This window comes from Variovorax sp. 350MFTsu5.1 (genome assembly GCF_048302515.1).
Lineage (GTDB): Bacteria > Pseudomonadota > Gammaproteobacteria > Burkholderiales > Burkholderiaceae_C > Variovorax > Variovorax guangxiensis.
Window position 1 is genome coordinate 6,090,365 of the sequence record NZ_CP157620.1, and the last position, 114,562, is coordinate 6,204,926.

Genomic DNA, 114,562 nt, shown 5'->3' on the forward strand with positions numbered 1-114,562 from the left:
AGCTCGACACCGGCATGTCGAGCAGGCGCGCCATCTCCGAAAGGGCCAGCGGCTGCTTCTCGCGGGCGAAGAGTTCGACGATCTCGATCACCCGAAACGCGGTTTTCACAGTCATGAAAATATTTTCATACTTGTGAAAAATCAGTGTTTCAGGGTTTCCCCTGCCCGCGATGCACTCCGGCGGGCCCGGAGAGGGGACGCGCCCCCGTCGTCAGTAGCCGCGCACCGGATCGACCACGCCGGCGATCGGCAGCCCCTGCTCCATCGCGCGGATCTTCCCGGCGATCTGCGCGATGGACTCTTCGCGCAGCGTGCGCGCCGAGCCGTGCGGCGTCACGGTGATCTTCGGATGGCGCCAGAAGGCGTGGTCGGCGGGCAGCGGCTCGACCTGGAATACGTCCAGCGTCGCGCCCGCGAGCCGGCCGGCGTCGAGCATCGGAATCAGGTCGTCTTCCACCAGGTGGCCGCCGCGCGCGATGCTGATGAGATAGCCCTCGGGCTTCAGCTTGCCCAGCGTGTCGCGGTTGAGGATGCCGCGCGTCGCATCGGTCAGCGGCAGCAGGTTGACCAGCACGCGCGTGGACGAGAGGAACTCGTCGAACTGCGCCTCGCCGCTGAAGACGCGCACGCCCTCGATCTCCTTCGGCGAGCGGCTCCACCCCAGCACCGGGAACTCGAACTGCGCCACGGCCTTCGCCACGCGCTCGCCGAGCACGCCCAGGCCCATGATGCCCACCGGAAAGTCGCGCCGCATCCTCGGCTTGCGGTAGCTCCACTTGCCCTCGCGCGCGTCGGCCTCGTAGGCGTCGAATTCGCGGAAATGGCGAATGAGCGTGTGGCACACGTACTCCGCCATCTGCACCGACATGCCCGCGTCGTCGAGCCGCACGATGCGCGTGTGCGCCGGCACCTTCAGCTTGAGCAGCGCATCGACGCCCGCGCCGATGTTGAAGATGCCGCGCAACTTCGGCTGCTCGTCGAGGAACTCCTGCGGCGGCGCCCACACCACGGCATGGTCGGCCTGCGGCGCGCCGGGCTTCCAGGCTTCGATGACGGCATCGGGGAGTTCGGCCTTCAGGCCTTCGATCCAGGGGTCTGGGCGGTTGTCGGTGAGGTAGACGGTGATTCGCATGGGCACGCATCTTAGGTCGCGCCCGCGTCGCCATCGGCTTGTGCGGGCACTGGCCATCTCCTATCCTCGAACGCCCACCTCAGGAGACTCTTGGAATGATCAAGTTCAGCGTGATGTACCCCCACACCCCCGGCGCACGGTTCGATCACGACTACTACCGCGAAAAGCACATGCCCATGATCAAGGCCCGCATGGGCGATGCATGCCTCTCGTACACCATCGACAAGGGCCTGTCCGGCGGCGCGCCGGGCTCCGCGCCCACCTACGTCGCCATGTGCCACGTGTTCGCCGAATCGGTCGAATCCTTCCTGAAGGCCTTCGGCCCGCACCAGAAGGAGGTCAGGGACGACGTGAAGAACTACACCGACATCGTGCCGCTGACGCAGATCAGCGAAGTGGTGGTGGGCTGACCGAAAGAGCCCTGACGCGGCCTCAGCGCGGCGGCCGCTCCAGCGCCACCCAGCGCTGCACCGACGGCCGCTGCCACTGCCTGTCGGCATAGGACGCCAGCCGCTGCGGCACGGCGTCGCCGTTCATCACCAGGCGATTGAGCATCAGCGCCAGGTCGACGTCGGCGATCGACCAGTCGCCGAACAAGTTTTCCGCGCCTTCCGGCAGCAGCGCCTGCGCGACCTGGAAGAGCGTCTGCGCCGCGCGGTGCGCGGCCGCCGACAGTGGCGCGCCCGCCGGAGCGTAGAAGATCACCTCCGTGGAGCGTTCCTGCCGCACCGGCATGAGGTCGCTGCGAAGCCAGGCCTGCAGCTGGCGCGCACGGGCGCGGGCACGGGGTTCGGAGGGATACAGCGCCGTCCCGGCGAAGGTCTCGTCGATGTACTCGGTGATGGCGGACGATTCGGAAAGCGCGAAATCTCCATGCACCAGCGTCGGCACGCGCTGGGTCAAGGACAAACGGGAGAAGCCGGCCGCCCGGTGCTCCAGCGCACCCAGGTCGACCGGGGAGATGTGGAAGTCCAGTTGCTTTTCGTTCAACGCCACGTACACGGACATGGCATAGGGGCTGGCGAACTGGGCGTCCACATGGAGGCGTAGCGGGTCCGGCATCGGGAAGAAGGCTCCTGCGCGAATGGGGGCCTTTAAAACAAAAGGCCTTGAAGCGGTAGGTGCGCGATCTTACTGACTGATTCTTAGCTGGCGCGTCTTAGCTGGCGCGGCGGCGGCGCCACAGCACCCGCGCCAGCCAGCCCAGCGGCAGCACCACCAGCAGCAGCCACGGCAGCACGGCCGCGATGAAGGTGATGAGCGAGCCCACGCTTTCCGACAGCACCGAGCCCGCGTTGCGCAGCGCATTGCGCATCGGGCTGTAGCCGTCACCGCCGCTCACCAGCGCGCGCCTGGCCGTGAACTGGATCTGGATGTGCTGCTTGCTGGTCTGCTGCGCCAGCACCTTGCGCTGCGTGGCGATGGCGTCGAGCTCGGCCTGCGTGTCCGACAGCGTGCGCTGGATGGCCAGCAGGTCGGTCATGGTGCGCTTGGTGACGGTGTCGCGCAGCATCGCGCGCAGGCTGTCGCGGAATTCGGTGCGGTTCCTGATGCGGGCCTCGACGTCGATGACCTCGGCGGTCTTGTCCTCGCTGGTGGTGGTGTGCGAGACCACGCTGGCCACGCCCGCCAGGCCGCCGAGCAGCTTCTCGACGTCGGCAGGCTCCACGCGCATCTCCAGCATGGCGTTGCCGGGCTGCTGCGGCGTCTCGCGCAGCAGCGACGACGACAGCAACTCGCACTTCAGCGTGCCGCAGAGGTCGCGCACCTTGCCCCAGGCATCGGCGAGCTGGTCGGCCGGCACCTCGACGTTCAGCTCCTGGCGCACGGCCAGGAAGCGCTGCAGGGGGGTGTCCTGGCTGTTCCGGGACTCGTCGGTGGCCGCCTCGGCCGACCGCATCCGCATGTCCGCGCCGCCTGCGTACCCGCTCGCGGCCTGCATGGGCGCGGGCGGCGGGGCCGGCTCGGAGAACACGGCTGCCGCCCGCTTCTCCTCGCCGTTGCGGCCGCAGCCGGCCAGTGAAAGGGCTGCTGCCAGGGCCAGCAGGGCGATGCCCGCATGGCGGCGGACGGAGAAACTGGGCATGCGATAGGTCATGGAAGGAGTTCCCTTGAATGTTGACTACCGCAGCTCATACGGGCGGGCGCCCGCAACGGGGTTAACTTTTTTTTCAGGCTGCCGTAGCGGCTGCGGCGCTCATGCGCAGCAGCTCGTCGCCTTCGGCCACCTGCTCGCCCGGCGCGAACATCAGCTCTTCCACCGTGCCGTCGGCCGGCGCGGCGATGGTGTGCTCCATCTTCATCGCCTCCATCACCGCCAGCGGCTGGCCGCGGCTGACCTTGTCGCCGGCCTTGACCGCGAAGGACACCACCTTGCCCGGCATCGGCGCGGTAAGCCGGCCGCCTTCGGCCTGCGTGTCGCCCGCATGGGCCAGCCGGTCGATGGCGGTGATCTTCGTCGCGCCCTTCGAGGCGAAGACATGGGCCACGGCGCCGTCGAGGTGCACGTCGAGCGTCTGCCGGCTGCCCGCGAACTCCACCTCGAACTCGCCGGTCGGGAACCGGCCGATGACCAGCGGGCCCGCAACGCCACCGGCTTCGAGCCACAGGCCGCCGTCGCGCTTGTAGGTCAGCAGCGCGGTCTGCTCCGCTCCGCGGAACTCGAAGTCGAAGTGGCGCCGGTACTCGCCCAGCGAGCGCCAGCCGTCGCGCCGCGCAAAGGGATCGGGCATCTTCCCGGGCCATTCGCCGATCAGCGTGCGCGTGATCGCGGCGGCTGCCGCCAGCGGCAGCCCCAGCGGTTCGCGGTCGAACAGCACCGCGCGCTCGCGCTCGATCAGCGCGGTGTCGAGGTTGGCCTTCGAGAACGATTCGGTCGCCAGGATGCCGCGCAGGAACTGCACGTTGGTCGCCACGCCCACGATCTGCACCTGCGCCAGCGCGGCGTCGAGCCGCGCCAGCGCCTCTTCGCGCGTGCTGCCGTGCACGATCAGCTTGGCAATCATCGAGTCGTAGAAGGGCGAGATCTCGCCGCCCTCGCGCACGCCGTCGTCGATGCGCACGCGGCTGCGCTGGAAGGCCGTGGCAGCAGGCTTGCGGTAGACGCGCAGCGTGCCGGTGGCGGGCAGGAAGTTGTTGTCGGGGTTCTCGGCGCAGATGCGCGCCTCGATGGCATGGCCGTGGATCTGCAGCTCCGACTGCTTGGCGGGCAGCGCCTCGCCCGAAGCCACGCGCAGCTGCCATTCGACGAGATCCTGACCCGTGATGGCCTCGGTCACCGGATGCTCCACTTGCAGCCGCGTGTTCATCTCCATGAAGAAGAAGTTCATCTCGCCGCCCTCTCGCTGCTCGACGATGAACTCCACAGTGCCTGCGCCCACGTAGTTCACGGCACGCGCAGCAGCCACTGCGGCCTCGCCCATCTGCTTGCGCATCGCCTCCGTCATGCCAGGCGCGGGCGCTTCTTCGAGCACCTTCTGGTGGCGCCGCTGCACCGAGCAGTCGCGCTCGAACAGATAGACGTAGTTGCCGTGCGTGTCGCCGAACACCTGGATCTCGATGTGCCTCGGGCGCTGCACGTACTTCTCGATCAGCACAGCGTCGTCGCCGAAGCTGTTGATGGCCTCCCGCTGGCATGAGGCGAGCGCGGCGGCGAAGTCCTCCGCCTTGTCGACCGCGCGCATGCCCTTGCCGCCGCCGCCCGCGCTGGCCTTGATGAGCACCGGGTAGCCGATGCGGTCGGCCTCGCGCTGCAGCAGCTGCGGGTTCTGGTCGTGGCCGTGGTAGCCGGGCACCAGCGGCACGCCGGCCTTCTCCATCAACTGCTTCGACTCGGCCTTCAGGCCCATCGCCTTGATGGCCGAGGGCGGCGGGCCGATGAAGGCCAGGCCCGCGTCGGCGCAGGCCTGCGCGAATTCCTCGTTCTCGCTGAGGAAGCCGTAGCCGGGGTGAACCGCCTCGGCGCCCGTGGCCTTGGCGGCCTCGAGGATCTTTTCCCAGCGCAGGTAGCTGTCTTTCGGCGCACTGCCGCCGAGGTGCACCGACTCGTCGCAGGCACGCACGTGGTTGGCATGCGCGTCGGCGTCGGAATACACGGCGACGGTGCGGATGGCCATGCGGCGGGCGGTAGCAGCTACGCGGCAAGCGATTTCACCGCGATTGGCGATAAGGATCTTCTTAAACATTCGGAGTGTCTCCCGGAGGATTCTTTTTCAGTTGAAACGCGGGCACCACGCCCGGATCGGGCCGGCCGCTGAAGATGCGGGCCATGCGGGCGAACAGCGCCTTGAGGAAACGCCAGCTCTTGCGGATGAGCCACACGCTCGCCACCAGCACCAGCACGAACAGCACGAGAAATACGAAGGGATGCGCCACCGCGAGCCACAGCCCCGCGGGCACCATGGTGTCTTCCGCCAGCGAGGCGCCGACGTTCGAGAACGGCTCGGGCGAGGTGTTGATGGCCGCGCGCGTCGTGGCCTTGGCCGCATGCGCCGTGGCCGCGAAGCTGCCGCCCAACAGCGCCGCCACGATGGCCATCACGCCGTGGTCCACGCCGAACACGCTGGCCGCGAGCGCCGCGCCCGCCGGGATGCGGATGGCCGTGTGCACCACGTCCCACAGCGAATCGAGGCCCGGAATCTTGTCGGCGAAGAATTCGATGAACACCATGAAGCCGCTGGCTGCGATTACTACCGGATGCGCCAGCATCTGCAGCCCGCCGGGCAACGGCACCCAGCCGAAATAGCCGGCCAGGCCCGTCAGCAGCACGACCAGGTAGAGCCGCACGCCGCTGGCCCAGCCGATGGCGGCGGCCAGCGCGAGCAGCTGCGGCATGTCGAGGCTGGTGTTCATGGCGCGACCTCCGGAGAATGGGTCTTCAGGACTTGCTCGCTTCGAGCCACGAGGGCTTGCGCTTCTGCAGGAAGGCCTGCACGCCCTCGCGGCCTTCATCGCTGGCGCGGATGTCCGCGATGCCTTCGACCGTCTGCGCGATCAGCGCGTCGTCGATCTCACGGCCCGCCACGTCGGCGATCAGCTTCTTGCAGGCGCGCACTGCCGCCGGGCTCGCACCGGTCAGCGCCTTCAGCAGTTCGTCGACCTTCGCGTCGAGCGCGTCGGCGGCCACCACCTCGTGCACGAAGCCGATGCGATGCGCCTCGGCCGCGGTGAAGCGCTCTGCCGTGAGGAAGTAGCGCTGCGAGGCGCGCGTGCCCATCGCGCGCAGCACGTAGGGGCTGATGGTCGCGGGCACGAGGCCGATCTTCACTTCGCTCAGGCAGTACCAGGCGGTATCGACGCTCACGGCCATGTCGCAGGCCGCCACCAGCCCCATGCCGCCCGCATACACGTCGCCCTGCACGCGCGCAATGGTGGGCTTGGGGCACTCGGCGATGGTGCGCAGCATCTCGGCCAGCTTGCCCGCGTCGGCGATGTTCTCGTCGCGCGTGTAGTCGGCCATGCGGCGCATCCAGTTGAGGTTCGCGCCCGCGCAGAAGGCCGGCCCGTTCGCGCCGAGCACGATGGCCTTGACCTGCGGCGCGGCGCCGGCTTCGGCGAAGGCTCGCGTGAGTTCGGCGATGACGACGTCGTCGAAGGCATTGCGTGCGTCGGGCTGGTCGAGCCAGATGCGGGCGATGGCGCCGTCGAGGCTCAGCTGGAGCTTGATGTATTCGCTCATGCCAGGCTCCTCACATCCGGAAGATGCCGAACTTCGGCTCCGGCACCGGCGCGTTGCGCGCGGCGGCCAGGCCCAGCGCCAGCACGCGGCGCGTGTCGGCCGGATCGATGATGCCGTCGTCCCACAGGCGCGCAGTGGCGTAGTAGGGGTGGCCCTGGTCTTCGTACTGCTGGCGGATCGGCGCCTTGAAGGCTTCTTCCTCTTCCTTGCTCCAGCTGCCGCCCTTGGCCTCGATGCCGTCGCGCTTCACGGTGGCGAGCACGCTCGCGGCCTGCTCGCCGCCCATCACGCTGATGCGCGCGTTGGGCCACATCCAGAGGAAGCGCGGGCTGTATGCGCGGCCACACATGCCGTAGTTGCCGGCGCCGAAGCTGCCGCCGATGATGATGGTGAACTTGGGCACGTTGGCGGTGGCCACGGCCGTCACCATCTTGGCGCCGTGGCGCGCGATGCCCTCGTTCTCGTACTTGCGGCCCACCATGAAGCCGGTGATGTTCTGCAGGAACACCAGCGGAGTCTTGCGCTGGCAGCACAGCTCGATGAAGTGAGCGCCCTTCTGCGCCGACTCGGAGAACAGGATGCCGTTGTTGGCCACGATGCCCACGGGCATGCCCTCGATCTCGGCGAAGCCGCACACCAGGGTGGCGCCGAAGCGCGCCTTGAACTCGTGGAACTCGCTGCCGTCGACGATGCGCGCGATGATCTCGCGCACGTCGAAGGGCTTGCGCGTGTCGGTGGGGATCACGCCGTAGAGCTCTTCGCGCGGATACGCAGGCTCGCGCACCGCGTCGCGTGCCGGGGCCTCGGCGGCCTTCGCGTTGAGGTTGGCAACGGCCGAACGCGCGAGCGCCAGCGCATGCAGGTCGTTCTGCGCGAGGTGGTCGGCCACGCCCGACAGACGCGTGTGCACGTCGCCGCCGCCCAGGTCTTCCGCCGTCACCACCTCGCCGGTGGCCGCCTTCACCAGCGGCGGGCCGCCCAGGAAGATGGTGCCCTGGTTCTTCACGATGATCGATTCGTCGCTCATCGCGGGCACGTAGGCGCCGCCTGCCGTGCAAGAGCCCATCACCACCGCGATCTGCGGGATGCCCTGGGCGCTCATGTTGGCCTGGTTGTAGAAGATGCGGCCGAAGTGCTCGCGGTCGGGGAACACCTCGTCCTGGTTCGGCAGGTTGGCGCCGCCCGAGTCGACCAGGTAGATGCACGGCAGGCGGTTCTGCTCGGCGATCTCCTGCGCGCGCAGGTGCTTCTTGACCGTCATCGGGTAGTAGGTGCCGCCCTTCACCGTGGCGTCGTTGCACACGACCATGCAGTCCACGCCGTTGACGCGGCCGATGCCCGCGATGATGCCGGCGCCCGGCGCCGACTCCACGCCCTTGCCGTCGAGGTACATCGCATGCGCGGCCAGCGGCGCGATCTCCAGGAAGGGCGTGCCCGGGTCGAGCAGCTCGGCCACGCGGTCGCGCGGCAGCAGCTTGCCGCGCGCCGTGTGCTTGGCCCGCGCGGCCTCGCCGCCGCCCTGCTCCACTTTCGCGAACTGGGCGCGCAGGTCGTCGACCAGTGCGCGCATGGCTGCGGCGTTGGCCTGGAAGTCGGCCGAGCGGGCATTGAGTTTGGTTTCGAGTTGGGTCATGTTGGAATCAGGTTCGGGGGCAGGACGCAGAGGACGCGAAGGTTTCGCAAAGGGCGCGAAAGAAACCATCAAAAGATATTGGCTGTCCTTTTGCGTCTTTCGCGAAACCTTCGCGTCCTCTGCGTACGGAGCCCGTTTTCATGCAGTGCGAGCCTCATCGAGCCCCAGCTGCGCCTTCATCTCGTCGCGAATCTTGAATTTCTGGATCTTGCCGGTCACGGTCATCGGGAACTCGGCGACGAAGCGGATGTACCTGGGCACCTTGTAGTGCGCGATCTGGCCCTTGCAGAACTCGCGGATGTCTTCCTCGCTGGCGCTCTGGCCGGGCTTGACGATGATCCAGGCGCACAGTTCCTCGCCATACTTGCGATCGGGCAGGCCGACCACCTGCACGTCCTGCACCTTCGGATGGCGGTAGAGGAACTCCTCGATCTCGCGCGGGTAGATGTTCTCGCCGCCGCGGATCACCATGTCCTTGATGCGCCCGACGATGTTGACGTAGCCCTCGGCGTCCATGGTGGCGAGGTCGCCGGTGTGCATCCAGTGCTCGGCGTCGATGGCCTCGCGGGTCTTGGCCTCGTCGTCCCAGTAGCCGTGCATCACCGAGTAGCCGCGCGTGCACAGCTCGCCCGACTTGCCCGGGGGCATCACGACGCCGGTCTCGGGGTCGACGATCTTCACTTCGAGGTGCGGCTGCACCGTGCCCACGGTCGACACGCGGCGGTCCAGCGGCGTGTCGGTGCTGCTCTGGCAGCTGACGGGGCTGGTCTCGGTCATGCCGTAGGCGATGGTGATCTCGCTCAGATGCATCTCGCTGACCACGCGCTTCATCACCTCGATGGGGCACGGCGAGCCGGCCATGATGCCGGTGCGCAGCGTCGACAGATCGAACTCCTTGAAGCGCGGATGGTCGAGTTCGGCGATGAACATCGTGGGCACGCCGTGCAGCCCGGTGCATTTCTCGGCCTGCACCGTCTCCAGCACGGTGAGCGGATCGAAGCCGTCGTTCGGGTACACGATGGCCGAACCGTGCGTGAGGCAGGCCAGGTTGCCCAGCACCATGCCGAAGCAGTGATACAGCGGCACCGGAATGCACAGCCTGTCGGCCGGCGAGAGCTTCATGCACTCGCCGATGAAGAAGCCGTTGTTCAGGATGTTGCGGTGCGTGAGCGTCGCGCCCTTGGGAAAGCCGGTGGTGCCGCTGGTGAACTGGATGTTGATCGGGTCGGTGGCCTTCAGTGTCTTCTGCACCTGCGCGACGCGCGGGTCGTCGGCGTCGCCGCTGGCGAGCAGCTGCGAGAAGCGCTTCATGCCGGGCTGCTCGGCGCCCTCGCCCGGCTTCGCGTCGATCCAGAAGGTGTGGGCCAGCTGAGGCAGCTTCGCCGGGCCCAGCTCGCGCAGCATGCCGAGGTAGTCGCTGGTCTTGAACTGCGACATCGTCACCAGCGCCTTGCAGCCGACCTTGTTGAGCGCGTATTCGAGCTCCGATGTGCGGTAGGCCGGGTTGATGTTGACGAGGATCAGGCCGGCCTTGGCGGTGGCGATCTGCATCAGCACCCACGGCACGTTGTTGTGCGACCAGATGCCGACGCGGTCGCCGGGCACGAGGCCCAGTTTCAGCAGCGCGCTGGCGAGCTTGTTGGACTGGGTCTGCAGTTCACGGTAGGTGAAGCGCAGGCCTTCGTGGCGGCTGACGAGTGCTTCTTGGTCGGGCTGCTTCGCGACCATGTCGTCGAAGAAGTCGCCGATGGGTTGCTCGATGAGGGGGACGTCGGTGGCGCCCTTGCCGTAGCTCTCGGTCAGTGCAGCGGTCATATTCATTTCCTTGTCTCCGTTTGTCTTGCTCCTTCCCCCTCTGGGGGAAGGTCGGGATGGGGGCAGGCGGCGCTTGTTCAGCGCAGTGCTTCATCGAACGCCGCATGCCCCCACCCCTGCCTTCCCCCAGAGGGGGAGGGAGAAAAACAGCTCAGGCCGTCTCAGCGAAAAGCTCGCGCCCGATCAGCATCCGCCGGATCTCGCTCGTACCCGCGCCGATCTCGTACAGCTTCGCGTCGCGCCACAGCCGCTCGACCGGAAACTCCTTGGTGTAGCCCACGCCGCCCAGCGCCTGGATCGCCTCGCCGGCCATCCACGTCGCCTTCTCGGCCGAATAGAGGATGGCGCCGGCCGCGTCCTTGCGGAAGGTGCGCGCATGGTCGTTGCGGTCGCAGGCCTTGCCCACGGCGTACACGTAGGCGCGCGTGGCCTGCCAGGTGGAGTACATGTCGGCGATCTTGCCCTGCATCAGCTGGAACTCGCCGATGCTCTGGCCGAACTGCTTGCGCTCGTGGATGAAGGGCAGCACCGCGTCCATGCATGCCGCCATGATGCCCAGCGGGCCGCCGGAGAGCACGGCGCGCTCGTAGTCCAGGCCGCTCATCAGCACCTTGGCGCCCATGCCTTCGCCGCCGAGCACGTTCTCTTCCGGCACCTCGCAGTTGTCGAAGAACAGCGGATAGGTGTTGGAGCCGCGCATGCCGAGCTTGTCGAGCTTGGTGCCTGCCGAGAAGCCCTTGAAGCCCTTCTCGACGATGAAGGCCGTCATGCCGCGCGCGCCCATCTCGGGCTCGGTCTTGCCGTAGATCACCAGCGTGTCGGCATCGCCGCCGTTGGTGATCCACATCTTGCCGCCGTCGAGCACGTAGTAGCCGTTCTTCTTCTCGGCCTTGAGCTTCATGCTCACCACGTCGGAGCCGGCGTTGGGCTCGCTCATGGCCAGCGCACCCACGTGCTCGCCGCTCACCAGCTTGGGCAGGTATTTCTTCTTCTGTGCGTCGCTGCCGTTGCGGTGGATCTGGTTCACGCACAGGTTGGAGTGCGCGCCGTACGACAGGCCCACCGAGGCCGAGGCACGCGACACCTCTTCCATGGCCACGATGTGGGCCAGGTAGCCCAGCTCGGTGCCGCCGTACTCCTCCTTCACCGTCATGCCGTGCAGGCCGAGGTCGCCGAGCTTCTTCCAGAGGTCGTGCGGGAACAGGTTCTCGCGGTCGATGTCGGCGGCGCGGGGGGCGATCTCGTTCGCGGCGAAGTCCTGGATCGCGCTGCGCAGCGAGTCGATGGTCTCGCCCAGGTCGAAGTTCAGGCCGGGATCGTGCATGGGTCTTGTCTCCTCTGAGGTCGGCGCGCAGAGCTACCCGCGCGGAATGGCGCTTGCTTGAAAGTCCGCAGCTTACGCTTCGCTGCGCCTCAATTGGCGCCACAATGGTTGCAAATTGCGCCACGACCCGCCGCCCAAGCCATGTCCCCCCCGTCGTTCCTCCGCCCCACCCGCGCCGTCACGCCGATGGCCTTCGTGAGAGCCATCGTGCAGGCCTACGAGCGCTACGGCAAGGACCCAGCGGAGGCACTGAGGGTGGCACAGATCACGCCGCGCGAACTGGCCCGGCCGGGCGCGCGGGTGACGGCGGCGCAGTTCGAGGCACTGTCGAGCCACGCCATGCAGGAACTCGACGACGAAACCCTGGGCTGGTTCACCCGCCGCCTGCCCTGGGGCAGCTACGGCATGCTGTGCCGCGCCTCGCTGAGCTCGCCCAACCTGGGCGTGGCCCTCAAGCGCTGGTGCCGCCACCACCGGCTGCTGACCGACGACATCGGCCTGTCGCTCGACGTGGCCGGCGGCGTGGCCACATTGCGCATCGCCGAGAACCGCCCGCTCGAGGACGCCTTTCGCGAGTTCTGCCTGGTGACCATCCTGCGCTTCGTGCATGGCTACATGTGCTGGGCCATCGATTCGCGCATCTCGCTGCGCCATGCGGCCTTTCCGTTCGCCGCGCCGCCGCACAGCGACGCCTACCCGCTGATGTTCGCGCCCGACGTGCGCTTCGGCGCGCCGCAGGCCAGCATCGCCTTCGACGAGCGTTACCTCGCCCTGCCGCTGCAGCGCGACGAACGCGCGCTGCGTGCCATGCTCAAGCGCGCGCTGCCGCTCACCATCCTGCAATACCGCCGCGATCGCCTGCTGGGCCAGCGCGTGCGTGAACTGCTGCGCTCGCGCACCAACGAGGCCACCACCGCCGAGGCGCTGGCCGCGCTGCTCAACGTGTCGGGCCGCACGCTGCACCGGCAGTTGCACGAGGAAGGCACCTCGCTGCAGGCGCTGAAGAACGAGGTGCGCCACGAGATGGCCGTGGATCAATTGCGCCGGACCAGCCGCCCCATCAAGCAGGTCGCGCTGGCCGTGGGCTTTCGCAACGAGAAGAGCTTTTCGCGCGCCTTCCAGCAATGGACTGGGCAGGCGCCGCGCGACTTCAGGCAGCGGGACAAATAGGCGCTGCGTTCGGATGCGGGGTCAGCCGGCCCGCGCCGGCAGTGGATGCTCTTCGCGCAGCAGTGCCTCGAACGCCGAGACCTGCCAGGCGAACTCCTCGGCGAAAGCCTCGGGATCGGTGATCGCGTAGGCGCCGTATGCATAGACGGTTGCGTAGGCCGCGTACTCCGCGGCCAGCAGTGCGCGGCCGGCAACCGCCTGGAACACCGCATAGGTCGCCGAGACTGCTGCATGGGCCGTTCCGTCGATGGAGCGGGAGCCCGGATGGCTCCCTGCCACCACGGCCATCCGCTGTTCGGCCAATGCCAGGGCGGCGGAGCTGATCTTGCCTTCGAGGAATGCGCCCAGCGTGTCCAGCCCTTCCAGGGCCTCCGGCGACTCCAGCAGGTGCCGCACACGCTGCACGCACGCGAAGCCGAAACGCAGCCGCAGCAACCGCCGCGCTTCCGAGCCGAGATCGGCCGTCTTCGCGAGCTGATGCAGTTCGGAGTTCATGGGTTCGCGGCGCTGCACCGATGGGCAGGCACCATGCCGGGAGCGGTCAGGCCGGCCGATCGATCAGCGCCAGCGCATCGGCGATGGACTTGCTGTCCTCCGGACGCACCAGCTTCGCGACTTCCTTGCCGTCGCGCATGAACACCAGCGTGGGCCACAGCCGCACGTTGAACGAGCGGCCCAGCGGGCGGCCGCTGCCGTCTTCCACCTTGATGCGGCGCACGTTCGGGAACTGGGTGAATGCTTCGGTGATGTTCGGCTGCGCGGCCTTGCAGATGCCGCACCAGTTGGTGCCGAACTCGACCACGGCGGGGCCGGTGAGCGCGTCGATCTCGCTGCGCTCGGGCTGCTCGGTTTTGTATTCGGAGGTCATGGATGTGCTTGTTTCCTTCCTGCCTGCCTTCGGCTCGGGGTTGGCTCGGGGGGTGCCCGGGCTTCCTCCCGCATTCCAACAGAAACTCAGGCCGCCTGCAGCCCGTAGCCCGAAAGCAGCGCGGGCAATTCGGCCATGTCGCTGAACACCCTCACCGCGCCCACGCTCAACAATGGGCCCGGGCCGCTGTGGCCCGACTCGCCCGTGCTGTAGCCGAACACCGTCGCGCCCGCCGCCACGCCGGCCATCGCGCCGGTGACGGTGTCTTCCACGATGGCGCAGCGCCTGGGGTCCACGCCCAGCGCCTTGGCCGCCGCGAGGTACACATCGGGATGCGGCTTGGAGCGCGGCATCTCGTGGCCGCTGAAGATGCGGCCCTGGAAAAAGTCGAGCAGGCCGACCTTGGCGAGTTGCAGTTCGACCTTGTGGCGGTCGGCGCCGGAGGCGCAGGCGATGCGGCCGTCGAGCATGGCGTGGATTTCGCGGATGGCTTCAGGAGCACGCGGAATGGCGACAAGATCGCGTTCCAGTGCCTCGTTGCGGCGAGCGCGGAAGTTCGCCAACCATTCGTCGGTGATCCGGAAGCCGGTCTTCGATTCGATCAGCGCGGCTTCGTCCTTCACCGCCTTGCCAGTGAAGGTGTTCATCGCTTCCTCTGTGCTGAGCTGCCAGCCCAGTTCGCCGAGCATGCCGGCGAGGACGCGGTTGGTGATGGGTTCGGAGTCGACCAGGACGCCGTCGCAATCGAATAGGACTGCTGAGAAGGGGAAAGGGGACATTGTGTTTTTGGGCCTTTGGGGTGCCGTTGATGGTAGCAATCGGCTTTTGGGGTTTGCTTTCCGGGGCCGGGTCTCGGCCCGGCTGCCGACCTACTTTTCTTTGCTTCGCCAAAGAAACGTAGGCAAAAGAAAGGCGACCCTACTGTCTGCGTCCCTTCGCTTCGCTACGGGCAACCTGCGGTGCTCGACGTAGGAGGGGGTCCGCAGAACTCGCTCCACTGCGTTGCGCCCAGACAGCTGCGGCCCTTATCCCTCCTACGTCTGCGCTCCTCGGCGCAGCCAGAAGGGAGCGATCCGCGCCATCGCTTCGCTCGGCTTTGGGAACAGCCTGGACTGGCCTTCGCTTCGCTCGGCCAGGGATTCAAGGTGAGAACCGATTCCCGAAGGCGCCAGTAGCACACGCAGGTCCAACAACCTCACCGCCTCATTCCAAGGCACGGCAGGCGCGAAGCGCTTGCCGTGCCTTGGGGGCCGAGCAACGCGATGGCCCGGGCATCTCCCCTCCCCTCTGGCTGCGCCGAGGAGCGCAGCGTTTCGCGGATCAGGGCTCGCAGCTGTTTGAGCGAAGCGAGTTCTGCGAGACCCCACGAAACGCGAGCACCGCAGGTTGCCCCGTAGCGCAGCGAAGGGGTCGCAGACAGTGGGGTCGCCTTTTCTTTGCCTACTTTCTTTTGGCGAAGCAAAAGAAAGTAGGTCGCCCGCCGGGGCGAGTCCCGGCCCCGGGAAACAAACACCCAGCCAAAAACTCAACGAGCGTGCGTAACACCCCCGTCAACCACCAACGTAGACCCTATCACATAGTCCCCAGCCCGAGAGGCCAGGTAGATGGCAGCCCCAGCCATGTCTTCCGGCACCCCGATCCGCCCCGCAGGAATCCGCCCCTTGATCTCATCCCCATGATCCCGAGCCACCTTGTTCATATCCGAAGCAAAGGCCCCAGGCGCAATCGCACTGACCACGATGCGATCCTGCGCCAGCCGCAGCGCCATTCGCCGGGTAAGCTGAATCAGCCCCGCCTTGCTCGCCGCATAGGAGTACGTCTCCTGCGGATTGACCGAGATCCCGTCGATCGACGCAATGTTGATCACCTTCGCCAGATGGTCGGTGGCGGCTTTCTTGAGCATCGGCGTCAACGCCTTGGTCAGGAAGAACGGCGTCTTCAGGTTCAGGTCCACCACCTTGTCCCATCCGCTTTCCGGAAACTCCTCGTACGGCGCACCCCAGGCGGCACCGGCGTTGTTCACGAGGATGTCCAGCGAGCCTTCATGCTTCGCATAGGCATCGACCAGCGCCTGCGCCCCCTCGACCGTCGACACGTCGGCCGGCAAGGAAACGCAATGCCCGAAAGCCGACAGCTCCTTCGCCGTCTGGTCGCAGGCCGCGGCCTTGCGCGCCGAGATGTAGACGCGCGCGCCCTGCGCGAGGAAGCCCTCGGCGATCATGCGGCCGATGCCGCGCGAGCCGCCGGTGATGAGCGCGGTGCGGCCCTTCAGCGAGAAGAGTTGGGTGGTGTCCATGGTGCGGATGTCTCCTGAAAGAGTGATCGGATTCAGGAAACCGAGCTTATTGCGCGCCGCTCCGCGCGCGCGTCACCTCGGTGTCAGCAGCAGGCTGCGGCGGCTGCCGAAGCTGCGTTGCGCCCCCGTCACCGGGTCGACGAAGGAGAGCGAACGCGCGAGCAACTGCATGGGCCGGGCGAAGTCGTCGGCGCCCTCGGGCAGCAGCACGGGATAGATCGGATCGTTCACGATCGGCATGCCCAGCGCCAGGCAGTGCACGCGCAGCTGGTGCTTGCGGCCGGTAATGGGCGACAGCCGCAGCAGCGCAAGGCCGTCCTGCACGTTCAGCACTTCGATGCGGGTCTCGGAGTTGGGCTCGCCGGGCTCCTCGCGTACGCGCATGAAATGGTCGTCGTCCACAAGGCGGCTGCGGTAGACCTCCGGCACCGACGACACGCCCTCCCGCCACGGCACCACGGCCTCGTAGTGCTTGGTGATGCGGCGCTCCGGAAACAGGGACTGGTAGACGCCTCGCGTCGCGGGCTTCACCGAGAACAGCACCAGCCCCGAGGTGCTTCGGTCGATGCGGTGCAGCGGCACGAGGTCGTCGAGCCCCAGCTTGCGCTTGAGGCGCACCAGCAGGCTTTCCTTCAGGTACTTGCCCTTGGGCGTCACGGGCACGAAGGGAGGCTTGTCGACGACCAGCAGCTGGTCGTCCTGGAAGACGACCTCCTCCTCGAAAGGAATGCTCACCTCGCCGTCGAGCGTGCGGTAGTAGTACACGCGCAGCGGCGACTGGTAGCGGCGCGCGGCGGTCACGGGCACGCCGTGCTCGTCGACGACGTCTCCCGCCTCGATGCGCTCCATCCAGGCCTGGGGCGTGATGACGGGAAAGCGCTCGATCAGGAACTCCGCGATGGTCGGCCAGGCGCCGTAAGGCAGGCCGATGCAGCTCGGGCCCACGCCGTCGCGCGTGGGCAGCGGCATCTGCGCAGGGCGGCGACGGGTCATGGCTGGAGGGCGTGCTGCTGCAGTATCGACAGGGCTTCGGCGAAGGTCGGGCGCGCTGCTGCGTCGGGGTGCAGGCAGCGGCCCTTCAGCCTTGCGGCCTCCGGCGCAGGCACGTCGATGCAGCGGTCCAGAAGCTCTTCCAGCAGGCAGCCGAAGGCGCGCACCTCCAGCGCCTGGAACGCCTGTGTCTGCCTCGCATCGAGCGCGCCGGTGAGCCATGCGGCGCCGAAGTCGCCCAGGCGGCCGCCGCCTCGCGCATGCCACAGGATGTTGTGGGCGTAGAGGTCGCCGTGAAGAATCCCGCGCGCATGCAGATGCTGCATGGCCGAGGCGATGTCGCGTGCGATGCGCATCGCCTCGCCGGCAGTCCACTTCGCCTCTTCGGCGTAGACGTCGCGTGTGCACGACGCAAGGCTCGGCGGCCCGGCGAGCGTAGCGAACGCGGGATCGACCAGCGCCATCACGAGCCCCTCCGTGCCTTCAGGGTGTCCGTCGATGCGGCTCTGCGCGGCGATCAGCGTGGGGTGTGCGCCGGCCGCGATGCTGGCGGCCATCTCGCTGTGCGGCCAACCGTCGCTGGTGACCGCGCCCTTGAAGAGCTTGACTGCCACCGGCCGTGAGTCAGCACCCAGGGTTGCCCGATGGATCACGCCCGATGCGCCCTCGCCAAGCTTTTCGCCCAGCGTGAGTTCGCTCCAGTCGACATGCGGCACCGACTGCGCCACGATGGCCGCATCCTCGGCCTGGGTGTCGAACGGATTGCCGGCGCAGGCGAGCCACGACAGGCGCGGCAGCGATGGCAGCCACCCCGGCAGCGTCTCGAAGCGGTTGGCGGAGATGCGCAGCAGTTCGAGCTGCTCGAACCTCGCCATCGAATCAGGCAGCGTGCGCAGGCGGTTGCCTGCGAGCATCAGCTTCTGCATCCGCGTGCATGCGCCAAGCGAATCGGGAAGCTCTTCGATTTCGTTGTCGGTGAGGATCAGCCATCGCAGCGAAGGCGGCAGCGCATTGGCCGGTACGGTGCGGATGCGGTTGGCCTTGAAGCCGACGATGTCGAGGCCGTTACAGCGGCCGATGGATTCAGGCAGCGTGGTGAAGCGGTTGTCGGAGCAGAACAGCACGCGCAGCCTGCGAAGGCGGTGCAGGTCGTCGGGCAGCGTCTCGAGCGCGTTGCCCGACAGGTTCAGCACCTCCAGCGAATCGGCAAGGTCGAAGACCTCGCGCGGAAACTCGGTGAGTCCGCACGAGAGATCGATTCGTGTTGCGCCTGCCAGCCGGCCCGCGCGCAGCTGAGCCAGCGTGTCCATCGGGCGAGTCTAAGCCTTGGGGCCGAAGCGGTAGATGCCGTCCTGGCCCAGTTCGCGCTTCACCTGGCCCGAGAACCACAGCAGGTGCAGGTGCGCCACGGTCTCGCCCATCGCGAAGGTCATCTGGTGCAGGTCGAGTTCGCGCCTGAACAGGATCGGCAGGCCCTCGGCGGCCGTGAGCGCGCGCGCCATGCAGGCTTCGAGCAGCTCGGCCAGGCGGTCGCGATGGTGCTCCTGCAGCTGCTCGACGCGGCGATGGATGCCCCGGAACGGCTTGCCGTGCGAAGGCAGCCCCAGCGTGTCGGCAGGCAGCGACTTGAATTTCTCGATGCTGTCGAGAAAGAGTCGCAGCGAGTTCGCCTCGGGCTCGCCCGCGTGCACGCTCACGTTGGTGGAGATGCGCGGCAGCATCATGTCGCCGCCCAGCAGCAGCTTGAGCTCGTCGCAGTACAGCGAAATGTGCTCGGGCGCGTGGCCATAGCCGCTGATGCAGCGCCAGGCGTGGCCGCCGATGTCGACGATGTCGCCGTCGAGCATGCGCACGAAGCTGTCGGGCACCGAGGGCACCATGTTCGCGTAGTAGTTGGTACGCGCGCGTATCTTGGCGACCGACTCGGGATCTGTCAGCCCGTGCGAGGCGAAGAAGCGCGCCGCCTGTTCGCCGCCCGCCAGGGTGTCGCCGGCGGTGCTGAGCACGCGGGCCACGTGGTAGTCGGTGGAACTGATCCACAGCGGTGCGTTCCAGCGCTTGCACAGCCAGTCGGCCAGGCCGATATGGTCGGGGTGCATGTGGGTGACGATGACGCGCAGGATTGGCATGCCCTGCAGCTGCGTCTCGAACACCTGCTCCCATTGCGCGCGCGCCTCGTCGCGGGCGATGCAGCAGTCGACCACCGTCCAGCCCTCGACGCCGTCGATGCTGTCGCGAAGCAGCCAGAGGTTGATGTGGTCGAGCGCGAAGGGCAGCCGCATGCGGATCCAGCGCACGCCGGGCGCCACTTCCAGGGTCTGGCCGGGCTCGGGGAGCGTGTCGCCGAGGGGGTAGTGGAGTTCGCGTTCGAGGAGGTTCATGTAAGATTGACGTTTACGTAAACGTCATGAGTCAAGGGCACCATTGTAGGGATCGCGGCGAAAACCTGCTGTCGCGCCCGTAACGTCCCCCGAACAAGGCCCTTTTCCGCCACCGTCGTCATGCCCGCGCAGACCTTCACCATCAGCCAGCTCGCGAAGGAGTTCGACCTCACCACGCGGGCCATCCGCTTCTACGAGGACATGGGCCTGCTCTCGCCCGAGCGCGCCGGCCTGCAGCGCATCTACAGCTCGCGCGACCGGGCCCGGCTCACGCTCACCCTGCGCGCCAAGCGCCTGGGCCTGAGCCTCACGGAGGCCAAGGACATCCTCGACATGTACGACAGCCCGCGCGACACCGTCCCCCAGCTGGAAAGATTCCTCGGCGTGCTGGGTGCCCACCGGGCCCAGCTCGAAGCGCAGCTGGCCGAACTGCAGGCCAATCTCGCCGAAGTGAAGGAGCACGAGAAGAAGGGGCGGGCAACACTCGCCAAGGCGCAGAAAACCAAGGCACAGAAGGCCGGCAAGGCCCAGAAACCGGCCGAAGCCAAGGCCTGATACACCTCTCACCGACAATAGCCGACTATGTCCGAAAAATCCGACAACCTCGACGACCTCTTCGCCCACAACCGCGCCTGGTCCGCGCAGATGGAACGCGACCGGCCCGGCTTCTTCACCGGCCTGGTGAAGCAGCAGACGCCGCGCTACATGTGGATCGGCTGTTCCGACAGCCGCGTGCCCGCCAACCAGATCACCGGCCTGGAACCGGGTGAAGTGTTCGTGCACCGCAACGTGGCCAACATCGTGGTGCACTCGGACCTCAACGCGCTCTCGGCGATCCAGTTCGCGGTGGAGCACCTGAAGGTCGAGCACATCATGGTGGTCGGCCACTACGGCTGCGCTGGCGTGAAGGCCGCCTTGAGCGGCGCGCGCATCGGCCTGGCCGACAACTGGATCCGCCACATCCAGGACGTGCGCGACCGCCACCACGTGATGCTGGAGAGCCTGCCCGACGAGGAAGCCCGCGTCGATGCGCTGTGCGAACTCAACGTGGCCGAGCAGGTGGTCAACGTGGCCGTCAGCACCGTGATGGTCGATGCCTGGGCCCGCGGCCAGAAGGTCAAGATACACGGCTGGACCTTCGGCGTGCACGACGGCCTGCTGCAGGACCTGGGCCTGAGCGTGGACGGCACCCAGCCGCTGGACGCCGCCTACAAGGCCACCGTGCAGCGCATCCGCCACAAGTGGAGCAAGCCGGGCGAGGTGGTGCGTTCGATCGGGGCCCAGGCCGCGAACAGCGGCTCCGAGCCGGCCTGATACCTGGCAGCTCGCAGCCTTTCATCCGCAGTCTCGCGCCGCCATGTTCCCGCAGCGCCTCGACTCGCCGCTGGCCTACGACATCGCGAAGGCGATGATGGACGGCTTCAACCGGCACTACCGGTTGTTCAGGGCCGAGTCGGCGCGCGCCAAGCATCGCTTCGAGACCGCCGACTGGCATGGCCAGCAGCGCGCGCAGCGCGAGCGCATCGAGTTCTACGACCTGCGCGTGAGCGAGGCCGTGGCCCGGCTCGAGAAAGAGTTCAAGGCAGGCGACCAGCCGATGGACGTGTGGCACCAGATCAAGCTGCACTACATCGGCCTGCTGGTGGACCATCACCAGCCCGAGCTGGCCGAGACCTTCTTCAACTCGGTGACCACGAAGATCCTGCATCGGGCGTACTTCCAGAACGACTTCATCTTCGTGCGCCCGGCCATCAGCACCGAGTACATCGAGCCGCGGGGCGCGCCCACCTACCGCCCCTACTACCCCAAGCCCGAGACGCTGGCCGACACCGTCGAGCAGATGCTCGACGACTTCGCGCTGATCGGCAGCTTCGCCAGCAAGCGGCGTGACGCGGAGCGCGTGGCGCACGTCATCCTGGGCCGCTTCAACCAGGTCAAGCTGCGCGCCAACTTCCAGCTGCAGGTGCTCTCGGGGCTGTTCTTCCGCAACAAGGGTGCGTACGTGGTCGGCAAGATCATGAACGGTTTCACCGAGCTGCCCTTCTCGCTGCCCATACTGCACGACAGCCACGGCCGGTTCTACATCGACGCGGCGCTCTTCGGCGAGGACGACCTGCAGATGCTCTTCAGCTTCGCGCGCGCCTACTTCATGGTCGACATGGAGGTGCCCTCCGCCTGGGTGCAGTTCCTGCGCTCGCTCATGCCGCGCAAGCCGCGCGCCGAGATCTACAACGCACTGGGCCTGGCCAAGCAGGGCAAGACGCTCTTCTATCGCGACTTTCTTTCGCACCTGAACTACTCGAGCGACCGCTTCCGCATCGCGCCCGGCATCAAGGGCATGGTGATGCTGGTGTTCGACCTGCCTTCGTTCCCGTTCGTGTTCAAGGTCATCAAGGACTTCTATCCGCCGCAGAAGGACACCACGCGCGAGCAGATCAAGGGCAAGTACATGCTCGTGAAGCAGCACGACCGCGTGGGCCGCATGGCCGACACGCTGGAGTACAGCGACGTGGGCTTTCCGCTCGACCGCTTCGAGCCCGAGCTGATCGAGGAGATCCGCAGGTTCGCGCCCAGCCAGCTGGAAATCGGCGACCGCGACGGCAACGGGGAGATGGAAGTCGTGGTGAAACACGTCTACATCGAGCGGCGCATGATCCCGCTGAACATCTACCTGCAGGAAGCCTTCGACACCTTGGCCGCCCCCGAGAGCCCGGCGCATGCGAAGCGCGCGAAGGACCAGCTCGAACATGCGGTCGTCGAATACGGCAACGCCATCAAGGACATGGTGGCCGCCAACATCTTCCCCGGCGACATGCTGTGGAAGAACTTCGGCGTCACGCGCGGCGGCAAGGTCGTGTTCTACGACTACGACGAGATCGAGTACGTCACCGACTGCCAGTTCCGCAAGGTACCCACGCCGCGCAACGAGGAAGACGAGATGAGCGGCGAGGTCTGGTATTCGGTGGGCCCGAAGGACGTGTTCCCCGAAACCTTCGAACCCTTCCTGCTGGGCAACAAGGACGTGCGCGCGGCCTTCATGGCGCACCACGCCGACCTGCTCGACGCCGCCTTCTGGCAGCACCACAAGGAACGCATCCAGGCCGGGCAGATGCTGGACGTGTTCCCCTACGAAGAGTCGCAGCGCTTCAGGCACGAGGGGCACGCGACGCACTTCTGACCCCTCGTTTCTTTTCCGATTCCGCTTTCACATTTCCGAAGGAGACTTCCATGTCCGAATCCATCGTCATCGTCGGCGCCGCCCGCACCCCCATGGGCGGCTTCCAGGGCGATTTCGCCTCCCTTTCCGCGCACGACCTCGGCGGCGTCGCCATCAAGGCCGCCGTCGAGCGCGCGGGCATCGCGCCCGACAGCGTGGGCGAGGTGCTGTTCGGCAACTGCCTGATGGCCGGCCAGGGCCAGGCCCCGGCGCGCCAGGCGGCCTACAAGGGCGGCCTGCCCGACAGCGCGGGCGCTGTCACGCTCAGCAAGATGTGCGGCTCGGCCATGAAGGCAGCGATGCTCGCGCACGACCTGCTGCTGGCGGGCACGCACGAGGTGATGGTGGCCGGCGGCATGGAAAGCATGACCAACGCGCCCTACCTCATGCTCAAGGGCCGCGGCGGCTACCGCATGGGCCACGACCGCATCTTCGACCACATGATGCTCGACGGCCTCGAAGACGCCTACCAGCCCGGCCGCAGCATGGGCACCTTCGGCGAGGACTGCGCCGCCAAGTACAAGTTCACGCGCGAGCAGCAGGACGCCTTCGCCATCGCCAGCGTCGAGCGCGCCAAGAAGGCCACCGACACCGGCCTCTTCAAGGACGAGATCGCGCCCATCACCGTGAAGGGCCGCGGCGGCGAGACCGTGATCTCGGTCGACGAGGGCCCGGGCAAGGTCAAGCTCGACAAGATCCCCACGCTCAAGCCCGCGTTCAAGAAGGACGGCGGCACCATCACCGCCGCATCGAGCTCCTCGATCAACGACGGTGCGGCCGCGCTGGTGATGATGACCGAGTCGCACGCGAAGAAGATCGGCGCGAAGCCCATCGCCCGCGTCGTCGGCCATGCCACGCACGCGCAGCAGCCCGAGTGGTTCTCCACCGCGCCGGTCGGCGCCGTGCAGAAGCTCTTCGCCAAGACCGGCTGGAAGGCGCGCGACGTCGACCTCTGGGAAGTGAACGAAGCCTTCGCCGTGGTGCCGATGGCGCTGATGCACGAACTCGACGTTTCGCACGACATCGTCAACGTGCACGGCGGCGCCTGCGCGCTGGGCCACCCAATCGGCGCCAGCGGCGCGCGCATCATGGTCACGCTGATCCACGCGCTGAAGGCGCGCGGCAAGACGCGCGGCGTGGCAACGCTGTGCATCGGCGGCGGCGAAGGCACGGCCGTGGCACTCGAATTGCTATAAGAGCAGGGCCGGCAGCGACCGATCAGGGCGCTCCCGGCTTTTTTCATACGGACAGACATACATACAAATGCGTAGAGCAGGAGATTTCATGCGCCCTTCCATCCACCGTACCGCCCTCGCCGCCTTGCTGGCCGCCGCCTTCGTCGCGCCCGCCGCCACCTGGGCCCAGAAGCGCGACAACGTGCTGTTCCAGGCCGCCACCGACGAGCAGCCTGCGGTGATCAAGACGCTGGAGAAGCTCGTCAACATCGAGACCGGCACCGGTGACGCCGAAGGCATCGCCGCCGCGGGCAACTACCTCGAAGCCGAGCTCAAGAACCTGGGCTTCACCGTCACGCGCAGCAAGTCGGCCGGCCTCGTGGTGGGCGACAACATCGTCGGCAAGATCAAGGGCCGCGGCGGCAAGAACCTGCTGCTCATGTCGCACATGGACACCGTCTACCTGAAGGGCATCCTCGCGAAGGCGCCCTTCCGCGTCGAGGGCGACAAGGCCTACGGCCCCGGCATCGCCGACGACAAGGGCGGCAACGCGGTCATCCTGCACACGCTCAAGCTGCTGAAGGACTATGGCGTGCGCGACTACGGCACCATCACCGTGCTGTTCAACACCGACGAGGAAAAAGGCTCCTTCGGCTCGCGCGACCTGATCCAGGAAGAAGCCAAGCTGGCCGACTACGTGCTCTCCTTCGAGCCCACCAGCGCCGGCGACGAGAAGCTCTCGCTCGGCACCTCGGGCATCGCCTACGTGCAGGTCAACATCACCGGCAAGGCCTCGCACGCGGGTGCCGCGCCGGAGCTGGGCGTGAACGCGCTGGTCGAGGCGTCCGACCTGGTGCTGCGAACGATGAACATCGACGACAAGTCGAAGAACCTGCGTTTCAACTGGACCATCGCCAAGGCCGGCAACGTCTCGAACATCATCCCCGCCAGCGCCACGCTGAACGCCGACGTGCGCTACGCGCGCAACGAAGACTTCGACGCCGCCATGAAGACGCTGGAAGAGCGCGCGCAGCAGAAGAAGCTGCCCGAGGCCGACGTCAAGGTGATCGTCACGCGCGGCCGTCCGGCCTTCAACGCGGGCGAAGGCGGCAAGAAGCTGGTCGACAAGGCGGTGGCCTACTACAAGGAAGCCGGTGGCACGCTGGGCGTTGAAGAGCGCACCGGCGGCGGCACCGACGCCGCCTATGCGGCGCTCTCGGGCAAGCCCGTGATCGAAAGCCTGGGCCTGCCGGGCTTCGGCTACCACAGCGACAAGGCGGAGTACGTGGACATCAGCGCCATCCCGCGCCGCCTGTACATGGCCGCCCGGCTGATCATGGATCTCGGCCAAGGGAAATAAAGTCCATGAATCCACGTCGATTCATATGCCTAAGACCATCCCGTGCAGCGCTTGCCGGTCTGGTGGCAGGCACTTTGTTGGCGTGCAATCTAGCTCATGGCGAGACCATTCGCATTGGCGGATTGACAGCTGAGGTTCTCGGAGAGCTGCTCTACGACAAGTCACGGCATCTGATGGTGTGGCCAGACCGGATGGACGCTGGAGAGCGTGCCCAAGCCGACAGCGACATGGTCTTCGTATTTCGTGAACAGGTGATCGCTTGCGGCGGCTTTCTGGATCAGCTGGGAAAAGACTCGCCGTCCGATGCGGGGCTAAGCGCAGACATTCGAAAGATCGAAGTTAATGAGCACATGGATGCCTACTACAAACGCGCATCCATTCTGTCGACGCTTCGCTCCCACGTGCCCTCGCTCGACAAGAAGGCCGTCGAATTCGTCAGCGCCCACTTTGTGGAAGCGCTGGTAACGCTTGCGAAAGGCAACTGGACGTTCTTACCTGCATGCACATCGAAGGCGTTCATCGTGGAGTATTCAAAGTAAAAGGGGCCTGCGTTGCCAGGCCATGAAGGATTGAAATGCTGTTGACCCCTGACCAGGAAGCCATCCGCGACGCGGTGCGCGATTTCTCGCAAGCCGAACTCTGGCCCAACGCCGCGAAGTGGGACCGCGAACACAGTTTTCCCAAGGAAGCCCATCAGGGCCTCGCGGCGCTGGGCGCCTACGGTATCTGCGTGCCCGAGGAGCATGGTGGCGCGGGCCTCGACTACCTCACGCTCGCGCTGGTGCTGGAGGAAATCGCCGCCGGCGACGGCGGCACCAGCACCGCCATCAGCGTGACCAACTGCCCGGTCAACGCCATCCTCATGCGCTACGGCAACGCGCAGCAGAAGAAGCAGTGGCTCGAGCCGCTGGCGCAAGGCCGGATGCTCGGCGCCTTCTGCCTCACCGAGCCGCAGGCCGGCAGCGATGCGTCGAGCCTGCGCACCACCGCGCGCAAGGACGGCGACGGCTACGTGATCGATGGCGTGAAGCAGTTCATCACCAGCGGCAAGAACGGGCAGGTCGCCATCGTCATCGCGGTGACCGACAAGGGTGCTGGCAAGCGCGGCATGAGCGCGTTCATCGTGCCCACCGACACGCCCGGCTACAACGTCGCGCGGCTGGAGGACAAGCTCGGCCAGCACAGCAGCGACACCGCGCAGATCAACTTCGACGGCTGCCGCATTCCGCGCGAGAACCTGATCGGCGCGGAGGGCGAGGGCTACAAGATCGCGCTCGGCGCGCTGGAAGGCGGGCGCATCGGCATCGCCGCGCAGAGCGTGGGCATGGCGCGCAGCGCCTTCGACGCCGCGCTGGCCTACGCCAAGGAGCGCCAGGCCTTCGGCGGCTCCATCTTCGACCAGCAGGCCGTGGGTTTCCGCCTTGCCGAATGCGCGACGCAGATCGAGGCCGCGCGCCAGCTGATCTGGCACGCAGCCAGCCTGCGCGACGCCGGTCTGCCCTGCCTGAAAGAGGCCGCCATGGCCAAGCTGTTCGCCAGCGAGATGGCCGAGCGCGTGTGCAGCGCAGCCATCCAGACGCTGGGCGGCTATGGCTACGTGAACGACTTTCCGCTGGAGCGCATCTACCGCGACGTGCGCGTGTGCCAGATCTACGAAGGCACTTCGGACATCCAGAAGCTGCTGATCCAGCGCGCGCTGGCGTGACGTGAGCGCGCGCCGAGGGCGACGCCCGGGCTGGTGGTACGCCGCGGCATTCGTGCTCGCGGCATTGGCCGTCTGGAGCTTCGCCGTCGAGCCACGCTGGGTGGCCGCGCGCGTCGAGCCCCTGAGCTCGGCGCAATGGCAGGCGCCCGCCGGCCTGAAGGTCGCGGTGGCTGGCGACTGGCACCTCACATCCCGCTCGGCATGGCGCATCACCAGCGTGGAGCGCGCCGCGCGCATCATCGACGAGATCAACGCCGCGCAGCCCGACGTGGTGCTGCTGCCCGGTGACTTCCTCGCGGGCACCGGCGAGGACGACGAGCCCCTGCCCATCGAAGACATGGCCGCCGTGCTCGGCAAGCTGAAGGCGCCGCAGGGTGTGTACGCGGTGTTGGGCAATCACGACTGGTGGCACGGCGGCCAGCGCACCGCAGAGGCACTGGCCGCGCAGGGCATCCGCGTACTGGAGAACACTTCGGCGCGCCTGCCCGGCCACGACATCTGGGTCGCCGGCATCGGAGACCATTCGACCGGCCATTCGGATCCGATGCGCGCGCTGGCCGGCATCCCCGCCGATGCGGCGACGCTGGTCATGATGCACGACCCCTTCAGCTTCGCGACCATGCCTCGCACGCGAGGCCTCGTGGTCGCCTCGCACACGCATGGAGGGCAGGTGAGCATTCCCGGCTACGGCGCGCTGATCGTGCCGGGCGCCGCCCCGCGCGAGTGGGCCTATGGCTGGATCGCGCACAAGGGCCGGCGCATGTACGTCACCAGCGGGCTGGGCGTCAGCATCCTGCCGGTGCGCTTCAACATGCGACCCGAGTGGGTGATGTTCCGGTAGAGCTGCGGGCAGCCTCTGCCGCCTGTCATCGGTTTGGATGACAGACAGGCGCCGCGCGCCGGCGCACCATGGCCGCCTCTTTCCCGGAGGCCTTTGCCATGACCGTTCAGAAATCCATTTCCCTTGCCGCTCGGCTGGCCCTTGTGCCGTCCGCCGTCGCTCTCGCCCTCTCCGCCCAGGCCCAGCCGGCGACGCCCGACATCGCGACGCTGACCGCAACAGAAGCCGTGCGGCAGCTGTGCGCAGGCACCGTCACCAGCGAGCAGCTGACAGCCGCCTACATCGCGCAGGCCAAGGCGAAATCGAACCTCAACGCGTTCATCACCCTCGACGAGGCCGGCGCGCTGAAGCAGGCGCGCGCCGCCGATGCGCAGCGCAAGCGCGGCGGTGCCTGCAAGCCGCTGGCGGGGCTTCCGGTGGCCATCAAGGACAACATCCAGGTGCAGGGCCTGCCCGCCACAGCCGGCACACCGGCGCTCAAGGGCTTCGTGCCTGCCGCCGATGCGCCGGTGGTGGCCAGGCTGCGCGCGGCCGGCGCCGTCGTGCTCGGCAAGACCAACATGCACGAGCTGGCCTTCGGCGTCACCGGCTACAACCCCGCCTTCCAGACCGGCACCGAGGTGGGCGTGCGCAATGCCTACGACGCCAGCCGTATCGCGGGCGGGTCGTCTTCGGGCAACGGCTCGGCACTCGGCGCGCGCATGGTGCCCGCGGCGCTGGGCACCGACACGGGCGGCTCGGTGCGCATTCCCTGCGCATTCAACGGCTGCGCCTCGCTGCGCCCGTCGGTGGGCCGCTATCCGCAGCAGGGCATCGCGCCGATCTCGCATACGCGCGACACCGCCGGGCCGATGGCACAGTCGATGGCCGACGTGGCGCTGCTCGACAGCGTCATCGCCGGCGGCGCACCGCCGAAGCCCGCGAACCTCAAGCGCGTGCGCCTCGGCGTGGTGCCGACCTTCCAGGCGAATCTCGATGCCGACACGCGCGCGGCCACCGATGCCGCGCTCGAAAAGCTACGCGCTGCCGGCGTCACGCTGGTGAACGTCGAGATGCCGAAGCTCATGGAGCTCAACGGCGCCGTCGGCTTCCCGCTCGCGCTCTACGAGGCGAACGACGACATGGCGGCCTATCTCGCGACATACCGCACCGGCATCGACATCGCGCAGCTCACGGCCGGCATCGCGAGCCCCGACGTCAAGGGCACCTTCGAAGCCTTCGTCATCCCGCGCAAGCTGCCGGCGCCCAGCGGCGTGGTGGATGCGAAGCCGGTCTACGACAACGCGATGCGCGTCGCACGCCCCGCATTGCAGAAGCTGTATCGCGACACCTTCACGAAGAACAGGCTCGACGCGCTGGTGTTTCCGACGGTGCCGCGCGTGGCGCTGGCGGCCGCGCCCGAGGCCAGCAGCCCCGAGAACTTCGGCGCGCTGATCCAGAACACCGACCCTGGCAGCAACGCCGGCATCCCCGGCATCCAGTTGCCCTCGGGCATCGGCGCGACGACGGGCCTGCCCGTGGGCCTGGAGCTCGATGGCCCCGCCGGCAGCGACCGCAGGCTGCTGGCCGTGGGCCTCGCGGTGGAGAAGGTGCTGGGACGGCTGCCCGCGCCGAAGTGACTGGCTGCGGCTGTCAGCGCAAGGCCGCCAGCGCCGAGCGGCGCTCGATGCCCAGCTTGTCGAAGATGCGGCGCAGGTAGGTGCGCACGGTGGGCACGCTCACCGCCATGCGCCGCGCGATCTCCTTGTCGGTGAGCCCTTCGCGTACGCAGCGGGCCACCTCCTGCTCGCGCGCACTCAGCAGCGCATCGGAGGAGGCTGGTGCATGCGATGAAGGAATGGCTGTTGCAGCGGCACGCTGTGCCCGCTGCAAGGCACCGATGAACGCCGGCTCGATCAGGTCCAGCAGCGCCTTCTCGTGATCGCCGAAATCGCCGCGCCCCTTGCGGCGCCAGATGCGCAGGTCGCCCAGTGCCCGGTCGCCCTCGAAGGCATGCAGGTTCATGCCCCAGTGCAGGCCGTCGCGCGCGAGGAAGTCGTTGAAGAAGGGCGTGCGCATCAGCTCGCGCTGCGGCATCACCTCGGTCACACGCGTGGCACGGCGGCGCGACTGCAGCACGAAGGTGATCGGGTCGTGGTGCTGGTGCCACTGCGCATAGGTGTCGAGGTTCGCCGGGTCCATGTGGATCGCCACGCGCGAGCCGAAGCTGTTGCCCGCCGCGTTCCAAACGAAGGAGGCGAACTGGTCGGCGTGCAGCAGGTCGAGCAGCGCCTGGCCGAGGCGCTCGCGGATCTCCCGCTCGCCACGGTCGTCCTCGGCCAGCAGCGCGAAGACGCCGCGCAGGGCCTGCTGTTCGGGGGCTGTGAGGTACATCGCGGGCTTTCTCGACGGGCTAGGGCAACGCTATCGTTTAGCAAGCGCCGCGCCAAGGGTGGATGCCCGGGGACCGGGCCGGCCGGTGCGCAGGCGCTGCAGGAGCCCATCCGCCGCTAGCGGCCTTCACCGGCTCCGGGCTTGCCCTGTCGGAGGCTGGGCCGCGGGGTGTTCCAATAGCAGTCTTCATGAGTGCCTCCGTCCCTTTCTCCGGGCCTTGCCCCTGCGGCCGAACCGACCGCCGCGACAAGCCCGTCGCCCATGCCCAATGCTGCGGCCGCTATCTCGACGATTTCGACGGCACGCCCGCGCCCGATGCCGAATCGCTGATGCGCTCGCGCTATTCGGCCTTCGTGCTGGAGCGCGGCGAGTACCTGCTCGCCACCTGGCATCCCTCGAAGCGCCCGGCCTCCATCGAGTTCGAGCCGGGCGTCAAATGGCTCGGGCTGGACGTCCGCGCCCGGTCGGTGCTCGATGCGGACCACGCCGAGGTCGAGTTCGTCGCGCGCCAGCGCGGCCCCTCCGGCGCCGCCACGCGCCTGCACGAGCGCAGCCGCTTCGTGCGCGAGGACGGGCGCTGGTACTACCTCGACGGCGACCTGCGGTAACAACCCGCGGGTTGACGCGCCGGGCCGAGGCTCGCACAATCGGCCCCGCTCCGGGGTGCACGCATGTGGCGTGCTGAGATGGCAAAGCTGCCGACCCGCGAACTTGATCCGGGTCATACCGGCGTAAGAAGAGCTGCACTCCCTGACTTCGGTCCGTCCACCTTCCCGTGACGGGCTTCTGCCGAAGACCACCGAGCGATTGCGGAGCACCCTTTCCTCAACAAGGAGTGCCTCCGATGAATGCCCCCGACAAGTTCACCTCGCTGCTTTCGCTGACGCGCGAGCCCTTTCCCGCGTCGCACAAGTGCGTGATTCCGGGCAGCCGGCCCGACCTGTTCGTGCCCGTGCGCGACGTGCAGCTGACCAACGGCGAGACCGTGTCGCTCTACGACACCTCCGGCCCGTACACCGACCCGAAGGTCGAGATCGACGTGCGCCGCGGCCTGCCGGACGTGCGCGGCGCGTGGATCGCCGAACGCGGCGACACCGAGAGCTACGAAGGCCGCGTGCACCATGCGCTGGACGACGGCGCCAAGAACGAGGACCGCGACGCCCAGCGCCTGGCCGAACTGCGCGCGGGCGCCTCGGCGCTGCAGCGCACGCCACGCCGCGCGAAGTCGGGCGGCAATGTCACGCAGATGCACTACGCACGCCGCGGCATCGTCACGCCCGAAATGGAATACGTCGCCCTGCGCGAGAACGGCAAGCGCGAATGGATGGCCGAGTACCTCGCCAACGAGGAGCGCGCGAAGCGCGTGGCGGGCAACCCGATGGGCGCGAGCATTCCGCGCATCATCACGCCCGAGTTCGTGCGCGACGAGGTGGCGCGCGGCCGCGCGATCATTCCCGCGAACATCAACCATCCCGAAGTCGAGCCGATGGCCATCGGCCGCAACTTCAAGGTGAAGATCAACGCGAACATCGGCAACTCGGCCGTCACCTCGAGCATCGAGGAAGAGGTGGAGAAGCTGGTGTGGGCCATCCGCTGGGGCGCGGACAACGTGATGGATCTTTCCACCGGCAAGAACATCCACACCACGCGCGACTGGATCGTGCGCAACAGCCCCGTGCCGATCGGCACCGTGCCCATCTACCAGGCGCTCGAGAAGGTGGGCGGCGTGGCCGAGGACCTGACCTGGGAGATCTACCGCGACACGCTCATCGAGCAGGCGGAACAGGGCGTCGATTACTTCACCATCCACGCCGGCCTGCGCCTGCCCTTCATCCATCTCACGGCCAACCGCATGACGGGCATCGTGTCGCGCGGCGGCTCGATCATGGCCAAGTGGTGCATCGCGCATCACAAGGAGAGCTTCCTCTACACGCACTTCGAGGACATCTGCGACATCATGAAGGCCTACGACGTGAGCTTCTCGCTCGGCGACGGCCTGCGCCCCGGCTCGGGCGCCGACGCCAACGACGAGGCCCAGTTCGCCGAACTGCGCACGCTGGGCGAGCTCACGCAGATCGCCTGGAAGCACGACGTGCAGACCATGATCGAAGGCCCGGGCCATGTGCCGATGCACATGATCCAGTCGAACATGGACGAGCAGCTCAGGCACTGCCACGAGGCGCCCTTCTACACGCTGGGCCCGCTGACCATCGACATCGCGCCGGGCTACGACCATATCGCCAGCGCGATCGGCGCGGCCATGATCGGCTGGGCCGGCACCGCGATGCTGTGCTACGTGACGCCGAAGGAGCACCTGGGGCTGCCCGACCGCGACGACGTGAAGCAGGGGATCATTGCCTACAAGATCGCCGCGCACGCCGCGGACGTGGCCAAGGGGCACCCGGGCGCGCGCTCGCGCGACGACGCGCTGAGCAAGGCGCGCTTCGAGTTCCGGTGGCAGGACCAGTTCAACCTCGGCCTCGACCCCGACACGGCGCGCGAATTCCACGACGAGACGCTGCCCAAGGATTCGAGCAAGGTGGCGCACTTCTGCTCGATGTGCGGCCCCAAGTTCTGCTCGATGAAGATCACGCAGGAAGTGCGCGAGTACGCCGCGAAGAAGGGCGTGGCCGAGGATCAGGCAATGAGCGAGGGCATGGAGGAGAAGTCGAAGGAGTTCATGGCGGGCGGGGGTGAGATGTACATCCCCATCAAGGCCGTGTCCTGAAGCGTTGACCCCGGGGCCGGGGCGCCCCGGCCTCAGTTCCAGCGTGGAACCGCTTCGTCCTTGAGCTGCTGCCGCAGCACGTCGTAGTCGGGCACCACGCTCTCCACGGTCTCCCAGAAGCGGTGCGAGTGGTCCATCACCCGCAGGTGGGCCAGTTCGTGCGCCACGACGTAGTCGATCACCGGCAGCCGAAAGTGGATCAGCCGCCAGTTGAGCCGGATCGACCCGTCGGCGCTGGCGCTGCCCCAGCGCGTTGCCGCGTTGGACAGCGACAGCTTCTGCCACTGCACGCCGAGCAGCGGCGCGAAGTGGTCCAGCCGCTCGATGAACAGCTTGCGCGCCTGCCGCATGAGCCAGGCCTGCGCGGCGTCGCGGATCTGCGAGGGCTCGGCGTTCTGCGAGACGGCCAGCCGCAGGATGCGCGGCGCGCCTTCCTCGGTGGCCGCGTCCAGCGTGCCACCGACGCTCGCGAAGCCGTGCTTGGGATCGAGCCGCATCACGACCGGCTCGCCCAGGAACGGGAAGGCTGCGCCGTCCTTCCATTCGATGCGCGTGGCTTCCACGCGCGCGAGGCGCTGTCGCGTCTCCGTGAGCTTGCGCAGGATCCAGTCCGACTTCTCGTGGATGGCCGCATCCACATCGCGCAGCGCCACCCAGCGCGGCGCGCGCACCGACAGCCCTTCGGCCCCCACCAGGAAGCCGATGGTCTTGCGCTTGCCGCGCTTGAATTCGTAGGCCACGCGCGCGGAGCCCAGCACCACTTCGCGCGTGGCCTGTGGGTGCGCGAAGTTCGCGAGCGTCAGCGTGTCGGCCAGCGGCACCGCGGGCGGCGCATCCGGATCGACGGGCGCGGGAGGAAGGATGGCCGCGTCCGGCAGCACGGAAGGCGGTACCGCCGGCTTCGGCTTCCTCGGACGGCGCGGACGTGCCGGCGCGGGCGCCGGGGGCGCGAACTCGCTCCCCAGCCCCTCGAACAGGTCCATCGTGAACCGGAGCAATCCCCCCATGGCGGGCCTTCTGGTTTCTGTCGCTCTACCGGCGGCCTGCGCCCGTCAGCTCACCGCTTCCTGACGGGCGGGCCGGGAGGGGCTGTTCGCGTAGGCCTCGGGGTCGAGGCGGCGCATCTCGGCCTCGATCCACTCCTCGACCTCGCGCATCAGCTCGTCGGGCTTGCGGCCCACGCTGGGAATGGCCGGGCCGATGGACACGTCGACCACGCCGGGGCGCTTGATGAAGGCCTTGCGCGGCCAGACCTTGGCCGAGGTCACGGCGATCGGAATCACCGGCACGCCGGTCTCGCAGGCCAGCCGCGTGCCGCCGCTCTTGTAGGTGCCCTTCTGCCCGCGCGGGATGCGCGTGCCCTCGGGGAACATGATGATCCAGATGCCCTGCGCGAGCAGCTTGCGCCCCTGGTTCACCACCTTGTTGAAGGCCTGCGCGCGCTGGCTGCGGTCGATGTGGATCATGTCCAGCCGCGCCATCGCCCAGCCGAAGAAGGGGATGTAGAGCAGCTCCTTCTTGAACACGTAGGCCAGCGGGTGCGGCATGAGCGTGGGCATGAGGAAGGTCTCGAGCGTGGACTGGTGCTTCACCAGCAGGATCGCGCCGGCGAGCTTGTCGGTCGGCAGGTTCTCCATGCCGCTCACGCGCGTCCTGATGCCCAGCAGCACCCGCGCGCCGCCGATGGCCCAGCCCAGCCACCGCACGGCCATCCAGTAGAGCGGCACGCCGCGCTTCCAGAGCGAGCTGACGCACATGATGATGCCCCAGGGCACCACGGTGACGAGCATCCACAGTGCGTGGAGAACGGAACGGAACAACGCCATCAGACAGCCACCTGCAGTGCATCCCGCGCTTCTCGCGCGAGCAGAAAATCGACAAAGGCGGCGAGGTCGTCGTGGACCATCGTGTTCGCCGGGTATTCGGAAGGAAGCGGATCCACGCCGCGGCAGGCCGCGCCCATGCCGGTGAGCAGCAGGTGCGGCTCGCAGCCGGCCGCCGCGCCGGCCTGCAGGTCGCGCAGGCTGTCGCCGCAGGTCGGGATGCCCTTGAGATCGATGCCGTAGCGGTCGCCGATCTGCAGGAACAGGCCCGGCTTCGGCTTGCGGCAGTCGCAGTTCTCGTCGGGGCTGTGCGGGCAGTAGAACACCGCGTCGACCTTGCCGCCCACGGCCGCGAGCATCTTGTGCATCTTGGCGTGCATCGCGTTGAGCGAGGCCATGTCGAACAGGCCGCGCCCCAGGCCCGACTGGTTCGACGCGATCACCACGTGCCACCCCGCATGGTTGAGCCGCGCCACCGCTTCCAGCGCACCGGGCAGCGGCGTCCACTCGATGTCGCTCTTCACGAAGTCTTCGCGGTGCACGTTGAGCGTGCCATTGCGGTCGAGGATGACGAGTTTCATGAGCTTTTCCCCGCTTCGATGCTGCGCCGCCCGATCCAGTCGTCGATCTGCGCCACAGGATATTTCGCCCCGTCCAGCAAGGCAGCACGTTCGTGCAGGACGGCGGTGTTCACCAAGTCGAGCCTGAGCAACTCGCGCACGAAGTCGGCATCCTTCTCGCGAGCCGCCACGCACTTCGACAGCGCCAGGTCGTGCAGATCGGGACAGACCACCGTCAGGTCACCCAAGTAGTGAAGACTGGCACGCTGCATCCAGTCGCCGGGCATCACTGCCGTCTCGGGGCCGACGCCATCGGCGTGGTATCCGAAGGTGTCGTCGAAGCTGGACAGTGCGCCGATGGCACCGTCGATCAGATCGGACTTCTCGGGGTGCAGGGCGGGATAGAGATCGAGCTCCCGCGACACCAGCAGGCTCGGCGGTGCATCCTCCAGCAGGAAGAGCAACGCCTGGCTGCCGATCACGACAAACGACTGCTCCTGCGCAATGGCTGCGGCCGCGCGCAGCACATGCTCGGCTTCGCTACGCTGCATGTGTGCCCTGCCGCGCCGCGCGCAGGAGTTCGCCGCGCTCGCGCTGCGTCATGAGGACGCCAACAGGAGAAACATTGCGCAGCGCCACCGCGTGATCGTCGGTACCGCAAGTGGCCTCTTCGATCGCATCGACGCCGGCAGCGAGCATGGCGCGCCACTCGTTCCAGTAAGGATCGGACCGCGTGGCACCGGCCTGCGCCTGCCACCGCTCGAGCGTCGCGGAAACATCCGCGATGCGCGCAGGCTCCGCCCGCAGCCGGGACACTGCAAGGCGATGCGCCTGAAGCAGGAAGTCGTCGATCTGTTGCTGGCGGTTCATGGCCGAATTATCGAGCGCCGAAAATCAGACCGCCAGCCGCTCGAGCTGCGCCACGCGGTTCATCGCGGCGTGCAGCGACATCAGCAGGCCCAGCCGGTTCAGCCGCAGGTCGGCCTGCTCGGCGTTGACCATCACGCCGTCGAAGAAGGCATCGACCGGCTCGCGCAGCGCGGCCAGCGTCTGCAGCGAAGCGGTGTAGTCGCCGGCGTCGAACTGCGCGTTGGCGGCGGGCACGACCTGCGCCATGGCCGCGTGCAGCGCCTTCTCGGCGGGCTCCTGCAGCAGCAGTTCGCTGACGTGCGCGTCGGCCTCGGGAGCCTTCTTGAGGATGTTGCCGATACGCTTGTTCGCTGCCGCGAGCGCTGCGGCGGCCGGCAGGGCAGCGAAGGCGCGCACGGCGGCCAGCAGCTTGGGCACCTCGCCCAGGCGCTGCGGGCGCGGTGCCAGCACGGCCTCGACCTCCTGCGCGCTGGCGCCCTGCTCGCGCAGGGAACCCGCAAGGCGGTCGTAGATGAAGTCGACGACCTGGCCAACGTCCTCCGCTGCCTTGTGCAGCGGGAACTCGCCGGTCTTGCCGATGGCGTCGTCCAGCGCCGTGCGCGCGTCGCTCACCAGCCTGGTCAGCTCCAGCGGCAGGTCTTTCTCGACCAGCATGCGGATCACGCCCAGCGCGTGGCGGCGCAGCGCGAACGGGTCGCGGTCGCCCGTGGGCAGGTTGCCGATGCCGAACATGCCGACCAGCGTCTCGAGCTTGTCGGCCAGCGCCACCACGAGGCCCACGGTGTTGCGCGGCAGCTCGTCGCCGGCGAAGCGCGGCTTGTAGTGGTCCTCGATGGCGTCGGCCACCGATGCGTCGAGGCCGTCGTGCAGCGCGTAGTAGCGGCCCATGATGCCCTGCAGCTCGGGGAACTCGCCGACCATGTCGGTCACGAGGTCGGCCTTGGCGAGCTGGGCGGCCTGCGTGGCATGCGCGGCGAGGGCCGCGTCGCCGAGCTTCTCGGCAATGCCGCGCGCGATGCGCATCACGCGCTCCACGCGCTCGCCCTGCGTGCCCAGCTTGTTGTGATAGACCACCTTGCCCAGCGATTCGACGCGCGAGGCCAGCGACTTCTTGCGGTCCTGGTCGAAGAAGAACTTGGCGTCGGCCAGGCGCGGGCGCACCACGCGCTCGTTGCCGCCGATGACCGCGCTCGCGTCGTCGGGGCTGATGTTGCTGACGACGAGGAACTTGTTGGTGAGCTTGCCTGAGGCGTCGAGCAGCGGAAAGTACTTCTGGTTGGCCTTCATCGTGAGGATGAGGCACTCCTGCGGCACTTCGAGGAACTCGCGCTCGAAGCTGCAGACCAGAACGTTCGGGCGCTCGACCAGCGCGGTCACTTCGTCGAGCAGGGCGTCGTCCTCGATGGGCACCGAGCCGCCGCCGGCCTTCACCGCGGCCGCCGCGAGCTGGCGCGCGATCTCGGCGCGGCGCGTCTCGAAGCTCGCGATGACGGCGCCTTCCTCCTGCAGCTGCAGCGCATAGCTGTTGGCATCGCGCAGCACCACCGGATCGACCGCCGCCTCGAAGCGGTGGCCGTGCGTTTCGCGGCCCGCCTTCAGGCCCAGCGCCTCCACCGGCACCACGGCATCGCCGTACAGCGCCACGAGGCCGTGCGCGGGTCGCACGAAGCTCACGCTGCTCCAGCCCGGCAGCTCGCAGCCGCTTTCGAGCTGGTAGCTCATGACCTTGGGAATCGGCAGCTTGGCGATGGCTTCGGCCAGCGCCTTCTGCAGGCCCTCGGCCAGCGTTGCACCCTTGGCGGTGCTCTCGTAGAACAGGGCTTCGGCCTTGCCGTCCATCGCGCGCTTGAGGCCGGGCACGGCGGAGGCGTCGGCGCCCAACGCGCCCAGGCGCTTCAGCAGAGCGGGCGTAGGCTGGCCCGAAGCGTCGAGGCCCACGGCCACGGGCATGAGCTTCTGCGACACGGCCTTGTCTGCGGCGCGTTCGGCCACGTGCGTGATGTGCGCGGCCAGGCGGCGCGGCGAGGCGTACGGCGTCAGCACCGCACCGGCGTCGGCAAGGCCCTGCGCCACGAGTTGGTCGCGCAGCACGCCGGCAAAGGCGTCGCCGAGCTTCTTCAGTGCCTTCGGCGGCAGCTCTTCGACAAACAGTTCGACCAGGAGGGAGTTCTTGTTCATGGGGGTCGTCATCGCTCAGGCAACCTTTTTCGGCGGGATCTGCGCGACCCACTCGCGCGGCGCCATCGGGAAGCCCAGGCGCTCGCGGCTGTCGTAGTAGCTCTGCGCCACGCTGCGCGCGAGGTTGCGGATGCGGCCGATGTAGGCGGCGCGCTCGGTCACGCTGATCGCGCCGCGCGCGTCCAGCAGGTTGAAGCTGTGCGCGGCCTTCAGCACCTGCTCGTAGGCGGGCAGCGCGAGCTGGGCGTCCATGAGGTGCCTGGCCTGCTTCTCATGCGCGTTGAAGGCGGTGAACAGGAACTCGGCGTCGCTGTGCTCGAAGTTGTAGGTCGACTGCTCGACCTCGTTCTGCTTGTAGACGTCGCCGTAGCTCAGGCCGTCGGTCCAGGTGAGGTTGTAGACGTTGTCCACGCCCTGCAGGTACATGGCCAGGCGCTCCAGGCCGTAGGTGATCTCGCCGGTGATGGGCTTGCAGTCGATGCCGCCGACCTGCTGGAAGTAGGTGAACTGGGTCACTTCCATGCCGTTGAGCCACACCTCCCAGCCCAGGCCCCACGCGCCGAGCGTGGGGTTCTCCCAGTCGTCCTCGACGAAGCGGATGTCGTTCTTCTTGAGGTCGAAGCCCAGGGCCTCGAGGCTGCCGAGGTAGAGCTCGAGGATGTTCGAGGGCGCCGGCTTCAGCACCACCTGGTACTGGTAGTAGTGCTGCAGGCGGTTGGGGTTCTCGCCGTAGCGGCCGTCCTTGGGGCGGCGGCTGGGCTGCACGTAGGCGGCTTTCCAGGGCTCGGGGCCCAGCGCGCGCAGGAAGGTGGCGGTGTGCGAGGTGCCCGCGCCCACTTCCATGTCGTACGGTTGCAGCAGCGCGCAGCCCTTGTCGGCCCAGTACGACTGCAGTTTGAGAATGATTTGTTGGAAAGTCAGCATGGATCTGCGTGAAGGCGGCCGCCCGGCGGGAGAAGACCCCGCGGCGCAACGAACCGGCTATTTTACGAGGCAGCGGGCAGTCAGGAACGGGCCGCTATGCTCCTGCCCTTCCCTTCGAACTCCCAGCCCTGTCGCCCGAACGCCCCACTCATGCCCGTTGACCATGCCGCACTGATCGCCCTGGGAGAGCGCCTCGGCGCCCAGGCCTGGCCCGGATTCCTGGTTCTTCTCGCCCTGCTGACCCTGGTCGCCGGCATCGCCGCATGGGGCTTCGAGCACCTGCGCCGCCGCCGCGCGGCGCAGCCCGAGCCGGGCGCCGGGCTGTTGTTCGGCGGGCTGGCCATCGGTGCGGCGGCGGTGCTGGCGCTGGCCTGGGTATTCGCCGAAGTGGCCGAGGGCCTTGGCAACGGCCGGCCAATGGGCCTGCTGGACGAGACGATCAGCCATTCCGTGGGCGTGAATACGCCACCGGGCGTGCGCGAGGTGTTCTCGTGGCTCACCCACCTTGCCGACCCGATCACCGTGGTGCTGCTGTGCACCGGAGTGGCGATCGCGCTGTGGCTGCGCGGGCACCGCGGCTTCGCTGCCGGCTGGGTCGCGGCCACGGTCGGCAATGCACTGCTGAACCACATGCTCAAGCACATCTTCGAGCGCGCCCGGCCGGTGCATGACTTCGGCTTCGCGCAGGTCTCGGGCTACTCCTTTCCGAGCGGCCACAGCTCGGGCTCGATGGTGCTCTACGGCATGCTGGGCTATCTGGGGCTGCGCATGCTGCCCGCGCGCTGGCGCGTGCCATCGGTGATGGCGGCGACGGCCGTGATCGTCACCGTGGCCTGCAGCCGCATCTTCGTGCGGGCGCACTTCCCGAGCGACGTGCTCGCGGGGCTTTGCTCGGGCGCCGCATGGCTGGCGATCTGCATCGCGAGCATCGAGTACGCGCGGCACCATCGCGGAACGGACCGCCGATAGAAAGAAAAAAAGGCCGCGGCGGCTTTCACCGCTGAGGCCTCGTTCTGCAGAGGGGCGCCATGCGCCCCGGGGGGATCAGTACTCCCAGAAGATGCGCTGCAGTTCCTTGGTGTTGTTGGTCTTGGTCAGGGCGACCATCGCCAGGATGCGCGCCTTCTGCGGACGCAGGTCGTGCGCCACCACCCAGTCGTACTTGTCGTCGGGCTGCTCGGCGTTGCGGATCACGAAGCCGTCGGGCACGCGGGCGCTACGGATCACGATCACGCCGTCGGCGCGGGCCTTCTGCAGGTTCGGAACGATGCGGTCGGCCACCGAGCCGTTGCCGGTGCCGCCATGGATCAGCGCCTTGGCGCCGCTCTTGGCGATGGCGTCGATGGCCACCGAGCTCACGCCCTCGTAGCCCATGGCAATTTCAACCGGCGGCAGCGCGGTGATGCTGTCGATGTCGAACTCCGAGTTCATGGTGTGGCGCTTGACCGGGGCGCGGAACCAGTAGTTGCGGCCTTCGACGATCATGCCCAGCGGGCCCCACTGGCTGGAGAAGGCATTGGTCTTGATGTTGACGTTCTTGCTCACGTCGCGGCCGGTGTCGATGTTGTCGTTCATCGTCACGAGCACGCCCTTGCCCATCGCGTCCTTGCTGCCCGCCACGTTCACGGCGTTGTACAGGTTGAGAGCGCCATCGGCCGACAGCGCGGTGCCCGGGCGCATCGAGCCGACCACCACGATCGGCTTGCTGGTGTGCACGGTCAGCGTGAGGAAGTAGGCGGTTTCTTCCAGCGTGTCGGTGCCGTGGGTGATGACGATGCCGTCCACGTCCGATTGCTTCGACAGCGCAGACACGCGCTTGGCCAGCGTCATCAGGTTGTCGTTGGTGAGGCTTTCCGACGCGACCTGGAACACCTGTTCGCCGCGCACGTTGGCGACCTTGGAGAGCTCCGGCAAGCCGGCGATCAGCTTCTCGACGCCGACCTTGGCGGCCGCGTAGGTGGCGCTGTTGACGGCCGAGGCGCCGGCCCCGGCGATGGTGCCGCCGGTGGCGAGGATCACCACATTGGGCAGCGCCTGCTGCGCCTGCGCGAGCGCGCTGGCGGCCAGCAGCGCGGCGCCGGCCGCGAAGGCACGGAAACGGGGAGAGAGGTACATAAACAACTCCTGTGTTGAATGGAATTTTTCGAGGCGGCGAGGAAGATACAGGAACCATGCCCGCATGCCCTGCCCGCTCATGCCGGCATGGCATGCGGTCATGCCAGGGGTACCGGTGGTATTACCATCGACCGCGCGCACCGCCGCTCGCCCACCCGCCACCATGAACGCCGATCCCGCCGCCCTTCCCGTCTCGACCGCCCAGGAAATGCCCGCGCCCGACGGCCCCCTGTCGCGCGCAAGGCCCGGGCGCGAACGCATCATGGCGGCGATCCGCACCGCGGCGGTCACGGAGTTCAGCCTGCATGGCCTCAAGGGCACCTCGACCCAGGCCATCGCGGCGCGCGCCGGCCTCACCAAGCCCCAGCTGCACTACTACATCGCCGGCAAGGAAGAACTCTACGAAGAGCTGCTGATGCAGGTGCTGCACGCATGGAAGGTGGTGTTCTCCTTCGAGGACGCGAGCGACCCGGCCACGGTGCTGGGCGACTACATCCGCAAGAAGCTGGACCACGCCATCGACAGCCCCGAGATGTCGCGCATCTTCACGCGCGAAATTCTCGACGGCGGGCGCAACCTCGACCGCTACTGGCCCAACGCACGGGCCTGGACGCAGAAGAAGATCGACGTCATCAACGGCTGGATCGCACGCGGCCAGATGCGCCCGCTCGACGCACGCATCCTGCTGATGCACATCTGGGCCATGACGCAGAGCTATGCCGACTACGCGATCCAGACGCGCGTGATGCTCGGCCTGCCGCCCGACGCGCCCTTCGACCGCGAGCCGATCGCGCGCGAGCTGGTGGCCTTCGTGCTGCACGGCTGCGGCATCGAGGCCTGAGCGCCGGCTGCGGTCGTAGCCAATTCTTTCTTCTTACTCCTCTTCCCGCCTTCCTTCCGCTTCCTGCAACGCAGTGACTTTGTGCACTGTGTTCGGTACGCCCGCGCGCCTACCTTCGCACGCTTCGCCGCCCAGCCTTCTTTTTCTTCTTTCGCGGCGGCGAATCACGAACAGACAAACAGGAGTAGAGGATCATGAAAGCGAGATTGTTCTTTGCCGCGCTCGCGACGGCAGCACTGGTGGCCTGCGGCGGCGGCGGGGGTGGCGGCAGCAGCTTCGACCCCGGGCTCTTCAGCCAGATACCCCCTCCGCCGAAGGAGCCGCCGCCAAAGGAGCCGCCACCTGAAGAGCCTGGCCCCGGCACCAATCCGACGCCCGTCAACGCCCACTACAAGTGGGTGACCTTCGAGCAGGACCGCGATCCGGACGTCGATCCGGCCGAGAAGCGCTACGACGACTACATCGCGCTGCTGAACCGCGAAGGCGCCGCGGGCTATCGCTATGTCGAAGGCACCCTGGGCGGCAACATCGTGCGGCTGCAGGACAAGTTCATGGTGGTGAAAGACGTCGACACCACCTACAGCTATGAGTACAAGACGATCGAGCTCGACATCCTGACGCCCGACCTGCTGCCGCGCCTGCTGCAGCAGATGAAGGACCAGGGCGCGCAGGGCAAGGTCTTCGTGCAGCTGATGCCGCAGCTGAAGATCCTGCCGCCGCCGAACAGCAACCCCGTGTTCGGCGTGCTCTACCGCAAGGACATGGGCTCATCGGCCACCTACGACTACAACTCCATCCCGATCCCGACCACCAAGGTGGACATGGTGAATGCGGCCAACGCGCAGGGCGCCAACGGCTTCAGGCCGTGGTTCGCACCCAGCACCATCAACCACGAGAGCGCGTATTTCTTCATCAAGGACCTGAGCAGCCCGGCCCGCTACGAGATGAAGGCCGTGATCAGTCCGCTGAGCGTGGTCGGCGGCGACTTCCCCGACGTCCCGAAACAGATCCGCGAACAGGGTGCGCTGGGCTACCGCCTGCTGAAGGAGCGCTTCCTGACCGACGAGGGCAAGACTTCGAGCTTCTTCCTCTACATGAAGGACCTGACGCAGGCGAGCACCTTCGAGTACGAGTTCCCCAAGGCCAACAACATCTACTTCGGTCTCGATGAAAACAACATCATCCAGGCGAACGAGCAGACGGCCAACGGCCTGCGCTACTTCGGCAACCCGGACGAGCCGATCTTCTTCCGGTCGCTGAACTGCACCGGGGCGCTGTGCCTGTCGCCGGACAACACCGAGATCGGGAACCAGGACTGAGCGCCGAACGACCGGCCGCCGTCTAGAGGCCATGCACGACCCAGGCGCCTGCAGGCGCCTCGGGTATGTGCACGGTGTGCTCGCCGGGCCGGTCGAAGCTGTACTCGCGCCCGCCGATGGTGATCGCCCTCATGTTGGTCCAGACCAGATAGTCGCATCCCTCGGGGGTTCGCGTGGCCTGCAGCACCTGGAACACAGGCGCCACGCTCACCACGAGCCGTACCCGCGCCGTCGCTGTGGCCGGGCCGGCGCTGCTCTCCGCCGCGCACACCAGCGGCGCGAATGCGACCAGCGCAGCCAGGGCGGCGCGCGCCGGTTGAAACCGATTTCCCGTCATGAGGCCCGATCCGTTGTCGTGCGTCGCAAGGACGCGAGGCGCGGGCGCGGCAGGGGCGCCCGGCATCCGGATATCGGCAGGAATGGAAAGAAATGCAGGGCCCGCCGGAGAAACCGGCGACTGGCCGGCGGGCCCGGCCGGTCAGTAGGTCACCGTCACCCGCGTGGCATTGCTGCCGTCGCCGGCTGCAGCACTCGCGGACTGCGGCGAAGCGCCGCCCGCGGTCGCGGCCATCGCGCTGACGGTGCCGTGCAGGGCGGCGCCCAGGCTTGCACGGCCGTCGGCATCGGTGCCAGGCACCATGAAGGTCGCTTCCCCGACCTTGTCGAACCGGTACTCCCGCCCCTTGATGACCACCGACGCCATGTTGGTCCGCACGCGGTACTCGTGCCCGCCGTTCACGGGCCTGATCTCCAGCACCTCGAAGGTCGGGAGCACGTTGATCGTCAGGTTGAAGCGGCCGGTCGCCCTGTTCGCTTCGCGCGCCGGCTCGGCGGAACTCAATTGCAGCGGCAGGGGCAACACGAGCAGCAGCATGCCTGCGGCCGCCAGTGGTGGTGCCGTTCGCGGCGACCGCAGCGCAGCCGCCCTCGCAGTTCGCCTGTTTCCGGGCATGGGAACTCCTATCGTCGCAACCTGGGAGGCATCGGATCGATGCCCAGTCAGGCTTATCGGCAGAGTCGCGGAAAAATGAAGGCCGTGAGGCCCCATTCTTCACACATTCCCGCAATTTGCCAGCGGGCTTCCCGTTTCGCTCGCCCGGGCTCGGCCCGGCCCCGGATTCAGTAGGTCACGGTGACCGTCACGACGTCGAGGTAGCTGTCCGGCCGCACGTTGGTGCTTGCGCCGAGAACGCGGCCATACAGGGGCAGCGTCTGGACCTGGCCGCTGCCCGTACCCCCCATGGTGTTGGTTCCCGAGATGTTGCCCCAGGCATTCGTGCGCCCGGCGTTGCGGTAGAGCTGGTACGGCACCGTGTCCGTGTTGCCGGGCACGCCCCCGGTCGGCGTCATCGCCCCCGCACCATTGGCCACGTTGTTCGACGGCGTCAGCCCGACCGTGTAGGAGGTGGGCGTCGTGCAGGTCACGTAGATGTTGCCGAGCTTGTCGATGTTGGCCCCGCCCGGCAGGCCCGCGACGGAGCCGAAGTTCAGCGGATCGGCCGTGACGACGCAGCTCTTGGAGATGGTGGCGCTGACGATGAAGGCGAACTGGTCCGCCAGCGTCGTGCCGCACGTGGTCGGGGGCGCGTTCGTGCTCGACGTCAGCGTGATCGAGGTGTGGATGCCGGCGAAGTTGTCCTGATAGGAGCCCGGGGGCACAGTGCTCTGGCCCGCGAGCAACTCACCGCGCATCGTGGCGGTGCCCGAGGTGGTGGTGGACCGGGCGGGAATCGCGATGTTGATGGTGAACGGGTTCGGCACCGCGGCGTTGCCGTTCGAGCCCCAGATCGTGCTGCTCGTCCCCTGGTAGAGCTGGAACTTCAGGCTGTCGCCCGCGGTGTTCTTCATGACGCGCGGATTGAAGTTCGTGAGGCCCTCGTTGCCGTCGCCGATGTTGAAGCAGACCCTGGCGTACTCGGTGGTGTTGTTGTTGCCGCTCTTGGTGCAGGTGTAGCTCAGCGTGGCGTTGGCGGGCGTGGCCGTGCCGGCAACCAGGTCGACCGCGCCGAAAGCCACGGCCGTCATCGATGCCGTGCAATTGATCGACGCCTGGGCGCTGCCCGCCGACAGCAGCCACAGCAGCGCGCAAAACATGGGCAGGCGCAGGGCCCGCAGCGTGCGGATCAGAAGACTCATGGCGCCTTGGCCTCCCTGGTGCAGCGCAGCGGCCCGATCTGCGGGACTGCCGCGCCTTCCTTACGATAGTCGAAGCTGGTCCGGCAGACGCCGTTGGGCGTCTGCACGTCGAGCGTGTTGCGGGCCTGCAGCGACTCGAGATACACGGCGCCGTCGAAGCCCACCAGCGCCGGCTCGCCGCCCTGTGCGTTGGCTCGCACGCGACTGCCCAGCGGCAGCGGCTTGCCCGCCTCGTCCACCAGCAGCAGCGCGGCCGCGCTGACCGGCGTGATGCCGAAGCGCACCAGCGTGCCGGCCCGGTCGCTCGGCGTGGCGACCGTCTTCACGCGCTCGATCCTCACGTCGGCGGGCAGCTGCATCGGGTCGATGGACAGCTGGTTGTTCTGGTAGGAGCGAAGCGGCGCCACCAGCAGCATGCCCTTGTCGTCCGTGGTGCCGATGTCGCGGTTTTCCAGCCTCACGGGCACACCCGCGATGCCGTCGGTGGAAACCACCGCGAAGGCGTCGTCGATGCGCCGCGCCGCGAAGGGCTGGCCGCCCATGAACGCGATCGAGCCGGTGGCGCCCGCGTAGGCGAAGCGGTTGTCGCCGAGCACGCTGATGCCGGCCATGGCGCGGCCGTAGCGGCCGAGGTAGTCGATCTCGGCCTGACCGCCGTTCTGGCCGCCGCCCTGGCGCAGGCCCGCTCTCCAGCCGATGCCGCCGTCGCCCGGCATGGAGCTCTGCGCATCGGCGGTGTAGACCGTCTTGCCGTTGTCGCGCTGGACGCCGGCGCTGGCCGTGATGTTGCCGTCCAGCGCCCAGGTGAAGCCGACGAAGAGGCTGCGCTCGCGGCGGTTGTCGAGGTTCTGGTTGAGGCTCACGTTCATCGAGGCGCTCTTTCCGATGGCCCGGAACCAGTAGACGCTGGCCATGCGCGTCGCCTCCTGCGCCGGGTAGCGCAGGTAGAGGTAGCTCAGGCCGAAGCTGCCGAGATCCTTTGTCGTGTAGCCGATGGATGCACGGCCCGAGCCACGGGCCGGTGCGCTGCCGTAGAGCGAGGCGACGTCGCGGTACTCGCCGCGCGTGCGCGTGCCCTCGACCGCGAAATTGAACTGGTTGTCGCGCCAGCTGTAGCCGAGGTTGAGCAGCGAGCCCTGCTCGCCGCGATAGCTGCTGTGCGCCACGGCGCCCGTGAACACGCCGCTCTGCCCGATCAGCCATGCGCCGCCGACACCGCCCTTCACCAGCCCCTTGGTGGTCTCGCCGTGCGCCTCCAGCGTGAAGCTGTTGCTCACGCCGTAGCGCCAGGTGCCGGTGGCGGCGGGGTCGCTGCCGTAGTCGTTCGAGCGAAGGCCGTAGTTCCTGCGCACCATGCCGAGATCGACGGACCAGTCGGACAGGCCCTCCTGCAGCAGGCGCTGCGTGTCGTACAGCGAGAAGTCGAGGGTCGTCGCGCGCCCGAAGGCGTCGGTGAGAACCACCTGGGCATTGCCCGCGCCGTTGATGCTGGGCACCGTGTTCAGCTGGAAGGGCCCGGCAGGGACCTGGCCGGTGTACTGGCGCAGGCCGTTGATGTAGAGCTCCACCTGCGAGGGCAGCGTGGCCGAGCCCAGGAAGGCCGGCAGAGGGGTCGTCGTGCGATAGGGCTGCAGCGAGAAGTTGCGCGAGATCTGGATGCCGCCGATGCGGGTGGAGCGCGACCACGGCAGCGACGCGGTGGTGGTGTCGCCCACGCGCAGCGTCAGCATGTCGTCGGGGAAGGACTGGCTCCAGGTGGTGTCCAGCCGCACGGAGTCGTGCTTCCAGTCTTCGTTGTCGGAGCGGTAGGCGCGCGACATCATGGTGCTGGTGAACACGCTGCTTCCGCTGAAGGCGCGAACTTCGGCCAGCGCGTTGAGGCTGGTGCTGTTGCCGCGGCCCTGCGTGCCGTAGAGGTCGTAGTTCAGCAGCAGGCCGGGCGAGGCGCTGGCCTTGGGGGAGGCGACCGTCGACGTGTTCACCACCGTCGTGGGCAGGCGCAGCACGTCGGCGGGCGCGTTGATGGCGACGCTCTGCCTTGCGGCGTCGTAGGCGACCTTCACGCCGGGAAGGCTGTTGAGCCTCACCGGGTCGGACGCGCCCGGCGGCAGGACGAAGCCCAGTTGCCGCAGGGTGGAGGCGCTGGCCCAGAGCTCGCGATCGCGCAGCCCGAAATGCACCAGCCCCTGGGGGTTGCCGTTGAGGCTCAGTTCCAGGTAGAGGTCGCTCCCGGTCGGACCGGTGAGGTCGCTTTCCGCAGCGGATGCAACCAGCCACGGGCCCGGTCCGGCTGCAGTCTTCTCGGCCTGGGCGTCCAACGACGCCAGACCCGACAGAAGCAGCAGTGGGAGCAGACGCTCAGCGGACGCGTGGAAGTGGCGGAATCTTTTCCTGCGTCGCGTTGCCATTGATCTTCGTTTCCAGAACGCCGCCGGTGGCGAAGGCCTCCGCGGGGGTCTTCAAGGGCCAACGCATGTTCGCGCCCGGCAGGACGTAGCCCATCAGGCCGGCGTGCACCGGAGTGCGCTTGCCGGCGGTATCGACGAAATCCAGATCGGCGAGCTGGGCGTGCATGCCGCCGCCGTTGGCGACCTCGAGCACCGCCTGGCTGCCTTCGCGGCGCAGCGACCAGCTGAGCTGGGGTGCGGCCGGCTGCGCGCCGGCGGCTGCGATGAAGATGGGCACCGAGTAGCGCAGCACCAGCTGCAGGCCCTTCTTTTCCTTCATCTCGACGGGCAGTTCGTCGATGACTACCCGGTACGAATTCTCGACCGCGCCGGCAGGAACCCCGGTGCGGATGACGCGGATCAGCTGCCGCTCGGACGGTGCGAGCTGCACCATCGGCGGGCTCACGAGGAGCTCGCGCGAGGGCATGAGCTTCTCGTTGCCGGCTTCCTGCGACCACTGGTAGACCCGCACCTGGGCGTGCACCACGTCGTCGCCGGTGTTGCTGAGCCATAGGCCATCGGCGTTCTGCGTGGCCTGCAGCGTCAGCGTGACCGGAGAGACCTGCAGCCCGCTAGCCGAGGCGGCCGCGTGCGCCAGCAGGGCGAACGCGAGGGCAAGGGTGTGGCGCAGCAGGCGGTGCACGGTCGGCCTCAGGCAATGGATCAGTAGTTGACCTGGACGGTTACGGTGTCGGCGTAGGCACCAGGCGTCACGTTGGCGCTTGCGACCGTTGCGAACACGGGGATGGACTGGGCCGTGCCGGTGCCGGTGCCGGCCACGCCGTTTCCGACCGAGGTGGGCGTGGCGGTGTTGCCCCAGATGGGACCCGTCGCGCTCACCGAGCGAAGCTGGTAGGCAATGGTGTCCGGGCCAGCCACGATGGGACTCATGAAGCCGGCGCCGGTGGTGTCGGTGGCAGCGGTGCTCGAAGGCTGCAGGCCGATGTTGTAGGGCGTCGACTTGGAGCAGGTCACGCTGATGTTGCTGCTGGCCGACAGGGCGGTGGCGGTCGAGGTGACCGAGCCGAAGTCGATGTTCGAGGCCGCACCCGCCGTGACCGAGCAGGCCTTGGTCACGGTGATGAGGACCTTGAACGTGGAGCTGGCCGTGTCGGCGATCGCCGCGCTGGCGGCCAGAGCGGCCAGGACGGCTGCAACGATGAGGGAAGGTTTTTTCATGAGGACGGACTCTCGGGTATCGAACGGTTGATGAAGAGAGAATGAGGCCCAAAGTTCACAAATTTGGGACTGTGAATTTTAGTTAACAATTGGAAGAAAGAGTGAGCTGTTGTTACGGCGACAGCAAAATTCGCTCGCCCAGGCACTCGTTTCCCGGCCTTGCGTGACTTTTGTTACGAAATTCGGCCACTCATCCAGCAGCCTTCCGACAGTTCCGTAGCGCGGCCGCCACGCCGCCCCAAGCCGGTGCACCCACACTGGCACGTCGCTTGCATAACCTGACCACTTGCTCTGATTAAGCGGTCAAACACACCATGCGAGTGCTCGTCGTCTACTGCCATCCGGTCGAAACCAGCTTCCACGCCGCCCTGCACCAGGAGGTCTTGAAGAACCTTCGCGCGGCCGGGCACGAGGTTGACGACTGCGATCTCTACGCCGAAGGCTTCAACCCCGTGCTCTCGCGCGAGGAGCGCCTGGGCTACCACGACGTGCCCTCCAACCAGTTGCCGCTCGCGCCCTACGTGGAGCGCCTGCAGTGGGCAGAGGGCATCGTGTTCTGCTTCCCGACCTGGTGCTTCGGCCTGCCGGCGATGCTCAAGGGCTACTTCGACCGGCTCTTCATGCCGGGCGTGGCCTTCGACATCAGCGACCCGGCCAACGTGAAGCCGATGCTCACGCACATCAAGCGCATCAGCGCCGTCGTCACCTACGGGCGGCCGCGCTGGATGGCGATGTACATGGGCGATCCGCCGCGCAAGATCGTCACGCGGTACATGCTGCGGCTGACCGGCCGGCGCGCGAAGGTGGACTACCACGCCCACTACCACATGAACGTCGCGACCGAGCCCCAGCTCAAGCGCTTCATGGCGCGCGTGGGGCAAGCCATGGCGCGCTTCGCATGAGCGCGCCATCGCTCCTCGATAACGTGCGCCTGCCGCGCTGGCTGCTGCCGGCCGACTGGCCGCAGCGCGATGGCGTGCCCGAACTCGCGCGCGTTGCGATCGAGGCAGGCCGCGTGCGGTCTGTCGACCCCGCTGTCGCCGCCACGCCCTCCGCCTGGAACCTCGGCGGCGCACTGGTGCTTCCCTGCTTCGTCGACGCCCACACGCACCTGGACAAGGCCTTCACCCTGCCGCGGATGAGGCAGGTGCAGCCCGGCCTGCTCGGCGCCATCGACGCGATGCTCGCCGATCGCGTGCACTGGACGCCGGCCGACGTGCGCGAGCGTGCCTCGCGCGGCCTGCAATGGGCCTGGGAATGCGGCACCTCGCACCTGCGCACGCACGTCGACTGGTGGGAGCCCGATGCCGTGCCGATGGCATGGCCGGTGATGGCCGAGCTGGCGCAGGAATGGGCCGGCAGGGTGCGGCTGGAGCAGGTGAGCCTGATCAAGCTGCCGCTCTTCGAAGACGCCGCGCAGGCCATGCGCCTCGCCAGGCAGGTGAAGGCCACGGGGCCGCACGCGCTGCTCGGCGGTTTCGTGCACTCCACCAACTGGAGCGAGAACGCGCTGCGCAACCTGCTGGTCTCGGCGCAGGCCTGCGACCTGGACATCGACCTGCACGTGGACGAGGAACTCAACGCTTCGGCAGTGGGCCTGCAGACCACCGCCCGCATCCTGCGCGAGATCGGCTACGAGGGCCGCGTGGTCTGCGGCCACATCTGCGCGCTCGCGGCGCAGCCCGAGGCGCAGGCGCTCGCCACGCTCGACGCCGTGGCGCGCGCGCCGATCACGGTGGTGTCGCTGCCCGCCACCAACCTGCTGCTGCAGGATGCCGTCACCGGCCGCACGCCGCGCCTGCGCGGCATCACGCTGGTGAAGGAAGCGCGCGAGCGCGGCATTCCGCTGCTCTTCGCGAGCGACAACGTGCAAGACCCTTTCTGCCGCGTCGGCAGCTTCGACCCGGTCGAGGCGCTGGGCACGGCCGCGCTGGTGGCGCAGCTCGACGAACCCTTCGACGAATGGTCGCAGGCGCTGTGCCGCAGCGACTGGCTGCGGCACCAAGCCGCTCCTGCGAGGCCCACGCTGGTGGGCCAGGGCGCCGACCTGGTGCTGTTCACGCAGGCCGACCGCCACGGCTGGCCCTCGCGCACCGCTGGCCGCGTGGTGCTGCGCGACGGCCGCGTCACGCACGGCGACGCGACGCCCTTCCTCCCCCGGTAACGAACACACAAGGACACCTTCCCATGCTCCACGGCTACATCCCGCCCCACCGCTTCCTGCCCTACCTGAGCTGGACCGAAATCGCCGCGCTGCCCGACCGCGAGAACACCGTCATCGTGCTGCCCTGCGGCGCCATCGAGCAGCACGGCCCGCACCTGCCCTGCTCGGTCGACAGCGTGATCTGCTCGGGCGTGATGGGCAAGGCGCTCGAAAAGCTCCCCGCCGAGGTGCGCGCCTTCGCGCTGCCGACCATCACGTATGGCAAGTCGGAAGAGCACCTGCACTTCCCCGGCACGATGACGCTGACCGGCACCACGCTGCTGTCGACGGTGATCGAGATCGGCGAGTCGGTGTACCGCTCGGGCTTTCGCAAGCTGCTGTTCGCCAACGGCCACGGCGGCCAGCCGCAGGTGCTCGAAATGGCGGCGCGCGAACTGCGCCTGCGCCACGGCGATTTCGTGGTGGTGCCGCATGGCGTGTCGCGCCTGCCGAGCGCGGCCAGCAAGCAGGTCAGCGAGCAGGAGAAGAAACTCGCGATGCACGCCGGCCATTCCGAGACCGCGCTGATGCTCGCGCTCGCGCCCGAGACGGTGCACATGGAACATGCGGTCGCCAACTTTCCGCCGCCCTTCCCGATCAAGCTGCTGTCGGCCGACGGCCGCCCGGCCTGTGCATGGACCTCGCGCGACTTCGGCCCGAGCGGCGTGATTGGCGACCCGACCACCGCCACGCGCGAGCAGGGCGAAGCCATCCTCGACACGCTCTCCGACAGCTGGGTGCAGGCGCTGACCGAGCTGCACGCACTGCGCTGGGTGGTGCGCGAGGAAGCCACCTGGGAGCGCGGACACCAGCAGGGCTTCATCCAGCAGCGCTTCGAGCCGGCGGCCTGAGCCCGCTTCTTGCAACGGCCGCTTCTTCCTTTTCTTTCGTCTTCTTCAACTCCCCTGCCCTAGAGAGGTCCCCATGCGCTCCTTCGCACTGTCCATCGCCGGCGCCGCCGCCATCGCCTTCCTCGCCGCTGCGCCCGCCCGGGCCGAGGACAAGTTCACCTATATGACCAACTGGTATGCGCAGGCCGAGCACGGCGGCTTCTACCAGGCCGTGGCACAGGGCATCTACAAGAAGTACGGCCTCGACGTGACCATCAAGATGGGTGGCCCGCAGGTCAACATCACGCAGATGATGGCCGCCGGCCAGGCCGACTGCATCATGGGTTCGAGCGACATCCAGATGATGCAGGTGCGCGAAGGCGGCGTGCCGGTGGTCAACGTGGCGGCCTTCTTCCAGAAGGACCCGCAGGTGCTGATCGCGCACGACGACGTGAAGAAGTTCGAGGACCTGAAAGGCAAGACGCTGCTGATCGGCGCGCAGGCCCAGCGCGGCTACTGGCCGTGGCTGAAGGCCAAGTTCGGCCTCACCGACGAGCAGACCCGCCCCTACACCTTCAACATCCAGCCCTTCGTGGCCGACAAGAACGCCGCGCAGCAGGGCTACCTGACCTCGGAGCCCTACGCCATCCAGAAGGCCGGCGTGAAGAGCACCGTGCTGATGTTCAGCGACCACGGCTTCCCGGCCTACGCGACCACCGTGTCGTGCATGGAGAAGACGGTGAAGGACCGCAGCAAGCAGGTCGCCGCCTTCGTGAAGGCCTCGGCGGAGGGCTGGAAGAGCTACCTCGCCGACCCCGCGCCCGCCAACGCGCTCATCAAGAAGGACAACCCCAACATGACCGACGACCAGCTGGCCTACAGCGTGGCCAAGCTCAAGGAGATGGGCATGGTCACCGGCGGCGACGCGGCCAGGCTGGGCATCGGCGTGATGACGGATGCGCGCGCCAAGGCGAGCTACGACTTCCTGGTGAGCGCGAAGCTGCTCGATCCGTCGAAGGTGGAGCTGGCGAAGACTTACACGACCGAGTTCGTGAAGGACGCCAAGGTCATCCCCTGAACCTTAACGACGCGCTGCGCATGAACCGAATCGACCCCCACACGTTGGCACCGCCCCCGGAGCACTCACCCGCCGTACCCGCGGTGGAAGTGCTCTCGGCCGAGAAGACCTATCCCAACGGCACGCAGGCGCTGCTGCCGGTGGACCTGTCTATCGCCGAAGGCGAGTTCGTCACCCTGCTCGGCCCCTCGGGCTGCGGCAAGAGCACGCTGCTGAAGATGGTGGCGGGCATGCTGGAGCCCAGCGACGGGCGCCTGCTGGTGTGGCGCCGGCCGGCGGCGCAGCTGCACGACTGCCCGCGCAAGATGTCCTTCGTGTTCCAGTCGCCCACGCTGATGCCGTGGGCCAGCGTGCGGACCAACGTCCGCCTGCCGCTGGACCTGGCCGGCGTGCCGCGCAAGGAGGCCGACGCGCGGGTGATGGAATCGCTCGCGCTCGTGGGTCTGGAGAAGTTCGCCGACGCGCTGCCGCGTGCGCTCTCGGGCGGCATGCAGATGCGCGTGTCGATCGCGCGCGGCCTCGTCACGCAGCCCGACCTGCTGCTGATGGACGAGCCCTTCGGCGCGCTCGACGAGATCACGCGCCACAAGCTCGACGCCGACCTGCTGGAGCTGTGGCGCAAGAAGAAGCTCACGGTGATCTTCGTGACGCACTCGATCCACGAGGCGGTGTTCCTGTCGAGCCGCGTGGTGATGATGGCCGCGCGGCCCGGCCGCGTGGTGGAGGAGTTCCGCATCGACGAGCCCTATCCGCGCAGCGCCGACTTCATGGTCACGCCCGAATTCGCGCGCTACGCCAAGCAGCTGCAGGACAGCCTGCTGCGCGCCAGCAGCACCGACGAGGAGGCCGCGCGATGACTGCCAAGACCCTTCCCCTGCTGGCTCAGCCGCGCGTGCAGCGCGTGCTCTACCCGGTGCTGATCGGCGTGGTGCTGGTCGCCCTCTGGCAATGGCTGGTGGTGGCGATGGAGCTGCCGCCCTACCTGGTGCCCTCGCCCTACCTGATGATGCAGACGCTGGTGACCGACTGGGCGCCGCTGGGCAACGCGCTGCTGGTCACGCTGAAGATCACGGTGCTGTCGTTCCTGCTGGCCACGGTCGCGGGCGTGCTGATCTCGTTCCTTTTCGTGCAAAGCAAGCGCATCGAGACCGCGCTCTTCCCGTACGCGGTGCTGCTGCAGGTGACGCCCATCGTGGCGGTGGCTCCGCTCATCATCATCTGGGTGAAGAACCCGGTGGCGGCGATGACGGTGTGCGCGGCGCTGGTGGCGCTGTTCCCCATCATCAGCAACACCACGCTGGGTCTGCGCAGCATCGACCCCGATCTGCAGAGCTACTTCAAGCTCAACCGCGCGACGCGCTGGCAGCAGCTGGTGCGGCTGCGCATTCCGAGCGCGCTGCCCTACTTCTTCGGCGGCCTGCGCATCTCCAGCGGTCTCGCCCTGATCGGCGCAGTGGTGGCCGAGTTCGTCGCGGGCACCGGCGGCTCGGGCGCGGGGCTGGCCTACCAGATCCTGCAGGCGGGCTTCCAGCTGAACATTCCGCGCATGTTCGCGGCACTGCTGCTCATTTCCCTCACCGGTGTCGCGCTCTTCGTGCTGATGGCCTGGCTCACCAAGCTGGCGCTGGGCTCGTGGCATGCGAGCGAACTTTCACAGGACTGACCTTGACCATGAACGCCCCTGTTTCCGCCATCGAGCAGCTGCTGCTCGAACTGCCCGACCTCGACTGGATCACCGACGAGAGCCGCGTCACGCGGCTGTCCTCCGACTTCTCCTGGTTCAGCCCCGTGCTGGTGCGCCAGCTCAAGGACAAGCGCGCCGACGTGGTCGTGCGGCCGCGCACCGAGGAAGAGATCCGCGCGGTGGTCGGTGCGTGCGCGCGCCGCTGCGTGCCCATCACCATCCGCGGCAGCGGCACCGGCAACTACGGCCAGACCACGCCGCTGGCCGGCGGCGTGGTGCTCGACATGACGGGCTACAACAGCTGCCTGTGGGTGCGCCCCGGCGTGGCGCGCGCGCAGGCCGGCATCCGTCTCGGCGAACTCGAGAAGCAGACGAAGCCCACGGGGCAGGAGCTGCGCTGTGTTCCATCGACCTACCGCAGCGCGACGCTGGGCGGCCTGTTCGGCGGCGGCTTCGGCGGCGTGGGCTCCATCAACTACGGGCCGCTGGGCGCGCCCGGCAACGTGATCGGCATCCGCGCGATGACCATCGAGGCCGAGCCGCAGGTCGTGGAGCTGCGCGGCGCCGAGGCGATGCGCATGCACCACCTGTGGGGCACCAACGGACTGGTGCTGGAGCTGGAGATCGCGCTGGCACCCGCGCATCCGTGGCTCGAGACGCTGATGACCTTCGGCGACTTCGAAAGCGCGCTGAATTTCGCCGACAAGCTTGCGCATGCGCCGGGCATCGTGAAGCGCGGTGTCACTTTCTTCGCGGCGCCGATCTCCGACCATCTGTCGCAACTCGCCGCGCACCTGCCCAAGGGCTGCCACACGGTGCTGTCGCTGGTGGCCGAGTCGTGCGAGCCGGCGATGCTCCAGCTGGTGGAGGCGCACGGCGGCGCGGTGAGCTACCGCAAGACGGCTGCCGAGGTGCAGAAGAGCAACCGCACGCTGATGGAGTTCACCTGGAACCACACGACGCTGCACGCGCTGAAGATCGACCCGAACCTGACTTATCTGCAGAGCGGCTTCATCCCCGGCAAGCATGTCGAGCAGGTCATCGAGATGGAGAGGCTGCTGGGCGGCGAGCAGGGCGAGGTGATGATGCACATCGAGTTCCTGCGCAACGTGGCCGGCCTCATGACCTGCAGCGGGCTGCAGTTGGTGCGCTTCAGCACCGAGGAGCGGCTGCAGGAGATCATGCGCATCCACCGCCAGCACAACGTGCACATCAACAACCCGCACGTGAACATCGTGGAAGACGGCAAGGCCGGCGGGCCGCTGCCGCCGGAGGTCATCGAGGTGAAGAAGCGCTTCGACCCGCTGGGCCTGCTGAACCCGGGCAAGCTGCGCGACTGGCCGGTGAAGGCGGCTTCGGCAGCCTGACCGGTTTCAGTCGCGGCGACGGCCCAGTACCCAGGCCACCGCCACGATGGCCATGGCGAGCAGCCAGAGCGGCCAGAGGCCGAACGGTGCCACCCAGCGCGCGAAGGGCGTGAGGCCGCGACGGCCTTCCACGTTCGCCTCGAGCACGCCGCGCGTGAGGCGCGGCAGCTCGTGCGTGACGCGGCCCTGGGCGTCGATCACCACGGTGGCGCCGGTGTTGGTCGAGCGCACCATCGGCCGCGCGAACTCCAGCGCGCGCATGCGCGAGATCGACAGGTGCTCGTCGATGGCCACCGTGTCGCCAAACCAGGCGATGTTGCTCACGTTGAGCAGGATGGTGGGCGCGCTGGCCTCGTCGCGGAAGTTCGCGCCGATCTCGTCGCCGAACAAGTCCTCGTAGCAGATGTTGGGCGCGATGCGCTGACCTTGCCAGACGAAGGGCGGCTGGGCAAGCCCGCCGCGCGCGAAGTCGCCGAGAGGGATGTTCATCATCTGGATGAACCAGCGGAAGCCCCAGGGAATGAATTCGCCGAAAGGCACGAGGTGGTGCTTGCTGTAGGCGTAGGGCTGCGCGTCGCCGGGGCGGAAGCCGAGCACCGCGTTGCTGTAGGTGCCCTGCCCGCCGAGCGGCAGGCCCACGATGGCGGCTTGATTGCCCTGGCTGTAGCGGGCCTTGATCGCTTCGAGATAGCCGGCTGGCAGTTGCTGAGGCAGCAGCGGCAAGGCGGTTTCGGGCGTGACGACGAGCGAAGCCTTGGCATCGCGCAGTTGCTCGCCGTACCAGCTCAGCGCGGTCTCGATGCCGCCGCCGGGAATGAACTTCTCGTCCTGCGGGATGTTGCCCTGCAGGAGCGCGACGCTCAGGTTGCCGGCCGCGCCTTTCGCGCCTCGCACATCGTCGCGCAGCGCGGGCACGAGGTTCGGCACGGCGAACACGAGCGCGATCAGCACCACGCCCTGCGCGGCTTCCACGATGCGCAGCGGACGATGCAGCGCGACCAGCGCAACAGCCAGTGCTCCTGCGGCGCCGATGCCGTAGACGCCCACCCATGGCGCAAGCGCCGAGAGCGGCCCCTCGACATGCGCGTAGCCGCCGGCGCCCCAAGGGAAACCGGTGAACCAGCTGCCGCGCACCAGCTCGGCCAGCGTCCAGAGCGCGGCGAAAACCAGCGCGCCCGTCACCCGGCCCCTCGGCCCCCGTACGACGAACCACGCCGCGGCGACTGCGTAATAAAGGCCCAGTGCAGCAGCCAGCGCGAGCACGGCGATGGCGGCCAGCGGCGCCGGCAGGCCGCCATAGGTGTGCATCGAGATGAAGAGCCACCAGAAGCTGCCGGTGAGCCAGGCGGTGGAGAACAGCCAGCCGTGCAGCCCGGCACGTCGCCAGCCTGCGCCCTGCGAACGCAGTCCGTCCAACAGCCAGACGAACGCGCCAAGCGACAGCAGCTGCAGCCACCACAGCGGCTTTCCGCCGGCCGGCGAAGCCATCGAGAGCGCCTGCGCAAGCCCGGCGGCGACGAAGCCGAGCGGACGGAGGAAGGAGGCGAAGGAGGAAGCCGGCGCGCGAGCCATCAGTCGGCCGCGTCGCCGCCGCGCGCCGGAGACACCTTGAACCAGCGCACCGCGCCGCCCTTGGTGTGCAGCACGACGAAGTCGAAGCCGCCGATCGCATGGTGCTCGCCGCGCTTGGGCACGTGGCCCATCTCGTGCGCGATCAGGCCGCCGATGGTGTCGAAGTCTTCGCTGAGCTGTTCTTCGTCGAACACGATGCCGAAGGCCTCGGCGACGCGCTCGATGGGCGTGTCGCCCGAGACGCGGTAGGTGTGGTCGGCCAGGCCGAAGATGTCGCCCTCGTCCTCGGCGATGTCGAACTCGTCCTCGATCTCGCCGACGATCTGCTCCAGCACGTCCTCGATGGTGATGAGGCCGGCCACGCGGCCGAATTCGTCGATGACGATGGCCAGGTGGTTGCGGTTGCCGCGGAACTCGCGCAGCAGGTCGTTCAGGCCCTTGCTCTCGGGAACGAAGGTGGCCGGGCGCAGCAGCGCGCGGATGTTCAGGCCCGGCGCGCGCTGCAGCTTGAGCAGGTCCTTCGCGAGCAGGATGCCGATGATGTTTTCCTTCTCGCCCTCGTACACCGGAAAGCGCGAGTGCGCGGTGTCGATGACGAGATGCAGCAGCGCGTCGAACGGGGCGTCGATGTTCACCAGGTCCATGCGCGGCGCGGCGACCATCACGTCGCCGGCGGTCATGTCGGCCATGCGCAGCACGCCTTCGAGCATCACGCGCGACTCCGCGCCGATCACCTCGTTGTCCTCGGCGTCTGCCAGGGTTTCGATCAGCTCGTCGCGCGAATCGGGGCCGGGGTGGATGAATTCGGCGAGTTTCTGGAGAAAGCTGCGCTTGTCTTCCCGTTCGACGGGAGCGCGTTCAGGGTGAGGTTCGGCCACTGCGGGAGGGCGGAGTTGAGGAGGGACAAGGATACCGGATTGCGTGTGACACGCTCTACCGGCCCTCCCCGAGGGTAAGTACGGAAGCAGCCGCCAGGGCCGCGGAGCTCAGGGCGCCGACTTCTTCCGGGCGTCGCGCATGCCGCTGCGCACTTCCTGCAGGCTGGCCAGGAAGGCCCAGAACTGCTTGGCGCGGCTTTTGAGCGCGAAGTCGACGGCGGCGTAGTGCTCCAGGGCGATCTCGCTCATGCGGCTGTCGAAGGTGGCGCTGGGCAGTTCGAGATGAGCCTCGGCTTCCGAGCCGCTGCGCACCACGGTGGCACCGGCGTTGCGGGCGATCTTCAGCATGGCGGCGTTCTCGCTCAGCGCATGGATGAAGAGCATGCCCACGCCTTCGTTGCGCGCCACGACCACCGCACGCTCGAAGAGGCGGGCGCCGTAGCCGCGCCCGCGGGCATGGGCCGACACGGAAACGCCGAACTCGGCGCAGTCGCTGTGCTGGTCGCCGGGGGCGAAGGCCAGGTGGGCCATCGCGATCAGGTCGAGGCGGCGGTTGTAGATGCCGAAGAGCTCGTCGCGCTCGAAATCGAGGCTGTCGACGTAGCGCTGGATCTGCTCGTCGGCCGCCGCGTAGCCGAAGCGCAGGTAGCGGTCGTGCGGAGTGAGGTCGAGCAGGTGGCGGGCGATGCGCTCGCGTTCGCGGGGGCCGATCGAGCGGATCGGCACCATCACCGGTTGAGGCGCGCTGACTGCGCGTGGTTGCGCCTCAACCATTGGCGCCTTCAGGAAAGAGCCAATGCCGAGAGACGCTTTGAGAAGGGTCTTGGCGGTAAGCATGGCTCCAATGTAAGGGTTTTCACCTAAACAACAAGTTCACAAGGTTAATCCGGGGACACATTCGTGACCCCTTACCAGAACGTGTGGCGCCATCGCAACCAAATTGTGGCTAAACAGGCACAGCTGTTGTGGCCTTGACACGGTCGAGCACGAAGCTGGTCTTGCAGTCTTCAACGCTCGGGTGCTTGAGCAGGGTGTCCATGATGAAGCGGCTGTAGTGAGCCATGTCGGCCACCACCACGCGCAGCAGGTAGTCCATGTCGCCGGTGAGAGCCGCACATTCGACTACCTCGGGCCAGGTCTGCACGCTGGCGCGGAACAGGTCCATGGGGTTGCGCTTGTGGGTCTCAGTGTGCTTTTCCAGCCGCACGTTGAGGTAGGCGGTCAGCCCCAGGCCGACGGCTTCGGGCTGGACCAGGGCCACATAGCGGTCGATCACCCGATGCTCTTCCAGCCGCTTGACCCGGCGCAGCACGGCGCTGGGCGACAGGCTCACCTGCTCGGCGATCTGGTCGTAGGTGGCGCGGCCATCTGCTTGCAGCGTGCGCAAAATGAGCCGATCAATCTTGTCCAGTGCTTCCATTTCGCCATTCTTGCAGCTTTACTGCGCAAGAGCCACCATGAGCGCGTGGAAACGCAGAAAACCTGAGAGGCATCCACCCTACATTGCATGACCGGCCGATTTCGCGCCCCATTTCATTCGATCCGTTCCATTCCCCACCTCTACCGGAGACCGCACATGAGCCTTGCCGACGCCCCCGCCTTCACGCCCTGGGAGAACCCCATGGGCACCGACGGCTTCGAATTCATCGAGTACGCGGCACCCGATCCGGCCGCCATGGGCAAGGTGTTCGAGCGCATGGGCTTCAAGGCCGTGGCCAAGCACCGCCACAAGAATGTGCTGCTGTACCGCCAGGGCACGATCAACTTCATCATCAACGCCGAGCCCGATTCGTTCGCGCAGCGCTTCGCGCGCCTGCATGGCCCCAGCGTCTGCGCCATCGCCTTCCGCGTGCAGGACGCCAAGTTCGCCTACGAGCGCGCCATTTCGCTGGGCGCCTGGGGCTTCGCCGACAAGGCCGGCCCGGGCGAGCTGAACATTCCCGCCATCAAGGGCATCGGCGACAGCCTGATCTACCTGGTCGACCGCTGGCGCGGCAAGAACGGCGCGAAGCCGGGCGACATCGGCAACATCGGCTTCTTCGACGTCGACTTCGAGGCGCTGCCGGGCCTGACGGCCGAAGAGGCGCTGGCCCCGGTGGGCAACGGTCTGACCTACATCGACCACCTGACGCACAACGTGCACCGCGGCCGCATGAACGAGTGGGCCGAGTTCTACGAGCGCCTGTTCAACTTCCGCGAAGTGAAGTACTTCGACATCGAAGGCCAGGTCACCGGCGTGAAGAGCAAGGCCATGACCAGCCCCTGCGGCAAGATCCGCATCCCGATCAACGAGGAAGGCAAGGAGCAGGCCGGCCAGATCCAGGAGTACCTGGACATGTACAACGGCGAAGGCATCCAGCACATCGCGATGGGCTCGGACGACCTGTACCAGACCGTCGACGCCCTGCGCGCCAACGGCGTGAAGCTGCTGGACACCATCGACACCTACTACGAGCTGGTCGACAAGCGCATTCCCGGCCACGGCGAAAGCGTGGAGGAGCTGCACAAGCGCAAGATCCTGATCGACGGCAAGAAGGACGCGCTGCTGCTGCAGATCTTCAGCGAGAACCAGCTCGGCCCGATCTTCTTCGAGTTCATCCAGCGCAAGGGCGACGACGGCTTCGGCAACGGCAACTTCAAGGCGCTGTTCGAGAGCATCGAACTCGACCAGATGCGCCGCGGGGTGCTGAGCGCCGCAAAATAAGGGCCCCATCCCTTATTCACGCTTCTGGAGCACGCATGCGCAGCTGTACGCCTTCGATCGGTCTGACCTTCATTGCGGCGGCAGCCGCCCTTCTTTCGGGCTGCGCCATGGCGCCGGCCGCCACCGTGCCGGTGGCCGGGGCCTCGCACCTGGACACGGTGCAGAAGGCCGCGGTACTGCGCATCTGCACCCCGGGCGACTACAAGCCCTTCAGCTTCCAGAAGCCCGACGGCGCATTCGAGGGCATCGACGTCGACCTGATGACCGGCTTCAGCGCCAGCCTCGGCGCGAAGCCCGAGTGGGTCAAGACCACCTGGGCCAACCTGCTGCCCGACCTGGCCGCCGGCAAGTGCGACATCGCCGTAGGCGGCGTGTCGGTCACCACCGACCGGCAGAAGCGCGCCTTCTTCAGCGCACCCTACATGGTCAATGGCAAGACGCCCATCGCGCGCTGCGCCGACGTGTCGAAGTACCAGAGCGTGGCGGCCATCGACCAGCCGTCGGTGCGCGTCATCTTCAACCCGGGCGGCAGCAACGAGCGATTCGCCCGCGCCAACTTCAAGAAGGCCAAGCTCACGCTGCACGGCGAGAACGTGACGATCTTCGACGAGATCCTCGCCAACCGCGCCGACGTGTTCGTCACCGAGGCGGCCGAGGCCATCACGCAGCAGAAGCTCAAGCCGGGCCTGTGCGCGGTCAACCCCGACAAGCCGCTGCAGTACGGTGAAATGGCCTGGATGCTGCCGCGCGACGACGTGGCCTTCAAGTCGTATGTCGACCAATGGCTGCACCTGCAGCAAGCCGGCGGCGACTTCCAGCGGACGATGGACCGCTGGCTCAAGTAAACCTTCCTCCTCCGAGATCGCTTTTTCCATGGACTCCCCCGCCGCCGCAGTTGTCACCCCAGCCGTCTATGGCGCCTCCGACCGCCCGCCGCGCGGCGACTACTCGCGCGGCGGCGCGGTGCTGGCCGACTACACCTGCCCGCAGGACTGGGCCAGCTACACGCCGGCCGACCACGACACCTACCGCCGCCTCTACGAGCGGCAGGTGGCGCAGCTGCCAGGCCTGGCCTGCGACGCCTTCATCAATGCGCTGCCCTCGCTGGGCGTGAAGGACCGCATCCCGCGCTTCGACGAGCTCAACGAGCGGCTGCACAAGGCGACAGGCTGGGAGATCGTGGCGGTGCCTGGGCTGATTCCGGAGCAGCCCTTCTTCACGTTGCTGGCGAACCGCAAGTTTCCGGTGACGGACTGGATCCGCAAGCCCGAGGAGTTCGACTACATCGTCGAGCCCGACGTGTTCCACGACCTGTTCGGCCACGTGCCGATGCTGTTCGACCCGACCTTCGCCGACTACGTGCAGCGCTACGGCCAGGGCGGCATCAAGGCGCACGAACTCGGCGCGGGCGAGAAGCTCGCGCGGCTCTACTGGTACACGGTGGAGTTCGGCCTGATCCGCCAGCCGGACGGCCTGCGCGCGTACGGCGCCGGCATCCTCAGCTCGGTAGGCGAACTCAGGCACGCCGTGCTCAGCGACGAGCCGCGCCGCCTGCCGCTGGACCTGCTGCGCACCATGCGCACGCGCTACAAGATCGACACCTACCAGGCCAACTACTTCGTAATCGACAGCTTCAGGCAGCTGTTCGACCTCACGGAGCCCGATTTCACGCCGCTGTACGAGTCGCTGAAGGTCGCGACCGACATCGAGGCCGGGGTGTTGCTGCCGGGCGAGTCCGGCAAGGCCTGAAAGCTCGAAGGGTTGTTCGCACGCGCAGCTATCGCGCGCGCGACAGCGCACACCCCTTCCCTAGGACAAGCCCGCTGGTCGCGGAGGCAGGGTGCCTTCCACAATCCGCGCCAAAGGAGCTTGCATGCAGACCAACACATCCGCGCGACAGAACTATCCGGCCGGCGTGCCGCACGAGATTCATCCGGAGCAGTACCGCTCGTTGCCCCAGATGTTCGACGAGGCCTTTGCCCGTTATGCCGACAGGCCCTTCTCGGTCTGCATGGAGCGCTGGATGTCTTACGGCGAGCTCGATGCGCTGTCGAAGGCGCTGGGCGCCTGGCTGCAGTCGCGCGGGCTGGAGCCAGGTGCGCGGGTGGCGATCATGCTGCCGAACATCCCGCAGTTCGCGGTCACCATGTGCGGCGTGCTGCGCGCGGGATACACGTGCGTCAACGTCAATCCGCTGTACACGGCGCGGGAGCTGGAGCACCAGCTGAAGGACTCCGGCGCGACGGCCATCGTCATTCTTGAAAACTTCGCGTCCACGCTCGAGAAGGTGATCGAGCGCACGCCGGTGAAGCACGTGGTCATGACCTCGATGGGTGACCTGCTGGGCGGCCTGTACGGCGCGTGGATCACGATGGCCGTGCGCCACCTCGCGAAGCTCGTGCCGGCTTACAAGCTGCCGCTGAGCGACGGGCGCAGCGTGACGCCGTTCAGCCAGGCGATTGCCGAGGGACGCGGCCGTACGCTGGGGCCTGACCAGAGCACGCTCGATTCGATCGCTTTCCTGCAATACACGGGTGGCACGACCGGCTTGTCGAAGGGCGCGGTGCTGACCCACCGCAACATCGTCGCGGCCACGCTGCAGGCCGAGGCCTGGTTCACGCCGGCACTGTCGCGCGCGGGTGACCTGGCGAAGGTCAACAGTATCGCGGCGCTGCCGCTTTATCACATCTTCGCGCTGACGCTGTGCCTGCTGGTGATCCGCCAGGGCTCGCACATGACGCTGATCCCGAATCCACGGGACTTCAACAAGTTCATCGCGGTGCTGAAGAAGCGGCCCTTCCACATGCTGCCCGCGGTGAACACCTTGTTCAATGCGCTGCTGATGCATCCGGAGTTCAAGTCGATCGACTTCTCGACGCTGTTCGTCTCGCAGGCGGGCGGCATGGCCGCCTCGGAAGGCACGGCGCGCAAGTGGTTCGAGGCCACGGGCTGCCCGATGATCGAAGGCTGGGGCATGAGCGAGACCTGCGCGATCGGGACCAACAACCCAGTATCGAATACCGAGTTCACCGGGACGATCGGGCTGCCGCTGCCCAGCATCGAGATCGCCATCAAGGATGACGATGGAAACTCGCTGCCCGTCGGCCAGGCCGGGGAGCTCTGCATCAAGGGGCCAAACGTGATGACGGGCTACTACAACCAGCCGGCCGAGACTGCCGCGGCTTTCACTGCCGATGGCTTCATGCGCACCGGCGACATCGCGGTGATGCAGGAAGACGGGTACAGCCGCATCGTCGACCGCAAGAAGGACATGATCCTGGTGAGCGGCTTCAACGTGTTCCCGAACGAACTGGAGAACGTGATCTCGCTGTGCCCGGGAGTGGTGGAGTGCGCGGCGGTGGGCGTGCCCGATGAGAAGCAGGGCGAAGCCATCAAGGTCTTCGTGGTCCGCAGGGATCCGGCGCTGACCGAGGATGCGGTGCTGCAGTATTGCCACTCGCAGCTCACGGGCTACAAGCGGCCGAAACACATCGAATTTCGGGAGTCGCTGCCGAAGACCAATGTCGGGAAGATCCTGCGGCGCGAGCTTCGCGTCAACGCGGGAGCCTGAGCGGCGATGAGTCATTCGTCGGCGAGCGCAGGGCTGCCGACAGGTGTCATCGTGTTCGAGTGCGGGTGGTTGTCTTCGAACAACGTGCTGTTCGTGGCCGGCAAAGAGACTGCGCTGGTCGACACGGGGTACGCGACGCACGCCGAGCAGACCTTGGCGCTGGTCGAGTCGGTACTGGGAGAGCGACCGCTCGACCGAATTCTGAATACGCATCTGCACAGTGACCACTGCGGGGGGAATGCTGCGCTGCAGTTGCGATATCCGACGGTTCGCACCGAGATTCCGCCGGGGGAAGCTGCATTTGTGGAGAGCTGGGACCAGGGGGGGCTGAGTTTTCTGGCTACCGGGCAGACTTGTCCCAGGTTCCGATTCACAACGCTGCTGCTGCCGGGTAGCGATTGCGTGCTTGGCGGCAGGCCGTGGCAGGTGCACGCGGCACCGGGGCACGATCCTCACTCGGTCATCTTGTTCGATGAGCAGTCGCGCACGTTGATATCGGCGGATGCGCTGTGGGAGAACGGGTTCGGTATCGCGTTTCCAGAACTGGCGGGGGAGCCGTCGTTCGGAGAAATAGGAGCGACCTTGGATCTGATCGAGAAGCTGGCACCGGAACGAGTGATTCCGGGGCACGGAGTTGTGTTCGACGATGTTGGGAAAGCGCTGGCTGTTGCGCGTCAGCGCCTGGAGAAATTGATGCGCGATCCGGCCAAGCATGCGCGGCATGCCATCAAGGTCTTGATGAAGTTCAAGTTGCTGGAAGTGCAGACCATCTCGACAGCCGGATGGAATGCCTGGTTGCACGGCACGCCCTATCTCGAGGCGATCCGATCACGCTTTTTCAGTGATGTCGAGTTGGATCGGCTGACTGGCGATATCTTGGCGGAGTTGGTCAGCGCTGGCGCGGCCGAAGCGAGCCACACAGATATCAGCAATCGGTAATTGGTGTACCCAGCGCCAAGCGTTTTGCTTCACTTTTGGCGCTCTCGGAGCATCTAAACCGTCTCCTGGCGTTTTTTCTTGTTTGTGCTGTGCAACAAAGCAAAAACCCCCGATCGCGATGGACCGGGGGTTTTTGGGGCTGTAAGAGCCTGACGATGACCTACTTTCACACGGGAACCCGCACTATCATCGGCGCTGAGTCGTTTCACTGTCCTGTTCGGGATGGGAAGGAGTGGGACCAACTCGCTATGGTCATCAGGCATAAAGGGTTGTCTGGCTGATCACGTGATCAATCAGACGAATTCATAGAGTTTGGAATCAGTTTTTGGCGAATTGTTTTGAATGCGTCAACTTGGCATAACACCTTGATCTGACTGATCAAAGTTATAGGGTCAAGCCGCACGAGCAATTAGTATCAGTTAGCTTAACGCATTACTGCGCTTCCACACCTGACCTATCAACGTCCTGGTCTTGAACGACTCTTCAGGGGGCTCAAGGCCCCGGCAGATCTCATCTTGAAACGAGTTTCCCGCTTAGATGCTTTCAGCGGTTATCTCTTCCACACTTAGCTACTCGGCAATGCCACTGGCGTGACAACCGATACACCAGAGGTGTGTCCACTCCGGTCCTCTCGTACTAGGAGCAGGCTTCCTCAAATCTGCAGCGCCCACGGAAGATAGGGACCAAACTGTCTCACGACGTTTTAAACCCAGCTCACGTACCTCTTTAAATGGCGAACAGCCATACCCTTGGGACCGGCTACAGCCCCAGGATGAGATGAGCCGACATCGAGGTGCCAAACACCGCCGTCGATATGAACTCTTGGGCGGTATCAGCCTGTTATCCCCAGAGTACCTTTTATCCGTTGAGCGATGGCCCTTCCATACAGAACCACCGGATCACTATGTCCTGCTTTCGCATCTGCTCGACTTGTCAGTCTCGCAGTTAAGCACGCTTATGCCATTGCACTATCGTCACGATGTCCGACCGTAACTAGCGTACCTTCGAACTCCTCCGTTACGCTTTGGGAGGAGACCGCCCCAGTCAAACTGCCTACCATGCACTGTCCCCGATCCAGATAATGGACCTAGGTTAGAACCTCAAACACACCAGGGTGGTATTTCAACGTTGGCTCCACAAGATCTAGCGACCCTGCTTCAAAGCCTCCCACCTATCCTACACAGATCTGTTCAAAGTCCAATACAAAGCTACAGTAAAGGTTCATGGGGTCTTTCCGTCTTTCCGCGGGGAGATTGCATCATCACAAACATTTCAACTTCGCTGAGTCTCAGGAGGAGACAGTGTGGCCATCGTTACGCCATTCGTGCAGGTCGGAACTTACCCGACAAGGAATTTCGCTACCTTAGGACCGTTATAGTTACGGCCGCCGTTTACTGGGACTTCAATCAAGAGCTTGCACCCCATCATTTAATCTTCCAGCACCGGGCAGGCGTCACACCCTATACGTCCACTTTCGTGTTTGCAGAGTGCTGTGTTTTTAATAAACAGTCGCAGCCACCGATTTTTTGCAACCCGTTCATGCTCCGTTGTTCACTTCACACTAATAGGGCACACCTTCTTCCGAAGTTACGGTGTCAATTTGCCGAGTTCCTTCTCCTGAGTTCTCTCAAGCGCCTTAGAATACTCATCTCGCGCACCAGTGTCGGTTTGCGGTACGGTCGTTGTTAGCTGAAGCTTAGTGGCTTTTCCTGGAACCTCGTTCAATCACTTCACCAGCAAGCTGGCTCGATCGATGGCCTCGGTATATGTGCACCGGATTTGCCTAATGCACGCCTACATCCATCTAAACCGGGATATCCAACACCCGGATGACCTATTAAGATCCGTCCCCACATCGCACTAACAATCGGTACAGGAATATTGACCTGTTTCCCATCAGCTACGCATCTCTGCCTCGCCTTAGGGGCCGACTCACTCTACGCCGATGAACGTTGCGTAGAAAACCTTGCGCTTACGGCGAGGGGGCTTTTCACCCCCTTTAACGCTACTCATGTCAGCATTCGCACTTCTGATACCTCCAGCACGCTTTACAACGCACCTTCACAGGCTTACAGAACGCTCTCCTACCACTTGCAATAAATTGCAAATCCGCAGCTTCGGTAACTGGCTTAGCCCCGTTACATCTTCCGCGCAGGACGACTCGATCAGTGAGCTATTACGCTTTCTTTAAATGATGGCTGCTTCTAAGCCAACATCCTGACTGTTTTAGCCTTCCCACTTCGTTTCCCACTTAGCCAATTTTAGGGACCTTAGCTGGCGGTCTGGGTTGTTTCCCTCTTGAGTCCGGACGTTAGCACCCGGTGCTCTGTCTCCCAAGCTGTACTCTTCGGTATTCGGAGTTTGCCTTGGTTTGGTAAGTCGCCATGACCCCCTAGCCAAAACAGTGCTCTACCCCCGAAGGTAATACTTGAGGCACTACCTAAATAGTTTTCGGAGAGAACCAGCTATTTCCAAGTTTGTTTAGCCTTTCACCCCTATCCACAGCTCATCCGCTAGTTTTGCAACACTAGTCGGTTCGGACCTCCAGTACCTGTTACGGCACCTTCATCCTGGCCATGGATAGATCACTTGGTTTCGGGTCTACACCCAGCGACTGATCGCCCTATTCGGACTCGATTTCTCTACGGCTTCCCTATTCGGTTAACCTTGCCACTGAATGTAAGTCGCTGACCCATTATACAAAAGGTACGCAGTCACCCTTGCGGGCTCCTACTTTTTGTAAGCACGCGGTTTCAGGATCTATTTCACTCCCCTCCCGGGGTTCTTTTCGCCTTTCCCTCACGGTACTAGTTCACTATCGGTCAATGATGAGTATTTAGCCTTGGAGGATGGTCCCCCCATATTCAGACAGGATTTCTCGTGTCCCGCCCTACTTGTCGTTAGCTCAGTACCACACAGGTCATTTCACGTACGGGGCTATCACCCGCTATGGCCAGCCTTTCCAAGCTGTTCCGTTATGTCTTGTGCTATCACTAACAGGCTTCTCCGATTTCGCTCGCCACTACTTTCGGAATCTCGGTTGATGTCTTTTCCTCGAGCTACTGAGATGTTTCAGTTCACCCGGTTCGCCTCGTTACCCTATGTATTCAGATAACGATACCTTTCGGTGGGTTTCCCCATTCGGAAATCTCCGGATCAAAGCTAATTTGCCAGCTCCCCGAAGCTTATCGCAGGCTATCACGTCCTTCGTCGCCTATCATTGCCAAGGCATCCACCACGTGCTCTTATTCACTTGACCCTATAACTTTGACGTTTCCTCACGGAAACCAAAGTCAATCAAGGAATTGCCAGGTCTTTCACCTGACGCGTTATGCCGTCTTCAAAAATCGATTTGATTCGAAATTGAAGTTTCTTTTGACGCAATCAAAAATTCTTGCTGCTGATGGCACGGTCCGCACTAAACCTTTACGAATGTACGGTTTCCATCAGCAGCGCTGATTCGACTCTATGAATTTTTAAAGAACAGCCGATTGATCAAGAGATCCTGATCAACAACAAAGAAGCCTCATGCTTTCGCAGGAAGCCGCTTTGGTGTTGAGTAAGCATCGAGTTGTTGGTGGAGGATGACGGGATCGAACCGACGACCCCCTGCTTGCAAAGCAGGTGCTCTCCCAGCTGAGCTAATCCCCCTCAACTCTCACACGAGATATCAGAAGATTTGGTGGGTCTAGTTGGGCTCGAACCAACGACCCCCGCCTTATCAAGACGGTGCTCTAACCAGCTGAGCTACAGACCCATATCGATGACCTTGACGATCTCGACTTCTTCCAACAACCGATAAGTGTGGGCGTTTAAATTAAATTGCCTGTTTCCAGAAAGGAGGTGATCCAGCCGCACCTTCCGATACGGCTACCTTGTTACGACTTCACCCCAGTCACGAACCCTGCCGTGGTAATCGCCCTCCTTGCGGTTAAGCTAACTACTTCTGGCAGAACCCGCTCCCATGGTGTGACGGGCGGTGTGTACAAGACCCGGGAACGTATTCACCGTGACATTCTGATCCACGATTACTAGCGATTCCGACTTCACGCAGTCGAGTTGCAGACTGCGATCCGGACTACGACTGGTTTTATGGGATTAGCTCCCCCTCGCGGGTTGGCAACCCTTTGTACCAGCCATTGTATGACGTGTGTAGCCCCACCTATAAGGGCCATGAGGACTTGACGTCATCCCCACCTTCCTCCGGTTTGTCACCGGCAGTCTCATTAGAGTGCCCAACTGAATGTAGCAACTAATGACAAGGGTTGCGCTCGTTGCGGGACTTAACCCAACATCTCACGACACGAGCTGACGACAGCCATGCAGCACCTGTGTTACGGCTCTCTTTCGAGCACTAAGCCATCTCTGGCAAATTCCGTACATGTCAAAGGTGGGTAAGGTTTTTCGCGTTGCATCGAATTAAACCACATCATCCACCGCTTGTGCGGGTCCCCGTCAATTCCTTTGAGTTTCAACCTTGCGGCCGTACTCCCCAGGCGGTCAACTTCACGCGTTAGCTTCGTTACTGAGTCAGTGAAGACCCAACAACCAGTTGACATCGTTTAGGGCGTGGACTACCAGGGTATCTAATCCTGTTTGCTCCCCACGCTTTCGTGCATGAGCGTCAGTACAGGCCCAGGGGATTGCCTTCGCCATCGGTGTTCCTCCGCATATCTACGCATTTCACTGCTACACGCGGAATTCCATCCCCCTCTGCCGTACTCCAGCAATGCAGTCACAGATGCAGTTCCCAGGTTGAGCCCGGGGATTTCACAACTGTCTTACATCACCGCCTGCGCACGCTTTACGCCCAGTAATTCCGATTAACGCTTGCACCCTACGTATTACCGCGGCTGCTGGCACGTAGTTAGCCGGTGCTTATTCTTACGGTACCGTCATTAGCCCTCTTTATTAGAAAGAGCCGTTTCGTTCCGTACAAAAGCAGTTTACAACCCGAAGGCCTTCATCCTGCACGCGGCATGGCTGGATCAGGCTTGCGCCCATTGTCCAAAATTCCCCACTGCTGCCTCCCGTAGGAGTCTGGGCCGTGTCTCAGTCCCAGTGTGGCTGGTCGTCCTCTCAGACCAGCTACAGATCGAAGGCTTGGTGAGCCTTTACCTCACCAACTACCTAATCTGCCATCGGCCGCTCCATTCGCGCAAGGTCTTGCGATCCCCTGCTTTCATCCGTAGATCGTATGCGGTATTAGCACAGCTTTCGCTGCGTTATCCCCCACGATTGGGCACGTTCCGATGTATTACTCACCCGTTCGCCACTCGCCGCCAGGATTGCTCCCGCGCTGCCGTTCGACTTGCATGTGTAAGGCATGCCGCCAGCGTTCAATCTGAGCCAGGATCAAACTCTATAGTTCGATCTTGATTTTGCGCCCCATCTCGCGATGGAGCAAAACTCACAAAAACGGAATTGAAGTGAACTTCACTTCTATTCTCATGAGCGTTTTAAGTCTTGCGACTTGTTCCGAAGAACTTGTGCAATTACCTTCAAACGCCCACGCTTATCGGCTGTAATTTTTTAACGATCACCGAAGCAACTTGTCGTTTACTTCGTTTGCTTGCTGCGATCAGCGAAGCCTTGTAGTCTAGCACGATTTTTAAAGAATCGCCAAACTTTTTTCGCTTTCCATTTCTTCGTTATTCGCAGCTCACAACTCTCATTGTCAGCCGCCGAAGTCATTTCAGCGCAGCCTTGCAGTCTAGCACGATTTTTTCAAATCAACCAAACCATTTTGGCTTTTCGCATCCGCCAACTTTTCTCGCAACCCGCAACTCTCATCGCAAGTCGCCGAAGCAGTTCGTTTCAGCGAAGCCTTCGATTATGCACTGTTTTTTCAAACCGCGTCAACTTTTTTCGAAGACTTTTCTTCACCCCATCCAACCAGCCCCTAAGAACCTGCAAGACCTGAACACCAGGAGGCATTCAGCAGCGAAGCCCACTAGTATATGACAGATTTGGGCTTGCGCAAGACGCTCGTGAAAGAATCTTGGATCGGCGTCGCAGCGGGCTCTTCTCTGCTCTATCTATATGGAGGAAGAACTCCCCAGGACGGCTCGGCATCCCGTCCTCCGATAATCCGCGCCACATGGCACTCATCACACTCCTCGACGCGCAGCTCGCGTTCGGTCACGTCCCGCTGCTGGATCATGCGGACTTCTCTCTTATGGAATCGGAGCGCATCGGCCTGATCGGCCGCAACGGCGCGGGCAAGTCCTCCCTGCTCAAGATACTGGGCGGCCTGGAGAAGACCGACGACGGCACCCTTCAGCTGCAGCAGAACCTTCGCGTGGCCTACGTCGCCCAGGAGCCTGCGCTCGACTTGGATGCGGACGTTTTCACCGCCGCCAGCCAGGGCCTGGCCCCGGTCATCGCGCTGCGCGATCTCTATCTCTCCGGCACCGACGGCCTCGACCTCGACGCGCTCCAGTCCCAGATCGAGGCCTTCGACGCCTGGAACTGGGAGCAGCGCGTCGAGGAGACGCTGCACCGCCTGCACCTCGACCGCAACGCCCGCGTCGGCTCTCTCTCAGGCGGCACCCGCAAGCGCGTGGCCCTCGCCCAGGCTCTCGTGGCGGCTCCGGACGTCCTTTTGCTCGACGAGCCCACAAACCACCTGGACCTTGACTCCATCGAATGGCTCGAGCAGCTGCTGATCGACTTTAAGGGCAGCGTCGTCACCGTCACCCATGACCGCAGCTTCCTGAACCGCGTCGCCACCCGCATCGTCGAGCTCGACCGGGGCAAGCTCGGCTCCTACCCCGGAAATTTCGAGCAGTACCTCGCCCAGAAGGAAGAGCAGCTCGCCCAGGAGGCGGTGATCAACGCCAAGGCCGACAAGCTGCTGGCCCAGGAGGAAATCTGGATCCGCAAGGGCGTGGAAGCCCGCCGCACCCGCAGCCAGAGCCGCATCACCCGCCTGCAGGAGCTGCGTGCCAGCCACGCCGCCCGCCGGAACGTGCAAGGCAGCGTCAACATGGACGTGGCCTCGGGCCAGGCCAGCGGCAAGATCGTGGCCGAGCTCACCGACGCCACCAAGTCCTTCGGCGACAAGACCGTGATCCGCAAGTTCAGCGGCACCATCCTGCGCGGCGACAAGGTCGGCCTGCTCGGCCCCAACGGCGCCGGCAAGACCACCCTGCTGAAGCTGATCCTCGGCGAGCTCGAGCCCGACAGCGGCAAGATCCGCCGAGGCACCAACCTGCAGGTGGCGTACTTCGACCAGATGCGCGACAAGCTCGACCTCGACGCCACGCTGGAAGATTTCATCAGCCCCGGCAGCGAGTGGATCGAGATCGGCACCCAGAAGAAGCACGTCAAGAGCTATCTCTCCGACTTCCTCTTCTCCCCGGCGCGCGCCAACTCGCCCGTGCGCTCGCTCAGCGGCGGCGAGCGCAACCGGCTGCTGCTGGCGCGCCTGTTCGCGCGTCCGGCCAATGTGCTGGTGCTCGACGAGCCGACCAACGACCTCGACATCGACACCCTCGAGCTTCTCGAGAACCTGCTGCAGGACTACGACGGCACCGTGTTCCTCGTGAGCCACGACCGCACCTTCCTCGACAACGTGGTCACCAGCACCATCGCGTACGAGGGCGACGGCCGCTGGCGCGAGTACGAAGGCAGCGTTCAGGACTGGCTGACGCAGTCCAAGCGCGCCCGCGAGATTGCCGAGCAGCGCCTTGCCGCGGCAGCGGCAGCCGCACCGGCCGCGGCTCCCGCCCCTGCGGCGGAAGTGCCCGCTCCGAAGGTGGCGCCAGGCCTGCGCAAGAAACTCTCTTACAAGGAGCAGCGTGAACTGGACGCGCTCCCCGCCCAGATCGCGGCCCTCGAGACCGAGCAGCAGCGCATCACCGAGTTGCTCGAGCTGGACGGCGGCGCCATCTACGCCACCGATTCCTCGCGCGCAGCCGAGCTGGCGGAGCGCCACGCCAAGATCGACGATGAACTGCTGGCCGCCATGGAGCGCCAGGAAGAACTCTCCGCCGGACGCTGACAGCCAGGCGCGCCTGCCGTCCGACGCGCGGCGGGCGCCGACTAGGCTATATATGCGGCACCCCTCCAAGCCCGGGAAAGCCGCATGCCTTCATCCTTTCAGACGTTCTTCCGCCGGTCGACGGCACTGCTGGCGCTGCTGACCCTCGGCGCCTGCGCGCAACTGCCGCAGAACGTCGATCGCCCCGTTTCGACCGCCATCGCCGCGCCGGCCACCGGCACCGCGCTGGCCGACCTGGTGCAGCAGCGCCGGCAGGCCGAAAAGGCCCGCTACGAATCCGGCTTCCTTCTGCTGGGTGGCCCGCAGGCGGCCTACGGCAGCCGCCTCGCGCTGATCGAAGGCGCACAGAAGACGCTGGACCTCCAGTACTACGCGATCCACGCCGACGCCAGCACCGGCCGCCTGGTGCGCGGCCTGCGCGCGGCCGCCGAGCGCGGCGTGCGGGTGCGCGTGCTGCTCGACGACTTCCACTCCACCGGCCGCGACGCGCTGGTGCTCGGCCTGGCCTTCATTCCCAACATCCAGATGCGGCTGTTCAACCCGCTCGCGGGTTCGCGCGATTCCACCTTCAGCCGCCTGCTCAACTCGATCGACGACGCCTCGCGCATCCAGCAGCGGATGCACAACAAGCTGTTCCTGGCCGACAACGTGCTGGGCGTGACAGGCGGGCGCAACCTGGGCGACGCCTACTTCGGCAACGCGACCAATGGCAACTTCGTCGATGTCGACGTGCTGGCCGCCGGCCCCATCGTGCAGGACCTGTCGCGCAGCTTCGACAGCTACTGGAACAACGAGCGCGCCTACCCGGTGCAGTCGCTGGTCACCCGCGAGGAGCTGCAGGCCATGCGCGACCGCGCGAAAAGGGCCGCCCAGGAACTGGCCGAGGAATCGGCCCGCCAGCAGGAAGGAGGCGCCGGAACGCCCACAGCCGAACAGCGCGCCCGAGCCTGGGACGAGAAGCCGCTCGACCTGCGCACAGCCACCTTCGTCTGGGCGCCGGCCGTGATGCTGGCCGACAAGCCCGGCAAGATTCCCGCCGACTCCGGCCCCGGCAACGCGAAGGCTCCGGGCCTGGTGGTCAGCCGTCCCGACGACAAGGCCGGAAGTTCTCGCGGCCCGGCCTCGCTGGAAGCCGCCTCCGACATCGCAGCCAGCGGCGACACCGTGGTCGAGGGACTGCTGCAGCTCATCGGCCAGGCACGAACCGACCTGACCATCATCTCGCCCTACTTCGTGCCCGGAAAGGACATGCTGCAGGCCTTCTCCACGGCCCGCGCCCGCAACGTGCGCATCCGCGTGCTGACCAACTCGCTGGCCTCCAACGACGCGCCGGTGGCGCACGTGGGCTACGCGCGCCACCGCGAGAAACTGCTGAAGATGGGCATCGAGCTCTACGAACTGCGCAGCGAGCAGGCGAGCTTCGGCAATGTCTTCGGTTCCTCGGGCGGCAGCAGTGCCCCCGGCGAATCGCGCGCGATGCTGCACTCCAAGGTGTTGGTGATGGACGGCCGGCTGCTGGTGGTGGGCTCGATGAACCTCGACCTGCGCTCCCAGCTGCAGAACACCGAGATCGCACTGCTGATCCGCAGTAACGAGCTCTCGCGCGCCGCCACCGAGCAGATCGAGCGCGGCATGCGCGAGCGCTCATGGCGCGTCGAGCTGGTCGACGGCTCGCTGGTGTGGCGCGCTCCCCAGGGCAGCGGCCTGAAGGACGCCACCACCGAGCCCGACGCCGGCGCCATGCTGCGGCTGATGCTCAAGCTCTTCGGGCCGCTGGCGCCCGACCAGCTGCTCTGAGAGCGGAAGCGGCACCGGTCAGTGCTTGTGCTGGTGCGCCGCACCGGCCGCGCCGCCGGCATCCGCGCCTTCGGGCGCACCCACGGGCAGCGTCACGTCGAGCGTGGTCTTGGCGCCCTTGGCGTCCTGGAAAGTCAGCGTCATCGGCACGGTCGCGCCTTTCGCCAGCGCGCCCTTCAGGTCCATCATCATCACGTGGTAGCCGCCGGGCTTGAGCTCGACGGTCTGGCCCGCGGGCAGGTCGAGGCCGGCCGAGAGCTCGCGCATCTTCATGGTGTCGCCCTCCATCTTCATCTCGTGCACTTCGGCGACACCGGCGGCCGGCGTGGAGATGCCCACCAGCTTCGCGCCGGTGGGTGAGGTCAGCTTCATGAAGGCGCCGGTGCCGCTCTGGCCCGGCACCGACTGGCGCACCCAGCCGTCGCGCACGTCGACCGTGGCCACGCCCTGCGCCACCACGTTGAGCTTCGCGGCCGGGCTCTTCAGGCCGGCGGTGGAGCTGCCCGAGGCCGGCACCTCGGCCCAGTCGGCAGCGCCCACGTCGCAGGTCTGAAGCACCTTGAACCACAGCGTGCCCGGCGTGGCGGGCACCTTGCCGCGCAGCACGAACTCGGCGCGCTCGCTGCCGGGCAGCGCGTTCCCGGGCGTCTCGGCGGTCCAGCGGACCTCGCCTTCGCCGTCCTTGGCGCCCTTGTGCACGTCGAGCTTCCAGCCCTTGCGCGCCTGGGCGTCGCTCAGGATGAAGCCCCTGGGCAGGCGCACGGCCAGGCCGGTGGTGGCCTTGGCGCCTTCGCAGGCGTGGCCGACGCGGAAGGCGGCGTCGTAGTCGCTGCCGACGGTCACGCCGCCCGGGCGCAGGGTGACGTGCGCCACCGCGGCGCCCATGCCGGCCAGCATGGCGCATGCGGCGGTGGTCCTGAGGATGGCCATCGAAGTCGTTTTGTTCATGTCGTTTGGTCCTTGCGGTTGGAACGGGGAGTCATCGATCAAAGGTCGAACTTGAGTTCGGCCACGTAGGTGCGCTGCGGATACGGGTGGAAGGCCCAGTACTTGTTGTTGTTCAGGTTGTCGATGCCGAAGGAAGCGCTCCACTGCCGGTCGATCCGGTAGCGTATGCGCGCATCGACCACGAAGAACTTCGAGAAGCCCATGTACGCGAAGCCGTTGGGGTCGCTGTTGTCCAGGGTGCCGTACTGCCTGCCGCTGTAGCGCGCGCCCACGGTGTAGCTCCAGCGGTCGTCGGGCCGGTAGGTGGCCAGCAGCGTGGCGCGCACCCTCGGCACGCGCGGCTGGTCGTGGCCGACGCTGGCCGCGAAGCCGTTGTTGGCGGCGATCTTCGAGCGGGTCAGCGTGAGGCTGCCGCTCAGGTCCAGCCCGCGCACGCCGACGTCGACCGCGTTCAGCGCCACCTCCAGCCCGCGGGTGCGGATGGCGTCGACGTTCTGCACCGTGCTCACGAGGTTGTTCAGGGCCTGGGTGTAGAGCGCGTCCTTCGTGTTCTCGAAGAAGAGCGTGGTGCGCAGCACGCCGTCGAGCCCCCAGCCCTTGAGGTCGCGCTCTGCCGTGAGTTCGGTGGTCCACGAGCGCTCGGGGCGCAGGTTCGGGTTGGTGTTGACGATGCGGTTGCCGTCGATGGAGCCCTGGTAGAGCTCGCTCACTGTGGGCATGCGCACCGCGCGGCCGGTCGAGGCCTTGAGCAGCCAGTCGGAGGTGGCCTGCCAGGCGATGGCCGCCTTGGGCGAGTCGTAGCTGTTCTTGCGCGGCGCAAAGTTCAGCAGCGTGCTGGCGTTGCCGAGCTGGCCGCCGTAGGCCTCCCAGCGCTCGTGGCGCAGGCCGAGCGTGGTCTTCCAGTCCTTCGCGAAGCGCCAGGTGTCCTGCGCGTAGAGCGACTGCAGCCGGGTGTTGCCATTGAAGGCCGAGAACGGCGAGACGGGCGAGCCGCCGATCCAGTCGAGCGTGTTGCCGACGCTGGTGCGAAGCCGCGCCGTGTCCTGCTGGAAGCCGAAGTCGACCACATGCGCGCCCACGCCCTCGGCCGAGCCGGTGGGCCGCCAGGTGCCGGCCGCCTTGAAGGTGTTCCAGCCGGTGCCGCCCATGTCGGTGGTGCGGCCCGGGCCACCGGCGAAGGCGCCCGGCAGCGGCGTGGTGGGCGTGCGGGAGGTGTCGCGCGAGTAGTCGTAGAGGCTGGCCGCCACCTCCCAGTCGAACACGCCGCCGGTGTGGCTCTTGACCGAAAGCCCGTGCATGTAGTGCGTGAGCGCGGTCTCGGTGGGCGCTAGCGCGGCACTGGGGGAATCGAGGTTGTAGCTGCGCCCGCCGATGTTCACCCGCCCGCCGTACACCGGCCGGCCGAAGGCGTCACGCAGCCAGGTGTCGACGCCGCCGTGGGTGGTGTTGTTCCAAGCGCCGAGCGTGTAGGTGGCGCGCACGGTGGGCGAGAAGTCGTAGGCCAGCTTGAGCTTGGCCTGCTCCTGCGTGGTGTCGTAGATGGTGGAGCCGCCGACCAGCCACCAGGGCTGGTTCGACGGGTTCAGGCCGCCCACCGCGCCGGTCACCGGCGTGCCCGCGTTGCCCACGGTGCCGGCGCTCACAAGCCGGTTGCCGAACACCAGCGCCTGCCCCTTGCTGTGCGTGCGCGAGGCGCTGAGCCACCACGACCAGTCGCCGCTGCGGCTGCCCAGCGACAGGTCGAGCTGCTGGCCGGCCGGCGAGGAGTGGCTGTTGTAGAGGTCGAAGTTCGAGACGAAGCCGCTGAGCTTGACGTGCGCCTCGAACTTGGTGGGCATGCGCGTCACGTAGTCGACCACCGCGCCCACCGAGTTGCCGGGGTAGGCGGCCGAGAACGGCCCGTAGAGCACGTCGACGCGCTCGATCTCCTCCGGCGACACCATGCCCCAGCGCGGCGCATAGGTGGCGCCGTTGCCCAGCGGGTTCGACAGCATGATGCCGTCGGCGTACACCATCGAGCGCGCGCTGTTGCCGGTGCCAGAGGCGCGCGTGGCGAGCACCGCGTGGTTGAAGTCGCCTATGTAGCGCTTGCGCACGACCAGGCTCGGCAGGTACTTCAGCGCGTCCTCGCTGTCGGTGGCGTTGACGGTCTCGACGATCTGCTCGTGCGTCACGCCCTCGATGGTGGTGGGGATCTGCGCGGGCAGCGAAGTCGGCCGGCCGCCGGTTACGGTGATGGTGTTGAGCGAGCGGCCGCCGAGGCCGCCTTCAGACGCCTCGGCCGGCTGCAGTTGCTGCGCCAGCGCGGGCGCGCCGAGGGGAAATGCCATGGCGATCGCCAGGGCGCGGGAATGCTTTTTCAAGAGGAACCTTCTCCACGAAGCTTCGAACCGGACAGGCCGGACAAGCCGCGCGCGTGCTTCGGGCGCGCGTGCACGGCTACGGTTTTGAGAGCGTCAGGAGAAGGTCGGGGGCCCGCGCGCCGGCAGCGGCGCCGCGGTGGCCGCGGCCAGGCGCGCGGCGGGAATGGGCTGGACCACGCGGCCCAGCGGGAGGGGAAGATCGAAAACCGGGGCGGCCATGGCCGGCGGCGGAGCGCCGGTCAGCACGCACAGCGGGCAGTCCATGTGCGAGGCGCCCATTTCCTTCACGCCGTCCTCGGTGTGGACCACCACCTTGATGGAGCCCGCGGCGGAGCAAACCAGCTCCATGGCCTGCGGGTTCACCAGCGGCGACGCCGCCGCCACGCCCAGCGACATCACGAACCACAGCAGCAGCAAACGCCCGGCGAGGGCGATGGAGCGGGTGGATCGGTGCAGCGCGTGCATGGCGGCCGCGATTATCTGCGCACTTTGCCCTTGGCGGCAGGGGCCGGGGCCTTGGAGGCCGTGGTCTTGCCGGCAGCCTTGGCCGGTGCGCGGGCTCCGCCCTTGGCTGCGGCGGGCGCCGCCCTGGCCGACTTTCCACCTCTTGCGGCAGCGGCAGGCGCGGCCCTTGCGCGCTGGCCCTTGACCGCCTTGCCGCCGCGCGCGGCCCTGGGCGCCGGCGACGGCGCCGCGAGCGCGGGCATCGGCTGCGCGGTCTGCTCCTGCGCGTTGGTCAGCACCGGCGTCACGGTGAAGCCGCGCGCCGCCATCAGCGTCGGCAGGCCCTGCGGGCCGATCATGTGCAGCGCACCGACCGCGGCGAACACGCCCTTGCCGCTGGCGTGCAGGCGTTCGATGCCGTCGGCGAGGTTCGGATTGCGGTCGTCGAGCAGGCGCTTGAGCAGCCGCTGCTCGGCGGGCGTGTTGAGGCAGTCGCACCACTCGGGGTAGCGGGCCAGCCGGGCGGCATCGCTGCGGGCCCAGACGTCGGCCAGCTCCTTGATCTGGCCCCGCAGCTTGCCCGATTCGAGTTCGTCGAGGGCCGCGTCGACCTGCTCGGCCTCCTCGGCTTCGGAATTGCCGGTCAGCACCTTGAGCTGGTCTTGCGCATTCTCGAGAGCGACGATGGGCTTGCTGCCGTTGCGCGCGGCGACGGCCAGCGTCTCGTCCACGCCGAATTCAGGATAGAGGCCGTCGGCACGCCCCACCAGCCCGGCCAGCGCCGTGACCTGCAGGATCGGCTGCAGCTTCGACAGCGAGCCCGGCGGCACGCAGGCTTCGCTGTTCTGGCGCTCCAGCCGGCGGGCGCGCTCGCCGCTGAGCATGCGCGCCAGCAGCTCGGGATCGGCAGGTCGGGCCATGGCGCGCGCGGTGGCTTCGTCGCGCATGTCGAGTTCGAGGGCGACGGTGTCGCTCTGCGTCAGCGCCTTCTGGATGGTGGGGCCGGGCCGCACCCAGTCGCCACGGCCGATGTGGATGGTTCCGTACAGCCACGAGGTGCGCCCGTCGCGCTCGATGCGCCAGAGCACGCCGCGGTCGACGCCGTTGCGCATGGCAACGCCGGGCTTCTCGAGGCTGGCGATGGCGGAAGGCGGGCAGGCGGCCTGGGCCGCCCCGAAGGTGAAGAGGAAAGCGATGCCGCACAGGGGCGCGGCGAGGATCCGGAGTATCCGCAATGCTTGCTCCACGATGAAAGAAAGTCCGGCATTCTCACAGCACCGCTGCCCATAATCCGAAACCATGCAAAGCATCTTCCACCTTGCCTTCAATGTCCGCGACCTCGAGGGCGCCCGCCGCTTCTATGGCGGCGTACTCGGTTGCGCCGAAGGCCGAAGCACCGACACCTGGGTCGACTTCGACTTCTTCGGCCACCAGATTTCCCTTCATCTGGGCGAACCCTTCGCCACCGCCCGTACCGGCCGCGTCGGCGACGTGATGGTGCCCATGCCGCACTTCGGCCTCGCGCTCGCGCTGCCCGACTGGCAGGCGATGGCGCAGCGGCTGGAGGCCGCCGGCACCGAGTTCGTGCTGAAGCCGCAGGTGCGCTTCGAGGGACAGCCCGGCGAGCAGTGGACGATGTTCTTCCACGACCCGTTCGGCAATCCGATCGAGGTCAAGGGCTTCCGTTCCCTGGACTCCCTCTACGACAAGTAAGCAGATGATCCCGCGCCCGGCCGCCGTCATCGCGCCCCTGGCGCTGCTGTGCGCCACCCTCGCGCACGCCCAGCTCGACTGCGAACTCAACGGCCGCCCCGTTAACCCCGACAACGGCAGCAGCACCGCCGGCAAGACCGGCCTGCTGCGCTGCAAGGACCGCGCGAGCGGCGAGCTGCAGCGCGAGGAGCAGATACAGAACGGCGTGTCGATGGGCCTGGTGCGCATCTACGAGAAGGGCAAGCTCGCCAGGGAGCAAAGCGTCAACGCCAAGGGCAACCTGCAGGGCCGCGCCCGGGAGTTCTCGCCCACCGGCCGCGTGCTGCGCGACGCCACCTACGACGATGGCCAGGAGCGCGGCCTGGTGCGCAGCTTCTACCCCGACGGCAAGCTGCGCCGCGCGATCTTCTATCCGACCTCCGACACCGGCGGCGGCAACGAGCGCGCCTCGGTCGAGTTCACCGAGCACGGCCAGCTCTCGGCCCTGCGCTGCGCCGACGCGCCCACGCTGGCGCCGGTGGTCGACGACGCGAAGCTCTGCGGCTTCTCGGGCACCGGCCCCTCGCAGGTCGACCTGTTCGACGCGCGCGGCATCCTGCGCTCGCGCCTCGCGTACGTGTCGGGCAAGCGGGTGCGCGCGCAAAGCTTCTACGACAACGGCAAGACCTCGTCGCTCGACGAGACGGTGGGCAACCAGCGCGTCGAGCAGAGCTTTTCATCGGAAGGCGTCAAGCGCCGCGAGACCGCCTTCCTGCTGGTGGAGCGCACGAGCATCCGCGTGCGCGAGCAGGCCTTCTCCGAAAAGGGAACGCTGGTGCGCGACCAGCGCTGGAACAGCGCGGGCGAACCGATCGTCGACGACAGCTACTACCTCAACGGCCAGCCGCGCAGCAAGTCGGCCTACAGCGGCAACGGCGACGCGCGCGCGGTCGAGATCACCGAGTTCTACGACAGCGGCCAGCGCGCCGCGCAGGGCCGCTACGAGATACAGGGCCGAAACCGGCAGATACCGGTCGGCACCCACCAGCGCTTCAGCGAGAAGGGCACGCTGCTGGCCGAGTCGAGCTTCGACGCCAAGGGCCGCGTCACGCGCGAGCGCGCATGGGACGAGAACGGCGAACTGCAGCGCGACGACGAAGTCTTCGAGGACGGCTCGCGCAAGGCATATACAAGGTAACGCCCCCAGGCTCCGCGCACTTCGTGTCGCTTCTCCCCCCTGCCGGGGGCAACACCTGCGGCCCGGCAGAGCCGGTTCCGCGGTGTTTCGCGAAATAAGCCGCTCTTTGCGAGCTCAGTCCAGCTTGATTCCCGCCTGCTTGATGATCGGGCCCCAGCGCTTCGACTCGGCACGCGACAGCGCCGCGAACTGCGCCGGCGTGCCCGGCATCGCTTCCATGCCGAAGTCGTCGAAGCGCTTCTGCACGGCCGGCGTGCTGAAAGCCTTGTTCAGGTCGCCGTTGAGCTTGTTCACCACCGCCGCCGGCAGGTTGGCCGGGCCCAGGATGCCCTGGAACGCGAACACCTCCGTGTTGGGCACGCCCACCTCGGCCAGCGTCGGCACGTTGGGCAGCGGCTTGCTGCGCGCGCCCGAGCCGATGGCCAGCACGCGCACCTTGTTGCTCTGCATGATCGGCAGGCCCGAGGCCAGGTCGAGGAACATGCAGGGCACCTGGCCGCCCATCACGTCGGCCATGGCCGGCGCGGCGCCGCGGTACGGGATGTGGGTGATGAAGGTGCCGGTGCGCACCTTGAACATTTCCATCGCCAGGTGGTGCGGCGAGCCGTTGCCGGGCGAGGCGTAGTTGACCTTGCCGGGGTTGGCCTTCACGTAGGCCAGGAAGTCCTTGAAGTTCTTCGCCGGGAAGTCGGGATGCACCACGAGCGCCAGCGGGAACTTGCCGATGGCGCCGATGTAGGTGAAGTCTTTCTCTGGGCTGAACGGCAGCTTGCTGAACAGGTGCTCGTTGAAGGCCAGCACCGCGTTGTCGGCCGACAGGATCGTGTAGCCGTCGGGCTTGCTCTTGGCGACGATGTCGGCGCCGATGTTGGTCGAGGCGCCAGGGCGGTTGTCCACCACGATCTGCTGCCCCAGCGTCTGGCGCATGGCCTCGGCGAGCACGCGCGCGATCACGTCGGTGCCGCCGCCTGCCGGATAGGGCACGACCCACTTGATGAGCTGCGCGGGGTATTCCTGCGCGCGGGCGAAGGGCGATGCGGCCATCGCGGCGCCGGAGGCGAGCGTGGCGAGAAGGGTGCGGCGATCCATGGAATCAGTCTCCAATCTGCTGGTTGTATGTAGTTCCGGAAATCAGGAAGCGGAAAGCGATGGTACGGGCAGAGCCCGTAGCGCGTCGGCCAGCGCGGCGCGACAACGCGCCTCGTCGCCGACCTGCTCGAACAGCAGCAGAGCGAGCCGCGCGAGGAAGAGCGACTCGCGCTCGGTGCCCGCCTCGGTGATGGCCCGCGCGCACTCTGCGTACAGGCGGTCGCGGGCGTCGGGTTGGAGCTGCGGGGCGGTGGTGGTGGTCATGCGGAAATCTCCCGGGCCGCGCGGGCCAGTGCGGGTTGCAGGGCGCCGGCCGGCAGGCGATGCCAGCGCGCGGCGACGTGGCCGTCTGGGCGCAGCAGGTAGACCGCGCCGTCCAACGCGCCGAGCGCCTCGAACACTGCCGGCGAGGCATGCGCGTCGGCGCCGTCGGTGCCCGGGCTTGCGATGGCGCGTACCACGAAGGGCAGCGCGCCCTTGCGTGCCCGCTCGATGTCGCCGGACGGCAGCGCGACGAGGTCTGGCCGCAGCGCCAGCAGCGTGAAGGTGGGCGCGATCCAGTCGGTGAGGTGGCCGCGTTCGAGCTGTTGCTCGGGCATTGCCTCGCCCGGCAGCGGGCCGGCGGACAGATCGTCGCCATCGCTCGACAGCGGCGAGGCCGCATAGCGCACCGCCTGCGTCTGGCGCGGGTTGATGAGCTGCGCAATGCCGCGGTGCTCTTCCGACAGCGACAGCGCCGCCTCGCGCAGCAGGTCGAAGCCGCGCGAGGGCGGCGACATGAACTCGGTGCTGCGCATCGCGTTCTCGGCGTTGACGTGGAAGGCCTCGATGCGCTCCTGCGAGTAGGAGTCGAGCAGCGCCGCGTCGGACAGCCCCTTCGCGACGAAGGCCAGCTTCCACGCGAGGTTGTCCGCGTCGTCGAAGCCGGAGTTGAGCCCGCGCACACCGAAGATCGGCATAGCGTGCGCCGCGTTGCCCGCGAACATGACGCGGCCGTGGCGATAGCTCTCCAGCGTCATCGCGCCGGCGCGGTACACCGAAGTCCACACCGTCCTCCACGGCAGGTGGCCTTCGCCGATGGCGTCGAGGTGGCGCTGCACGAACTCCGCCACCGCGGCTGGCTGCAGCGCCTCCTCGGTGCTCTGGCCGGGGCGCAGTTGGTAGTCGATGCGCCAGATGTCGTCGGGCTGGCGGTGCATCAGCACGGTCGAGCCGGGGTTCCAGGGAGGGTCGAACCAGGCGCGGCGCTCGGTGGGGTGGCCGCTCTTGAGCTCGATGTCGATGATCACGTAGCGGCCTTCGTAGCCCGTCCCCTCGAGCGCGAGCCCCATCGTCTTGCGCACGAAGCTCTGGCCGCCGTCGCAGGCCGCGAGCCACTGGCCGCGCAGCCGGTAGGTACCGAGGGCATTGCGCACGTCGAGACTCACGCCCTCATCGTCCTGTGCGAGGCCGGTGAGCTCGGTGCCCCAGCGGATGTCGACGAGCCCCGGCGTTTGTTCGTTGCGGCGCAGGATCTCCGCGAGCAGGTAGTGCTCGGCGTAGTACTGCTCGAGGTTGATCATCGGCGGCAGCTTCTGCCGCTCGTCGTGCGGCATCTCGAAGCGGAACACCTCGGCCGTCTTGTAGAAGCTGCGCCCGCCGGTCCAGGGCAGGCCCTTGTCCATGAAGGCGGGCAACACGCCGAGCCGCTCCATGATCTCCAGGCTGCGGCGCGAGATGCAGGCCGCGCGACTGCCCACGCACACGGTGTCGTCGGCTTCGAGGATCACGCTACGCACGCCGTGGTTCGCGAGCCCCAGCGCGAGCGCCATGCCGACCGGGCCGCCGCCCGCGATCACCACGGGGTGGCTGGCTGCTTCGATGCCATCGGGGCCGAGTTCGGGCGTGCGGGGTTCGTAGCGCGTGTAGTGGAAGGCGCCGACCGAAGGCGGCACTCCGGCATCGGAGCCGGGCTTCGGCGGCACGGGGCCGCTGGCGGCATCGCCGAGGGTGGCAGCGGGGGAATTCGTCATCCGGCGGGATTGTCCCGATGCGCGACGGGCGGCAATGTCATAACTTCGTACGAAGTGTTTACCCGCATGTGCGCCCTTTTTTCCTTCCTTTTCCAGCCATGAGACGCTGGCGCATCCACCCTTCGGAAGACGCCGCGCTGGCCGCGGCCGTGGTCGGCGACGTGCTCTCGGGCGTGGGCACGCCGCTGCTCGCGACCAGCTACCTCAGGGCGATGCAGCGCGTGATGCCGGTGACCTTCTGCACCGTGTTCGTGGTCGATGCCGCCGGCCGCATCGAGCTGGTGTCGGCTGCCAGCAGCTACGGCAGCACGGCCGAGCGCACATCGGAACGCTATGTGGCTCAGCGCTTCGACCTGCTCGACCCGAACATGGCCTGGCTCGCCGCGCGCAAGCTGCCCGGGCGCGCGCAGCTATGGATGGGCCACCAGCGCGCCGACGAGGTGGCCGACCCGGTGTACCGCGCCGCCTGCTATGGCGACGTGGGCATCCGCGAGCGCGCGTCGGTGCTGTTGCTGCAGCCCACCGGACAGCGCGTGGCGGTGAGCTTCTACCGCAGCCTCGCGCAGCCGGAGTTCGGCGCGGCGGATTTCGCGCTCATCGAGGCGCACGCCACGCTGCTGGCCGACGCCACCGCGGCGCACGGCCGCAGCGCGGTCGGCGCACGCAAGGCGGTGGAGCCCGACCTCGCCGAGCGGCTGCTGAGGCTGAGCCTGCGCGAGCGCGAAGTCATCGGCCACCTGATGGCGGGCCGCACGGCCAAGGAAGCGGCGCGCGAGATCGGCGTGGAGCTGACTACCGTGCGCACCCACCAGTACCGGGCGTTCCGTCGGCTGGGGATACGGTCGCAGAAGGAGCTGCTGCGCGGCGCGGGGCCGCACTGAGCCGCTTCAGTCTTCCGGGGTTTCCTCTTCGGGCTGCGGCGCCTCGTCGCCGGCCTGCGGCTTGACCAGCGACACCGGCGCATCCTTCGGACGCCCCGCGGTGGACACGATCTCCTGGTCGATCGCACCGAAGATCGAGCGACCGTCCAGGCCCTTCATCTCGATGCGGATGGTGTCGCCGAACTTCATGAAGTCGGTATAGGGCTGGCCGGTCTGGATGGTCTCGATGCAGCGCTTCTCGGCGATGCACGAGTAGCCCTTGGGCCACTCCATCTGGCCGTCCTTCTTCTCCACGCCCTTGTTGCTCACGGTGCCGCTGCCGACGATGCTGCCGGCGCGCACGTTGCGGGTCTTGGCGATGTGGGCGATGAGCTGGCCGAAGTGGAAGGTCATCTCCGGGCCGGCGTCGCACATGCCGACCTTGCGGCCGTTCCAGCTGCTTTGCAGCGCGAGGTGCACGCGGCCGTGCTGCCAGGCCTCGCCGAGTTCGTCGAGCGTGACGGCCACGGGGCTGAAGGCGGTGGCGGGCTTGCTCTGGAAGAAGCCGAAGCCCTTGGCGAGTTCGGCCGGGATGAGGTTGCGCAGGCTCACGTCGTTGGCCAGCATCACGAGGCGGATGCCATCCAGCGCCTGGTCGGGCGTGGCGCCCATGCGCACGTCGCCGGTGATGACGGCGATCTCGGCCTCGAAGTCGATGCCCATGGCCTCGCTGGGCACGACCACGTCGTCGGTCGGGCCGAGGAAGTCGTCGCTGCCGCCCTGGTACATCAGCGGGTCGGTGTAGAAGCTCTCGGGCACCTCGGCGTTGCGCGCCTTGCGCACCAGCTCCACATGATTGATGTAGGCCGAGCCGTCGGCCCACTGGTAGGCGCGCGGCAGCGGGGCCATGCACATGGCCGGGTCGAAGGGAAAGGCGTGGCGCGCGCGGCCGGCGTTGAGGCTCGCGTACAGGTCCTGCAGCTGCGGGCTCATGAAGCCCCAGTCGTCCAGCACCTGCTGCAGCCGGTTCGCGATGCCGGTGGCGTAGTGGGCGAGCGTGAGGTCGCGCGATACGACGACGAGCTGGCCGTCGCGCGAGCCGTCCTTCAGGGTGGCGAGTTTCATGATGCGGTGCGTGCGTGAGGACTGGAGCGGGCCGCCGGCGCGGGCCGGTCGCCGCTCCCACTTAAACTGGTTGAACGGGCGGCAGTTTACCGAGGTGGTCTTTGGTGAACCTCCGGGCCGGCGCCCCACTCCACTTACCGATGCCGACGCTCGTCGCCCCTTCTTCCTCGCCGTCGCTGCCTCCCGGCCTGCCGGGGCGTCCGTCGTGGCGGGTGCTGATCGGGCTGACGCTGCTGGTGGGGCTGATCCACCTGCTGCTGCTCGGGCTGGCGCCGATGGCCATCGGGCCGGAGCCCTCGCCGCTGGCGAACAAGTTCAGCACACGCACCATCGTGATCGCGCCGCCGGCCGCCGAGGCGCCCGCGCCGGCAGCCGCCCCCGCAGAAGCGAAGCCCGCACCACCCCCGAAGCCCAAGCGGCCGCGCGAAGCCTCGGTGCCCAGGCCGAAGCCGGCACCGAAGCCGGCCCCCGCCGAGCCATCGCCCGAACCCGAGACAGCCGCGACACCGGCCCCCGAAACGCCCGACCTGACAGCCCAGGCCGCTACCGATTCAGGAGCAGCACCACCCGAAGCGGCGGCCAGCGCGCCGGCTGGGGCGACATCGCCTTCCGGCGGCAGCGGAACCGGCACCCAGGCGGCGGCCGGCGGCGAGGCCTCGGGCACCATCGCCGGCACCCAGGCGATGAAGATCCCGGGCTCGGTCACGCTGGACTTCGAGGCCACCGGCCAGAGCGGCGCCTCCCCCCAGCGCGGCGTGTTCGGCGAGCTGGTCTGGCTGCAGGACGGCACCCGCTACGACGGCCGGCTGACGCTCAAGGCAGTGTTCTTCACCCTGCTCAACTGGCACAGCACCGGGCGCATCGGCCCTTCAGGCCTGGAGCCGGAGCGGTACTCCGAAAGTCGCAAGTCCGAAGTGGCCTCGCATTTCGTGCGCGACCAGAACCAGATCGTCTTCAGCAACAACGCGCCCCCGGTGCCGCTGCTGCCGGGCGCGCAGGACCGCATGAGCGTGATGATGCAGCTCGGCGGCCTGCTGGCGGCCAGCCCGCAGCGCTATCCCGCCGGCACCAGGATCTCGGTGCAGACCGTGGGGCCCCGGGACGCCGAAGTCTGGGTCTTCGTGGTCGGCGAGGAAGAAAAGCTCAGCCTGCCCGCCGGCGAATTCACCGCCCGCAAGCTCACGCGCGACCCGCGCAAGGCCTTCGACAGGAAACTGGAACTCTGGCTGGCCCCGGAATACGGGTATCTACCCGTGCGCATCAGGCAAACCGAGGCCAACGGGGACTTCGCTGACGCGCAGTTGCGCAAACCCCTGCCCTCCGGCCCGCCCAATTGAGGAGAAAGTCACGCTAACGAAGCGAAAGGAGCCAGAGATAGGCCAATTAGCCAGTTGGTTTTACAGATAGACAACCTATCTTGAAACTGGCGCGTTGATTGCTATCTAACCCCCATGAACGCCATCGACATTCTCACAGGGCCCGCCATGAACATGCTTTATGACTCGGAGTCTTTCGTCGTCGTCCACGTGCAGCCCAATGAAGGCGAGGAGTCCGCGCAGCCGAACATGCCGGTCCTCGAACGCCATGGCTTCGAGATCGTGGACAAGCGTTCGGGCAAGGAGGTGTACCTCGACGGCTCCTGGGCCGAGCTGTTCCAGCAACAGATCGCCGCCTGGCAGCTCAACACCCCCACGCAGGAAGAGGTGGAAGACACGCTCGAGGGCTACGCCGAGCTGGCGCACACCCCGGTCCTGGTGCACTGAACCCGATCCGGCCGGTTTCCCGAGAAATCGCCAAAAAGCGCCCCGAGGGGCGCTTTTTTCATTCCTTGCCGGCCTCGCTCAGCGCCCTCAGCGGTAGATCCACCGGAACATCGGCCCCACGATCAGCAGCACCGCCACCAGCCGGCAGACCTGAAAGGCCGTGACCACCGGCACACCCAGCTGCAGCACCTTGGCGGTGATCGACATCTCGGCGATGCCACCCGGCGAGGTGCCCAGGATCATCGTGGCCGGGTGCAGCCCCGTCGCCCACGCCAGCAGCCATGCCACGCCACCGCAGAGCACCAGCATGCCGAAAGTGCCCAGAACCACCGAGCCCAGCCAGCGCGGCGCCGTGTGCAGGAACTCCCGGCTGAAGCGCACGCCCAGGCTCACCGCGATCACCAGTTGCGCCGCGTTCGACATCCACGTGGGCACGGCCGACAGCGACTGGCCCGCGACGGTGAAGCCCATCGCCACCAGCAGCGGCCCGATGAACCACGGGTTGGTGCGCTTCAGCGCGCGCATCGCGATCGCGCCGATGCCGGTCGCCGCCGCCAGCAACGCGAGGCCTCCGGGACTCACTTCGCGCACGCCGGGCGGGTTGATCTCCAGCCCGTGCAGGCCGCTCCACTGCATCGCGAACGGGATGGTCACCGTCACCACCACCAGCCGCAGGCTGTGCGCCGCGGCCACGAGGTCGGTGCGCGCGCCGGCCGACTCGGCCATCAGCGTCATCTCCGAGGCACCGCCGATGGCGCCGGAGAAGTAAGTCGTGGCTCTCATGGATTTCGCCGGCACCTGCGGCATGCGCGACGCATGCATCGCGTGGAGCCAGCGCCCGAATCCCACGCCCAGCAGCAGCGCCCACGCGATCGCCAGCACGATCGCCCACCAGACGCTGGCCACCAGCGCCACCACGTGCGGCGTGAAGTACAGCCCCAGCGCGGTGCCGATGGTCCACTGCCCCGCGTTGCGCAACGGCGTGTAGCTCGCGGTGGGTGCGCCGGCAATCGAGGCCAGCGACACCGCGAGCAGCGGGCCGATCATCCAGGGCAGCGGCGTGCGCAGCGCCAGGCACGCGCCCGCGGCAGCGAGCGCCAGCAGCAGCGTGGCCAGCACGCGAACGGGATATCGGGAAGACACGGACCGGAAGAAGGGACGACAGGGAAAAGCGGCGGCGGACGGCACCGCGGGCGCGCGCCGGGGGCATAGTATGGCGCGATGCTTCTTCCTCACCGGCCCGCTCGGGCTTCCTGGCTGCCGCTGCTGCTCCCCCTCTTCGCCGCTGCCGCGCTCGCGGGCTGCTCGGCGCTTTCCAGCCTTTCCGCCTCGGGTGCCGATGCGCCCGACGCCCCCATCGCGCGCCGCGTCGCGGCACTGCAGCCGGTCGATGCCCTGCTGCTCGGCGAGCAGCACGACGCGAGCGAGCACCACGTCATCGAGCGCGAGACCGTCGAGGCGCTGGCCGCGCGCGGCCACCTCGCCGCGCTGGCGCTGGAGATGGCCGAGGAAGGCCGCAGCACCGCGCAGCTCGCGTCCACCGCCACCGAAGCGCAGGTGCAGGCCGCGCTCGACTGGAGCGACAAGGCCTGGCCTTGGGCCAGCTACGGCCCTGCCGTGATGGCCGCCGTGCGCGCCGGCGTGCCGGTGGTCGGCGCCAACCTGCCGCGCTCGCGCATGAAGAACGCGATGGCCGACGTCTCGCTCGACGTGCAGCTCAACGGCGAGGCCTTCACCGCCCAGCAGGACGCCGTGCGCGACGGCCATTGCCGGATGCTTCCCGAATCGCAGATCGTTCCCATGACCCGCATCCAGGTGGGCCGCGACCGCGCGATGGCGCAGGCCATCGTCAAGGCGAGGAAGCCGGGCCAGACGGTGCTGCTCATCGCAGGCGCCGGCCACGTGGTGCGCGCGCTCGGCGTGCCGCAGCACCTGCCCGACGACGTGAAGATCGCCACCGTGCGGCTGCTGGCGGCGCCGGCTTCGGCGGCTGGCCCCGAGACCGGCGACTACGACCGCATCTGGCGCACGCCGCCGCTGCCCGAGAAGGACTACTGCGCCGAGTTCAAGCGCCAGGCCCGGCCGCAGCCCAAGACCTGACCAGGAAAGAAAAAACGCCGCCGGCCCGAAGGCACGCGACGTTTTCTTGTCGCCCCGGGAACGGCGCAGCTCAGCGAGAGCTGATCGTCGACACGGCCGAGTTGCCCGTCGCCGACGCCGTGATCTGGTTGCCCGTGGTGCGCAGCGTGCTGTTGCCCACCGGGCCCGAGACGGCGACGCCGAAGTTCACGCTGGTCACCGTGGCCGTCACCGCGCCGCTGTTGACCTGGTAGTTGCCGATGGCCGCGCCCGGCGCGCCGGTGTTCAGCGCCGTCTGCGTCACGCGGTTGGTCGCGCTGTTGCCGAAGGCCTGCGCCGCCAGCGTATTGCCGGTGACGCCGACCGTGCCGCCAGACACGCCCGCGCCGGTGCCGTTGAGCGCCACCTGGTAGCTGGCGCCCGTGCTGGTGGCCGCTACCGCGCCCGCGTTGTTCTGGCTGTTGAGGATTGCCGCGCTCGCGCCGACGTTCAGTGCCAGCGGTGCGCCGATCAGGCTCGACGAACCCACCGTGGCCGCGCCGCCGTAGCTGCTGCCGGCGCTGGATTCGAGCACGTTGGTCGCCGCATTGCCGCGCGCCAGCGCCACCGTGGTGTTGCCGTCGAGCGAGACGGTGCTGCCGTTGAGCGGCACCGCGCCCGCCAGCGTGGCGTTGGCCACGGTGCTCGAAGTCGCCGTCACGCCCGCGGTGCTGCCCTGCACGTTGAGGATGCCGGCGCTCGCGCCCTGCGTCGCGCTGCTCGCCACCGTGGCGGTGTTGGTAGCGCGGTTGGCCGCGGCTTCGGCGAAGGTGCTGTTGCCCGAGATGGTGAGCGCGCCGTTGGCCAGCGTCGTCGTGGGCGCGGCGTTGTCGTCGTTGTGGATCGAGGTGGCGGCCGTGCTGCTCACAGTCGACGCGGCCGTCTGGCGGTTCGACAGCACGTGGTCGCCGGTGGCCGACACGTTGTCGGGGCTGCCGGTCTCGCTGAGTGTGGCCGAGCCCGTCGCGCCCGCCGGCAGCGTGTTGGCCGCGCTCACGCCCAGCGTGTTGGCCGCGTCGTTCATCACGCCCAGCGCGGCGTTGCTGCTGCCCGAGAGCCGCACCGTCGAGCCGGTGGAGCCGGCCGGCGCGAACACTTCGAGCGTGGAGGACGCCGTCACCGCCGCGGTGCCCGACTGGCTCGACTGCAGCGCGGTGCGCGCGCCCACGTTCGAGCCCGCTAGCCCCACGCTGTTGAGCGCCGTGTTGGCCACGGCCTTGGCGCTCTGGCTGTTGTTGGTCACGCCCAGCGTCGAGGCGCTCACTGCGGACAGCGGCGCCGAGTCGATGCCGATGACGCCCGTCGCGGTGGCCGAGACGGCGCCGGTGCCGACCTGCACGTTGGCCAGCGCATGGTCGGCCGACACCGCCACGCCCGAGGCCGGTCCGCCCGTCGCGGTGGCCGATGCCGGCACTCCGCCGGTGATGGCGCCGCTCTTCACGTCGATGCTGTTGGTGGCGGCGCTGCCGGTGGCTGCGGCGATGGTGCTGTTGCCGTCCAGCGTGGCGCTGCTGCCCGCCAGCGCCGAGGGGCCGGTCAGCGTGAGCTTGGTCGCGTTGTTGGCGTTGGCGGTCACGGCCGCGCTGCTGTCCTGCGCGTTCAGCACCGCGGTCTTGGCCGACTGCGAGGCGCCGCCGGCCAGCGAGGCCGCGTTGGTCGCGCGGTTGGCCGAGGCTTCCGAATAGGTCGTGTTGCCCGAGGCGGCGAAGCTGCTGTTGGTCAGGCCGGAGTTGCCGGGCACCAGGCGGTCTTCGTTGTAGATCGCGGTGTCGGCAGTGCTGGTGACCGAGGCGCCGGCCGACTGGCGGTTCACCAGCACCTGGTCGCCCGCGGCGATGGTGTTGCCCGGCAGCGTGCCCTGGGCGATGAGCGCAGGCGCCGGCAGCGAGCCCGAGGTACCGCCCGACACGGAGACCTTGTTGCTCACGTCGTTGATCACGCCCAGCGCCGTGTTGGCGTTGTTCGAGAGCTTCACCGACGAGCCCGACACCGAGGCCGGTGCGAAGGCCTGCATGAAGGAGCGCGACTCCACCGCCGCCGTGCTGCCCTGCGCCGACAGCAGCGCGGCGCGGGCCGACACGTCGGTGGCCGAAAGCGCAATCGTGTTGCTGCCGGTGTTGCCCACGGCCTTCGCGCTCTGCGTGTTGTTCGACACGCTCAGCGTCGATCCGCTGATCGCGGCGCCCGGCACCGTGTCGACACCGAAGGCCGCCGCCACCTTCGAGGAGATGGTCGGGCTGGTCACCAGCTGGATGTTCGACAGTGCATGGTCGGCCACCGCGCCCGCCAGGCCCGCGGCGATGTTCGCCGCGCCCGCGAGCGGCAGGCCGTTGCCCACCGCGATGGTGTTGCCCTTCACGTCGATGCTGTTGGCCGCGGCGTTGCCGGTGGCCGAGCCGCCGGCGGAGTTGCCGTCCACCGTGAGCTGCGAGCCCTGGATGCTCGCGCCGCCCAGCACCACCTGCACGCCGTCCTTGTTGGTCAGCAGCGGGCCTTCCTGGCCGGTGAGCGAGCTCACCGCCGCGCTGGTCAGCTGCAGGTTCTGCACTGCGGTGGTGGTCGAGACGCCGACGGCATCGATGGCCACGCCGTTGGCCGCGCTGTTGCTGGTCGCGCCGGCCAGCGTGGCGTTGCCGGTAGCGGCGATCTTCGAGTTGCTGATGGCGCCGCCGACCGTGAGGTTCACTTCAGGCCCGCCGCTGCGCTGCGCCGACACCGTGCCCTGGCCCGACTGCGCGTTCTGCACACTGAAGGCCGCGTTGACGGCGAGCGCGTTGCCCGTGAGCGTCGCGCCCGACAGCGAGAGGCCGGAGGTGTCGATGTTGTTGCCCGTCACCTTCACCGTGTTGCCGGTGGCGCGGCTGCCGTAGGCCAGCGCCTCGGCGGTGTTGCCCGAGCTGGCGACGGAGCCGTCGGTCAGCGTGCCCGTGACCGTCGTGCGCGCCACGATGCCGCCGGCCGCGGTGGCGTCGATGACGGTGCCCGTGCCCGCCACCGCCTGGGTGTTGGTGACGTTGGCCACCGAGGCATTCGCGCCGCTCAGGTTGTTGAGGTTCAGCGTCACGCCGCTGGCCGCGTCATTGCCGTAGGTGGCGGCGACGAATGCGTTGCCGCTGTTGGCCACGCTGGCGGCGGAGACATTGCCGTTGAAGGTCGCCGCGAAGGTGTTCGGCCCGACGGCCGCGGCGTTGACGTTCGCCTGCACCGACTGGTCGTTCAGAATGCCGTAGGCCGCGCTCACCGTGGGCAGGGCGCCGGCCGAATTGCTGAAAGGCAGCCCGCTGAGCACGTCGATGGTGACGTTCGACGCCGGCGTGATGCCCAGGCCGGGCGCCGCCGCGAGGTTGCCCGCGCTCACGCCCAGCGTGTTGGTGGCCGAGTTGCCATAAGCGATGGCGCGCTGCAGGTTGTCGGTGAGCGAGGCCGAGCCGCCCGCGAGGTTGCCGTTCACCGCGATGCGCGCCTCGGGGTTCGCCAGCCCCGCGCCGACCGCGGAGCTCGCGTCGTTCATCTGCACGCTCGCGATGCCCGCGCCGGTGCCCACCGAGTTGCCGGTGAGCGTGAGCGTGTTGGTGGCGCCGCTGCCCAGCGCCACGGCTTCCTGCCGGTTGCCGTCCAGCACCAGCGTGCTGTTGGCGACCGGCGCGCCGCCGCCGTTGGCGGTGAGCACGATCTGCGAGCCGAAGTTGAGCGCCGCGGGGCCGCTGCCGTTGTAGTTGCCCTGCAGGTTGGTGAGCGTCGCCGCGCCGCTGGCGGACACGCGCCCGTCGGAGTTGGTGCCGCCCGTGAGCACGGCGTTGGTGGCACCCAGCGCCACCGTGCCGGCCTGGATCGCCAGGCTCTGCGTGATCTGGTTGCCCTGCGCGGTGGCGGCCGATGTGTTGTCCGAGACGCTGACCGTGCTGCCGGTGGTCTGGCCCGTGCCGGGCGACTCGCCCGTCTGCGCCGCGATGACCGACGGGAACAGGAATGCCGTCTGCGGCGCCGCCGAGTTCGCCTGCTGGTTCGACACCGCCACGGTGCCGGTGAACGAGGCCGCGTTCTTGCCGCTGGCGATGGCGCTCGATGCCGTGTTGCCCGTGGCCGCCGCCGTGATGCTGTTGTCGTCGAGCGTGACCTGGCTGTTCTTGCTCGACTGCACGCCGGCCAGGATCTGCGCACCCGAGGTCTGCGCGACAGTGGCCACGCCGAGGTTGCCCTGGCTGTTGACGATGGCCAGGTCGCTGTTGACGTTGCTGGTCACGCCCACGCCGTTGTGGACGCTGTTGTTGGCGGCGGTGGCGGCCGTGCCGGTGCCCGCGACGCTCACGTCGTCGATCAGGATGCGGTTACCCGCCACGCCGGCCGTGGCGCCCAGCGCCTCGTTGCCCGTGGCCGCGCTGGAGATCGCGTTGCCCTGCACCGAGAGCGAACCCTGCAGCACGTTGGAGCCGCCAGCGGGCGCGCCGCTGACGATGCCCATGATCACCGAGCCCGTGTTGGTGGCGCTGTGCATGACACCGAGGATGCCGTTGCCATTCGCCTGCAGGTTCGCGACCACCGCCGAGCCGGCGAAGGTCGGCGCGCCGCCCGACTGGATCTCGGCCGTGCTGCTGGCGCTGTTGGCCTTGAGCACTGCCGAGATCGAATTGCGTTCCAGCGACGCCGCCGTGGTCAGCGTGTTGCCCGCGTTCGCGGTCAGCATCAGGTCGACCATGTTGCCCAGCACCGCCGCACTGGAGCCCTGCCCCGTGGCCGACTGCAGCGAGGTGACCACGATGTTGCCCTTGGCGTCGAAGAGCTGCGCGCCCGCCGGATAGGTCAGCACCGAGGTGCCCGGCTGCGCCGGCGCGGCGACGGCGGCCGCGCCCGAGATCACCGAGCTGCCGCTGTTGAGCGTGGTGGTGGCCGAGATGGTGTTGTCGGCGTTGACCACGCTGCCGGCCTGCAGCGTGCTCGATTCGGAGGCGAGCTTGCTGCCGGTCACGCCGCTGTCGATGACGCCGGTGTTGGTCGCGACGCCGAGCGTGGCAGCGTTGTTCACCGGCAGGCCGGGCGCGGCCTGGATGCCGTTGCCGAAGGTGTTGCCGGTGGCGGTCGCGCCTATCAGGTTGCCGCTGGTGCCGATCGCCACCGGGTTCGGGTTCGACGGCGTGCCGGTGGAGGTGGTGCCCACGGTCGCGCCGGTGATGGTGGCGTTGACGTTGGCCGAGTTGGTGGTGCCCGCATTCACCGAAGGCGTGCCGGTGGCGGTGCCGCTGTAGGCCGCGTCCACCGAAGTCTCCGCGGCCTGCGCGCCGGAGGCCGCCGCGATCAGCGCCATCGCGACTGCGCTGCCGATGCTGCTGCGGCTGAACATGGGCGCGCGTGCGGCCCGGCTCTGGATCTTGCGTGCTTTCATGTCGTGACTCCTCGGATGTTGGATGCGGTCTGGCTTGGAAAACGGATGGACGCGCGATGCGCGCAACGCGCTGAGAGCAGGTCAGTCGCCCTTGACGGCGCCGTCGGAAGAAGACGAAGGCGCCGAGCCGCTGACCACCGGGCTGCCGATGCGCAGCTTGGCGATCTCCTGCAGCCCCGGGCCGTCGCGATGGATCGATGTGTCGGCCGCGTCGGGCCGCCAGGTGATGCTGATGGCGCCCGGCGCCACGCCGCGGTTGGCCAGCGCCGAGGTCACGGCCGCGATGCGCTGGTCGGTGAGCTCGTCGCGCTTGCGGGCGTCCCAGTTCTCGGTGTCGCGCGCCACCAGCACGATGTCGGTGGTGCCTTTCTTGGCCGCGCCGGCGATCTGGTCGATGAGCGCGAGCGAGGCGCCGCCCAGCGTGGTCGCACCGAAGTCGAAGGGCACCTGCGTCGCCGTGCCCGTGAGGCGAGCACCGCCCGCACCGCCGGCATTGACGGCCACGCTGCCCTGCGCCACCGGCGAGGTGACGGCCGCTGCCCCCACCGCGGCATCGCCGGGGTTGTCGACCTTGCGCAGCTCGGCCGCGGGCGTGAGCGGAATCGGCTCGCCGCCGCCGGGGCGCATCGTCATGCAGGGCCGGTGGTCGACCTGCGTGACGGCGGCCATCAGGCGCACCACGCCCTCCTCCAGCGCGGCGCGCACGCCCATCTGAACCGGCTCCTGGCCCTTGGCGCCGATGTCCACGTCGTACAGCTTGCTGCCGAAGAAGCGGAACACGTTCAGGCCCACTTCGTAGCCATTGAACTGCTTGGTGAGGCTCACGGTGCGCACCACCATCAGCGACCTGGTGTCGACGATGCGCAGGTCGATGCTCACCGACTGGCTGAAGGTGCGCGCCTTCACGCCCACCTGGTTCACGCCGAACTCGGCGCCGCCCGAGTTGATGTTGTAGTTGAGCTCGGTGATGCCGCCCACGATGAAGTAGTCGGACTTGTTGATGGTCCCGCCGAAGTACGGCAGCCACGGCACGTTCTGCCCGCCGTTGGGGCCGCCGAGCTGGTGCGTGCGACCATCGCCGAGCTGGCGGCGATCGGCATACGCAAGCTCGCGTTCGGCGATCACCGGGTCGAAGCGCTCGGCGATGCTCACCGCGCCGCCGAGCTTGCCGAGTGCCGAATACACCATCAGCGCGCCGCCCTGCGTGATGGCGTTGCCCTCGTTGATGCTGTACTTGCCGGTGTAGTCCTTCACGTCTCCCACGCCGATGATTACCGGTGGGCGCCGCGTGGCCGCGATGTGATCGGCGTAGCAGGCGAGCACCGCCTCCATCGGCGTGACGTTGTCGCGCACCGAGGGGCCGAGCACCACGGGTGCCTCGTTCGGTGCGAAGCGCTGCTGCGGCGCGGAGACGCAGCCGGCGAGCGCCAGCGTGGCGGCGGCTGCGAGGGCAAGGGTGCGTGCGATGCGGTGTTGCATGTCGCGCTCCCGCTCAGTTGAGCACGCCGAAGGCGCAGGCCGAGCTGCCGCCCACGCTCGCCGTCTGCGCGCCGTTGTTGCCCTGCGCCGAGTTCAGCGCCTGGTTGGCCGCGCCCTGCACCTGCGAGCTGGTACCGCCCACGATGCCCGATGCCACCGCGCCCGAGTTGGCCTGCGAGGTGCCCACCGTCGCGCCGCCCAGCGTGCCCACCGCCGTGCGGCTGTCGTTGCCCGATGCGTTCGAGGTGGAGCCGGCGGTGCTCGGCGAATTCGCGACCGTGCTGTTGTTGCCGTCGTTGCCGGTGGAGGTGGCCGAGACGTTGCAGTTGTACTGGCGGCCGATGTAGTTGTTCGTGTTGTAGACAGGTGCCGAGTAGTAGCCGCTCTTCTGCTTGCGGATCATGTCCTGGATCGCGGCCTGGTTGACCTTGTCGGTGCTGGTCTGGAACTGCCATGCGGCGTTCTCACCGACGTTGTTGGCGTGCGCAGCCAGAGGCATGCACAGCAGTGCCCAAAGAAATACGCGTTGCATGACGATCCCTCTTTCGAAAACGCCCCGGCGGATTCACGGGTGCTGCGTTTCGCGATGGGATGCTAGGGATCGGCTGCCATGGCCGGTATCCCTGGAACCGGTAGGCGGCATCCCGCGAACCGGTAGAAATGAAAAAGGACCAAAAAGAAGAGCCGAACAGGCCGGCTCTTCAGGGCACAGGGCGGTGCTGGCCCTGCGCGGATTACGGATGCGGTACTGCAGTGATCAGGCGTGCGCCTTGATCGAATCGGCCAGCGTGTTCACCAGCGTGTCGATGTGCGACTTCCCCACGATGTACGGCGGCGCGATCACCAGCACGTCGCCCGCGGGCCGCACCAGCGCGCCCTTGTGGAAGCAGTCGAGGAAGATCTCGTAGGCGCGCTTGCCCGGCGTGCCCGCGATGGGCGCGAGCTCCACCGCAGCGGCGAGGCCGAGGCTGCGGATGCTGATGACGTTGGGCAGGCCCTTCAAGGTGCTGTGGAAGGCGTCGCCCAGCACCTTGCCCATTTCGCCTGCGCGCGTGAAGAGGTTCTCCTGCCTGAACAGATCGAGCGTGGCGATGGCAGCTGCGCAGGCCACCGGGTGGCCCGAGTAGGTGTAGCCGTGGAAGAACTCGACCACGTGCTCGGGCGCGTCGGTCTTCATCATCGCGTCGTAGAGCTTGTCGCGGCAGATCACGCCGCCCAGCGGGATGACGCCGTTGGTCACGCACTTGGCGAAGTTCAGCATGTCGGGCACCACGCCGAAGTAGTCGGACGCGAAGTTGGTGCCCATGCGGCCGAAGCCGGTGATGACCTCGTCGAAGATCAGCAGGATGCCGTGCTTGTCGCAGATCTCGCGCAGGCGCTTGAGATAGCCCTTGGGCGGCAGGTACCAGCCGGCCGAGCCGGCCACCGGCTCCACGATGATCGCGGCCACGTTGCTCGGGTCGTGCAGCGGCAGGATGCGCGTCTCGAGCTCGACCAGCGGGTCTTCGGCCCACACCGGCTCCTCGTTGTGGATGTAGGCGTGGTTCACCGGATCGTGGATGAAGCGCATGTGGTCCACGCGCGGCAGGAACGCCGAGCCGAACACCTTGCGGTTGCCCGGAATGCCGCCCACAGACATGCCGCCGAAGCCCACGCCGTGGTAGCCCTTCTCGCGGCCGATGAACACATTGCGGTGGCCCTCGCCGCGCGCGCGGTGGTAGGCCAGCGCCACCTTCATCGAGGTGTCGGCGGCTTCCGAGCCCGAATTGCAGAAGAGCACCTTGTTCAGGTCGCCCGGCGCCAGCGAGGCGATCATCTCGGCCGCCTTGAAGGCGCGGTCGTTGCTCACCTGGAAGGCGGTGGCGTAGTCCAGCGTGTCGAGCTGCTGCTTGATCGCCTCGTTGATCGGCTTGCGGTTGTGGCCCGCGCCCACGCACCACAGCGACGAGATGCCGTCGATCACCTTGCGGCCGTCGTGGGTGGTGAACTCCATGCCGTCGGCCGCCACGAACACCCGCGGGTCCTTGCGGAAATGACGGTTGGGGGTGAAGGGCAACCACTGGTTGTCCATGTTGAAGTCCTGGTAGGCCATGTCTCGCTCCTGCGGTTGGGTTATCTGGGAGGGGAAAATCGCGATTCTGGCACCCCTGCCACAATTACGCCCCTGATGACGACCTCTACGCCCACCTCGCCCGCCTACATCCTGAACCTCTACTGCCCCGACCGGACGGGCATCGTGCACGCCGTTTCGGGCTTCCTGCTCGAGCACGGCGCCAACATCGAGGAGGCGGCCCAGTACAACGACCACGACACCGGTCTTTTCTTCATGCGCGTGCGCTTCGCCTGCGGCGCCCACAGCGAGGCCGTGCTGCGCGAGGAACTCAAGGCCTTCGCCACCGGCTTCGGCATGACGCTGCAGCTGCACGCGGCCGCCGAGCCGATGAAGACGGTCATCATGGTCAGCAAGGAAGGCCACTGCCTCAACGACCTGCTGTTCCGCTGGAAGAGCGGCCTGCTCGCCATCGACGTGCGCGCCATCATCTCGAACCACCGCGACTTCTACCAGCTGGCCGCCAGCTACAACGTGCCTTTCCACCACATTCCGGTGACGGCCGCGACCAAGGCGCAGGCCGAGGCAAAGCAGCTGGAAATCATCGAAGCCGAGGGCGCCGAACTCGTGGTGCTCGCGCGCTACATGCAGATCCTGAGCGACAACCTCTGCCGCAGCCTCTCGGGCCGCGCCATCAACATCCACCACTCGTTCCTGCCCAGCTTCAAGGGCGCCAAGCCCTACTACCAGGCCCACGACCGCGGCGTGAAGCTGATCGGCGCCACCGCCCACTACGTGACGGCCGACCTCGACGAAGGCCCGATCATCGAGCAGGACGTGGCCCGTGCCGACCACACCGATACGGTGGAAGACCTCACGGCCCGCGGCCGCGACACGGAAAGCCAGGTGCTGGCGCGCGCGGTGAAGTGGCACAGCGAACACCGGGTGCTGCTGAACGGGCACCGGACGGTGGTGTTCCGCTAACTTGGACTGAAGCCAAGGCCCGCCGGAAGGCGGGTGTAGCATCTCGCGCCAGAAAAAGAGGAGAAGGCGTGATGTTGCGACGTTGGATCGGTGGGGTGTTGCTGGCAGTGCTTGCGGCCGGCCTGTTCGGGTGCTCGGCCAGCGGGCCCCGGTTTTCGGAGATGGCGGGCAGCATGCCGTCGCTGGGTGAGAACGAAGGGCGGATTTACTTCTATCGAAATTCCATCGTAGGCATGGCGGTCCAGCCCGATGTCTCGGTCAACGGCCAGGTGGTGGGCACGTCGCGCCCCAGCAGCTTCTTCTACATCGACCGCCCGGCCGGCACCTACCGGGCCAGCGCCCGGACCGAGGCCGAAGGCACGATCGACGTCGTGCTGCGGCCGAAGCAGACCGCCTATGTCTCGATGAGCATCAGCATGGGCATCCTCGTCGGACATCCGAACTTCGAGCGCGTTTCCGAGGCCGAGGGCCGGAAGGAACTGCAGTCGCTGGCCTACGACGATGCCTTCGCTTCGACCCGGACGGCCAAGGCTTCCGCCGCCGTACCGCCTGCAAACGCTACGACAGCCCCCGCGCCCCCTGCTCCAGCGGCGGTGAGCAAACCCGTGGCCCCCGCGGCAACGGTGGCCGCCGCGCCTCTCGCCCCTGCCCAGCCGACGGCCGCAGCCGCCGCATCGCCGCCTGCCACTCGCGCCACGGCACCATCAGCGCCCGAGGCCACTCCTTTTGCCAAGACTTCCCTTAACGATCTGCGCTTGCTCCTGCAGGCCAACCGCTGAGACGCGCGCGATGAAATACCTGTCTTGCCCGGCGCTTGCAGCGCTCGCCATCGCTCTGCCCGTCCTGACTGCCTCCGCGCAGGATTCGCGCAACACCACCGCGCTCGCGCCCGAGGCGCTCTTTGCCCGCGTCTCGCCCAGCGTCTGGGTGGTGCAGGCCAGCGACGCCCAAGGCAAGGTGCTCGCCACCGGCAGCGCGATCGCCACCGCCGCCGGCACCGCGGTCACCAGCTGCCAGCTGCTCGCGAAGGCCAGCACGGTGACACTCAAGCGCGACAACGTGAGCTACGGTGCCGCGCTGGCGCTGCCCGATGTGGAACGCGACCTATGCCAGCTGCGCATTCCGAACCTGCCCGCCTCCATCGCCGAAGTGGCGCCAGCGAATGCACAGCAGGTCGGCATGCCGCTCTACGTGATCGGCGCACCGCGCGGCAAGGAGCTGACGTTGGGCATCGGCATGCTGGGCGGTATCCGCCGCAGCACAACGGGTGAACTCGAAGCCTTGCAACTGGCTGCTGCGCCGGAGGCAGGGCTCGGTGGTGCCGGGGTGTTCGATGCACAAGGCAGGCTCGTGGGCCTGCTGCCTGCATCGGCCACGGGTGCTGCGATCTCGAACCTCGCCATGCCCGCATCCTGGATCGCGCAGTTGCCCGAGCGCGGCAGGCACGCGGTCGAGCGGCTGGCGTCGCTGCCTGCCGCAGCCCCTGGGAATGGTGGCACCGCAGCCAGTGCCGCCAGCCAGACAGGCTTTGCGAAGGGTCGACCGAGCGTCGTCGAATACCAGCTGCACGACCGCCTCACCAACACCTACCGCAAGGTGATCTACAGGATCGACCCGTCGACGGACGAGCAGATCAGCTTCAACAACGGCGGCTGGGTCGAGAAGCCGAACGGCGAAGTTGTCAGCGTCACTTCGGCCATCGCGGGCGAATTCGATTCGGTCATGCCGCCAGGCGGCTGGGCCAAGGAGAACCTCAAAGAAGAAGCTGCCTGGAGGGCCCGCTACAGCTCCACGCTGGGCGGCTCGCGCTCCAACATGGACCTGAACGCGACGGTGATGGAAGACACCGCGCTGACCATTGGCGGCAGGGAACTCAAGGTCGTGCGCATCGAGTACAGGGGGTACACGCAGCGCTTCCCGAACGCTGGCTCGGTGTTCGGAAACCAGTACGGCCGCTATGTCGCGAACGTCTGGTTCTCGCAGGAACTGGGGCGCGTGGTGCGCTTCGAGGCAGAGACCCGGGGCGGTGCGGGGAGCGTCGCCTTCCAAGTCCGGGAAACCCTCGAGCTGGTCAGCATCCGCTAGAGAGGTTCATGAAGCAGGGCTGCCGCAACGCGGTAGCCCCGCCCACCCGCCGCCGTCAGTTGCGATTCGGATTGTTCGGCCGACGGTCATAGCGGTTCGGCACGCCGTCGCCGTCACGGTCCCAGCGGCCCCTGTCGTAGACCCAGCGGCCGCCGTCCTGGCGCCACTCCGGCGGACGGTAGGCGTAGCCCGGGCGGGCGCGGACCCAGCCGCCGCCGATCCACACGTGGCGGCCGCCACGCCACTCGTAATGTCCCGGCGCCCACACGTACCCGCGGCGCGGCGGGGGAACGCGCTCATAGCGCGGCGGAGGCGGCGGCGTCTGGATGGTGATCACAGGCTGCGCCTGCACGGCCGTCGGAACGGTCAGTGCGCCCACCGACAGAAGCGATGCAGCGCCGACAGAAAGAGCCAATGCAAGTTTTTTCATGAAGAACTCCTCATGAGTTGTTGGAGGAGCCTTCATGCTGCCCAGCCCTTGTGAACCTCCTGTAAGCCGTGCACGAAGTCTTGTGTAAAGCTGTGACGCGCCTTTGGGGTCTTTTTGGCTCTTGCTAGCGCTCACTCACACGCGCAGAAAGCCCGAAAAAGGCTCATTCCTGCAGTTCGCGCAGGTCGATGGCCGCCGCCATCGCCGCATGGCCGGCCTTGTTGGGGTGCAGGTGGTCGCCCGAATCGAACAGCGGGTTCAGCGCCTGCGGGTCGGCCGGGTCACGCAGCGCGGCGTCGAAGTCGATCACGCCGTCGATGTCCTGCTTGCCGCGGATCCAGCGGTTCACTGCCTCGCGCATGGCCTCGTTCGATTCGCTCCAGTAGGGCGTATTCCTGAACGGCGGCACGGTGCCTATCAGTACCTTCACGCCCTTGGCGCGCGCCTGCTTCACGAGCTGCTGCAGCCCCTCGGTGATGCGCTCGGCCGTCGGCATGTCACGCGGCTTCAGTTCAGCGCCCGGCACCTTGGCGAACATCGCGCGGCCGATGTCGTTGGTGCCCAGCAGGATGATCGCGTGCGTCGCGCTGCTCTGCTTCAGCACGTCGAGCTCGAAGCGCGAAAGGCCACTGGGCCCGATGCCGTCGGCCAGCAGGCGGTTGCCTCCGATGCCCAGGTTGAGCACGGCGACGTCCTGTCCGCCAGGCTGGGTATCGCGCAGGCGTGTGGCCAGCATGTCGGGGTAGGCGCCGGTGGTGGCCTCCGTGGTGCCCGCCGTGATCGAATCGCCGAATGCCACGACGGTGCGAACGGACTTGGTGGTGAGCACGTCGAGCCCCGTCACGATCTGGTTGAGCACCAGCGTCGCCGGGTTCCTGAGCTTCGGCGTCATCACCGCGTTGCCGGCCGTCACCCACGTCGTGCCCGACTCCACCATCGACACCGTGGCGAAGGGCGTGGCGCGATCGAAGAAGGCGCTCACCATCACGGTCTGGCCCGCCTGCACCGGCAGGTCGATGCCGTCGCTCCAGGCCTCCGCGCCCGGGGCGATGGTGAGGCTGCTGCGGCCGCCGAAATGAAGCACGCGCAGCGTTGTCGGCGAGAACGCCTCGGCACCGGTGCCGCGCGCAACGCTCGCCGCGGCGATGCGCAGCGGCGTCTTGCCGAAACGATTGGAAAAACGGATGCGGATGCGCTCTCCGTCGAGCGACAGCTCCACCTTCTGGCGAAGCGTCTGCCCGCGCAGGTCATTGCCCGCGGGCGACGAGTAGCCGCCGCCGCCGGGGCTGGCGGCCATCTCGGCGAAGTCGACGGGCGCAACGGCCCAGCTCGCGACCCAGTGCGCCTCGGCAGGCTGGCGCGGACGCCCGTCGGGCGTGACGGCATGCACGCCGACGGCCAGCAGGGCAAGGAAGGAGGCAGCCACCCAGTGTGCGACGGCCACGTCGCGAAGGCGGGCCGCCCATCGGGAAAGCAGGTTCATGCACGCAAAGCGGATCAGTGTACGGAGCCACCGATCCCCCGAACGTGACGAGGTCTAAAGCCCGGTTACCAGGTGTCTACGTAAGCGACGGCCGCTCCTTGCGCCTTCGTCGCGGAAGACAGCCCACGCACCAACCAGGTGCGCGTGTCGGCCGGGTCGATCACTGCGTCGATTTCCAGCGTCTGTGCCATGTGGATGGCCTCGCCGTTCTCGTACTGCTGCGCCACCAGCTTTTTGAACAGCGCATCGCGCTCGGCGCCTTCGGGCGCGGCGGCCAGCTCCTTGCGAAAGCCCAGCCGCACGGCACCTTCCAGCCCCATGGCGCCGAATTCGCCCGTGGGCCAGGCCACCGTGAAAACAGGCGCATCGAAGCCGCCGGCAGTCATCGCCTGCGCGCCCAGGCCATAGCCCTTGCGCAGCACCACGGCGAAGAAGGGCACGCGCAGATGCGAGGCCACCATGAACATGCGGCACACGTGCCGAACCTGCGCCTGCGCCTCGATCTCGGGCCCGACCATGAAGCCAGGCGTGTCGCACAACGAAACAATTGGAAGGCCGTGCGCATTGCACAGCTGCATGAATCGCGCGGACTTGTCGGCCGCCTCCACGTCGATGGCGCCGCCCAGGTGATGCGGGTTGTTGGCCATCAGCCCGACCGGCCTGCCCTCGATGCGCGCGAGCGCGGTGACAATGCCCGCGCCGAAGCCCGCGCGCAGCTCGAGCAGCGAGCCGGTATCGGCCACGCCGCGCATCGCGGCGCGCACGTCGTACACGCGCAGGCGGTTCTCGGGCACCACGTGGCGCAGCGTGCGCGGGTCGGCGCACTGCCAGCCGGTGGTCGCGCCCTGGAAGTACGAGAGGTACTGCTTCGCGGCGGCCACGGCCGCGGCCTCGTCCTCCACCAGGATGTCGATCACGCCGTTGCGCGACTGCACGCCGCTCGGCCCGATCTGCTCCGGCGCGAAGGTGCCGAGCCCACCGCCCTCGATCATCGCGGGGCCGCTCATGCCGATGTTGCTGCCCTTGGTGGCGATGATCACGTCAGCGCAGCCCAGCAGCGCCGCATTGCCCGCGAAGCAGCGGCCATGCACGATGCCCACCACCGGCACCTTGCCCGAGAGCGCCGCGAACTGGCTGAAGGTGTGGTTGTTGAGGCCGGCCACGATCGGCATGTCGGTGTCGCCCGGGCGCCCGCCGCCGCCCTCTGCGAACAGCACCACCGGCAGCCTGAGCTGGTGCGCCACAGCCAGCAGCCGGTCGGTCTTGTGGTGGTTGCGCATGCCCTGCGTGCCGGCCAGCACGGTGTAGTCGTAGGCCAGTACCGCGCAGCGCGAGGCCTCGGGACCGAACTGCTTCGCGTTGACGCTGCCCAGCCCCGTGACCATGCCGTCGGCAGGCGTGTTGGCGATGAGGTCTTCCAGCGTGCGCCGCCGCGTCTGCGCGGCGATGGCGAGCGCGCCGTATTCGATGAAGTTGGCGGGGTCGCAGGCGGTGTCACACAGGTCCGCGATGTTCTCTCGCGCGGTGCGCCCGCCCTGTGCGTGGCGCTTGTCGACGGCCGCCTTGCGGTTGGCGTCGAGCGTGTAGGCATGGCGGTCGATCACCTTGCGCAGGTCGGGGCGGATCGCGTCGAGGTCATGCTCGGCGCGTGCCTCGGCCTGCACGGCCTGCGCATCGACGGCTTCGAGCTGCACCAGCGACTGCCCTTCGACGAGATAGTCGCCCGGTGCGGCCAGCAGCGCCACCACGCGGCCGGCCACCGGCGCGTGCAGCAGGTGCTCCATCTTCATGGCTTCGAGCACGCCGAGCTGCGCGCCGACCGGCAGCACGTCGCCCACCTCGACCTCGAACTGCACCAGGCGCGCGGGCATAGGTGCTTTGACCGTGAGTTCGTCCGACTCGTCATCGGCAGCGACGGCCGCCTGCCCGGTCGGTGCAGCCACCGTCTTTCGCACCTGCTTCTCCAGCGTCGACGCGGCGGCGAGCAGATCGCCCAGATGCGCCTCCACGAAGCGCGTGTGCACCGCCTGCTTCGCGAACTCCGGCCGCGCCGCGATGGCGCGCAGCAGCGCGAGGTTGGTGGCGATGCCGTCGATGTGGCACTCGTCGAGCGCGCGCAGCGAGCGGCGCAGCGCGTCCTCGAAGCGCGGCGAGGGCGAATGCACGATGAGCTTGGCGAGCAGCGTGTCGTAGTGCGGCGAAGGCGCGAGGCCCGCATAGCCGTGCGTGTCCACGCGCACGCCGGGGCCGGCCGGCAGGTCGAAACGCGCAAGCGTGCCGCCCGAGGGCCGAGCGTTGCCCTGCGCATCGAGCGTCTCGGCGTTGATGCGCCACTGCACAGCGAAGCCGCGCTGCGGCGCCGTGCGGCCGGCCTCCACGCCGAGTTCGGAAAGCGGCTGGCCGGCGGCCACGGCGATCTGCAGCTGCACCAGGTCCAGCCCCGTAACCGCCTCGGTCACCGTGTGCTCGACCTGCAGGCGCGGATTGGCCTCGATGAACACGAAGGGCAGCGTCGCCGATGCCGCATCGACCAAAAACTCGAAGGTGCCGAGCCCGCGGTAGCTCACCGCCTTGGCCATGCGCAGCGCGGCCTGCGTGACCTGCGCGCGCAACGCCTCGGGCAGCGAGGGGCTGGGCGCGATCTCCACCAGCTTCTGGAAGCGCCGCTGCAGCGTGCATTCGCGCTCGCCGAGGCTGGCCACGGCCTTGCCGTCGCCGATCACCTGCACCTCGATGTGCCGCGCGTTCAGCATCAGTCGCTCGACGTACACGCCCTCGATGCCGAAGGCCGCCCTGGCTTCGGACATGCAGCGCGCATGCGCCTCGGGCAGATCCTGCGCATTGAGCACGGCCCGCATGCCGCGCCCGCCACCGCCGCCGATGGCCTTGACCATGACGCCCGCGCCCTGCGCCTGTTGCTCGGCGAAGAAGTCCTGCGCCTGCGCGAGCGTCACGGCGCCGGCGCTGCCGGGCATCACCGGCACGTCGCACTGCGTGGCGAGCTCGCGCGCGCGAGCCTTGTCGCCGAACAGGCCGAGCTGCTCCGGCGTGGGCCCGATGAAGACCAGGCCTGCGTCCGCGCAGGCCTGCGCGAAATCGGCGCGCTCGCTGAGGAAGCCGTAGCCGGGATGCACCGCATCGCAGCCCTGCGCCTTCGCCACGGCGATGAGCGCAGCGACGTCGAGATATGCGGAAGGTCCGGTGGCATCGAGCGCCACCGCCGTGTCGGCCAGCTGCACATGCAGCGCGGCGGCATCGTCTCGCGCGTGCACCGCCACGCTGGCGATGCCCAGGTCGCGCAGCGCGCGCACCAGGCGCACCGCGATCTCGCCGCGGTTGGCAATCAGAACTTTGGAGAACAGCAAACGGAACCTCTCAGCTTTTGTCTTTGAGCAGGCGGCGCAGCACCTTGCCCGCACCAGTGGTGGGCAGCGCGTCGATGAAGCTCACCGCGCGCGGCGCCTTGTAGCTCGCCATGTTGTCGCGCGCCCAGGCGATAAGCGCATCGGCTTCGAGCACGGCACCGGGCTTGCGCACGATGAAGGCCTTCACCACCTCGCCCTTTTCGGCGTCGGGCTGCGCGACGACGGCCGCCTGCGCCACCGCCGGATGCTTGATGAGAATGGTCTCGACCTCCTCTGGGAACACGCTGTAGCCCGAGACCTTGATCATTTCCTTGAAGCGGCCGATGAAGGTCAGGTAGCCGTCGGCGTCGATCTTGCCCATGTCGCCCGTGTGCACCCAGCCGTCGCGCAGCGTGGCGGCGGTGGCCTCGGGCTTGTTCCAGTAGCCCTTGAAGGTGCCGGGGCTGGTGAGCACGATCTCGCCGACCTCGCCCGCGGGCAAGTCGGCCTGCGTGTCGGCATCGACGATGCGGATCGTCACGCCCGGCACCGGCACGCCCTGCGTGCCCCAGCGCGGCGCATGGTGCGGCGTGTAGGTGTCGCAGGTGTGGGTCTCGCTCAGGCCGTAGGCGGCCTCGAAGGACGTGCAGTTGGGCGCATGCGAGCGCCACTGCAGCGCCAGCGGCTCGGTGAAGGCGATGCCGAAGCTGGTCACCGGGTTCATCTTCAGGCTGCGCAGGTCGAAGGATGCGATGTCCGGCACCTGCATGCAGGCCACGTTCATCGGCGCGATGCTGTACCACCAGCTCACCTTGTACGCGGCGATGGCCTGCAGCGCCGCGCGCGGATCGAAGCGGTGCAACAGCACCGAGGCGGCGCCGGTGAGCACCGGCACGTTGACGCCCATCAGCATGCCGGCGATGTGATACAGCGGCGCGATCGAGAGCAGCACGTCGTCGGGCCCCACGCCGTTGCAGTCGGCGGCAGCGCGCGTCTTGAAGAGCGCGTTGCCGTAGCTCAGCATCGCGCCCTTGGGCAGGCCGGTGGTACCGGATGTGTAGGTCATGAGCGCGACGTCGTCCATGCCGATGGCCACGGGCTGCGGCTTCGCATCGGCGCGCATCACGGCGAGGAAGTCTTCGCAGTCCTCGGGCACGCTGCGTTCCGCCTTGCGTTCGGCGGCGAGTTCGGCCGGAAGATCGAGCGCAGGATCGGCCGGCAGCAGGTCGGCGTAGTGCACCACGAACACGTGCTCGAGCGAGCTCCCGGGCTGCACCTTGCGCACCACCGGCAGGAGCGGCGCGGCCGCGACGATCACGCGCGCCTTCAGGTCGTTGACCTGGTAGGCCAGCTCGTGCTCCTTGTTGAGCGGCCCGCTCGGGCAGACGATGGCGCCGATCTTCTGGATGCCGAAGTGCGCCACCAGGTACTGCGGGCAGTTGTTGAGGAAGAGCACCACCGGCTCGCCCTTCTCCACGCCCAGCGCCTGCAGCCGCGCGGCGAAGGCGTCGCTGGCGCGGTCGAGCGCGCCCCAGCTCGTCGCGTGGCCGTACCAGATACAGGCGGGGCTGTCGCCGCGCTCTCGCGCGTGGGTGCGCAGGTACTCGTGCAGGGTCTGCTGCGGGCGGTCGGGCAATGTCTCCATGGCGTCACTTTCTCAGGGTTATCGATAGCAGCCCGCAAGGGGCTGGCGCTTGCCAATGGTGCATGGTGCACGAACAATCCTACCCATGGGTATAACTTCCGCGACACGGCAAAAACCCTCTGGCTCCGCAGACCAGAGCGGCGTCACGGCGCAGCCGCACCTGCCCCAGGGCACGGGCCGCCAGCGCGCGGCCACGCAGGGCACCGACACGCAGCGCGAGCGCATCCTGCAGGCGGCCGCGCAGCTCTTCGCGGCACAGGGCTACGCCAACACCACCATGGCGCAGATCGTGCGCGAGCTGGGCATGACCAAGCCCTTCGTGTACTACTACTTCCGCGACAAGCAGGAGATCTTCGAGACGCTGTCGTGGCGCCCCGCGGTCGACTGCTTCACCGCGCTCGACTTCGCCGCAACCGACCCGCGCCGCGCAAGCGAGAAGGTGCTCGACGGCCTGGAGCGGCTGATCCGCGCGACCATCTCGCACCACCCGGTGGCCTTCTTTCCCTACCGCGAGCCGCAGGTGTACCGGCCCGAGTACATCGCCGCGCAGAAGAAGCTGGCGCATCACTTCTACGAGCGGCTGTGCCCGCTGCTCGAAGAGGCGCGCGCCGACGGCGACCTCGACTTCACCGAGACCAAGATCACCGCGCTCGCGGCCTGCAGCCTGCCGGGCTTCCTCTACAGCTGGTACCGCCCGGGCGGGCGCCTCTCGCCCGACGAGGTGGTGGCCGAGCTCACGAAGCTGGCCAGCCGCGTGATCGGGCTGCGAACGAAGAACTGAAGACAACACCTCCGGAGACAAAGCACCATGAAGTTCAGGAAAGCGCCTCTGGCGCGGATCGCCCTTGCCTGCCTGCTGGCCGCGGCCGGCGCATCGCATGCCCAGCAGGCGACCTACAAGATCGCCTACATCGACCCGCTGTCGGGGCCCTTCGCCAACGTGGGCGAGCTGATGCTGATGCACACGCAGTACGCCATCGAGGACATCAACGCGAAGGGCGGCGTGCTCGGCGGCACGAAGCTGCAGCTGCTGCAGTTCGACAGCAAGCTCTCGGCCCAGGAAAGCCAGAGCGCGCTGCAGGCGGCGATCGACCAGGGCGCGAAGGCCATCGTGACCGGCGGCTCGGGCTCCTCGGTGGTCACGGCGCTGGTGCAGTCGGTGGCGCGCTGGAACCAGCGCAACCCGGGCAAGGAGCTGATCGTGCTGAACCACTCCTCCATCGATCCCGAGATGACGGGCAAGGCCTGCAGCTTCTGGCACTTCCAGACCGAAGCCAACACCGCGATGAAGATGAAGGCGCTGGCCAACTACATCAAGAAGACGCCCGAGGTGAAGAAGGTCTACCTGCTGAACCAGGACTACGCACACGGCAAGCAGTGGGCGAGCTACGGCCGCCAACTGGTGGGCCTGGCGCGGCCGGACATCCAGTTCGTGGGCGAGACGCTGCACCCCATCGGCCGCGTGAAGGACTTCTCCCCCTACATCGCCAACGTGAAGCAAAGCGGCGCCGACTCGGTCATCACCGGCAACTGGGGCCAGGACATGACGCTGCTGCTGAAGGCCGCGGGCGATGCCGGCTACAACCTGCGCTACTTCAACCACAGCGCGGGCTCGGTGCCGGGCACGGTCACGGCCGTGTCGCAGGCCAGGCTGGGCCAGCTGACCTGGGTGGCCGAATGGCACCCGGGCGAGGCCGACACGCCCAAGGTGGACGCGCTGGCCAAGGCCTACAAGGCCAAGACCGGCAAGGACTTCCTCGCACCGCGCATCGACATGACGCCGCGCCTGCTGGCCGCGGCCATCAACAAGGCCGGCTCCACCGACACGGTGAAGGTCGCGCATGCCCTGGAAGACCTGAACTTCGACTCGGTGGTGGGCCCCGTGCGCATGCGCGCCGAAGACCACCAGCTGCTGCTGCCGCAGGTGGTCAACACCATCGTGCCGGTGGACGGCAAGACGGTGAAGACCGGCTGGGAAGGCACCAACTACGGCTTCCGCACCGACGCGGTCTATACCGGCAACGAGCTCGCGCAAGGCACGGAGTGCAAGATGGTCAGGCCCTGAGCGTGCACTTTCTTCGCGACTGCTGAAGAGGACGGGGGTTGTAAGGGAAACCCCGTCCTGCCTGCCGCCTGTGCCGTCGGGATACTCCGGCTTCGAAGCCCGGATATCAGAGGCGGGTCCATTCCAAAGGCACAACAAGACCATGGCAGGCAAAAACTCGCTCCATCCGATCCCGCATCCGGCGAAGAAACCCTTCGTCGGCAACCTGCTGTCGATCGGCTCCGACTCTCCCGTGCTCGACATGTGGAAGATCGCGCAGGACCTGGGCGGCATCTACTGGCTGGACATGCCGGGCATGCCGGTGATCGTGGTGTCCTCGCCCGCGCTGGTGGACGAGCTCTGCGAGGAGGAGCGCTTCGACAAGAGCACGCGCGGCGCGCTGCGCCGGCTGCGCGCGGCCTCGCACGGCCTCTTCACCTCCGACACGCACGAGGAGACCTGGTCGAAGCCGCACAACATCCTGCTGGCCAACTTCAGCCAGCGCGCGATGCAGGCCTACCACCCGATGATGCTGGACATCGCCGGGCAGCTGGTCACCAAGTGGGAGCGGCTGAACTTCGACGAAGAGGTGGACGTGGTGCGCGACATGACCGCGCTCACGCTCGACACCATCGGCCTGTGCGGCTTCGGCTACCGCTTCAATTCCTTCTACCGCGAAGGCTTCCACCCCTTCGTCGACGCGATGGTGCGCACGCTGGAGACGGTGCAGAACCGCCGCGGCCTGCCGCTGGAAGAGCTGATGCTGAAGAAGGAGCTCGCGCAGCAGCGCAAGGACATCCGCTACATGCACAAGATGGTGGAGGACATCATCGAGGAGCGGCGCGCGAGCGGCGCCGACATCGCCACCAAGCCCGACCTGCTGAGCTACATGATCGCGGGCGTGGACAAGAAGAGCGGCGAGAAGCTCACCGACAAGATGATCCGCGACGAGTGCATCGAATTCCTCATCGCGGGGCACGAGACCACCAGCGGCCTGCTCTCCTTCGCCATCTACTTCCTGCTGAACAATCCCGACGCCATGGCCAAGGCGCAGGCCGAGGTCGACAGCGTGTTCGGCCCCGACACCACGCAGAAGCCCACCTACGCGCAGGTCAACCGCCTGCAGTACGTGATGCAGGTGCTGAAGGAGTCGCTGCGCCTCTACCCCACGGCGCCCGCGATCTCGATGCGCGCAAAGGAAGAAACGAAGATCGGCGGCCAGTACACGATCAAGAAGAACAACATGGTCATCATGCATGCGCTGGCGCTGCATCGTGACAAGGGCATCTGGGGCGAGGACGCCGACCGGTTCAACCCCGACCACTTCAGCCGCGAGGCAGAGCGCGAGCGCCCGGTGAACGCCTTCAAGCCCTTCGGCAACGGCCAGCGCGCCTGCATCGGGCGGCAGTTCGCGCTGCAGGAGGCGGTGCTCACGCTGGGCATGATCCTGCAGCGCTTCAACCTGGTGGACCACACGGGCTACAAGCTGAAGATCAAGGAAGCGCTGACGATCAAGCCCGAGAACTTCAGGATCAAGGCGCTGCTGCGCGACCCGGCCACGCGCCCGCGCGGCAACATGAGCGACGCGGCCGCGGCGCCGGTACAGCCCGCCAAGGCGGCCGAGCGCAAGCCGCAGGCGGCGCGCCATGGCACCTCGCTGCTGGTGCTGCAGGGCTCCAACCTCGGCACCGCCGAAGACCTGGCACGACAGCTCGCCGAGGCCGGCGAGATGCGCGGCTTCTCGACGCAGCTGGCCTCGCTCGACGACTACGCCGAACGGCTGCCGGCCAACGGCGCGGTCGCCATCGTCTGCGCCTCGTACAACGGCGCCGCACCCGACAACGCGGCGGAATTCCACCGCTGGCTCGACAAGGCCGACGATTCGCTCAACGGCGTGCGCTTCAGCGTCTTCGGTTGCGGCAACACCGACTGGGCCTCCACCTACCAGGCCGTGCCGCGCCGCATCGACGAGCGGCTCGAGGCGCTGGGCGCCGCGCGCATCCACTCGCGCGGCGAAGGCGATGCGCGCGAGGACATGGACGGCGCCTTCCAGGACTGGAGCGACGCACTCTGGCCTGCGCTGTCGAAGGCCTTCGGCATCAAGACGGGTGCCGACATGCCCGCGCAGAGCGAGCCGCTCTACACGCTGGAAGAGCTGCCGCCGCCGCAGAAGAACGCGATCGTCGATGCGCTCGGCGCGGTGGCGATGCGCGTCATCGAGAACCGCGAACTGCAAAGCGGTGGCAACGGCGAGGCCGGCCGCTCCACGCGCCACGTCGAGCTGATGCTGCCCGAGGGCCTCGTCTACCGCGCCGGCGACC

General features: G+C 67.3%; 95 protein-coding genes, 2 tRNA genes, 3 rRNA genes and 1 riboswitch (2 of these 101 cut by a window edge). Of the genes, 42 read left to right on the plus strand and 58 right to left on the minus strand.

The features are described 5' to 3' along the window. Together ABL843_RS27650 and ABL843_RS27655 are read right to left on the minus strand one after the other, a co-directional pair. Positions 1–115: the beginning of an IclR family transcriptional regulator gene (locus ABL843_RS27650; protein WP_126023744.1), read on the minus strand. Its footprint begins 635 nt before the window's first position; the window shows 115 of its 750 coding nt (coding positions 1–115); the start codon lies at positions 113–115; its stop codon lies beyond the left edge, outside the window. A gap of 96 nt (positions 116–211) precedes the next feature. Further along, complete coding sequence (locus ABL843_RS27655) at positions 212–1,132, minus strand: 2-hydroxyacid dehydrogenase (RefSeq protein ID WP_126023745.1); 921 nt, start codon at positions 1,130–1,132, stop codon at positions 212–214. A gap of 95 nt (positions 1,133–1,227) precedes the next feature. Here ABL843_RS27655 and ABL843_RS27660 point away from each other — a divergent pair, with 95 nt between their 5' ends. Then, positions 1,228–1,542, plus strand: a complete 315-nt coding sequence (locus tag ABL843_RS27660; RefSeq protein WP_418118043.1) for an EthD family reductase — start codon at positions 1,228–1,230, stop codon at positions 1,540–1,542. A 22-nt stretch (positions 1,543–1,564) separates the two neighbouring features. On the opposite strand, the gene yfcF is transcribed toward ABL843_RS27660, so the two are convergent. The 8 genes from yfcF to ABL843_RS27700 form a co-directional block, all read right to left on the minus strand. After that, positions 1,565–2,194 (minus strand): glutathione transferase, encoded by a 630-nt coding sequence (gene yfcF / locus ABL843_RS27665; protein ID WP_126023747.1) that lies wholly within the window; start codon positions 2,192–2,194, stop codon positions 1,565–1,567. Positions 2,195–2,291: 97 nt separating this feature from the next. After that, the gene (locus tag ABL843_RS27670) at positions 2,292–3,230 is read right to left on the minus strand and encodes a DUF4349 domain-containing protein (protein WP_369660699.1); all 939 of its coding nucleotides are present in this window, start codon (positions 3,228–3,230) and stop codon (positions 2,292–2,294) included. A gap of 73 nt (positions 3,231–3,303) precedes the next feature. Beyond that, complete coding sequence (locus tag ABL843_RS27675) at positions 3,304–5,316, minus strand: acetyl-CoA carboxylase biotin carboxylase subunit (protein WP_418118045.1); 2,013 nt, start codon at positions 5,314–5,316, stop codon at positions 3,304–3,306. Continuing rightward, positions 5,309–5,983: a DUF4126 domain-containing protein gene (locus ABL843_RS27680; RefSeq protein WP_418118047.1), complete on the minus strand. Its 675-nt coding sequence runs from the start codon at positions 5,981–5,983 to the stop codon at positions 5,309–5,311. Before ABL843_RS27680 ends, ABL843_RS27675 begins: the two co-directional genes overlap by 8 nt. A 25-nt stretch (positions 5,984–6,008) precedes the next feature. Further along, on the minus strand, positions 6,009–6,809 hold the full coding sequence (locus ABL843_RS27685; protein ID WP_418118048.1) for an enoyl-CoA hydratase/isomerase family protein: 801 nt from the start codon (positions 6,807–6,809) through the stop codon (positions 6,009–6,011). Between the two features lie 10 nt (positions 6,810–6,819). Continuing rightward, on the minus strand, positions 6,820–8,442 hold the full coding sequence (locus tag ABL843_RS27690) for a carboxyl transferase domain-containing protein (protein ID WP_418118049.1): 1,623 nt from the start codon (positions 8,440–8,442) through the stop codon (positions 6,820–6,822). A gap of 138 nt (positions 8,443–8,580) precedes the next feature. Continuing rightward, a complete protein-coding gene (locus ABL843_RS27695) occupies positions 8,581–10,263 on the minus strand; it encodes an AMP-binding protein (protein WP_418118050.1) in 1,683 nt (560 codons plus the stop codon). Between the two features lie 145 nt (positions 10,264–10,408). After that, entirely contained in the window at positions 10,409–11,581 is a 1,173-nt protein-coding gene (locus ABL843_RS27700; protein WP_418118051.1) for an isovaleryl-CoA dehydrogenase, read from the minus strand. 141 nt (positions 11,582–11,722) lie between these two features. Between ABL843_RS27700 and ABL843_RS27705 the strand changes: the two genes are divergently transcribed. Then, positions 11,723–12,751: an AraC family transcriptional regulator gene (locus ABL843_RS27705; protein WP_418118053.1), complete on the plus strand. Its 1,029-nt coding sequence runs from the start codon at positions 11,723–11,725 to the stop codon at positions 12,749–12,751. Between the two features lie 21 nt (positions 12,752–12,772). Here ABL843_RS27705 and ABL843_RS27710 read toward each other — a convergent pair whose 3' ends face one another. The 7 genes from ABL843_RS27710 to ABL843_RS27740 all read right to left on the minus strand — a co-directional run bounded on the left by ABL843_RS27710 (position 12,773) and on the right by ABL843_RS27740 (position 19,286). Continuing rightward, positions 12,773–13,246, minus strand: coding sequence for a hypothetical protein (locus tag ABL843_RS27710; RefSeq protein WP_418118054.1), 474 nt, complete (start codon positions 13,244–13,246; stop codon positions 12,773–12,775). A 46-nt stretch (positions 13,247–13,292) separates the two neighbouring features. Then, entirely contained in the window at positions 13,293–13,619 is a 327-nt protein-coding gene (locus ABL843_RS27715; RefSeq protein WP_369660691.1) for a thioredoxin family protein, read from the minus strand. 86 nt (positions 13,620–13,705) lie between these two features. Beyond that, entirely contained in the window at positions 13,706–14,398 is a 693-nt protein-coding gene (locus ABL843_RS27720; protein WP_184640913.1) for an HAD family hydrolase, read from the minus strand. Positions 14,399–15,144: 746 nt separating this feature from the next. Then, positions 15,145–15,915, minus strand: coding sequence for an SDR family oxidoreductase (locus ABL843_RS27725; protein ID WP_418118055.1), 771 nt, complete (start codon positions 15,913–15,915; stop codon positions 15,145–15,147). 72 nt (positions 15,916–15,987) lie between these two features. Then, positions 15,988–16,908, minus strand: coding sequence for a pseudouridine synthase (locus tag ABL843_RS27730; protein WP_418118056.1), 921 nt, complete (start codon positions 16,906–16,908; stop codon positions 15,988–15,990). Beyond that, positions 16,905–18,215, minus strand: a complete 1,311-nt coding sequence (locus ABL843_RS27735) for a leucine-rich repeat-containing protein kinase family protein (protein WP_418118057.1) — start codon at positions 18,213–18,215, stop codon at positions 16,905–16,907. The genes ABL843_RS27730 and ABL843_RS27735 overlap by 4 nt, the downstream gene beginning before the upstream one ends. A 9-nt stretch (positions 18,216–18,224) precedes the next feature. Then, positions 18,225–19,286: an MBL fold metallo-hydrolase gene (locus ABL843_RS27740; RefSeq protein WP_418118058.1), complete on the minus strand. Its 1,062-nt coding sequence runs from the start codon at positions 19,284–19,286 to the stop codon at positions 18,225–18,227. 120 nt (positions 19,287–19,406) lie between these two features. Between ABL843_RS27740 and ABL843_RS27745 the strand changes: the two genes are divergently transcribed. The 9 genes from ABL843_RS27745 (at position 19,407) to iaaH (ending at position 29,203) form a co-directional block, all read left to right on the plus strand. Then, complete coding sequence (locus ABL843_RS27745) at positions 19,407–19,841, plus strand: MerR family transcriptional regulator (RefSeq protein WP_126023764.1); 435 nt, start codon at positions 19,407–19,409, stop codon at positions 19,839–19,841. A 27-nt stretch (positions 19,842–19,868) separates the two neighbouring features. Further along, entirely contained in the window at positions 19,869–20,600 is a 732-nt protein-coding gene (gene can, locus ABL843_RS27750; protein WP_369660687.1) for a carbonate dehydratase, read from the plus strand. Positions 20,601–20,643: 43 nt separating this feature from the next. Continuing rightward, positions 20,644–22,464, plus strand: coding sequence for a bifunctional isocitrate dehydrogenase kinase/phosphatase (gene aceK / locus ABL843_RS27755; RefSeq protein ID WP_418118059.1), 1,821 nt, complete (start codon positions 20,644–20,646; stop codon positions 22,462–22,464). A 50-nt stretch (positions 22,465–22,514) separates the two neighbouring features. Further along, positions 22,515–23,699, plus strand: a complete 1,185-nt coding sequence (locus tag ABL843_RS27760) for an acetyl-CoA C-acyltransferase (RefSeq protein ID WP_418118061.1) — start codon at positions 22,515–22,517, stop codon at positions 23,697–23,699. Between the two features lie 88 nt (positions 23,700–23,787). Continuing rightward, complete coding sequence (locus ABL843_RS27765) at positions 23,788–25,038, plus strand: glutamate carboxypeptidase (protein WP_418118062.1); 1,251 nt, start codon at positions 23,788–23,790, stop codon at positions 25,036–25,038. A 5-nt stretch (positions 25,039–25,043) separates the two neighbouring features. After that, on the plus strand, positions 25,044–25,577 hold the full coding sequence (locus ABL843_RS27770) for a hypothetical protein (protein ID WP_418118063.1): 534 nt from the start codon (positions 25,044–25,046) through the stop codon (positions 25,575–25,577). A 35-nt stretch (positions 25,578–25,612) separates the two neighbouring features. Beyond that, on the plus strand, positions 25,613–26,743 hold the full coding sequence (locus ABL843_RS27775) for an acyl-CoA dehydrogenase family protein (protein ID WP_418118064.1): 1,131 nt from the start codon (positions 25,613–25,615) through the stop codon (positions 26,741–26,743). A gap of 1 nt (position 26,744) precedes the next feature. Further along, positions 26,745–27,584, plus strand: a complete 840-nt coding sequence (locus tag ABL843_RS27780) for a metallophosphoesterase (RefSeq protein ID WP_418118065.1) — start codon at positions 26,745–26,747, stop codon at positions 27,582–27,584. A 98-nt stretch (positions 27,585–27,682) separates the two neighbouring features. Continuing rightward, entirely contained in the window at positions 27,683–29,203 is a 1,521-nt protein-coding gene (iaaH, locus tag ABL843_RS27785; protein WP_418118067.1) for an indoleacetamide hydrolase, read from the plus strand. Positions 29,204–29,216: 13 nt separating this feature from the next. On the opposite strand, the gene ABL843_RS27790 is transcribed toward iaaH, so the two are convergent. After that, positions 29,217–29,957: a response regulator transcription factor gene (locus ABL843_RS27790; protein WP_418118068.1), complete on the minus strand. Its 741-nt coding sequence runs from the start codon at positions 29,955–29,957 to the stop codon at positions 29,217–29,219. A gap of 188 nt (positions 29,958–30,145) precedes the next feature. Between ABL843_RS27790 and ABL843_RS27795 the strand changes: the two genes are divergently transcribed. Both ABL843_RS27795 and thiC read left to right on the plus strand, forming a co-directional pair. Further along, a complete protein-coding gene (locus ABL843_RS27795; protein WP_418118069.1) occupies positions 30,146–30,565 on the plus strand; it encodes a YchJ family protein in 420 nt (139 codons plus the stop codon). Between the two features lie 41 nt (positions 30,566–30,606). Further along, positions 30,607–30,712: riboswitch (TPP riboswitch) on the plus strand. A gap of 89 nt (positions 30,713–30,801) precedes the next feature. After that, positions 30,802–32,685 carry a phosphomethylpyrimidine synthase ThiC gene (gene thiC, locus ABL843_RS27800; protein ID WP_184640924.1) on the plus strand — a complete coding sequence of 628 codons (1,884 nt, stop codon included), beginning with the start codon at positions 30,802–30,804 and terminating at the stop codon, positions 32,683–32,685. Positions 32,686–32,717: 32 nt separating this feature from the next. On the opposite strand, the gene ABL843_RS27805 is transcribed toward thiC, so the two are convergent. The 7 genes from ABL843_RS27805 to glyQ are packed head-to-tail and all read right to left on the minus strand — an operon-like array spanning position 32,718 to position 39,040. Beyond that, a complete protein-coding gene (locus tag ABL843_RS27805) occupies positions 32,718–33,692 on the minus strand; it encodes a M48 family metallopeptidase (protein ID WP_260319385.1) in 975 nt (324 codons plus the stop codon). A gap of 45 nt (positions 33,693–33,737) precedes the next feature. Continuing rightward, positions 33,738–34,511, minus strand: coding sequence for a lysophospholipid acyltransferase family protein (locus tag ABL843_RS27810; RefSeq protein ID WP_126023775.1), 774 nt, complete (start codon positions 34,509–34,511; stop codon positions 33,738–33,740). Continuing rightward, the gene (gene gmhB, locus ABL843_RS27815; RefSeq protein ID WP_126023776.1) at positions 34,511–35,089 is read right to left on the minus strand and encodes a D-glycero-beta-D-manno-heptose 1,7-bisphosphate 7-phosphatase; all 579 of its coding nucleotides are present in this window, start codon (positions 35,087–35,089) and stop codon (positions 34,511–34,513) included. Before gmhB ends, ABL843_RS27810 begins: the two co-directional genes overlap by 1 nt. Continuing rightward, a complete protein-coding gene (locus ABL843_RS27820) occupies positions 35,086–35,619 on the minus strand; it encodes a DUF6036 family nucleotidyltransferase (RefSeq protein ID WP_126023777.1) in 534 nt (177 codons plus the stop codon). Before ABL843_RS27820 ends, gmhB begins: the two co-directional genes overlap by 4 nt. Further along, entirely contained in the window at positions 35,609–35,938 is a 330-nt protein-coding gene (locus ABL843_RS27825) for a hypothetical protein (RefSeq protein WP_126023778.1), read from the minus strand. Before ABL843_RS27825 ends, ABL843_RS27820 begins: the two co-directional genes overlap by 11 nt. A 24-nt stretch (positions 35,939–35,962) precedes the next feature. Next, complete coding sequence (gene glyS, locus ABL843_RS27830) at positions 35,963–38,128, minus strand: glycine--tRNA ligase subunit beta (protein WP_375792103.1); 2,166 nt, start codon at positions 38,126–38,128, stop codon at positions 35,963–35,965. Between the two features lie 3 nt (positions 38,129–38,131). Beyond that, the gene (gene glyQ / locus ABL843_RS27835) at positions 38,132–39,040 is read right to left on the minus strand and encodes a glycine--tRNA ligase subunit alpha (protein ID WP_184640927.1); all 909 of its coding nucleotides are present in this window, start codon (positions 39,038–39,040) and stop codon (positions 38,132–38,134) included. A gap of 150 nt (positions 39,041–39,190) precedes the next feature. Between glyQ and ABL843_RS27840 the strand changes: the two genes are divergently transcribed. After that, positions 39,191–40,009 carry a phosphatase PAP2 family protein gene (locus ABL843_RS27840; protein ID WP_184640928.1) on the plus strand — a complete coding sequence of 273 codons (819 nt, stop codon included), beginning with the start codon at positions 39,191–39,193 and terminating at the stop codon, positions 40,007–40,009. 75 nt (positions 40,010–40,084) lie between these two features. Here the strand turns inward: ABL843_RS27840 and ABL843_RS27845 are convergent, their stop codons facing one another. Further along, the gene (locus ABL843_RS27845) at positions 40,085–41,155 is read right to left on the minus strand and encodes an asparaginase (RefSeq protein ID WP_184640929.1); all 1,071 of its coding nucleotides are present in this window, start codon (positions 41,153–41,155) and stop codon (positions 40,085–40,087) included. Positions 41,156–41,318: 163 nt separating this feature from the next. Between ABL843_RS27845 and ABL843_RS27850 the strand changes: the two genes are divergently transcribed. Next, a complete protein-coding gene (locus ABL843_RS27850; RefSeq protein ID WP_184640930.1) occupies positions 41,319–41,996 on the plus strand; it encodes a TetR/AcrR family transcriptional regulator in 678 nt (225 codons plus the stop codon). Between the two features lie 194 nt (positions 41,997–42,190). Continuing rightward, positions 42,191–43,315, plus strand: coding sequence for a hypothetical protein (locus ABL843_RS27855; RefSeq protein ID WP_418118071.1), 1,125 nt, complete (start codon positions 42,191–42,193; stop codon positions 43,313–43,315). Positions 43,316–43,337: 22 nt separating this feature from the next. Here ABL843_RS27855 and ABL843_RS27860 read toward each other — a convergent pair whose 3' ends face one another. The 6 genes from ABL843_RS27860 to ABL843_RS27885 all read right to left on the minus strand — a co-directional run bounded on the left by ABL843_RS27860 (position 43,338) and on the right by ABL843_RS27885 (position 49,077). After that, positions 43,338–43,652 carry a hypothetical protein gene (locus tag ABL843_RS27860; protein ID WP_418118072.1) on the minus strand — a complete coding sequence of 105 codons (315 nt, stop codon included), beginning with the start codon at positions 43,650–43,652 and terminating at the stop codon, positions 43,338–43,340. Positions 43,653–43,793: 141 nt separating this feature from the next. Continuing rightward, complete coding sequence (locus ABL843_RS27865; protein ID WP_418118073.1) at positions 43,794–44,189, minus strand: hypothetical protein; 396 nt, start codon at positions 44,187–44,189, stop codon at positions 43,794–43,796. A 245-nt stretch (positions 44,190–44,434) separates the two neighbouring features. Next, positions 44,435–45,451: a spore coat U domain-containing protein gene (locus ABL843_RS27870; protein WP_418118074.1), complete on the minus strand. Its 1,017-nt coding sequence runs from the start codon at positions 45,449–45,451 to the stop codon at positions 44,435–44,437. Then, positions 45,448–47,769: a fimbria/pilus outer membrane usher protein gene (locus tag ABL843_RS27875; protein ID WP_418118075.1), complete on the minus strand. Its 2,322-nt coding sequence runs from the start codon at positions 47,767–47,769 to the stop codon at positions 45,448–45,450. The genes ABL843_RS27870 and ABL843_RS27875 overlap by 4 nt, the downstream gene beginning before the upstream one ends. A gap of 40 nt (positions 47,770–47,809) precedes the next feature. Continuing rightward, entirely contained in the window at positions 47,810–48,541 is a 732-nt protein-coding gene (locus ABL843_RS27880; protein WP_418118076.1) for a molecular chaperone, read from the minus strand. A 20-nt stretch (positions 48,542–48,561) separates the two neighbouring features. Next, the gene (locus tag ABL843_RS27885) at positions 48,562–49,077 is read right to left on the minus strand and encodes a spore coat U domain-containing protein (RefSeq protein WP_126023789.1); all 516 of its coding nucleotides are present in this window, start codon (positions 49,075–49,077) and stop codon (positions 48,562–48,564) included. Positions 49,078–49,391: 314 nt separating this feature from the next. Between ABL843_RS27885 and ABL843_RS27890 the strand changes: the two genes are divergently transcribed. From ABL843_RS27890 to ABL843_RS27920, 7 genes are all read left to right on the plus strand, one after another. Then, positions 49,392–49,979, plus strand: coding sequence for an NAD(P)H-dependent oxidoreductase (locus ABL843_RS27890; RefSeq protein WP_418118077.1), 588 nt, complete (start codon positions 49,392–49,394; stop codon positions 49,977–49,979). Continuing rightward, positions 49,976–51,241, plus strand: coding sequence for an amidohydrolase family protein (locus ABL843_RS27895; RefSeq protein ID WP_418118078.1), 1,266 nt, complete (start codon positions 49,976–49,978; stop codon positions 51,239–51,241). Before ABL843_RS27890 ends, ABL843_RS27895 begins: the two co-directional genes overlap by 4 nt. 23 nt (positions 51,242–51,264) lie before the next feature. Then, positions 51,265–52,131 (plus strand): creatininase family protein, encoded by an 867-nt coding sequence (locus ABL843_RS27900; RefSeq protein WP_126023792.1) that lies wholly within the window; start codon positions 51,265–51,267, stop codon positions 52,129–52,131. 73 nt (positions 52,132–52,204) lie between these two features. Next, entirely contained in the window at positions 52,205–53,188 is a 984-nt protein-coding gene (locus ABL843_RS27905; RefSeq protein WP_418118079.1) for an ABC transporter substrate-binding protein, read from the plus strand. 20 nt (positions 53,189–53,208) lie between these two features. Beyond that, positions 53,209–54,045, plus strand: a complete 837-nt coding sequence (locus tag ABL843_RS27910; RefSeq protein ID WP_418118080.1) for an ABC transporter ATP-binding protein — start codon at positions 53,209–53,211, stop codon at positions 54,043–54,045. Further along, on the plus strand, positions 54,042–54,851 hold the full coding sequence (locus ABL843_RS27915) for an ABC transporter permease (RefSeq protein ID WP_418118081.1): 810 nt from the start codon (positions 54,042–54,044) through the stop codon (positions 54,849–54,851). The genes ABL843_RS27910 and ABL843_RS27915 overlap by 4 nt, the downstream gene beginning before the upstream one ends. An 8-nt stretch (positions 54,852–54,859) precedes the next feature. Next, on the plus strand, positions 54,860–56,239 hold the full coding sequence (locus ABL843_RS27920) for an FAD-binding oxidoreductase (RefSeq protein WP_418120530.1): 1,380 nt from the start codon (positions 54,860–54,862) through the stop codon (positions 56,237–56,239). A 6-nt stretch (positions 56,240–56,245) separates the two neighbouring features. Here ABL843_RS27920 and lnt read toward each other — a convergent pair whose 3' ends face one another. The 4 genes from lnt to ABL843_RS27940 all read right to left on the minus strand — a co-directional run bounded on the left by lnt (position 56,246) and on the right by ABL843_RS27940 (position 60,109). Continuing rightward, positions 56,246–57,811, minus strand: a complete 1,566-nt coding sequence (lnt, locus tag ABL843_RS27925) for an apolipoprotein N-acyltransferase (protein ID WP_418118083.1) — start codon at positions 57,809–57,811, stop codon at positions 56,246–56,248. Beyond that, positions 57,811–58,689 carry an HlyC/CorC family transporter gene (locus ABL843_RS27930; RefSeq protein WP_126023798.1) on the minus strand — a complete coding sequence of 293 codons (879 nt, stop codon included), beginning with the start codon at positions 58,687–58,689 and terminating at the stop codon, positions 57,811–57,813. The genes lnt and ABL843_RS27930 overlap by 1 nt, the downstream gene beginning before the upstream one ends. A gap of 108 nt (positions 58,690–58,797) precedes the next feature. Next, positions 58,798–59,526, minus strand: a complete 729-nt coding sequence (locus ABL843_RS27935; protein WP_126023799.1) for a GNAT family N-acetyltransferase — start codon at positions 59,524–59,526, stop codon at positions 58,798–58,800. A 109-nt stretch (positions 59,527–59,635) separates the two neighbouring features. Continuing rightward, the gene (locus ABL843_RS27940; RefSeq protein ID WP_019658474.1) at positions 59,636–60,109 is read right to left on the minus strand and encodes an Lrp/AsnC family transcriptional regulator; all 474 of its coding nucleotides are present in this window, start codon (positions 60,107–60,109) and stop codon (positions 59,636–59,638) included. Between the two features lie 156 nt (positions 60,110–60,265). On the opposite strand from ABL843_RS27940, the gene hppD reads away from it, so the two are divergent. The 5 genes from hppD to ABL843_RS27965 all read left to right on the plus strand — a co-directional run bounded on the left by hppD (position 60,266) and on the right by ABL843_RS27965 (position 65,903). Further along, positions 60,266–61,393 carry a 4-hydroxyphenylpyruvate dioxygenase gene (gene hppD / locus ABL843_RS27945; RefSeq protein WP_184640941.1) on the plus strand — a complete coding sequence of 376 codons (1,128 nt, stop codon included), beginning with the start codon at positions 60,266–60,268 and terminating at the stop codon, positions 61,391–61,393. Positions 61,394–61,428: 35 nt separating this feature from the next. After that, positions 61,429–62,238 (plus strand): transporter substrate-binding domain-containing protein, encoded by an 810-nt coding sequence (locus tag ABL843_RS27950; RefSeq protein ID WP_418118085.1) that lies wholly within the window; start codon positions 61,429–61,431, stop codon positions 62,236–62,238. A 28-nt stretch (positions 62,239–62,266) separates the two neighbouring features. Then, positions 62,267–63,142, plus strand: a complete 876-nt coding sequence (phhA, locus tag ABL843_RS27955; RefSeq protein ID WP_418118086.1) for a phenylalanine 4-monooxygenase — start codon at positions 62,267–62,269, stop codon at positions 63,140–63,142. A gap of 124 nt (positions 63,143–63,266) precedes the next feature. Continuing rightward, positions 63,267–64,964, plus strand: coding sequence for an AMP-binding protein (locus ABL843_RS27960; protein ID WP_418118087.1), 1,698 nt, complete (start codon positions 63,267–63,269; stop codon positions 64,962–64,964). A 6-nt stretch (positions 64,965–64,970) separates the two neighbouring features. Further along, positions 64,971–65,903, plus strand: a complete 933-nt coding sequence (locus ABL843_RS27965; protein WP_418118089.1) for an MBL fold metallo-hydrolase — start codon at positions 64,971–64,973, stop codon at positions 65,901–65,903. A 147-nt stretch (positions 65,904–66,050) separates the two neighbouring features. On the opposite strand, the gene rrf is transcribed toward ABL843_RS27965, so the two are convergent. From rrf to ABL843_RS27990, 5 genes are all read right to left on the minus strand, one after another. Further along, positions 66,051–66,163: ribosomal RNA gene (rrf, locus tag ABL843_RS27970) — 5S ribosomal RNA — on the minus strand. A gap of 128 nt (positions 66,164–66,291) precedes the next feature. Beyond that, positions 66,292–69,162 (minus strand): 23S ribosomal RNA (locus ABL843_RS27975). Between the two features lie 316 nt (positions 69,163–69,478). After that, positions 69,479–69,554 (minus strand) — tRNA-Ala (locus tag ABL843_RS27980). A 29-nt stretch (positions 69,555–69,583) separates the two neighbouring features. Continuing rightward, positions 69,584–69,660 (minus strand) — tRNA-Ile (locus ABL843_RS27985). Positions 69,661–69,739: 79 nt separating this feature from the next. Next, positions 69,740–71,274, minus strand: a 16S ribosomal RNA gene (locus tag ABL843_RS27990). Together the 16S, 23S and 5S rRNA genes with 2 tRNA genes alongside form the textbook arrangement of a ribosomal RNA operon. 729 nt (positions 71,275–72,003) lie before the next feature. Between ABL843_RS27990 and ABL843_RS27995 the strand changes: the two genes are divergently transcribed. Together ABL843_RS27995 and ABL843_RS28000 are read left to right on the plus strand one after the other, a co-directional pair. After that, positions 72,004–73,908 (plus strand): ATP-binding cassette domain-containing protein, encoded by a 1,905-nt coding sequence (locus ABL843_RS27995; protein ID WP_418118090.1) that lies wholly within the window; start codon positions 72,004–72,006, stop codon positions 73,906–73,908. An 84-nt stretch (positions 73,909–73,992) separates the two neighbouring features. Continuing rightward, positions 73,993–75,705, plus strand: a complete 1,713-nt coding sequence (locus tag ABL843_RS28000) for a phospholipase D family protein (protein ID WP_418118091.1) — start codon at positions 73,993–73,995, stop codon at positions 75,703–75,705. A gap of 18 nt (positions 75,706–75,723) precedes the next feature. Here ABL843_RS28000 and ABL843_RS28005 read toward each other — a convergent pair whose 3' ends face one another. The 4 genes from ABL843_RS28005 to ABL843_RS28020 form a co-directional block, all read right to left on the minus strand. Continuing rightward, positions 75,724–76,653: a copper chaperone PCu(A)C gene (locus ABL843_RS28005; RefSeq protein ID WP_418118092.1), complete on the minus strand. Its 930-nt coding sequence runs from the start codon at positions 76,651–76,653 to the stop codon at positions 75,724–75,726. A 38-nt stretch (positions 76,654–76,691) separates the two neighbouring features. Continuing rightward, the gene (locus ABL843_RS28010) at positions 76,692–78,983 is read right to left on the minus strand and encodes a TonB-dependent receptor (RefSeq protein ID WP_418118093.1); all 2,292 of its coding nucleotides are present in this window, start codon (positions 78,981–78,983) and stop codon (positions 76,692–76,694) included. A 126-nt stretch (positions 78,984–79,109) separates the two neighbouring features. Beyond that, complete coding sequence (locus ABL843_RS28015) at positions 79,110–79,481, minus strand: DUF2946 family protein (protein ID WP_418118094.1); 372 nt, start codon at positions 79,479–79,481, stop codon at positions 79,110–79,112. An 11-nt stretch (positions 79,482–79,492) separates the two neighbouring features. Beyond that, a complete protein-coding gene (locus ABL843_RS28020) occupies positions 79,493–80,695 on the minus strand; it encodes a TraB/GumN family protein (RefSeq protein WP_418118095.1) in 1,203 nt (400 codons plus the stop codon). A 64-nt stretch (positions 80,696–80,759) separates the two neighbouring features. On the opposite strand from ABL843_RS28020, the gene ABL843_RS28025 reads away from it, so the two are divergent. Further along, complete coding sequence (locus ABL843_RS28025) at positions 80,760–81,173, plus strand: VOC family protein (protein WP_418118096.1); 414 nt, start codon at positions 80,760–80,762, stop codon at positions 81,171–81,173. Between the two features lie 4 nt (positions 81,174–81,177). After that, positions 81,178–82,350, plus strand: coding sequence for a toxin-antitoxin system YwqK family antitoxin (locus ABL843_RS28030; RefSeq protein WP_418118098.1), 1,173 nt, complete (start codon positions 81,178–81,180; stop codon positions 82,348–82,350). Positions 82,351–82,464: 114 nt separating this feature from the next. Here ABL843_RS28030 and ABL843_RS28035 read toward each other — a convergent pair whose 3' ends face one another. Genes ABL843_RS28035 through ABL843_RS28045 form a run of 3 tightly spaced genes read right to left on the minus strand, consistent with a single transcriptional unit; the run spans position 82,465 to position 85,451 of the window. Beyond that, positions 82,465–83,439 (minus strand): Bug family tripartite tricarboxylate transporter substrate binding protein, encoded by a 975-nt coding sequence (locus tag ABL843_RS28035; protein WP_184642035.1) that lies wholly within the window; start codon positions 83,437–83,439, stop codon positions 82,465–82,467. 42 nt (positions 83,440–83,481) lie between these two features. Next, on the minus strand, positions 83,482–83,703 hold the full coding sequence (locus ABL843_RS28040; RefSeq protein WP_126025828.1) for a DUF2783 domain-containing protein: 222 nt from the start codon (positions 83,701–83,703) through the stop codon (positions 83,482–83,484). Next, positions 83,700–85,451, minus strand: coding sequence for an FAD-dependent monooxygenase (locus tag ABL843_RS28045; RefSeq protein WP_418118099.1), 1,752 nt, complete (start codon positions 85,449–85,451; stop codon positions 83,700–83,702). The genes ABL843_RS28040 and ABL843_RS28045 overlap by 4 nt, the downstream gene beginning before the upstream one ends. A 98-nt stretch (positions 85,452–85,549) precedes the next feature. Between ABL843_RS28045 and ABL843_RS28050 the strand changes: the two genes are divergently transcribed. Then, positions 85,550–86,332: a helix-turn-helix transcriptional regulator gene (locus ABL843_RS28050; RefSeq protein WP_369660657.1), complete on the plus strand. Its 783-nt coding sequence runs from the start codon at positions 85,550–85,552 to the stop codon at positions 86,330–86,332. 6 nt (positions 86,333–86,338) lie between these two features. On the opposite strand, the gene ABL843_RS28055 is transcribed toward ABL843_RS28050, so the two are convergent. Beyond that, on the minus strand, positions 86,339–87,436 hold the full coding sequence (locus ABL843_RS28055) for a fumarylacetoacetate hydrolase family protein (protein ID WP_418118100.1): 1,098 nt from the start codon (positions 87,434–87,436) through the stop codon (positions 86,339–86,341). Positions 87,437–87,576: 140 nt separating this feature from the next. Between ABL843_RS28055 and ABL843_RS28060 the strand changes: the two genes are divergently transcribed. Further along, complete coding sequence (locus ABL843_RS28060; protein ID WP_418118102.1) at positions 87,577–88,773, plus strand: DUF3108 domain-containing protein; 1,197 nt, start codon at positions 87,577–87,579, stop codon at positions 88,771–88,773. Between the two features lie 147 nt (positions 88,774–88,920). Further along, positions 88,921–89,199 carry a DUF3567 domain-containing protein gene (locus ABL843_RS28065; protein ID WP_184642041.1) on the plus strand — a complete coding sequence of 93 codons (279 nt, stop codon included), beginning with the start codon at positions 88,921–88,923 and terminating at the stop codon, positions 89,197–89,199. A gap of 87 nt (positions 89,200–89,286) precedes the next feature. Here the strand turns inward: ABL843_RS28065 and ABL843_RS28070 are convergent, their stop codons facing one another. Beyond that, a complete protein-coding gene (locus tag ABL843_RS28070) occupies positions 89,287–90,342 on the minus strand; it encodes an AbrB family transcriptional regulator (protein WP_418118103.1) in 1,056 nt (351 codons plus the stop codon). A gap of 78 nt (positions 90,343–90,420) precedes the next feature. On the opposite strand from ABL843_RS28070, the gene ABL843_RS28075 reads away from it, so the two are divergent. Further along, the gene (locus ABL843_RS28075) at positions 90,421–91,299 is read left to right on the plus strand and encodes a ChaN family lipoprotein (RefSeq protein ID WP_184642043.1); all 879 of its coding nucleotides are present in this window, start codon (positions 90,421–90,423) and stop codon (positions 91,297–91,299) included. 70 nt (positions 91,300–91,369) lie between these two features. Here the strand turns inward: ABL843_RS28075 and ABL843_RS28080 are convergent, their stop codons facing one another. The 4 genes from ABL843_RS28080 to ABL843_RS28095 form a co-directional block, all read right to left on the minus strand. Further along, positions 91,370–96,697 (minus strand): beta strand repeat-containing protein, encoded by a 5,328-nt coding sequence (locus tag ABL843_RS28080; protein WP_418118104.1) that lies wholly within the window; start codon positions 96,695–96,697, stop codon positions 91,370–91,372. An 81-nt stretch (positions 96,698–96,778) separates the two neighbouring features. After that, positions 96,779–98,176 (minus strand): CsgG/HfaB family protein, encoded by a 1,398-nt coding sequence (locus ABL843_RS28085; RefSeq protein ID WP_418118105.1) that lies wholly within the window; start codon positions 98,174–98,176, stop codon positions 96,779–96,781. A 13-nt stretch (positions 98,177–98,189) separates the two neighbouring features. Continuing rightward, positions 98,190–98,708, minus strand: coding sequence for a hypothetical protein (locus ABL843_RS28090; protein ID WP_418118108.1), 519 nt, complete (start codon positions 98,706–98,708; stop codon positions 98,190–98,192). A gap of 225 nt (positions 98,709–98,933) precedes the next feature. Further along, positions 98,934–100,268 carry an aminotransferase class III-fold pyridoxal phosphate-dependent enzyme gene (locus ABL843_RS28095; protein ID WP_418118109.1) on the minus strand — a complete coding sequence of 445 codons (1,335 nt, stop codon included), beginning with the start codon at positions 100,266–100,268 and terminating at the stop codon, positions 98,934–98,936. A gap of 75 nt (positions 100,269–100,343) precedes the next feature. On the opposite strand from ABL843_RS28095, the gene purU reads away from it, so the two are divergent. The 3 genes from purU to ABL843_RS28110 all read left to right on the plus strand — a co-directional run bounded on the left by purU (position 100,344) and on the right by ABL843_RS28110 (position 103,295). Continuing rightward, complete coding sequence (gene purU / locus ABL843_RS28100; protein ID WP_126025818.1) at positions 100,344–101,210, plus strand: formyltetrahydrofolate deformylase; 867 nt, start codon at positions 100,344–100,346, stop codon at positions 101,208–101,210. 71 nt (positions 101,211–101,281) lie between these two features. Further along, positions 101,282–101,989: a DUF2846 domain-containing protein gene (locus ABL843_RS28105; protein WP_418120531.1), complete on the plus strand. Its 708-nt coding sequence runs from the start codon at positions 101,282–101,284 to the stop codon at positions 101,987–101,989. Positions 101,990–101,999: 10 nt separating this feature from the next. After that, entirely contained in the window at positions 102,000–103,295 is a 1,296-nt protein-coding gene (locus ABL843_RS28110) for a S1 family peptidase (RefSeq protein WP_418118110.1), read from the plus strand. 55 nt (positions 103,296–103,350) lie between these two features. Here ABL843_RS28110 and ABL843_RS28115 read toward each other — a convergent pair whose 3' ends face one another. The 4 genes from ABL843_RS28115 to ABL843_RS28130 all read right to left on the minus strand — a co-directional run bounded on the left by ABL843_RS28115 (position 103,351) and on the right by ABL843_RS28130 (position 110,197). Further along, complete coding sequence (locus ABL843_RS28115; RefSeq protein WP_184642047.1) at positions 103,351–103,725, minus strand: YXWGXW repeat-containing protein; 375 nt, start codon at positions 103,723–103,725, stop codon at positions 103,351–103,353. Positions 103,726–103,888: 163 nt separating this feature from the next. Continuing rightward, entirely contained in the window at positions 103,889–105,208 is a 1,320-nt protein-coding gene (locus tag ABL843_RS28120) for a GDSL-type esterase/lipase family protein (protein WP_418118112.1), read from the minus strand. A gap of 65 nt (positions 105,209–105,273) precedes the next feature. After that, positions 105,274–108,570 carry a carboxyl transferase domain-containing protein gene (locus ABL843_RS28125; protein ID WP_418120532.1) on the minus strand — a complete coding sequence of 1,099 codons (3,297 nt, stop codon included), beginning with the start codon at positions 108,568–108,570 and terminating at the stop codon, positions 105,274–105,276. A 13-nt stretch (positions 108,571–108,583) separates the two neighbouring features. Then, on the minus strand, positions 108,584–110,197 hold the full coding sequence (locus ABL843_RS28130) for an AMP-binding protein (protein WP_418118113.1): 1,614 nt from the start codon (positions 110,195–110,197) through the stop codon (positions 108,584–108,586). A gap of 85 nt (positions 110,198–110,282) precedes the next feature. On the opposite strand from ABL843_RS28130, the gene ABL843_RS28135 reads away from it, so the two are divergent. The 3 genes from ABL843_RS28135 to ABL843_RS28145 form a co-directional block, all read left to right on the plus strand. After that, positions 110,283–110,978: a TetR/AcrR family transcriptional regulator gene (locus ABL843_RS28135; RefSeq protein WP_184642050.1), complete on the plus strand. Its 696-nt coding sequence runs from the start codon at positions 110,283–110,285 to the stop codon at positions 110,976–110,978. Positions 110,979–111,005: 27 nt separating this feature from the next. Further along, positions 111,006–112,262 carry a branched-chain amino acid ABC transporter substrate-binding protein gene (locus ABL843_RS28140; protein ID WP_184642051.1) on the plus strand — a complete coding sequence of 419 codons (1,257 nt, stop codon included), beginning with the start codon at positions 111,006–111,008 and terminating at the stop codon, positions 112,260–112,262. 142 nt (positions 112,263–112,404) lie between these two features. Continuing rightward, positions 112,405–114,562, plus strand: the 5' portion of a protein-coding gene (locus ABL843_RS28145; RefSeq protein WP_369660648.1) for a bifunctional cytochrome P450/NADPH--P450 reductase. It continues 1,061 nt past the right edge of the window; the window shows 2,158 of its 3,219 coding nt (coding positions 1–2,158); it begins with the start codon at positions 112,405–112,407; the stop codon falls past the right edge of the window.

Bases quoted from the DNA above. Each gene is read 5' to 3' on its own strand.
- ABL843_RS27655 (WP_126023745.1), bottom strand. From the start codon at position 1,132: ATGCGAATCACCGTCTACCTCACCGACAACCGCCCAGACCCCTGGATC.
- ABL843_RS27660 (WP_418118043.1), top strand. From the start codon at position 1,228: ATGATCAAGTTCAGCGTGATGTACCCCCACACCCCCGGCGCACGGTTC.
- yfcF (WP_126023747.1), bottom strand. From the start codon at position 2,194: ATGCCGGACCCGCTACGCCTCCATGTGGACGCCCAGTTCGCCAGCCCC.
- ABL843_RS27670 (WP_369660699.1), bottom strand. From the start codon at position 3,230: ATGACCTATCGCATGCCCAGTTTCTCCGTCCGCCGCCATGCGGGCATC.
- ABL843_RS27675 (WP_418118045.1), bottom strand. From the start codon at position 5,316: ATGTTTAAGAAGATCCTTATCGCCAATCGCGGTGAAATCGCTTGCCGC.
- ABL843_RS27680 (WP_418118047.1), bottom strand. From the start codon at position 5,983: ATGAACACCAGCCTCGACATGCCGCAGCTGCTCGCGCTGGCCGCCGCC.
- ABL843_RS27685 (WP_418118048.1), bottom strand. From the start codon at position 6,809: ATGAGCGAATACATCAAGCTCCAGCTGAGCCTCGACGGCGCCATCGCC.
- ABL843_RS27690 (WP_418118049.1), bottom strand. From the start codon at position 8,442: ATGACCCAACTCGAAACCAAACTCAATGCCCGCTCGGCCGACTTCCAG.
- ABL843_RS27695 (WP_418118050.1), bottom strand. From the start codon at position 10,263: ATGAATATGACCGCTGCACTGACCGAGAGCTACGGCAAGGGCGCCACC.
- ABL843_RS27700 (WP_418118051.1), bottom strand. From the start codon at position 11,581: ATGCACGATCCCGGCCTGAACTTCGACCTGGGCGAGACCATCGACTCG.
- ABL843_RS27705 (WP_418118053.1), top strand. From the start codon at position 11,723: ATGTCCCCCCCGTCGTTCCTCCGCCCCACCCGCGCCGTCACGCCGATG.
- ABL843_RS27710 (WP_418118054.1), bottom strand. From the start codon at position 13,246: ATGAACTCCGAACTGCATCAGCTCGCGAAGACGGCCGATCTCGGCTCG.
- ABL843_RS27715 (WP_369660691.1), bottom strand. From the start codon at position 13,619: ATGACCTCCGAATACAAAACCGAGCAGCCCGAGCGCAGCGAGATCGAC.
- ABL843_RS27720 (WP_184640913.1), bottom strand. From the start codon at position 14,398: ATGTCCCCTTTCCCCTTCTCAGCAGTCCTATTCGATTGCGACGGCGTC.
- ABL843_RS27725 (WP_418118055.1), bottom strand. From the start codon at position 15,915: ATGGACACCACCCAACTCTTCTCGCTGAAGGGCCGCACCGCGCTCATC.
- ABL843_RS27730 (WP_418118056.1), bottom strand. From the start codon at position 16,908: ATGACCCGTCGCCGCCCTGCGCAGATGCCGCTGCCCACGCGCGACGGC.
- ABL843_RS27735 (WP_418118057.1), bottom strand. From the start codon at position 18,215: ATGGACACGCTGGCTCAGCTGCGCGCGGGCCGGCTGGCAGGCGCAACA.
- ABL843_RS27740 (WP_418118058.1), bottom strand. From the start codon at position 19,286: ATGAACCTCCTCGAACGCGAACTCCACTACCCCCTCGGCGACACGCTC.
- ABL843_RS27745 (WP_126023764.1), top strand. From the start codon at position 19,407: ATGCCCGCGCAGACCTTCACCATCAGCCAGCTCGCGAAGGAGTTCGAC.
- can (WP_369660687.1), top strand. From the start codon at position 19,869: ATGTCCGAAAAATCCGACAACCTCGACGACCTCTTCGCCCACAACCGC.
- aceK (WP_418118059.1), top strand. From the start codon at position 20,644: ATGTTCCCGCAGCGCCTCGACTCGCCGCTGGCCTACGACATCGCGAAG.
- ABL843_RS27760 (WP_418118061.1), top strand. From the start codon at position 22,515: ATGTCCGAATCCATCGTCATCGTCGGCGCCGCCCGCACCCCCATGGGC.
- ABL843_RS27765 (WP_418118062.1), top strand. From the start codon at position 23,788: ATGCGCCCTTCCATCCACCGTACCGCCCTCGCCGCCTTGCTGGCCGCC.
- ABL843_RS27770 (WP_418118063.1), top strand. From the start codon at position 25,044: ATGAATCCACGTCGATTCATATGCCTAAGACCATCCCGTGCAGCGCTT.
- ABL843_RS27775 (WP_418118064.1), top strand. From the start codon at position 25,613: ATGCTGTTGACCCCTGACCAGGAAGCCATCCGCGACGCGGTGCGCGAT.
- iaaH (WP_418118067.1), top strand. From the start codon at position 27,683: ATGACCGTTCAGAAATCCATTTCCCTTGCCGCTCGGCTGGCCCTTGTG.
- ABL843_RS27790 (WP_418118068.1), bottom strand. From the start codon at position 29,957: ATGTACCTCACAGCCCCCGAACAGCAGGCCCTGCGCGGCGTCTTCGCG.
- ABL843_RS27795 (WP_418118069.1), top strand. From the start codon at position 30,146: ATGAGTGCCTCCGTCCCTTTCTCCGGGCCTTGCCCCTGCGGCCGAACC.
- thiC (WP_184640924.1), top strand. From the start codon at position 30,802: ATGAATGCCCCCGACAAGTTCACCTCGCTGCTTTCGCTGACGCGCGAG.
- ABL843_RS27805 (WP_260319385.1), bottom strand. From the start codon at position 33,692: ATGGGGGGATTGCTCCGGTTCACGATGGACCTGTTCGAGGGGCTGGGG.
- ABL843_RS27810 (WP_126023775.1), bottom strand. From the start codon at position 34,511: ATGGCGTTGTTCCGTTCCGTTCTCCACGCACTGTGGATGCTCGTCACC.
- gmhB (WP_126023776.1), bottom strand. From the start codon at position 35,089: ATGAAACTCGTCATCCTCGACCGCAATGGCACGCTCAACGTGCACCGC.
- ABL843_RS27820 (WP_126023777.1), bottom strand. From the start codon at position 35,619: ATGCAGCGTAGCGAAGCCGAGCATGTGCTGCGCGCGGCCGCAGCCATT.
- ABL843_RS27825 (WP_126023778.1), bottom strand. From the start codon at position 35,938: ATGAACCGCCAGCAACAGATCGACGACTTCCTGCTTCAGGCGCATCGC.
- glyS (WP_375792103.1), bottom strand. From the start codon at position 38,128: ATGACGACCCCCATGAACAAGAACTCCCTCCTGGTCGAACTGTTTGTC.
- glyQ (WP_184640927.1), bottom strand. From the start codon at position 39,040: ATGCTGACTTTCCAACAAATCATTCTCAAACTGCAGTCGTACTGGGCC.
- ABL843_RS27840 (WP_184640928.1), top strand. From the start codon at position 39,191: ATGCCCGTTGACCATGCCGCACTGATCGCCCTGGGAGAGCGCCTCGGC.
- ABL843_RS27845 (WP_184640929.1), bottom strand. From the start codon at position 41,155: ATGTACCTCTCTCCCCGTTTCCGTGCCTTCGCGGCCGGCGCCGCGCTG.
- ABL843_RS27850 (WP_184640930.1), top strand. From the start codon at position 41,319: ATGAACGCCGATCCCGCCGCCCTTCCCGTCTCGACCGCCCAGGAAATG.
- ABL843_RS27855 (WP_418118071.1), top strand. From the start codon at position 42,191: ATGAAAGCGAGATTGTTCTTTGCCGCGCTCGCGACGGCAGCACTGGTG.
- ABL843_RS27860 (WP_418118072.1), bottom strand. From the start codon at position 43,652: ATGACGGGAAATCGGTTTCAACCGGCGCGCGCCGCCCTGGCTGCGCTG.
- ABL843_RS27865 (WP_418118073.1), bottom strand. From the start codon at position 44,189: ATGCTGCTGCTCGTGTTGCCCCTGCCGCTGCAATTGAGTTCCGCCGAG.
- ABL843_RS27870 (WP_418118074.1), bottom strand. From the start codon at position 45,451: ATGAGTCTTCTGATCCGCACGCTGCGGGCCCTGCGCCTGCCCATGTTT.
- ABL843_RS27885 (WP_126023789.1), bottom strand. From the start codon at position 49,077: ATGAAAAAACCTTCCCTCATCGTTGCAGCCGTCCTGGCCGCTCTGGCC.
- ABL843_RS27890 (WP_418118077.1), top strand. From the start codon at position 49,392: ATGCGAGTGCTCGTCGTCTACTGCCATCCGGTCGAAACCAGCTTCCAC.
- ABL843_RS27895 (WP_418118078.1), top strand. From the start codon at position 49,976: ATGAGCGCGCCATCGCTCCTCGATAACGTGCGCCTGCCGCGCTGGCTG.
- ABL843_RS27900 (WP_126023792.1), top strand. From the start codon at position 51,265: ATGCTCCACGGCTACATCCCGCCCCACCGCTTCCTGCCCTACCTGAGC.
- ABL843_RS27905 (WP_418118079.1), top strand. From the start codon at position 52,205: ATGCGCTCCTTCGCACTGTCCATCGCCGGCGCCGCCGCCATCGCCTTC.
- ABL843_RS27910 (WP_418118080.1), top strand. From the start codon at position 53,209: ATGAACCGAATCGACCCCCACACGTTGGCACCGCCCCCGGAGCACTCA.
- ABL843_RS27915 (WP_418118081.1), top strand. From the start codon at position 54,042: ATGACTGCCAAGACCCTTCCCCTGCTGGCTCAGCCGCGCGTGCAGCGC.
- ABL843_RS27920 (WP_418120530.1), top strand. From the start codon at position 54,860: ATGAACGCCCCTGTTTCCGCCATCGAGCAGCTGCTGCTCGAACTGCCC.
- lnt (WP_418118083.1), bottom strand. From the start codon at position 57,811: ATGGCTCGCGCGCCGGCTTCCTCCTTCGCCTCCTTCCTCCGTCCGCTC.
- ABL843_RS27935 (WP_126023799.1), bottom strand. From the start codon at position 59,526: ATGCTTACCGCCAAGACCCTTCTCAAAGCGTCTCTCGGCATTGGCTCT.
- ABL843_RS27940 (WP_019658474.1), bottom strand. From the start codon at position 60,109: ATGGAAGCACTGGACAAGATTGATCGGCTCATTTTGCGCACGCTGCAA.
- hppD (WP_184640941.1), top strand. From the start codon at position 60,266: ATGAGCCTTGCCGACGCCCCCGCCTTCACGCCCTGGGAGAACCCCATG.
- ABL843_RS27950 (WP_418118085.1), top strand. From the start codon at position 61,429: ATGCGCAGCTGTACGCCTTCGATCGGTCTGACCTTCATTGCGGCGGCA.
- phhA (WP_418118086.1), top strand. From the start codon at position 62,267: ATGGACTCCCCCGCCGCCGCAGTTGTCACCCCAGCCGTCTATGGCGCC.
- ABL843_RS27960 (WP_418118087.1), top strand. From the start codon at position 63,267: ATGCAGACCAACACATCCGCGCGACAGAACTATCCGGCCGGCGTGCCG.
- ABL843_RS27965 (WP_418118089.1), top strand. From the start codon at position 64,971: ATGAGTCATTCGTCGGCGAGCGCAGGGCTGCCGACAGGTGTCATCGTG.
- ABL843_RS27995 (WP_418118090.1), top strand. From the start codon at position 72,004: ATGGCACTCATCACACTCCTCGACGCGCAGCTCGCGTTCGGTCACGTC.
- ABL843_RS28000 (WP_418118091.1), top strand. From the start codon at position 73,993: ATGCCTTCATCCTTTCAGACGTTCTTCCGCCGGTCGACGGCACTGCTG.
- ABL843_RS28005 (WP_418118092.1), bottom strand. From the start codon at position 76,653: ATGAACAAAACGACTTCGATGGCCATCCTCAGGACCACCGCCGCATGC.
- ABL843_RS28010 (WP_418118093.1), bottom strand. From the start codon at position 78,983: ATGGCATTTCCCCTCGGCGCGCCCGCGCTGGCGCAGCAACTGCAGCCG.
- ABL843_RS28015 (WP_418118094.1), bottom strand. From the start codon at position 79,481: ATGCACGCGCTGCACCGATCCACCCGCTCCATCGCCCTCGCCGGGCGT.
- ABL843_RS28025 (WP_418118096.1), top strand. From the start codon at position 80,760: ATGCAAAGCATCTTCCACCTTGCCTTCAATGTCCGCGACCTCGAGGGC.
- ABL843_RS28030 (WP_418118098.1), top strand. From the start codon at position 81,178: ATGATCCCGCGCCCGGCCGCCGTCATCGCGCCCCTGGCGCTGCTGTGC.
- ABL843_RS28035 (WP_184642035.1), bottom strand. From the start codon at position 83,439: ATGGATCGCCGCACCCTTCTCGCCACGCTCGCCTCCGGCGCCGCGATG.
- ABL843_RS28040 (WP_126025828.1), bottom strand. From the start codon at position 83,703: ATGACCACCACCACCGCCCCGCAGCTCCAACCCGACGCCCGCGACCGC.
- ABL843_RS28045 (WP_418118099.1), bottom strand. From the start codon at position 85,451: ATGACGAATTCCCCCGCTGCCACCCTCGGCGATGCCGCCAGCGGCCCC.
- ABL843_RS28050 (WP_369660657.1), top strand. From the start codon at position 85,550: ATGAGACGCTGGCGCATCCACCCTTCGGAAGACGCCGCGCTGGCCGCG.
- ABL843_RS28055 (WP_418118100.1), bottom strand. From the start codon at position 87,436: ATGAAACTCGCCACCCTGAAGGACGGCTCGCGCGACGGCCAGCTCGTC.
- ABL843_RS28060 (WP_418118102.1), top strand. From the start codon at position 87,577: ATGCCGACGCTCGTCGCCCCTTCTTCCTCGCCGTCGCTGCCTCCCGGC.
- ABL843_RS28065 (WP_184642041.1), top strand. From the start codon at position 88,921: ATGAACATGCTTTATGACTCGGAGTCTTTCGTCGTCGTCCACGTGCAG.
- ABL843_RS28075 (WP_184642043.1), top strand. From the start codon at position 90,421: ATGCTTCTTCCTCACCGGCCCGCTCGGGCTTCCTGGCTGCCGCTGCTG.
- ABL843_RS28080 (WP_418118104.1), bottom strand. From the start codon at position 96,697: ATGAAAGCACGCAAGATCCAGAGCCGGGCCGCACGCGCGCCCATGTTC.
- ABL843_RS28085 (WP_418118105.1), bottom strand. From the start codon at position 98,176: ATGCAACACCGCATCGCACGCACCCTTGCCCTCGCAGCCGCCGCCACG.
- ABL843_RS28090 (WP_418118108.1), bottom strand. From the start codon at position 98,708: ATGCAACGCGTATTTCTTTGGGCACTGCTGTGCATGCCTCTGGCTGCG.
- ABL843_RS28095 (WP_418118109.1), bottom strand. From the start codon at position 100,268: ATGGCCTACCAGGACTTCAACATGGACAACCAGTGGTTGCCCTTCACC.
- purU (WP_126025818.1), top strand. From the start codon at position 100,344: ATGACGACCTCTACGCCCACCTCGCCCGCCTACATCCTGAACCTCTAC.
- ABL843_RS28105 (WP_418120531.1), top strand. From the start codon at position 101,282: ATGTTGCGACGTTGGATCGGTGGGGTGTTGCTGGCAGTGCTTGCGGCC.
- ABL843_RS28110 (WP_418118110.1), top strand. From the start codon at position 102,000: ATGAAATACCTGTCTTGCCCGGCGCTTGCAGCGCTCGCCATCGCTCTG.
- ABL843_RS28115 (WP_184642047.1), bottom strand. From the start codon at position 103,725: ATGAAAAAACTTGCATTGGCTCTTTCTGTCGGCGCTGCATCGCTTCTG.
- ABL843_RS28120 (WP_418118112.1), bottom strand. From the start codon at position 105,208: ATGAACCTGCTTTCCCGATGGGCGGCCCGCCTTCGCGACGTGGCCGTC.
- ABL843_RS28130 (WP_418118113.1), bottom strand. From the start codon at position 110,197: ATGGAGACATTGCCCGACCGCCCGCAGCAGACCCTGCACGAGTACCTG.
- ABL843_RS28135 (WP_184642050.1), top strand. From the start codon at position 110,283: ATGGGTATAACTTCCGCGACACGGCAAAAACCCTCTGGCTCCGCAGAC.
- ABL843_RS28140 (WP_184642051.1), top strand. From the start codon at position 111,006: ATGAAGTTCAGGAAAGCGCCTCTGGCGCGGATCGCCCTTGCCTGCCTG.